The sequence below is a fragment of the Xanthobacter sediminis genome, assembly GCF_043195015.1.
Lineage (GTDB): Bacteria > Pseudomonadota > Alphaproteobacteria > Rhizobiales > Xanthobacteraceae > Xanthobacter.
In genome coordinates, this window is the sequence record NZ_JBAFWH010000004.1 from 280426 (window position 1) to 392084 (window position 111659).

At 69.0% G+C, this 111659-nt stretch carries 103 protein-coding genes, 1 pseudogene and 2 riboswitches (2 of these 106 only partly in view); of the genes and pseudogenes, 47 read left to right on the forward strand and 57 right to left on the reverse strand.

Translation table 11 applies throughout. The annotated features are described in order from the left end of the window. The 4 genes from V5F61_RS07290 to V5F61_RS07305 all read left to right on the forward strand — a co-directional run. Positions 1-964 carry the 3' portion of an ABC transporter permease gene (locus V5F61_RS07290; protein WP_393988828.1) on the forward strand. 203 nt of this gene lie to the left of the window's left edge, so only the last 964 of its 1167 coding nucleotides appear in the window; its start codon lies beyond the left edge, outside the window; it ends in the stop codon at positions 962-964. A gap of 265 nt (positions 965-1229) precedes the next feature. Beyond that, on the forward strand, positions 1230-2165 hold the full coding sequence (locus tag V5F61_RS07295) for an ABC transporter ATP-binding protein (protein ID WP_393988829.1): 936 nt from the start codon (positions 1230-1232) through the stop codon (positions 2163-2165). Then, positions 2162-2923 carry an ABC transporter permease gene (locus tag V5F61_RS07300; protein ID WP_393988830.1) on the forward strand — a complete coding sequence of 254 codons (762 nt, stop codon included), beginning with the start codon at positions 2162-2164 and terminating at the stop codon, positions 2921-2923. Before V5F61_RS07295 ends, V5F61_RS07300 begins: the two co-directional genes overlap by 4 nt. A 20-nt stretch (positions 2924-2943) precedes the next feature. After that, positions 2944-3402, forward strand: a complete 459-nt coding sequence (locus V5F61_RS07305; protein ID WP_393988831.1) for a carboxymuconolactone decarboxylase family protein — start codon at positions 2944-2946, stop codon at positions 3400-3402. A 126-nt stretch (positions 3403-3528) separates the two neighbouring features. Here the strand turns inward: V5F61_RS07305 and V5F61_RS07310 are convergent, their stop codons facing one another. After that, positions 3529-5007 carry an NAD-dependent succinate-semialdehyde dehydrogenase gene (locus V5F61_RS07310; protein WP_393988832.1) on the reverse strand — a complete coding sequence of 493 codons (1479 nt, stop codon included), beginning with the start codon at positions 5005-5007 and terminating at the stop codon, positions 3529-3531. Positions 5008-5106: 99 nt separating this feature from the next. After that, the gene (locus V5F61_RS07315; protein ID WP_393988833.1) at positions 5107-5715 is read right to left on the reverse strand and encodes an SAM-dependent methyltransferase; all 609 of its coding nucleotides are present in this window, start codon (positions 5713-5715) and stop codon (positions 5107-5109) included. Positions 5716-5943: 228 nt separating this feature from the next. On the opposite strand from V5F61_RS07315, the gene V5F61_RS07320 reads away from it, so the two are divergent. Further along, the gene (locus tag V5F61_RS07320) at positions 5944-6153 is read left to right on the forward strand and encodes a hypothetical protein (RefSeq protein WP_393988834.1); all 210 of its coding nucleotides are present in this window, start codon (positions 5944-5946) and stop codon (positions 6151-6153) included. A gap of 148 nt (positions 6154-6301) precedes the next feature. On the opposite strand, the gene gcvPB is transcribed toward V5F61_RS07320, so the two are convergent. The 13 genes from gcvPB to tesB form a co-directional block, all read right to left on the reverse strand. Further along, the gene (gene gcvPB / locus V5F61_RS07325) at positions 6302-7867 is read right to left on the reverse strand and encodes an aminomethyl-transferring glycine dehydrogenase subunit GcvPB (protein ID WP_393988835.1); all 1566 of its coding nucleotides are present in this window, start codon (positions 7865-7867) and stop codon (positions 6302-6304) included. Positions 7868-7905: 38 nt separating this feature from the next. Further along, on the reverse strand, positions 7906-9273 hold the full coding sequence (gene gcvPA, locus V5F61_RS07330) for an aminomethyl-transferring glycine dehydrogenase subunit GcvPA (protein ID WP_393988836.1): 1368 nt from the start codon (positions 9271-9273) through the stop codon (positions 7906-7908). 60 nt (positions 9274-9333) lie between these two features. Beyond that, entirely contained in the window at positions 9334-9711 is a 378-nt protein-coding gene (gcvH, locus tag V5F61_RS07335; RefSeq protein WP_393988837.1) for a glycine cleavage system protein GcvH, read from the reverse strand. Positions 9712-9714: 3 nt separating this feature from the next. Beyond that, positions 9715-10878: a glycine cleavage system aminomethyltransferase GcvT gene (gcvT, locus tag V5F61_RS07340; RefSeq protein WP_393988838.1), complete on the reverse strand. Its 1164-nt coding sequence runs from the start codon at positions 10876-10878 to the stop codon at positions 9715-9717. Between the two features lie 54 nt (positions 10879-10932). Beyond that, positions 10933-11032: riboswitch (glycine riboswitch) on the reverse strand. Positions 11033-11035: 3 nt separating this feature from the next. Next, a riboswitch (glycine riboswitch) is annotated at positions 11036-11140 on the reverse strand. A gap of 244 nt (positions 11141-11384) precedes the next feature. Next, positions 11385-12278, reverse strand: a complete 894-nt coding sequence (locus V5F61_RS07345; protein ID WP_393988839.1) for a hypothetical protein — start codon at positions 12276-12278, stop codon at positions 11385-11387. Between the two features lie 148 nt (positions 12279-12426). Continuing rightward, the gene (locus tag V5F61_RS07350) at positions 12427-13800 is read right to left on the reverse strand and encodes a M16 family metallopeptidase (protein WP_393988840.1); all 1374 of its coding nucleotides are present in this window, start codon (positions 13798-13800) and stop codon (positions 12427-12429) included. Continuing rightward, positions 13797-15143 carry a M16 family metallopeptidase gene (locus V5F61_RS07355; protein WP_393988953.1) on the reverse strand — a complete coding sequence of 449 codons (1347 nt, stop codon included), beginning with the start codon at positions 15141-15143 and terminating at the stop codon, positions 13797-13799. Before V5F61_RS07355 ends, V5F61_RS07350 begins: the two co-directional genes overlap by 4 nt. A 289-nt stretch (positions 15144-15432) precedes the next feature. Next, positions 15433-16104, reverse strand: coding sequence for a hypothetical protein (locus tag V5F61_RS07360; protein ID WP_393988841.1), 672 nt, complete (start codon positions 16102-16104; stop codon positions 15433-15435). A 62-nt stretch (positions 16105-16166) separates the two neighbouring features. After that, on the reverse strand, positions 16167-16691 hold the full coding sequence (lspA, locus tag V5F61_RS07365) for a signal peptidase II (RefSeq protein WP_393988842.1): 525 nt from the start codon (positions 16689-16691) through the stop codon (positions 16167-16169). Positions 16692-16707: 16 nt separating this feature from the next. Further along, positions 16708-19701 carry an isoleucine--tRNA ligase gene (gene ileS, locus V5F61_RS07370; protein WP_393988843.1) on the reverse strand — a complete coding sequence of 998 codons (2994 nt, stop codon included), beginning with the start codon at positions 19699-19701 and terminating at the stop codon, positions 16708-16710. A gap of 426 nt (positions 19702-20127) precedes the next feature. Further along, a complete protein-coding gene (locus V5F61_RS07375; RefSeq protein ID WP_393988844.1) occupies positions 20128-21489 on the reverse strand; it encodes an ammonium transporter in 1362 nt (453 codons plus the stop codon). 29 nt (positions 21490-21518) lie between these two features. Then, complete coding sequence (locus V5F61_RS07380) at positions 21519-21857, reverse strand: P-II family nitrogen regulator (protein WP_234050913.1); 339 nt, start codon at positions 21855-21857, stop codon at positions 21519-21521. Positions 21858-22168: 311 nt separating this feature from the next. After that, positions 22169-23044: an acyl-CoA thioesterase II gene (tesB, locus tag V5F61_RS07385; RefSeq protein WP_393988845.1), complete on the reverse strand. Its 876-nt coding sequence runs from the start codon at positions 23042-23044 to the stop codon at positions 22169-22171. Between the two features lie 318 nt (positions 23045-23362). On the opposite strand from tesB, the gene V5F61_RS07390 reads away from it, so the two are divergent. Further along, positions 23363-24574, forward strand: coding sequence for a ubiquinone biosynthesis hydroxylase (locus V5F61_RS07390; protein WP_393988954.1), 1212 nt, complete (start codon positions 23363-23365; stop codon positions 24572-24574). Between the two features lie 273 nt (positions 24575-24847). Here V5F61_RS07390 and V5F61_RS07395 read toward each other — a convergent pair whose 3' ends face one another. The 4 genes from V5F61_RS07395 to V5F61_RS07410 all read right to left on the reverse strand — a co-directional run bounded on the left by V5F61_RS07395 (position 24848) and on the right by V5F61_RS07410 (position 28686). After that, complete coding sequence (locus V5F61_RS07395) at positions 24848-25531, reverse strand: SOS response-associated peptidase (protein WP_393988846.1); 684 nt, start codon at positions 25529-25531, stop codon at positions 24848-24850. Positions 25532-25567: 36 nt separating this feature from the next. Next, entirely contained in the window at positions 25568-26482 is a 915-nt protein-coding gene (locus V5F61_RS07400; protein WP_393988847.1) for an MBL fold metallo-hydrolase, read from the reverse strand. A 284-nt stretch (positions 26483-26766) separates the two neighbouring features. Next, positions 26767-27477 (reverse strand): outer membrane protein, encoded by a 711-nt coding sequence (locus tag V5F61_RS07405; protein ID WP_393988848.1) that lies wholly within the window; start codon positions 27475-27477, stop codon positions 26767-26769. Between the two features lie 456 nt (positions 27478-27933). Further along, entirely contained in the window at positions 27934-28686 is a 753-nt protein-coding gene (locus V5F61_RS07410; RefSeq protein WP_393988849.1) for an outer membrane protein, read from the reverse strand. A 351-nt stretch (positions 28687-29037) separates the two neighbouring features. On the opposite strand from V5F61_RS07410, the gene V5F61_RS07415 reads away from it, so the two are divergent. After that, entirely contained in the window at positions 29038-29343 is a 306-nt protein-coding gene (locus V5F61_RS07415; RefSeq protein ID WP_393988850.1) for a hypothetical protein, read from the forward strand. A 52-nt stretch (positions 29344-29395) separates the two neighbouring features. Here V5F61_RS07415 and V5F61_RS07420 read toward each other — a convergent pair whose 3' ends face one another. Next, positions 29396-31312: a propionyl-CoA synthetase gene (locus V5F61_RS07420; protein ID WP_393988851.1), complete on the reverse strand. Its 1917-nt coding sequence runs from the start codon at positions 31310-31312 to the stop codon at positions 29396-29398. Positions 31313-31553: 241 nt separating this feature from the next. On the opposite strand from V5F61_RS07420, the gene V5F61_RS07425 reads away from it, so the two are divergent. From V5F61_RS07425 to V5F61_RS07435, 3 genes are all read left to right on the forward strand, one after another. Next, positions 31554-33182, forward strand: a complete 1629-nt coding sequence (locus tag V5F61_RS07425) for an acyl-CoA synthetase (RefSeq protein WP_393988852.1) — start codon at positions 31554-31556, stop codon at positions 33180-33182. A 1-nt stretch (position 33183) separates the two neighbouring features. Beyond that, a complete protein-coding gene (locus V5F61_RS07430) occupies positions 33184-33396 on the forward strand; it encodes an alkylphosphonate utilization protein (RefSeq protein ID WP_393988853.1) in 213 nt (70 codons plus the stop codon). Between the two features lie 220 nt (positions 33397-33616). Beyond that, the gene (locus V5F61_RS07435; RefSeq protein WP_393988854.1) at positions 33617-35365 is read left to right on the forward strand and encodes an ABC transporter ATP-binding protein/permease; all 1749 of its coding nucleotides are present in this window, start codon (positions 33617-33619) and stop codon (positions 35363-35365) included. 80 nt (positions 35366-35445) lie between these two features. On the opposite strand, the gene V5F61_RS07440 is transcribed toward V5F61_RS07435, so the two are convergent. Both V5F61_RS07440 and V5F61_RS07445 read right to left on the reverse strand, forming a co-directional pair. Further along, positions 35446-35886, reverse strand: coding sequence for a hypothetical protein (locus V5F61_RS07440; RefSeq protein ID WP_393988855.1), 441 nt, complete (start codon positions 35884-35886; stop codon positions 35446-35448). After that, positions 35883-36377, reverse strand: coding sequence for a MarR family winged helix-turn-helix transcriptional regulator (locus V5F61_RS07445; RefSeq protein ID WP_393988856.1), 495 nt, complete (start codon positions 36375-36377; stop codon positions 35883-35885). Before V5F61_RS07445 ends, V5F61_RS07440 begins: the two co-directional genes overlap by 4 nt. 123 nt (positions 36378-36500) lie before the next feature. Between V5F61_RS07445 and V5F61_RS07450 the strand changes: the two genes are divergently transcribed. From V5F61_RS07450 to V5F61_RS07460, 3 genes are all read left to right on the forward strand, one after another. After that, on the forward strand, positions 36501-37406 hold the full coding sequence (locus V5F61_RS07450) for a methyltransferase domain-containing protein (protein ID WP_393988857.1): 906 nt from the start codon (positions 36501-36503) through the stop codon (positions 37404-37406). A gap of 198 nt (positions 37407-37604) precedes the next feature. Then, positions 37605-38765: an iron-containing alcohol dehydrogenase gene (locus V5F61_RS07455; protein ID WP_393988858.1), complete on the forward strand. Its 1161-nt coding sequence runs from the start codon at positions 37605-37607 to the stop codon at positions 38763-38765. Between the two features lie 48 nt (positions 38766-38813). Further along, positions 38814-39278, forward strand: coding sequence for an acyl-CoA thioesterase (locus V5F61_RS07460; protein WP_393988859.1), 465 nt, complete (start codon positions 38814-38816; stop codon positions 39276-39278). Between the two features lie 142 nt (positions 39279-39420). Here V5F61_RS07460 and phbB read toward each other — a convergent pair whose 3' ends face one another. Together phbB and V5F61_RS07470 are read right to left on the reverse strand one after the other, a co-directional pair. Next, on the reverse strand, positions 39421-40143 hold the full coding sequence (gene phbB, locus V5F61_RS07465; RefSeq protein ID WP_393988860.1) for an acetoacetyl-CoA reductase: 723 nt from the start codon (positions 40141-40143) through the stop codon (positions 39421-39423). 160 nt (positions 40144-40303) lie between these two features. Beyond that, a complete protein-coding gene (locus V5F61_RS07470) occupies positions 40304-41482 on the reverse strand; it encodes an acetyl-CoA C-acetyltransferase (protein WP_393988861.1) in 1179 nt (392 codons plus the stop codon). Between the two features lie 352 nt (positions 41483-41834). Between V5F61_RS07470 and phaR the strand changes: the two are divergent. After that, positions 41835-42449 (forward strand): annotated as a pseudogene (gene phaR / locus V5F61_RS07475) (polyhydroxyalkanoate synthesis repressor PhaR); the annotation flags it as partial. 329 nt (positions 42450-42778) lie between these two features. Here the strand turns inward: phaR and V5F61_RS07480 are convergent. Then, positions 42779-43183, reverse strand: coding sequence for a hypothetical protein (locus V5F61_RS07480; RefSeq protein ID WP_393988862.1), 405 nt, complete (start codon positions 43181-43183; stop codon positions 42779-42781). Positions 43184-43688: 505 nt separating this feature from the next. Beyond that, positions 43689-43874 (reverse strand): 50S ribosomal protein L32, encoded by a 186-nt coding sequence (gene rpmF, locus V5F61_RS07485; RefSeq protein ID WP_393988863.1) that lies wholly within the window; start codon positions 43872-43874, stop codon positions 43689-43691. A 294-nt stretch (positions 43875-44168) separates the two neighbouring features. Here rpmF and V5F61_RS07490 point away from each other — a divergent pair, with 294 nt between their 5' ends. Beyond that, the gene (locus tag V5F61_RS07490) at positions 44169-45107 is read left to right on the forward strand and encodes a peptidylprolyl isomerase (protein WP_393988864.1); all 939 of its coding nucleotides are present in this window, start codon (positions 44169-44171) and stop codon (positions 45105-45107) included. Between the two features lie 86 nt (positions 45108-45193). On the opposite strand, the gene V5F61_RS07495 is transcribed toward V5F61_RS07490, so the two are convergent. The 10 genes from V5F61_RS07495 to V5F61_RS07540 all read right to left on the reverse strand — a co-directional run bounded on the left by V5F61_RS07495 (position 45194) and on the right by V5F61_RS07540 (position 54675). Continuing rightward, a complete protein-coding gene (locus tag V5F61_RS07495; RefSeq protein ID WP_393988865.1) occupies positions 45194-45613 on the reverse strand; it encodes a hypothetical protein in 420 nt (139 codons plus the stop codon). Between the two features lie 217 nt (positions 45614-45830). Then, positions 45831-46943: a 3-isopropylmalate dehydrogenase gene (gene leuB / locus V5F61_RS07500; protein WP_393988866.1), complete on the reverse strand. Its 1113-nt coding sequence runs from the start codon at positions 46941-46943 to the stop codon at positions 45831-45833. A 158-nt stretch (positions 46944-47101) separates the two neighbouring features. After that, positions 47102-47974, reverse strand: coding sequence for an aromatic amino acid exporter YddG (gene yddG / locus V5F61_RS07505; RefSeq protein ID WP_393988867.1), 873 nt, complete (start codon positions 47972-47974; stop codon positions 47102-47104). Between the two features lie 264 nt (positions 47975-48238). Further along, positions 48239-48643, reverse strand: coding sequence for a (deoxy)nucleoside triphosphate pyrophosphohydrolase (locus V5F61_RS07510; protein WP_393988868.1), 405 nt, complete (start codon positions 48641-48643; stop codon positions 48239-48241). After that, positions 48640-49881, reverse strand: coding sequence for a bifunctional glutamate N-acetyltransferase/amino-acid acetyltransferase ArgJ (argJ, locus tag V5F61_RS07515; RefSeq protein WP_393988869.1), 1242 nt, complete (start codon positions 49879-49881; stop codon positions 48640-48642). Before argJ ends, V5F61_RS07510 begins: the two co-directional genes overlap by 4 nt. Positions 49882-50118: 237 nt before the next feature. Then, positions 50119-50475 carry a (2Fe-2S) ferredoxin domain-containing protein gene (locus V5F61_RS07520; protein ID WP_393988870.1) on the reverse strand — a complete coding sequence of 119 codons (357 nt, stop codon included), beginning with the start codon at positions 50473-50475 and terminating at the stop codon, positions 50119-50121. A gap of 247 nt (positions 50476-50722) precedes the next feature. After that, the gene (locus tag V5F61_RS07525) at positions 50723-51754 is read right to left on the reverse strand and encodes a sulfate ABC transporter substrate-binding protein (protein WP_393988871.1); all 1032 of its coding nucleotides are present in this window, start codon (positions 51752-51754) and stop codon (positions 50723-50725) included. A 189-nt stretch (positions 51755-51943) separates the two neighbouring features. Next, complete coding sequence (locus tag V5F61_RS07530) at positions 51944-53290, reverse strand: AmpG family muropeptide MFS transporter (protein ID WP_393988872.1); 1347 nt, start codon at positions 53288-53290, stop codon at positions 51944-51946. A 118-nt stretch (positions 53291-53408) separates the two neighbouring features. Continuing rightward, positions 53409-54125 (reverse strand): LuxR C-terminal-related transcriptional regulator, encoded by a 717-nt coding sequence (locus tag V5F61_RS07535; RefSeq protein WP_393988873.1) that lies wholly within the window; start codon positions 54123-54125, stop codon positions 53409-53411. An 82-nt stretch (positions 54126-54207) separates the two neighbouring features. After that, complete coding sequence (locus V5F61_RS07540; RefSeq protein WP_393988874.1) at positions 54208-54675, reverse strand: secondary thiamine-phosphate synthase enzyme YjbQ; 468 nt, start codon at positions 54673-54675, stop codon at positions 54208-54210. A 105-nt stretch (positions 54676-54780) separates the two neighbouring features. On the opposite strand from V5F61_RS07540, the gene V5F61_RS07545 reads away from it, so the two are divergent. After that, positions 54781-55737 carry an alpha/beta hydrolase gene (locus V5F61_RS07545; RefSeq protein WP_393988875.1) on the forward strand — a complete coding sequence of 319 codons (957 nt, stop codon included), beginning with the start codon at positions 54781-54783 and terminating at the stop codon, positions 55735-55737. Positions 55738-55749: 12 nt separating this feature from the next. On the opposite strand, the gene V5F61_RS07550 is transcribed toward V5F61_RS07545, so the two are convergent. Then, positions 55750-56178, reverse strand: a complete 429-nt coding sequence (locus V5F61_RS07550) for a hypothetical protein (RefSeq protein WP_393988876.1) — start codon at positions 56176-56178, stop codon at positions 55750-55752. Between the two features lie 138 nt (positions 56179-56316). Next, positions 56317-56943, reverse strand: coding sequence for a 2-hydroxychromene-2-carboxylate isomerase (locus tag V5F61_RS07555; RefSeq protein ID WP_393988877.1), 627 nt, complete (start codon positions 56941-56943; stop codon positions 56317-56319). A gap of 127 nt (positions 56944-57070) precedes the next feature. Here V5F61_RS07555 and V5F61_RS07560 point away from each other — a divergent pair, with 127 nt between their 5' ends. The 3 genes from V5F61_RS07560 (at position 57071) to V5F61_RS07570 (ending at position 58830) form a co-directional block, all read left to right on the forward strand. Further along, positions 57071-57325: a hypothetical protein gene (locus V5F61_RS07560; protein WP_393988878.1), complete on the forward strand. Its 255-nt coding sequence runs from the start codon at positions 57071-57073 to the stop codon at positions 57323-57325. Beyond that, positions 57322-57786, forward strand: a complete 465-nt coding sequence (locus tag V5F61_RS07565) for a phage holin family protein (protein WP_393988879.1) — start codon at positions 57322-57324, stop codon at positions 57784-57786. Before V5F61_RS07560 ends, V5F61_RS07565 begins: the two co-directional genes overlap by 4 nt. 288 nt (positions 57787-58074) lie before the next feature. Continuing rightward, positions 58075-58830, forward strand: coding sequence for an SDR family NAD(P)-dependent oxidoreductase (locus V5F61_RS07570; RefSeq protein ID WP_393988955.1), 756 nt, complete (start codon positions 58075-58077; stop codon positions 58828-58830). A 97-nt stretch (positions 58831-58927) separates the two neighbouring features. On the opposite strand, the gene V5F61_RS07575 is transcribed toward V5F61_RS07570, so the two are convergent. Then, positions 58928-59821 (reverse strand): branched-chain amino acid aminotransferase, encoded by an 894-nt coding sequence (locus V5F61_RS07575; protein ID WP_393988880.1) that lies wholly within the window; start codon positions 59819-59821, stop codon positions 58928-58930. 257 nt (positions 59822-60078) lie between these two features. On the opposite strand from V5F61_RS07575, the gene V5F61_RS07580 reads away from it, so the two are divergent. From V5F61_RS07580 to V5F61_RS07600, 5 genes are all read left to right on the forward strand, one after another. Further along, the gene (locus tag V5F61_RS07580; protein ID WP_393988881.1) at positions 60079-60630 is read left to right on the forward strand and encodes a MarR family winged helix-turn-helix transcriptional regulator; all 552 of its coding nucleotides are present in this window, start codon (positions 60079-60081) and stop codon (positions 60628-60630) included. Between the two features lie 275 nt (positions 60631-60905). Next, a complete protein-coding gene (locus V5F61_RS07585; protein ID WP_393988882.1) occupies positions 60906-61637 on the forward strand; it encodes a response regulator in 732 nt (243 codons plus the stop codon). Then, complete coding sequence (locus V5F61_RS07590; RefSeq protein WP_393988883.1) at positions 61634-63022, forward strand: ATP-binding protein; 1389 nt, start codon at positions 61634-61636, stop codon at positions 63020-63022. Before V5F61_RS07585 ends, V5F61_RS07590 begins: the two co-directional genes overlap by 4 nt. A 310-nt stretch (positions 63023-63332) precedes the next feature. Beyond that, a complete protein-coding gene (gene serA, locus V5F61_RS07595; RefSeq protein WP_394104024.1) occupies positions 63333-64571 on the forward strand; it encodes a phosphoglycerate dehydrogenase in 1239 nt (412 codons plus the stop codon). Positions 64572-64751: 180 nt separating this feature from the next. Then, on the forward strand, positions 64752-65228 hold the full coding sequence (locus tag V5F61_RS07600) for a J domain-containing protein (RefSeq protein ID WP_393988884.1): 477 nt from the start codon (positions 64752-64754) through the stop codon (positions 65226-65228). A gap of 117 nt (positions 65229-65345) precedes the next feature. Here the strand turns inward: V5F61_RS07600 and V5F61_RS07605 are convergent, their stop codons facing one another. The 10 genes from V5F61_RS07605 to V5F61_RS07650 form a co-directional block, all read right to left on the reverse strand. Then, a complete protein-coding gene (locus V5F61_RS07605; RefSeq protein WP_393988885.1) occupies positions 65346-65918 on the reverse strand; it encodes a GNAT family N-acetyltransferase in 573 nt (190 codons plus the stop codon). 24 nt (positions 65919-65942) lie between these two features. Continuing rightward, positions 65943-68300: an Orn/Lys/Arg family decarboxylase gene (locus V5F61_RS07610; protein ID WP_393988886.1), complete on the reverse strand. Its 2358-nt coding sequence runs from the start codon at positions 68298-68300 to the stop codon at positions 65943-65945. Between the two features lie 75 nt (positions 68301-68375). Further along, on the reverse strand, positions 68376-70148 hold the full coding sequence (locus V5F61_RS07615) for a methanol/ethanol family PQQ-dependent dehydrogenase (protein ID WP_393988957.1): 1773 nt from the start codon (positions 70146-70148) through the stop codon (positions 68376-68378). A gap of 195 nt (positions 70149-70343) precedes the next feature. Next, positions 70344-70817 (reverse strand): Cys-tRNA(Pro) deacylase, encoded by a 474-nt coding sequence (gene ybaK, locus V5F61_RS07620; protein ID WP_393988887.1) that lies wholly within the window; start codon positions 70815-70817, stop codon positions 70344-70346. 94 nt (positions 70818-70911) lie between these two features. Beyond that, a complete protein-coding gene (locus V5F61_RS07625; protein WP_393988888.1) occupies positions 70912-71934 on the reverse strand; it encodes an LLM class flavin-dependent oxidoreductase in 1023 nt (340 codons plus the stop codon). A gap of 175 nt (positions 71935-72109) precedes the next feature. After that, positions 72110-73807 (reverse strand): methyl-accepting chemotaxis protein, encoded by a 1698-nt coding sequence (locus tag V5F61_RS07630; protein WP_393988889.1) that lies wholly within the window; start codon positions 73805-73807, stop codon positions 72110-72112. 255 nt (positions 73808-74062) lie between these two features. After that, positions 74063-75904: a ferrous iron transport protein B gene (gene feoB, locus V5F61_RS07635; RefSeq protein WP_393988890.1), complete on the reverse strand. Its 1842-nt coding sequence runs from the start codon at positions 75902-75904 to the stop codon at positions 74063-74065. A gap of 249 nt (positions 75905-76153) precedes the next feature. Then, positions 76154-76432, reverse strand: coding sequence for a FeoA family protein (locus tag V5F61_RS07640; RefSeq protein ID WP_393988891.1), 279 nt, complete (start codon positions 76430-76432; stop codon positions 76154-76156). 454 nt (positions 76433-76886) lie between these two features. Further along, entirely contained in the window at positions 76887-77720 is an 834-nt protein-coding gene (locus V5F61_RS07645) for an amino acid kinase family protein (protein WP_393988892.1), read from the reverse strand. 12 nt (positions 77721-77732) lie between these two features. Continuing rightward, complete coding sequence (locus V5F61_RS07650; protein WP_393988893.1) at positions 77733-78545, reverse strand: amino acid kinase family protein; 813 nt, start codon at positions 78543-78545, stop codon at positions 77733-77735. A gap of 358 nt (positions 78546-78903) precedes the next feature. On the opposite strand from V5F61_RS07650, the gene V5F61_RS07655 reads away from it, so the two are divergent. The 6 genes from V5F61_RS07655 to V5F61_RS07680 all read left to right on the forward strand — a co-directional run bounded on the left by V5F61_RS07655 (position 78904) and on the right by V5F61_RS07680 (position 88039). Then, positions 78904-80025, forward strand: a complete 1122-nt coding sequence (locus V5F61_RS07655) for a helix-turn-helix transcriptional regulator (protein WP_393988894.1) — start codon at positions 78904-78906, stop codon at positions 80023-80025. Positions 80026-80327: 302 nt separating this feature from the next. Continuing rightward, a complete protein-coding gene (frc, locus tag V5F61_RS07660) occupies positions 80328-81578 on the forward strand; it encodes a formyl-CoA transferase (protein ID WP_393988895.1) in 1251 nt (416 codons plus the stop codon). A gap of 78 nt (positions 81579-81656) precedes the next feature. Beyond that, positions 81657-83360: an oxalyl-CoA decarboxylase gene (oxc, locus tag V5F61_RS07665; RefSeq protein WP_393988896.1), complete on the forward strand. Its 1704-nt coding sequence runs from the start codon at positions 81657-81659 to the stop codon at positions 83358-83360. Positions 83361-83447: 87 nt separating this feature from the next. After that, positions 83448-84614 (forward strand): CoA:oxalate CoA-transferase, encoded by a 1167-nt coding sequence (yfdE, locus tag V5F61_RS07670; RefSeq protein ID WP_393988897.1) that lies wholly within the window; start codon positions 83448-83450, stop codon positions 84612-84614. 308 nt (positions 84615-84922) lie between these two features. Further along, complete coding sequence (locus V5F61_RS07675) at positions 84923-85663, forward strand: YoaK family protein (RefSeq protein ID WP_393988898.1); 741 nt, start codon at positions 84923-84925, stop codon at positions 85661-85663. 102 nt (positions 85664-85765) lie between these two features. After that, positions 85766-88039 (forward strand): FdhF/YdeP family oxidoreductase, encoded by a 2274-nt coding sequence (locus tag V5F61_RS07680; RefSeq protein ID WP_393988899.1) that lies wholly within the window; start codon positions 85766-85768, stop codon positions 88037-88039. 358 nt (positions 88040-88397) lie between these two features. On the opposite strand, the gene V5F61_RS07685 is transcribed toward V5F61_RS07680, so the two are convergent. The 7 genes from V5F61_RS07685 to V5F61_RS07715 all read right to left on the reverse strand — a co-directional run bounded on the left by V5F61_RS07685 (position 88398) and on the right by V5F61_RS07715 (position 96557). Then, the gene (locus V5F61_RS07685) at positions 88398-89957 is read right to left on the reverse strand and encodes a class I adenylate-forming enzyme family protein (protein WP_393988900.1); all 1560 of its coding nucleotides are present in this window, start codon (positions 89955-89957) and stop codon (positions 88398-88400) included. A 204-nt stretch (positions 89958-90161) separates the two neighbouring features. Further along, positions 90162-91484: a TRAP transporter large permease gene (locus tag V5F61_RS07690; RefSeq protein WP_393988901.1), complete on the reverse strand. Its 1323-nt coding sequence runs from the start codon at positions 91482-91484 to the stop codon at positions 90162-90164. Further along, entirely contained in the window at positions 91481-92017 is a 537-nt protein-coding gene (locus V5F61_RS07695; RefSeq protein ID WP_393988958.1) for a TRAP transporter small permease, read from the reverse strand. Before V5F61_RS07695 ends, V5F61_RS07690 begins: the two co-directional genes overlap by 4 nt. A 249-nt stretch (positions 92018-92266) precedes the next feature. Next, positions 92267-93268 carry a TRAP transporter substrate-binding protein gene (locus tag V5F61_RS07700; protein ID WP_393988902.1) on the reverse strand — a complete coding sequence of 334 codons (1002 nt, stop codon included), beginning with the start codon at positions 93266-93268 and terminating at the stop codon, positions 92267-92269. Positions 93269-93656: 388 nt separating this feature from the next. Then, entirely contained in the window at positions 93657-94511 is an 855-nt protein-coding gene (locus V5F61_RS07705) for an HTD2 family dehydratase (protein ID WP_393988903.1), read from the reverse strand. An 11-nt stretch (positions 94512-94522) separates the two neighbouring features. Then, entirely contained in the window at positions 94523-95686 is a 1164-nt protein-coding gene (locus V5F61_RS07710; protein WP_393988904.1) for an acyl-CoA dehydrogenase family protein, read from the reverse strand. Positions 95687-95723: 37 nt separating this feature from the next. Next, positions 95724-96557 carry an HpcH/HpaI aldolase/citrate lyase family protein gene (locus V5F61_RS07715; RefSeq protein ID WP_393988905.1) on the reverse strand — a complete coding sequence of 278 codons (834 nt, stop codon included), beginning with the start codon at positions 96555-96557 and terminating at the stop codon, positions 95724-95726. 320 nt (positions 96558-96877) lie between these two features. Between V5F61_RS07715 and V5F61_RS07720 the strand changes: the two genes are divergently transcribed. The 17 genes from V5F61_RS07720 to V5F61_RS07800 all read left to right on the forward strand — a co-directional run bounded on the left by V5F61_RS07720 (position 96878) and on the right by V5F61_RS07800 (position 111628). Next, positions 96878-98008 (forward strand): CaiB/BaiF CoA transferase family protein, encoded by a 1131-nt coding sequence (locus V5F61_RS07720; RefSeq protein ID WP_393988906.1) that lies wholly within the window; start codon positions 96878-96880, stop codon positions 98006-98008. A gap of 24 nt (positions 98009-98032) precedes the next feature. Next, positions 98033-98749, forward strand: a complete 717-nt coding sequence (locus V5F61_RS07725) for a methyltransferase domain-containing protein (RefSeq protein WP_393988907.1) — start codon at positions 98033-98035, stop codon at positions 98747-98749. 71 nt (positions 98750-98820) lie between these two features. Next, entirely contained in the window at positions 98821-99798 is a 978-nt protein-coding gene (locus V5F61_RS07730; RefSeq protein WP_393988908.1) for a LysR family transcriptional regulator, read from the forward strand. A 266-nt stretch (positions 99799-100064) separates the two neighbouring features. Beyond that, entirely contained in the window at positions 100065-101000 is a 936-nt protein-coding gene (locus V5F61_RS07735; protein ID WP_445329452.1) for a catechol 2,3-dioxygenase, read from the forward strand. Positions 101001-101010: 10 nt separating this feature from the next. Continuing rightward, positions 101011-101292 carry a phenol hydroxylase subunit gene (locus V5F61_RS07740; RefSeq protein WP_393988909.1) on the forward strand — a complete coding sequence of 94 codons (282 nt, stop codon included), beginning with the start codon at positions 101011-101013 and terminating at the stop codon, positions 101290-101292. 101 nt (positions 101293-101393) lie between these two features. Beyond that, a complete protein-coding gene (locus V5F61_RS07745) occupies positions 101394-102386 on the forward strand; it encodes an aromatic/alkene monooxygenase hydroxylase subunit beta (RefSeq protein WP_393988910.1) in 993 nt (330 codons plus the stop codon). A gap of 14 nt (positions 102387-102400) precedes the next feature. Continuing rightward, a complete protein-coding gene (locus V5F61_RS07750; RefSeq protein WP_393988911.1) occupies positions 102401-102670 on the forward strand; it encodes an MmoB/DmpM family protein in 270 nt (89 codons plus the stop codon). A gap of 60 nt (positions 102671-102730) precedes the next feature. Continuing rightward, entirely contained in the window at positions 102731-104251 is a 1521-nt protein-coding gene (locus tag V5F61_RS07755) for an aromatic/alkene/methane monooxygenase hydroxylase/oxygenase subunit alpha (protein WP_393988912.1), read from the forward strand. 10 nt (positions 104252-104261) lie between these two features. Beyond that, positions 104262-104624, forward strand: coding sequence for a phenol hydroxylase subunit P4 (locus V5F61_RS07760; RefSeq protein WP_393988913.1), 363 nt, complete (start codon positions 104262-104264; stop codon positions 104622-104624). Next, positions 104621-105682: an NADH:ubiquinone reductase (Na(+)-transporting) subunit F gene (locus V5F61_RS07765; protein WP_393988914.1), complete on the forward strand. Its 1062-nt coding sequence runs from the start codon at positions 104621-104623 to the stop codon at positions 105680-105682. The genes V5F61_RS07760 and V5F61_RS07765 overlap by 4 nt, the downstream gene beginning before the upstream one ends. A 154-nt stretch (positions 105683-105836) precedes the next feature. Continuing rightward, positions 105837-107348, forward strand: a complete 1512-nt coding sequence (locus V5F61_RS07770; RefSeq protein ID WP_393988915.1) for a 2-hydroxymuconic semialdehyde dehydrogenase — start codon at positions 105837-105839, stop codon at positions 107346-107348. 7 nt (positions 107349-107355) lie between these two features. After that, on the forward strand, positions 107356-108153 hold the full coding sequence (dmpE, locus tag V5F61_RS07775; RefSeq protein WP_393988916.1) for a 2-oxopent-4-enoate hydratase: 798 nt from the start codon (positions 107356-107358) through the stop codon (positions 108151-108153). Then, a complete protein-coding gene (gene dmpH / locus V5F61_RS07780) occupies positions 108150-108953 on the forward strand; it encodes a 2-oxo-3-hexenedioate decarboxylase (RefSeq protein WP_393988917.1) in 804 nt (267 codons plus the stop codon). Before dmpE ends, dmpH begins: the two co-directional genes overlap by 4 nt. Before the next feature lie 33 nt (positions 108954-108986). Next, positions 108987-109223, forward strand: a complete 237-nt coding sequence (locus tag V5F61_RS07785; RefSeq protein WP_393988918.1) for a tautomerase family protein — start codon at positions 108987-108989, stop codon at positions 109221-109223. Further along, the gene (locus V5F61_RS07790) at positions 109220-110134 is read left to right on the forward strand and encodes an acetaldehyde dehydrogenase (acetylating) (RefSeq protein WP_393988919.1); all 915 of its coding nucleotides are present in this window, start codon (positions 109220-109222) and stop codon (positions 110132-110134) included. The genes V5F61_RS07785 and V5F61_RS07790 overlap by 4 nt, the downstream gene beginning before the upstream one ends. Further along, on the forward strand, positions 110134-111192 hold the full coding sequence (dmpG, locus tag V5F61_RS07795; protein WP_393988920.1) for a 4-hydroxy-2-oxovalerate aldolase: 1059 nt from the start codon (positions 110134-110136) through the stop codon (positions 111190-111192). The genes V5F61_RS07790 and dmpG overlap by 1 nt, the downstream gene beginning before the upstream one ends. 115 nt (positions 111193-111307) lie before the next feature. Continuing rightward, positions 111308-111628: a 2Fe-2S iron-sulfur cluster-binding protein gene (locus tag V5F61_RS07800; RefSeq protein WP_393988921.1), complete on the forward strand. Its 321-nt coding sequence runs from the start codon at positions 111308-111310 to the stop codon at positions 111626-111628. Positions 111629-111634: 6 nt separating this feature from the next. Here the strand turns inward: V5F61_RS07800 and V5F61_RS07805 are convergent, their stop codons facing one another. Beyond that, positions 111635-111659, reverse strand: the 3' portion of a protein-coding gene (locus tag V5F61_RS07805; RefSeq protein WP_393988922.1) for a LysR substrate-binding domain-containing protein. The gene runs 875 nt beyond the window's last position; only the last 25 of its 900 coding nucleotides appear in the window; the start codon falls outside the window, past its right edge; the stop codon is at positions 111635-111637.

Consider the following 111659-nt stretch of genomic DNA (forward strand, 5'->3'; position numbering starts at 1 on the left):
GGCGGCCGTGTTCGCCCATGAGAACAACGACGTCACCCGCGCCATCCTCGCCGCCTTGCGCAACACCGCCTTTTTTTCCTTCGTGAAGGAGGTGGGGAGCGCGGAGGAGGCCGAGCACCTGATCCGCGCCGGGGACGTTCTGTTCTTCGTGGAGATCCCCGCCGGCTTCGAGCGGAGCCTGCGGCGCGGCGACGATCCCCAGCTCCTGGTGGCGGCGGACGCGACCGACCCGGTGGGATCGGCCAACGCGCTCGCGGCCCTTTCCGGCGTGGTGGCCACGGCGCTGGCGCGCGAGCGGTTCGTGGATGCGCCGGGCGGGGCGCCGTTCGAGATCGTGCAGCACCGGCGCTACAACCCCGCCGGCACCAGCCAGCTCAATATCGTGCCCGGCCTGCTCGGCACCATCCTCACCATGACCATGCTCATCTTCACCGCCCTCTCGGTGACGCGGGAGATCGAGCGCGGCACCATGGAGAGCCTGCTCTCCATGCCCATCCACCCGGTGGAGATCATGCTGGGCAAGATCGTGCCCTACGTGGCGGTGGGCATCCTGCAGGCAGTGCTCATTCTTTCGGCCGGCATGGTGCTGTTCGGCGTGCCGCTGGAAGGCTCGGCCCTGATGCTGGCGGCGGCGACGCTCCTGTTCATCACCACCAACCTCTCCATCGGCTACACCTTCTCCACCCTGGCGCAGAACCAGCTCCAGGCGGTGCAGATGTCGTTCATGTTCTTCCTGCCGAGCATCTTGCTGTCCGGCTTCATGTTTCCCTTCTCGGGCATGCCCATGTGGGCGCAATGGGTGGGCGAGGGCCTGCCCCTCACCCATTTCCTGCGCATGGTGCGCGGCATCCTGCTGAAGGGCTCGAACTTCGCGGATCTCCAGGGCGACGCCGCGGCGCTGCTGGCGCTGATGCTGGTGGCCATGGGCATCGCCGTCGCCCGCTTCCGGCAGACGCTGGATTGAGCGCCCTCGCACCCGACGCGGGCGTGCCCGGCGCGCGCGGGGCTTTTCGTCGGCGGCGCAGCGTGGTCTAACCCTGGGCGCGCAGGGCGTCCGCGGTGGGCGCCCGGCCGGGCCGCGGCCCGGAAGAGCCAGGGGTCCGCACACCGGTTCCAGCCACGCCCACCGCCGCGCCCCGAGCGATACCCCAGCCATGTCCCAGACCGAGCTTTCTGCCTCATCCGCGTCCGCGCGCCCCGGCGCCGAGCCTTCAGGCCCGGCGCGCGGGATGGTCAGCGTGCGCCATCTCTCGAAAACCTACGCCACCGGCCACAGCGCGCTGAAGGACATCAATCTTGAGATCGCCACTGGCGAGATCTTCGCGCTGCTCGGCCCCAATGGCGCCGGCAAGACCACGCTCATCTCCATTGTCTGCGGGCTGGTGAACGCCACCGCCGGCGAGGTGCAGGTGGGCGGGCACGACATCGTGCGCGACTACCGCGCGGCGCGCGCGCGCATCGGCCTCGTGCCGCAGGAACTGGCCACCGATTCGTTCGAGACGGTGTGGGCCGCCGTGAGCTTCTCGCGCGGGCTGTTCGGCAAGGCGCCGAACCCGGCCTACATCGAGCAGGTGCTGCACAGCCTTTCCCTGTGGGAGAAGCGCGATGCCAAGATCATGACCCTCTCCGGCGGCATGAAGCGGCGGGTGCTGATCGCCAAGGCCCTCTCCCACGAGCCGGAGGTGCTGTTCCTCGACGAGCCCACCGCCGGCGTGGACGTGGAGCTGCGCCGCGACATGTGGCGCCTGGTGCGCGGCCTGAAGGAGAAGGGCACCACCATCATCCTCACCACCCACTATATCGAGGAGGCCGAGGAGATGGCTGACCGGGTGGGCGTCATCAACCGGGGCGAGATCATCCTGGTGGAGGAGAAGGCGGCGCTGATGCATAAGCTGGGGCGCAAGCAGCTCACCGTGGAGCTTTCCGCGCCGCTCGAAGCGGTGCCGCCGGCGCTCTCGTCCTACGGCCTCGTCCTTTCCGGTGCGGGACGCACCCTCACCTACAGCTACGGCGCCGAGCGGCAGGGAGACGAAGGGCGGGACGAGGCGCCCATCGCCCGCCTGCTGGCCGATCTTTCCGCAGCCGGCATCGCCTTCGACGACCTGCGCACCGCGCAGAGCTCGCTGGAGGACATCTTCGTCAGCCTTGTGAGGCAGCAGCCGTGAACCTTCAGGCCATCCGCGCCATCTATGCCTTCGAGATGGCGCGCACCCGGCGCACCCTGCTGCAGAGCGTGGTCTCGCCGGTCATCTCCACCTCGCTCTATTTCGTGGTGTTCGGCTCCGCCATCGGCGCCCACATGACGCAGGTGGAGCACGTGCCCTACGGCGCCTTCATCGTGCCGGGCCTGATGATGCTGACCCTGCTCACGCAGTCCATCGCCAACGCCTCGTTCGCCATCTATTTCCCGCGCTTCACGGGCACCATCTACGAGGTGCTCTCGGCGCCGGTCTCGCCGTTCGAGATCGTGTGCGGATATGTGGGGGCGGCGGCGACGAAATCGGTGCTGCTGGGCCTCATCATCCTGGGCACGGCGGCGCTGTTCGTGCCCATGGAGGTGCGCCACCCGCTGGCGATGCTCGCCTTCCTGGTGCTCACCGCGGTCACCTTCTCGCTGTTCGGCTTCATCATCGGCATCTGGGCCGACGGGTTCGAGCGCCTGCAGCTCATTCCCATGCTGGTGGTGACGCCGCTCACCTTCCTGGGCGGCACCTTCTATTCGCTCGACATGCTGCCGCCGGTGTGGCGCACGCTCACGCTGTTCAATCCGGTGGTCTATCTCATCTCCGGTTTCCGCTGGAGCTTCTTCGGCATCTCCGACGTGGCGGTGGGCGTGAGCTTCGGCATGACGCTGGCCTTCCTGGCGGCCTGCCTCGTCATCGTGAGCTGGATGTTCCGCACCGGCTACAGGCTGAAAAGCTGAGGACCCCGAAAGGACCCGTCATGACCGATGTCCCGCACCGCCCCACCTACAAGGAATTCACCGCCGCCGCGCCGGAGGTGTACGGCGGCCTTGCCGCCCTCACCAAGGCGGTGGACGCCTCGGGCCTCGACAAGGGGCTGACCGAGCTGGTGAAGCTGCGTGCCTCGCAGATCAACGGCTGCGCCTTCTGCCTCAAGTTCCACCTCGGCGTGGCGCGCAAGGCGGGCGTGCCGCAGGAGAAGCTGGACCTGCTCGCCGCCTGGCATGATGCCGGCCTCTTCTCCGCGCGGGAGAAGGCAGCGCTCGCTTATGCCGAGGCCCTCACCGTGCTGGAGGGAGAGGTGGCCTCGGACGAGGCTTGGGCCGCGCTGCGGGAGGAATTCTCGGAGAACGAGGCGCTGCACCTCACGGTGGCCATCGCCACCATCAACGCCTGGAACCGCATCGGCATCGCCCTGCGCTTCGCGCCGCCGGCCTGATGCCAAGGGCCCGCGCGGCGCCTGAGCAAGACTCGCTCGGCGCCGGTCGAAGCGGGCCGAAGGCATGACACGGAAAGGCCCGCCCCCGGCCGGGGGGCGGGCCTTTTTCTTTTGCCGGAGGGGCGCTCAGATGCCGCCGACGCACACATACTTGATGTGCAGGTAGTCGTCGCAGCCGTACTTCGAGCCCTCGCGGCCCATGCCGCTCTCCTTCACGCCGCCGAAGGGCGCCACCTCGGTGGTGATGACGCCGGCATTGACGCCCACCTGCCCGTACTCGAGCTGCTCGGAGACGCGGAACGCGCGGCCCAGGTCCTTCGTGAAGAAATAGCAGGCGAGGCCGTATTCGGTGGCATTGGCGAGGGCGACCGCCTCCTCCTCCGTCTCGAAGCGGAACAGGGGGGCGAGGGGGCCGAAGATCTCCTCGCGGGCGAAGGCCATGTCCTGCGTCGCGCCGGCCAGCACCGTGGGCTCGAAGAAGGTGCCGCCGAGGGCGGAGGGCTTGCCGCCCGTGAGCACCCGCGCGCCCTTGTCGGTGGCGTCCTTCAGCAGGCGCTCCACCTTGGCCAGCGCCCGTGCGTCGATCAGCGGGCCGGCGGTGACGCCTTCGTCCAGGCCGTTGCCGATCTTGAGCTTGCGGGAGGCTTCCGTGAACCGGGCGGCGAAGGCGTCGTAGATGCCGGCCTGCACATAGAAGCGGTTGGCGCACACGCAGGTCTGGCCCACGTTGCGGTATTTGGAGGCGATGGCCTGCTCCACGGCAAGATCGAGGTCGGCATCGTCGAACACCAGGAACGGCGCGTTGCCGCCCAGCTCCAGCGAGACCTTCTTCAGCGTGTCCGCGGATTGCTTCATCAGGAGCTTGCCCACCGGGGTGGAGCCGGTGAAGGTGACCTTCTTGACCGCCGGGTTGGAGGTCATCTCGGCGCCGATGGCGGGCGCGTCGCCCACCACGATGTTGAGGACGCCGTCGGGAATGCCCGCCATCTTGGCCAGCACGCCCCAGGCGAGGCCGGAATAGGGGGTGAGCTCGGAGGGCTTGGCCACCACCGTGCAGCCCGCCGCCAGCGCCGCGCCGATCTTGCGCGCGAGCATGGAGGAGGGGAAGTTCCAGGGCGTCACCGCCGCCACCACGCCCACCGGCTCCTTGGTGACCATGATGCGCCGCCCCGCCCAGGGGGAGGGGATGACATCGCCGTACAGGCGCCGGGCCTCCTCCGCGAACCAGCGCACATAAGCGGCGGAAATGTTGACCTCCCCGCGCGCTTCCGCCAGCGGCTTGCCCTGCTCGCTGGTGAGCAGCACGGCCAGTTCCCCGGCATGCTCCAGGATCAGGTCGGCGAGCTTGCCAAGCTTCGCCGCGCGCTCGCCGGCGGTGAGGGCGCGCCAGCCCCTGAAGGCGGCCGCGGCGGCCTCTACCGCGCGGCGCGTCTCGGCAGCGCCGCCGTTGGGGATGGTGCCGAGGAGCGCGCCCGTGGCCGGGTTCGTCACCGCGATGGTGCCGCCGCCGTCGGCATCCACCCAGGCGCCGCCGATGAGCATCTTCTCGCGCAGCAGGGTGAAGGCGGGGGCGGTGGGGGACGAGGCGGGCTGGGGCGCGGCCATGGCATGCTCCTGGGCTTGAGCGCGTGGGCTCCTGGGCGCGGGCACCGGCGGCCCGCGCCGTTCATATAGGTTCGCCCGCGCCCGTGCGCGAGGCGCTCCTCACGCCGCCGGCTTTTCGGCCACCAGGTCGATGAGCGCGGACATGCCGCGGTGGGCGCTGCCCTCGGCGATCTCCGCGTCGTAGCCGTGCAGCTCCAGGATCGTGAAATCCGCGAAGGCGGCGCGCAGCAGGGCCTCGGTGTAGAGGTTCTCCACCTGGGAAGGGCCGCCGGTGCCGTAGGCGATCTGCTCGGGGCGGTAGCCCTCCAGCAGCAGCAGGCCGCCGGGCTTCAATGCGTCGCGGATGCGCGCGAACATGCGGTCGCGCTCGGCCGGCGGCAGGAACTGGATGAAGATGCCGGCCACCACGTCGTAGGCGGCAACGGGCCACGTCCAGGCGGAGAGGTCCACCAGCTCCAGCTCCAGCGTCACGCCGCGCTCGGCGGCGAGGCGGCGGGCCTTCTCCTGCGCAACGGCGGAGGCATCGACGGAATGCACCGAAAGGCCCTGCTCGGCGAGCCACACGCCGTTGCGCCCCTCGCCGTCGGCGATGGCGAGCGCCCGCCCGCCCGCCTTCAGGCGCGGTGCCTGGCGGGTCAGGAAGGCATTGGGCGTGACGCCGAACAGATAGTCCTCACGCGCATAGCGCTGGTCCCAGAAGGCGGTCATGTCCAATCCTCCGATCGAGATGCCTGCCGATGCCGCGCCGGGGCCTTGGCCGGCCCATGGCCTTCCAGAGAAGCCGCCCGGTGCGTCATCGCTCCGGCGGCAGGGAAGTGCCACGCGGGCGGCACGCCCATAGGGCGAGGTGACGCAGGGATGCGTTTTTGTTGATCGAGGTCAAGAAGGTGTGTTCCTTTGTCAATATATTGAGGGCCTCTAAAAGGAGGTGGCGTCATGCTGAAAGTTGCGCTTCTTATCTGGGTCATCCTGTCCGTCGCTTTCGCCGGCTCCCTCGTGCTGATCGTGCTGCTCGTGCCGAGCCCGGCGCAGACCGATATGCGGGCGATTCCCGTTGCCGCCGCCGTCGGCGCGCTGCTGGCCATTCCCGCTTCCCTGTTCGTCGCGAAGCGCATCATGGCGCTCAGCGCGAAGTCGCGGGGCTGAGGACGTGGCCTGAATTTCCGGTCCCGCCGCGGGGCCACCGCGCGGCGGGACCGGAAGGGCTGCTGGGAGCACAAGAAAAAGGCCGGTGAGCTTGCTCACCGGCCTTTTTCTTGTGCCGACCCTGTGGGACCTCACACTTTCCGAAACGTTACTCCGCCGCTTCGGACAACGCCTGCGGCCGGGTCCAGCGCAGCACCGGGGCGCGGGCGGCGCGGGTCTCGTCCAGGCGCCGGCGCGGGGCGTAGTGGGGGGCGCCGAGGAAGCGCTCCCTGTCCCCCGCCTTCGCCGCCATGGCGAGGTCGCGCAGGGCGGCGATGAACAGGTCGATGGAGGCCTTCGATTCGCTCTCCGTCGGCTCGATGAGCATGGCCCCGTGCACCACCAGCGGGAAATAGACGGTCATGGGGTGGTAGCCCTCGTCGATCAGCGCCTTCGCCACGTCGAGGGTGGAGATGCCCGTGCCCGCCAGCCAGGCGTCGTCGAACAGCGCCTCGTGCATGGCGGGCCGCTCGGCGAAGGGAGCGGACATGAGGTCCATGAGGCTGGCGCGCACGTAGTTGGCGGAAAGCACCGCATCCTCCGAGGCCTGCCGCATCCCGTCGGCGCCGTGGGAGAGCATCCAGGCGAAGGCACGCACGAACATGCCCATCTGCCCATGGAAGGCGCTCATGCGGCCGAGAGCCTGCTCTGCGCCCGGCGCGCCTTCCTCCTCCACCAGGGCGAGGGCGCCGTCCCGCTCCACCACCGCCGGCACCGGGGCGAACGGGGCGAGGGCGGGCGAGAGCACCACCGGCCCCGCGCCCGGCCCGCCGCCGCCGTGGGGCGTGGAGAAGGTCTTGTGCAGGTTGATGTGCATGGCGTCGACGCCGAGGTCCGCCACCTTCACCTTGCCCAGGATGGCGTTGAAGTTGGCGCCGTCGCAGTAGAAATAGGCGCCCGCCGCGTGCACGGCGGCTGCGATCTCCACGATGTCGCGCTCGAACAGGCCGCAGGTGTTGGGATTGGTGAGCATCAGCGCCGCCACCTCGGGGGTGAGCGCGGCGCGCACCGTCTCGGCATCCACCGTGCCGTCGGCGCGGGCGGGGATGGCCTTCACCTCGTAGCCGATGAGGGCGGCGGTGGCCGGGTTGGTGCCGTGGGCGCTCTCGGGCACCAGCACGATGTGGCGCGCCTCGCCGCGGGCAAGGTGGGCGGCCTTGATGGCCATCATGCCCGTGAGCTCGCCGTGGGCGCCGGCCTTGGGCGGCAGCGCCACCGCCGCCATGCCGGTGAGCGCGAGGAGATAGTGGGAAAGCTCCGCCATCAGCTCCAGCGCGCCCTGCACGGTGGAGGCGGGCTGGAGCGGATGCACGTCGGCGAAGCCGGGCAGGCGCGCCACCTTCTCGTTGAGGCGCGGATTGTGCTTCATGGTGCACGAGCCGAGCGGGAACAGCCCGCTGTCGATGCCGTAATTCATGCGCGAGAGACGCACGTAATGGCGCATGGCCTCCGGCTCGGACAGGCCGGGCAGCTCGGGCGGCACCGCGCGCTTCAGCCCGCCGAGGCGGTCGGGCCCGCCCTTCGGGAGAGGCAGGTCGACGCCGGAGACATCCGGGCGGCCGATCTCGAAGATCAGGCCCTCCTCCAAATCGAGGGCGCGATTGCCGGTGAAGGTTTCCGGCGCGGCGGCAAGGGGGGAATTGGGCGCGGTGGCGCCACGGCCTTCGCGGTTCATGGCTCAGCTCCAGAATGGGAATGTGCGGCGGGCGCGGCTCATGCCGGCACCCCGGCTGGCGAGGGGGAGAGCACTTCCGCGAGGGCGGCGGCATAGGCCGCGCGGTCGTCCTCGGTGGTGACCTCGGTGGCGGCTACCAGCAGCAGGTCGTCGAGCCCCGCATTGGGCGCGAGGCGCGCATAGGGCACGCCGGCGAGGATGCCCTTCGCCGCCAGTTTTTCCACCACGTCTGTGGCCGGTGCCGGCAGGCGCACCGTGAACTCGTTGAAGTAGGCGCCGTTCAGCACCTCGACGCCGGGCACCGCCGCCAGCCGGTCCGCGAGATCGCAGGCGGCCTCGTGGTTGAGCGCGGCGAGGCGGGCGAGGCCGCTTTGGCCGAGCAGGGTGAGGTGGATGGTGAAGGCGAGGGCGCACAGGCCCGAATTGGTGCAGATGTTGGAGGTCGCCTTCTCGCGCCGGATATGCTGCTCGCGGGTGGAGAGGGTGAGCACGAAGCCGCGCCGGCCCTCCGCGTCCACGGTCTCGCCGGCGAGGCGGCCCGGCATCTGGCGCACGTATTTCTGGCGGGTGGCGAACAAGCCCACATAGGGCCCGCCGAAATTCAGCGCGTTGCCCAGCGACTGGCCCTCGCCCACCACGATGTCGGCGCCCTGCGCGCCCGGCGGCTCCACGAGGCCGAGAGACACCACCTCCGTGAACACGGCCACCAGCAGCGCGCCCGCCTTGTGGGCGGCTTCCGCGATGGGCCTGAGGTCCACGAGGTTGCCGAACACGTCCGGGCTCTGCACCACCACGCAGGAGGTGGAGGCGTCGATGGCGCCGATGAGGTCTTCCCCGCCCGCCGGCCGCGCGGGCAGCGCCGCCACTTCGTCGCCGGCATAGCGCGAGACGGTCTCGATGGTGGCGCGGTAGTGCGGGTGCAGGTTGCCCGCTAGCACCGCCTTGCGGCGGCGGGTGACGCGGTGGGCCATCAGCACCGCCTCGGCGGCGGCGGTGGAGCCGTCGTACATGGAGGCGTTGGCCACCTCCATGCCGGTCAGCTCCGCCACCTGGGTCTGGAACTCGAACAGGTATTGCAGCGTGCCCTGGGCGATTTCCGGCTGGTACGGCGTGTAGGAGGTGAGGAACTCCGAGCGCTGGATCAGGTGATCCACCGTGGCCGGCACGTGGTGGCGATAGGCGCCCGCGCCCAGGAAGAAGGGCGCCGCGCCCGCCGCGGTGTTGCGGGCGGCGATGCGGGAAAGCGCGCGCTCCACCTCCATCTCGCCCTGGGCGCGGGGCAGGGGCGGCAGCGCGGTGGCGCGCCGGTCGGCGGGAATGTCAGCGAACAGCGCGTCGACGGACGCGGCGCCGATGCGCGCCAGCATCTCGGCGCGGTCCTCGGCGGTCAGGGGAAGGTAGCGCATGAAAAGGGGTCTCACACCATCTGGCGGCGAGGGGCGCCGTGCACGGGGCGCGGCGGGCGCTCAGCCGAGGCTTTCGACGAAGGCCTTGTAGGCGGCCTCGTCCATCAGGGCGTCGAGCTGGGACGGGTCGGCGATCTTCAGGCGCAGGAACCAGCCCGCGCCCTCCGGCTCCTCGTTCACCAGGGCGGGGTTGCCCTCCAGCTCGGTGTTGATGGCGGTGACGGTACCGGCGAGGGGGGCGTAGACCTCGCTCGCGGCCTTCACGCTCTCCACCACCGCCACTTCCTTGCCCTGCTCCACCACCTTGCCGAGCTGGGGCAGCTCCACGAACACCACGTCGCCGAGCTGGCCCTGGGCATAGTGGGAGATGCCCACGATGCCCTCGTCGCCCTCGACACGCACATATTCGTGGTCCTTGCTGTAGCGCACGCTGGTCATGCTTCAGGCCTCTTTCGGGGATGTGCGCGCGTAGCGCGTCGGCACGAAGGGAAGGGGGGTGACGGTGGCGGCGAGCGCCTTGCCCCGCACCAGGAGATCGAGCTTGGTGCCCGGTGCGGCAAGACGCGGCGGCACATAGCCCATGGCCACGGGGGCGTTGAGGCTCGGCGCGAAGCCGCCGGAGGTGACGCGGCCCACGGTCTCTCCCCCATGGATGATCTCGGCTCCCTCGCGGGCGGGTGCCCGCCCGTCGAGCCGCAGGCCGACGCGTACGCGTGCCGGGCCGTGCTCCAGCTCCGTGCGGATGCGGTCCGCGCCGGGAAAGCCGCCTTCCGCGCGGCGGCGCTTCTGGATGGACCAGGCGAGGGCCGCCTCCACTGGCGAGGTGGTGGTGTCGATGTCGTGGCCGTAGAGGCAGAGCCCCGCCTCCAGCCGCAGGCTGTCGCGCGCGCCGAGGCCGATGGGCTTCACCTCCGGCTCGGCGGCGAGGGCGGACCACACCTTCTGCGCATCCGCGGCCGCGAGCGAGATCTCGAACCCGTCCTCGCCCGTATAGCCGGAGCGGGAGACATGCACGGGGATGCCGTCGAAGGCGGCCGGGCCGGCCTCCATGAACGCGAGGGCCAGGGCCTCTGGGCAGTGGCGCGCCATCGCCGCCGCCGCTTCCGGCCCCTGCAGGGCGAGGAGGGCGCGGTCGAGCTGCGGCACGAGGCGCACGCCCTCCGGCAGGTGGCGCTCCATGTGCTCGAAATCGGCGGCCTTGCAGGCGGCGTTCACCACCAGCAGCAGGCGGCCGTCTTCCCGCGGATCACGCGGGCGGGTGACCATCAGGTCGTCGAGGATGCCGCCTTCCGGGTTGAGGAGCTGGGAATAGCGCTGCCGGCCGGGGGCGAGGCTCGCGATGTCCGCCGGCACCAGCGCTTCCAGCGCGCGGGCGCAGGCGGCGTGGCCCGGCCCCTCCAGGACCGCCTGGCCCATGTGGGAGACATCGAACAGGCCGGCATGGGCCCGCGTCCAGTGGTGCTCGGCAAGGATGCCTTCGGCATATTGCACAGGCATCTCATAGCCGGCGAACGGCACGATGCGCGCCCCGAGCGCCACATGGGCGGCGAACAGGGGGGTGGTGTGCAGAAGCGTTTTGAGCAGAGGATCGGCGGCGTGCGTCATCGCAGCTCCGGGGATAGCGCCAGGGTAGAGGACCATGGGTCCTTCGGGCGCCCCCTCTGTCTGCGGAACCTGAGAGATTTCGCCGTGCCGTGTGGACCGGCGCGGCTTACTCCTTCGGTGAGCCGGCGGCTTGCGCCGCGGCTTCTTTCCAGAGCGTCGTCCCCCTGCGGTCCTTTGGCCTGAGCGGTTCCGGGGCGGTTGCGCCTTCGGCGCCGGTTCTGCCCGCTTGTGGCGCGCAGCCGGTCTCTCCCGCAGGGTTCATCCGAGAAGATGCCAGGAGCGGCCCCGGCTTGCGCCGCGAATCCGCTCCATAGGCAACTTCGATCGCACAATAAGAAAATCCATGGCAACGTCAACAGCGCGCCGCTGCAGACCTTCGTCGCAGGCGCCGGGCACGCCGCGCCCCTCGCATGAGCTAGAGCACGCAAATGAAAATGCCGCGCGGGCGACGACGGCCCGCGCGGCATCAAACATCGAAGCATGTGACCGCAGCCGGCCCGCGCGGCTCAGCGCGGGGGAGGCTCGAAGCCGCCGGAGGAGGGCGGTGCCGCGAAGCCGCCGCTGCTGCTCGAACCACCGCTGGTGGACCCCGAGGGCGGCGGCCCGAACACGTCGCTGGACGGCGCGCCGGGATCGGACTTGGGAGCCGCGGGCGCGGAGGTCGTGCCGGGCGCGCTTTCCGCCGCCGGCTTCGGCTTGGGCTTCGAGGGGCGGGGGCGCGCGGCCGCGGGCTTGGCCTTCTCGCCCTGCGAGTCGTAGCCCACATAGACCACGTAGCGCTCGACGTCGTCCGGCTTCGGCAGCGGGAAGCTCAGCTGGTCCTCCACCACGGTGAAGGCGGTCTGCTGCTGGCCGGCGGGAATTTCCACCGGCACCGTGAAGAATTTTGTCGCGATGGTCTTCGGGTTGGGGCCCTCTTCCACAACGGCGAGGCGTACCGGCACGCGCACGGTGCCGGGGCTGCCCTTTTCGCCCATAAGGAGGCGGCCTTCAATGCCCACCTTCACGTTCATGGTCTGGCCGTTGATGGCGCACTCGCGGGCGAGTTGGCCCACGTTGCCCTGATATTTCAGGGCGCCACCCTCGGAGACCTGCCACGTGCCGGCGCCGGTGCGGATGGCGACGGGCGGGCAATTATAGGTGACCGCGTTCGGCCCGGTGCCGACGGTGAGAGCCGGGGTCGCGGCGCTGGAGACACCGGCGGCGTTGCCGGTGGCCACGCCCACGTCCTGGCCGCCGAAGGCACCGTCGAGGCCCTCGCCCGCGGCACAGCCCGCCAGGGCCAGCGCCACCGCCAAGCCGACAAGGCCGCGTGTGGGAGTGCCTGCCTGCGTGGAAGCCGTCCGGCTCCCGAAGTCGCCTCCCAGGCTACCCTCCATGTCGCTTCCCATGTCGCTCATCTCCATAGGCTCATGTGCATGGCATGGTTATAGCAAACGGTGCCGTGGACGCACCGTGCCGGGGCCGGCAATTTACCCTTTGGTGACCAAAAGCCGGAAACATGGTGAACGCGCCTGCGTTTAAGGGCCCGGCGAGCGGGGCTACGCCTCAGCCGCCCGAGAGGCCCACGGGCTTGCCCACCACCACCACCAGGGCCTTGTGCGCGTCGGCGAGGCGGCCGGCGACACGCTTGATGTCGTCCAGCGTCACCGCTTCCACCAAGGCGTTGCGGCGGTCGATGTAGTCGATGCCGAGCTCATCGAGCTGGATCTGCAGAAGCTGGCCGGCGACCTTCGACGATGTGTCGAACCTGAGGGCATAGCTGCCGGTGAGATAGCTCTTGGCTTCCTTCAGCTCCTCCGGCGTCGGCCCCTGGTCGAGGATGCGCTGGAACTCGGAGGTGATGAGCGAAATGGATTCCGCCGTCCGCTCGTTCTTGGTGGCGGTGCCGGCGAACCAGAGGCCCACGTGGGCGAGGGCGACCTGATAGGAATAGACGGAGTAGGCGAGCCCGCGCGCCTCGCGCACTTCCTTGAACAGGCGGGAAGAAAAGGCGCTGCCGCCCAGGATGTGGTTGAGCACGTAGGCGGCCATGAAGTCCGGGTCGCGCCGCTCCAGCCCCACCGTGCCCATCACCACCACCGACTGGGAAACGTCGAGGGGGATGATGTCCACGGTGCCGATCTTCTGCGGCGCTACGTTGGCCACCGGGGTCAGCTCCGCCTGTTCCGGCAGGGCGCCGAACACCGCATCGAGCCGCTTGCCCAATTCCTCGGGGGTGATGTCGCCCACCACCGCCACGCGCAGGTTGGAGCGTGCCAGGGTGCGCTTCGCGAAGCCGGCGATGTCCTCCCGCGTCAGGCCGGGCACGCTCTCGAGCGTGCCGTCCACCGGCCGGCCGTAGGGGTGGTCGGGGAAGGCGAGGGCGTACCAGCGGTCGTTGGCGATGGCGTTGGGTTCGGTGGACCGGCGGCGCAGGCCGGCCATGATGGCGGCGCGGATGCGCTCCACGGCCTCGGTGTCGAAGCGGGGCTGGGTCACGGCGAGGCGCATCAGGTCGAACGCCACGTCCCGGTTTTCGGAGAGGGTGCGCAGGGAGCCGCGCATCTCATCGCGGCCGGCGTCGAAGTGCAGCTCCACCGCGTGGTCGGCCAGCTTCTGCTGGAAGGCCTGGGCGTCCAGGTCGCCGGCGCCCTCGTCGAGCAGCGAGGCGGTGAGGTGGGCGAGGCCCATCTTTTGCGGCCCGTCCTGCGCCGCGCCGCCGAGGAAGGCGAACTCCATGGCGATGAGGGGCAGCGTGGTGTCGTGCACCAGCCATGCCTTGATGCCGCCGGGGCTCGTCACCTCGGTGATGCGGCTCGACTGCTGGGCCTGGGCCTCGGTGTTGGAAATGAGCGAGAGAGCCATCGTCACCATCACGAGAAAGAGCCAGCCGGCGGCCGCGAGGGGCCGCCCGGCGGAAGCGGGGAGGAACGCCCTCACGAGCGGTCGTCCTTCTTGGCGGCCGCCGGCGCGGTCTTCAGGTAACCGGTCACCGCCCGCTCGCTGTTGAGATAGCGCCTGGCTGCGGCCTGCAGGTCGGCGGCGGTCACCGCCTTCACCCGGTCGGGCCAGGCGCGCACGTCGTCGGCGCTGGTGCCGGTGGCCCAGGCCGCGCCGTAGATGCGGGCGAGGGTCGCCTGGCTGTCCTGGGCGTAGACCATGTCGGCTGTCAGGCGGGTCTTGGCGCGCTTGAGCTCCAGCTCATCCACGCCTTTCTCCGCCACTTCGGCGACAACGGCGTCAATGGCCGCCTCCAGGTCCTCCAAACTCACGCCGGGTCGGGGGCTGGCGTAGACCACGAAGCGGGTGGCGTCATGGGCCGTGCCCTGATACCAAGCGCCCGCGCCCGCCGCGATGCCCTTCTCGGCCACGAGCTGGCGGTAGAGCCGCCCGGTCTGCCCGCCGCCCAGGATCTGCGAGAGCAGCTCCAGCGCTTCCGCCTCATGGGGGGCGGCGGTGCGCTCGGAGGGCACGAGGTAGGACCGCTGCACGCTCGGCTGGGCCACGCGGGCATCGGCAAGCGCCACCCGGCGGTGGGCCTGGGGCTCGGGCTCCTGCGGCCGGCTGCGCGCCGGCGTGTCGGTGCGGGCGACCTTGCCGTAGGTCTTCTCCGCCAGCGCGCGGACCTCGTCCGCGTCCACGTCGCCGGCCACCACCAGCAGCGCGTTGTTGGGCGCGTAGTAGCGGCGATAGAAGGCGAGGGCATCCTCCCGGTTCAGCTGCTTGATCTCGTGCTCCCAGCCGATGATCGGGTGCTGATAGGGATGGTTCACATAGGTGGTGGCCTGCATGATCTCGCCGAGGCGCGCGCCGGGCTCGTTGTCGGTGCGCATGCGGCGCTCCTCCAGAACCACGTCGCGCTCGGGCAGCACCACGTCGTCGGAGAGCTTGAGGCCGGTCATGCGGTCGGCCTCGAAGCCCATCACCTTCTCCAGGTGCTCCTTGGCGACGCGCTGGAAATAGGCGGTGTAGTCCTGGGAGGTGAAGGCGTTCTCCTGCCCGCCCAGGCGTGCCACCTCGGCCGAGAACTCGCCCTGGGGGTGGGCCTCGGTGCCCTTGAACATCAGGTGCTCCAGGAAGTGGGCGATGCCCGACTTGCCCGGCTGCTCGTCGGCCGAGCCCACCTTGTACCACACCATGTGGGTGACCACCGGCGTGCGGTGGTCCGGGATGACCATGACGGTCAGGCCGTTGTCGAGGGTGAACTGGGAAATGTCCGGACCCGCGGCCGAGGCGGCGCGGGGAGCGAGAGCGGCGGTGCTCGCGGCGAGGATGGCGACCATGGCGAAACGGCTCGTCTTCACGTGGCGGATCTTCCGGCAGTGCACGCGCCGGAGGGCACGCACGTTTCAGGAAAGATAGGAGCTTCGCCGGCGAAGGCCAGGGGGCGCCGCAGGAATTGAACGCCGCGTAGCTGATCCGGCGGCTGATGGCGCCCCTTCGCCGCATGCGCGGCTTGTGCGCGGCGGCCGGCGACGGCAGGGCCCGCCGTCTGCGACGCGACGCGGAGTACATGGGAAGCCGGCCGGGCGCGAGGCGCGCGCCGGCCGTCAGGAACTGACCGGTTCCGGATCAGTTGGTCCGGTCGAACAAGGTCGGGATCTTCCACTGTTCCTGTTTCTTCTCCACCACGCCGTAGGGGGCGTTGGGGGCCGGCGTCTGGTAGCCGGTCGGGGGCTGAAGAAGGGTCTCGCGCTCCGGCTCGCCGTTGAAGGTGAGGGGCTTTTCCTTCTCGCCGCTGAAGCTCGGCAGCCAGCCGCGGGCGCCGAGCTCGCTTGGCATCAGCTCGTCGCGCCGGGTGCCGGTGGGCACCGGCTCGGTGGGGATCACGCCCAGGATCTTCTTGCGGCCCTTGTTCAGCTCGGAGGGCAGCAGCGGCCGGCCGGGATCGTCACGCACCACGGGGGCGTTGGCGGCGGCGGCCTCGCGCTGGCGACGGGCCACGTCGGGGTCCTTGGGCCAGTTGGGGTTCTTCCGGTGGGCCGCATCCTCCGGCGAGGGCAGCGCTTCTGCAGCGGCGGCCGGCGGCACCACCAGCGGCGCGCGCTCGCGGTAGTCGATCTCCGGCTTGCTCTGTTCTTCCTTCAGGCCGAACAGCTCCATCATGCTGTCCACCGGATTGGCGTTGAACTGCTCCTGCTGCGCGGCGGCGGGCCGCGCCAGGGGGCCGGCCAGCAGCAGGCCCAGGGCACAGGCGCCGGAGAGGGTCTTCAGGGCCGCGAAGGCCATCGTCGAATGCTGCATCGGCCTCGCCGGGGTCGCGGCATCGGGCCGGGATATCGGGCTCACGCGCATGGTGCTCCCCTTCAAGGCTCGCGCTCTGCTTCAGGTTTAGACGCCATAGGCGTCGGCGAGGGCGGCGTTTTTGAGGCACGCCCGGAGAAAGCGTCATAAAGCAGCAAGCCGACGCCGCCAACCACCGCGATGTCGGCCACGTTGAACACATACCAGCGCAGGCCGTAGGCGTGCAGCGAGATGAAGTCGAATACCGCCCCGTAGACCACCCGGTCCACCGCATTGCCGAGGGCGCCGCCGATGAGCAGGCCGAGGCCGAGCGCTTCCGCCGTGCGGTGCGCGCGTGTGAGCCACACCGCGAAGGCGAGGGCGGCCACCACCTTGATGGCCACCAGCACCCAGCGCCCCGCCTCCCCCTGGGGGAACAGGCCGTAGCTGATGCCGGCGTTCCACAGGGCGACCAGATCGAGGAAGGGCGCGACGGGCACCAGGCCAGGCCCGTGCGCGCCCATGAAGGCGATGGCCCAGGTCTTGGTGGCCTGGTCGGCCACCAGCACCAAGAGGGCCGTCAGCAATCCCAGGCGAAGACGGGTCATCGCGCCACTCCCGCTGTCATTCCGCCGCCGTGGCGGCATAGAACTCCCGCAGCGCCGCCGCATCGCGCGGCGTCACGTCGGGGAATTCGGGGTCCGCGCCCACCTCGGGCGAGATCTTCCAGGAGCGGGCGCACTTCCTGCCCTCGGCCCGGGCCGGCACCACGGCGACGCCGGGCACCTCCGCGAGGCGGAAGGCGTCCGCCGGCCCCTCGGCGCGCGCAAGCATCGCCGCGCTGGTGATGCAGATCTCCGCGAGGTCGAGCCCCTCGAAGGCGTCGGCCAGGGCCTCGTCGGTCACGTAGACCACGGGCGCGGCTTCCAGCGAGGAGCCCATGCGCTTCTGGGCGCGCTCCACCTCGAGGGCGCCCAGCACCACGCGCCGCACCTGCCGCGCCCGGCGCCACTTCTCCGCGAGGGCGGGATCGCGCCAGCTCTCCGGCGTTTCGGGGAAGGTGACGAGATGCACCGAGCCTTCCTCATCCCCCGTGCGGGCGATGTATGCCTCCTCGGTGGTGAAGGGCATGATGGGCGCGAGCCAGGCGACCACCCGGTTGAAGGTCTCGTCGAGCACCGTGAGGCAGGCCCTGCGGGTGAGCGAGGACAGGGGATCGCAATAGAGCGCGTCCTTGCGCACGTCGAAATAGAAGGCCGAAAGCTCGATGTTCATGAAGGCGGTGAGCAGCGCGTGCACCTTCTTGTAGTCGAAGGCGCGGTAGGCGGCGCGGATCTCTCCGTCGAGCTCGCTCAGCCGGTTGAGGATGAAGCGCTCCAGCGAGGGCATGTCGGCGAACGCCACCCGCTCCTCCGGCCGGTAGTGGTGCAGCGAGCCGAGCAGCCAGCGGATGGTGTTGCGCAGCTTGCGGTAGGTATCGGCCGTGGTCTTCAGGATTTCCGGGCCGATGCGCAGGTCGTCCGAATAGTCGGAGGCGCACACCCAAAGGCGCAGGATGTCGGCACCGGAGGCCTTGATGACCTCCTGCGGCGCGGTGACGTTGCCGAGCGACTTGGACATCTTGCGCCCGTCCTCGTCCAGCACGAAGCCGTGGGTGAGCACGGCGTCGTAGGGCGGCCGGCCGCGGGTGCCGCAGCTCTCCAGCAGCGAGGAATGGAACCAGCCGCGGTGCTGGTCCGAACCCTCCAGGTACATCACGCGGTCCTTGCCCAGCGGCGCGCGCACGGCTTTCAGATCGTCGCGCACTTCCAGCGTGAAGGTGTGGGTGGAGCCGCTGTCGAACCACACGTCGAGGACGTCATTGACCTTCTGCCAGCCCTCGTCGGCCCGCTCCAGCAGGAAGCGTTCGCGCGCGTTCTCCTGGAACCAGGCGTCGGCGCCTTCTTCCTCGAAGGCCTGCGCGATGCGGGCATTGACCTGGCGGTCGCGCAGGATCTCCACCGAGCCGTCGCCCACCTCCCGCACGAACACGGCGATGGGCACGCCCCAGGCGCGCTGGCGGGAGACCACCCAGTCCGGCCGGTTGGCGATCATGCCGGTGATGCGGTTCTCGCCCGCGGCCGGCACCCACTCCACAGTGCGGATGCCCGCCAGCGCCCGCTCGCGCAGGGTATCGGGCACGTTGCCGTTCAGGGTGGCGGGGCGGGACGCCGCGGTGCCGTCCGCATTGCGGATGTCCTGGTCCATGGCGATGAACCATTGCGGCGTGTTGCGGAAGATCACCGGCTTCTTGGAGCGCCAGGAATGGGGATACTGGTGCTTCACCCGCCCGCGCGCGAGCAGGTTGCCGGCGGCGACCAGCGCCTCGATGACGGCGCCGTTGGCATCGCCCTTCTCACCCTTCTCGGTGATGACGCGCCTGCCCGCGAAGCCGGGCGCCTGGGCGGTGTAGAAGCTGTCCTCGTCCACCGGATAGGGAATGGCGGGGCTGATCCCGCGCTCCTCCAGCCAGCGGCGGTTCTGGGTCCAGATCTCGAAGTCCTCGCGGCCATGGCTGGGCGCGGTGTGGACGAAGCCGGTGCCGGCATCGTCGGTGACATGGTCGCCGTCGAGCAGAGGCACCTTGAAACCGTAGCCGAGGGACGCCAGCGGGTGGGCGCAGATGAGGGCGCCCAGCTCGGTGGCGGTCACGTCCCGCACGCGGGCGAAGGCGCCGACACGCGCCTGCCGGAACACGTCCTCCGCCAGCCGGTCGGCGAGGATGAGGCGATCGCCCGCCTTGGCCCAGTTGTCGGCCGGCGCCTCCGTCACCTCATAGAGGCCGTAGGCGATCTTCGAGGAGAAGGAGATGGCGCGGTTGCCGGGCATGGTCCAGGGGGTGGTGGTCCAGATGACCACGCAGGCGCCGCCGAGATCATCCTTGACGCCGGACGCCACCGGGAACTTCACCCACACGGTGTCGCTCGTGAAGTCCTGGTACTCCACCTCGGCCTCGGCCAGGGCAGTCTTCTCCACCACCGACCACATGACCGGCTTGGAGCCGCGATAGAGCAGGCCGTTCTCCGCGAACTTCATGATCTCGCGGGCGATCTGCGCCTCGGCGGCGAACGCCATGGTGGTGTAGGGGTGGTCCCAATCGCCCTCCACGCCCAGGCGCTTGAACTCCTCGCGCTGGATGTCCAGCCAGTGCTGGGCGAAGGCGCGGCACTCCTGGCGGAAGGCCACCATGGCGGCGGCGTCGGAGAAGTCGGGCTTGGCCTTGCCCTTCTTGCGGTAGTTCTCTTCCTCGATCTTCCACTCGATGGGCAGGCCGTGGCAGTCCCAGCCGGGCACGTAGTTGGAATCGTGGCCCAGCATCTGCTGGGAGCGCGTCACCACGTCCTTGAGGATCTTGTTGAGGGCATGGCCGATGTGGATGTTGCCGTTGGCATAGGGCGGGCCGTCATGGAGCACGAAGCGCGGGCGTCCGCGGCCCGCCTCGCGCAGGCGGGCATAGAGGCCGATGCGCTTCCAGCGCTCCAGCAGCTCGGGCTCCTTCTTTGGCAATCCGCCGCGCATGGGAAACTCGGTTTCCGGCAGCAGCAGGGTCTTGGAATAGTCGGGGGTCTGTTCGGTCATGACGGGCTCGGCAAAGGGGGGCCGCAGGCGGCCGATGGGCAAAACGCGGGGTCAAGGGTCCCGGCTCCCCCGCGCGCCTCAGTCGCGCCGGCGGGGGACCGGGCCGATAATTCGCGTGCCATGCACGCGCCGCGCGCTCGCGCGCGATGCGGTGCCGCGCGGCGATGGCGTTTCGCCCCATGGGTGTGGGGCCGTTGCGACGTGGGTCATCCTCGGGCCGTGTGAAGCCAATCCGAAGGCCGGCTTCTAGCAGGCGGCCGGGACGGGGGAAAGGGCGCAGATGGGCGCGCCTGGGCGCCGCCGGCCTCAGCATGCAAAAAGACCCCGGCGCGGGAGGCGCCGGGGTCCGTTGGTTCCCCTCTTTTTATTTGGGACCGGACAGGCCGGGAAGACGGCCGGGGGCGGCGGGCGCCCCCGGGGATCAGCTCACGAGTGGTAGGCGCGCTCGCCGTGCTCGTTGATGTCGAGGCCCTCGCGCTCCACGTCAACAGACGGACGCAGGCCGACGATGATGTTGAGCACGAAGAAGATGATGGCCGACACGACGCCCGACCACACGAGGGTCACGAGGGTGGCCTGGGTCTGCACCCACACCTGGTGGCCCATGGAGTAGTCGGCCACGCCGGCGCCGCCGAGGGCGGGCGACACCAGGATGCCGGTGGCGATGGCACCGACGATGCCGCCGACGCCGTGCACGCCGAACACGTCCAGGCTGTCGTCATAGCCGAGGGCGTTCTTCACCGCGGTGCAGAAGAAGAAGCAGATGATGGCCGCGACGATGCCGAGCACAATGGCGCCCATGGGGCCGGAGGCGCCGCAGGCCGGGGTGATGGCCACGAGGCCGGCCACCGCGCCCGACGCGCCGCCGAGCATGGAGGGCTTGCCGCGCACCAGCCACTCGATCACGAGCCAGCCCACGACGGCGCCGGCGGTGGCGAGGAAGGTGTTCACCATCACGAGGGTGGCGAGGCCGTTGGCTTCGAGGTTCGAGCCCACGTTGAAGCCGAACCAGCCGACCCACAGCAGGGAGGCGCCGACCATGGTGAAGGCCAGCGAGTGGGGCGGAAGCTGCTCCTTGCCGTAGCCGATGCGCTTGCCGACGATGATGGCGCCGACGAGGCCGGCGACACCGGCGTTGATGTGCACCACGGTGCCGCCCGCGAAGTCGAGGGCGCCGAGGGTGAACAGGTAGCCTTCCGAGAACCACACCATGTGGGCGATCGGGAAGTAGACGAAGGTGCCCCACAGCACGGCGAACAGGATCACCGCCGGGAACTTCACGCGCTCGGCGAAGGCGCCGATGGCGAGGGCCGGGGTGATGGCCGCGAAGGTCATCTGGAAGGCGATGAAGGCGAACTCGGGGATCTGCACGCCCTTGGTGAAGGTGTCCGCGAGGCTGTCCACGGTGACGCCCGCCAGGAACGCCTTCTCGAAGCCGCCGATGAAGGCGTTGCCGGAGGTGAAGGCCAGCGAATAGCCGTAGATCGCCCACACCAGCATCATCACCGCGGTGATGGTGAGCACCTGCATGAGGACAGAGAGCATGTTCTTGGCGCGCACGAGGCCGCCGTAGAACAGGGCGAGGCCGGGGACGGTCATGAGCAGGACGAGGACCGTGGAGGTCATCATCCAGGAAACGTCACCCTTGTTCACGGTGGAGACCGCCGCGGCGGCGGCGGGGGAGGCGGCCGCCGGCGCCATATCGGGCTGGGCAAGCGCCGGCAGGGCGAAGGCCGCCGCCGCCAGCAGCGCGGGAACGCCCGCGCGGGTCCACGTCTTGAACGTCATGGAAGAAGGCTCCGTGAAATGAGGAAGGCTCAAAGCGCGTCGGCGTCGGTCTCGCCGGTGCGGATGCGCACGGCGTGGTCGATGGCGAGAACGAAGATCTTGCCGTCGCCGATCTGGCCGGTCTTGGCGGAAGCGGTGATGGCCTCCACGACCTTCGAAACCTGGTCGGCGGCCACCGCCACCTCGATCTTCAGCTTCGGCAGGAAGCTCACGGCATATTCGGCGCCGCGGTAGATCTCGGTGTGGCCCTTCTGCCGCCCGTAGCCCTTCACCTCGGTCACGGTCAGTCCGTGGACGCCGATACCGGTGAGGGCGTCGCGCACCTCCTCCAGCTTGAATGGCTTGATGATGGCCATGACGATCTTCATGGATCGGTCCCTGTTCCCTGGTGGCCTGGATCCGGCGCCGCGAAGCCCACCCCCGCGTGCCGGCCAGCCGGTGTTTTCTGTCGGCTCCGCCGAGAGCAGGACGGGGAATTCCGCGCCGCGGCAGGCAAGCCTGTTTCCAGGGAATCAAGGACCGTGCCAGATGCGGCGAGGCGCGGAGTCCCGCTGCTTATTTTCTCGCCACGAGGGTCAAGGGCGTGGCGGCGCCCGATGGTCGCCGCTTTTTCCGCCTGTTTTTTAGGCGACACGCATCAAAGATGGTCAACGGATGGTATTCCCCGCTTGCGCGCCCCTCATTTGGGCGTGACGCGGCGCATCAATCCTTCCTGCGTCGCCGAAGCCACGAGAACCCCCTCGCGGGTGAAGAACTCGCCCCGGCAGAACCCGCGCGAGCCGAAGGCGGCCGGGCTTTCCTGGCTGTACAGAAGCCATTCGTCGGCGCGGAACGGCCGGTGGAACCACAGCGCGTGGTCGAGGCTCGCCACCTGCAGGTCGCGGTCGAACACCGAGCGCCCATGCGGCAAAAGGGCCGCCTGGAGCAGCGAGAAGTCCGAGGCGAAGGCCAGGACTGCCTGATGCGTGGGCAGATCGTCCGGCAGCCCCGCCCGGGCGCGCACCCACAGGCTGGGCGTGGCTGCCGCGCTGCCGATATAGGAGGGGTCCAGCGATGTGGGCCGGATCTCCAGCGGCTTGATGGCCATCCAGTCGCGGCTCGCGGCCTCCGGGAAGCGCTCCAGCAGGCGCGCGCGCCAGGCTTCGTCGGGCGGCAGGTCCTCCGGCATGGGCACCTTCGGCATGGTGCTCTGGTGTTCCAGGCCGTCCTCTTCCAATTCGAACGAGGCGGACATGGAGAAGATGGCCCTACCGTGCTGGATGGCCACCACCCGCCGGGTGGTGAAGCTGCGCCCGTCGCGGATGCGCTCCACCTCGTAGACGATGGGAATGGTGGGGTCGCCGCCCAGCAGGAAATAGCCGTGGAGCGAGTGGGTGACGCGCGGTGCATCCACGGTGCGGCGCGCCGCCACCAAGGCCTGCGCCACCACCTGCCCGCCGAATACGCGCCCGCCGCCCGGATTGCCGCTGCGACCGCGGAACAGATTGATCTCCAATTGCTCCAGATCGAGGATGGACAGAAGCGCTTCAACGTCGGAAGACGGCGTGTCGGTCATGAGGATCGGCCTTGCGGAAGGCCCGCGGCGCGCGGGCGGCGGGTGTGAGGATGACGAGGCACGAAGACGCCACGCGCCCATGAGGCGCGTCAAGTCCGTATAGGTGAAGATCATGACGTCCGCGTCGACGCCGGCCTCGGCCGGGGCGGGGCGAGCCCTTCGGGGGCCGCCGCGCGAGCGGGCATCCGGTCAAGATTCCGGCCAGGAGATCCCGGCCAAGCGACGCTGTGAGGAGACTGATCCATGAGTGGCCTGTTCGAGCCCGCCGCTGCGCCCTCGCCCTATACGGGGCCCGGCGTCTTCCTCGCGCCGGCGGCGATGTCCGACGTGGCCATCGTCGGCGGCGGGCTGGCGGGGCTCAGCCTCGCGCTGGCACTGCGGCAGGGGCTGGGCGCCGACGCGCGCATCACGCTGTTCGATCCCGCTCTCGCCAATCCGGTGATCGACGACGAGCGCTGCTCCGCCATCGCCGCGTGCGGGCGGCGCATGCTCACCGTGCTCGGCGCGTGGCCGCGCATCGCGGCGCAGGCCCAGCCCATTCTCTCCATGGTGGTGACCGACAGCCGAACCCGGGATGTGGCGCGCCCCACCTTCCTCACCTTCGACGGCGACGTCGTCCCCGGCGAGCCCTTCGCGCACATGGTGCCGAACGCGGTGCTCCAGGCCGCGCTCATCGCCGACGCCGAGGCTGCCGGCATCGAGCTGAAGGCCGAGACGGTGGCCGCCTTCGCGCCAGAAGGGGCGGGGATGGCGCTCACCACCGGCGCCGGCGCGAGCGTCTCCGCGCGGCTGCTGGTGGCGTGCGACGGCGCCCGGTCGCGCCTGAGGTCCATGGCCGGGATCGAGACCGTCTCCTGGGGCTATGGCCAGAGCGGCATCACCTTCACCGTGGAGCACGAGCGCCCGCACGAGGGCCGGGCCGAGGAGCATTTCCTGCCGGCCGGGCCGTTCGCCCTGCTGCCCCTGCCCGGCAACCGCTCCGCCATCGTGTGGACCGAGCGCACCGAGGATGCCGAGCGCATCGCCGCCCTTCCGGCGCCGCTGTTCCAGGAAGAGCTGGAGCAGCGCTTCGGCCATCGCCTGGGCTGGGTGAAGGCGGTGACGCGGCCGCGCCCCTATCCGCTCGGCTTCTCCATGGCGCGCAGCTTCGTCGGCGACCGGCTGGCGCTGGTGGGGGATGCCGCCCACCTTATCCACCCCATCGCCGGGCAGGGACTGAACATGGGCCTGCGCGATGTGGCGGCCCTGGCGGAGGCGGTTACCGATGCCGCCCGCGTGGGTCTGGACTTCGCCTCGCCCCAGGTGCTGGAGCGCTACCAGCGCTGGCGGCGCTTCGACACCCTGGCCATGGGCATCGCCACCGACGGCCTCAACCGCCTGTTCTCCAACCACTCCGACGCTCTGCGCGCGCTGCGGGACGTGGGGCTTGGAATGGTGGACCGCCTGCCGCGCCTGAAGGGCCTGTTCATCCGCGATGCGGCCGGCCTCACGGGGGCGGTGCCGAAGCTGCTGCGCGGCGAGGCGCTTTAGGCGGCGTGCAGGGGGCCGTCTGTCTCTGAACGGAGGCGGTGCGAAGGGCCGGCAGTTGCGACTCGCCTCCGCTTTCTTCCTGTGAAGGAGGTGGGTGGCGCGTCGGCACCCGTGGTTTCGACCCGTTGATCCCTTGCTTCAGCCGCCTCTCGCTCCTGGCCGGCGGCACCTGACGCAAGAGGCTTGCGGGCATGGCGCATGGGCCTTGGGCCAGGGCTGCGCCGCACCTGAGTGCGCCCGCTTGGTGCCGGTCGAAGATCGGAGCCGATGGTATCAACCGGCCGGCGGCAGGGGCGCTGTCAGGCCGGGCTCGTCGTTGCGCACGGCGTTCACAGCGGTCGAAACCGGCCAGGAGGTGAGTTGCGCGGCAGGGGCGGGGCGCAGCAGGTCGCGCGGGTCATCATCCGAGAGGAAGCGGGGGATGTCCGCATCCGCGAGCACCACGGGCATCCGCTCGTGCAGCGGTCGCAGTGCCTCGTTGGCCGGGCAGGTGAGGATGGTGAAGGTGCGCAGCCATTGCCCGGTGGCCGGGTCCTTCCAGCCCTCCCACAGCCCTGCGAAGGCGAAGGGTGCGCCATCGGCCGTGGTGATGAAGAAGGGCCGGGTGGCACCGTTGCGGCGCTGCCATTCATAGAAGCCGTCCGCCGGCACGATGCAGCGCCGCTTCTTCCACCAGGCATCGCGGAAGGTCGGCTTTTCCGCCACCCCCTCCGCACGGGCGTTGATGAGCCTGGCGCCGCCGCTCGGGTCCTTGGCCCAAAGGGGCACGAATCCCCACCGCAGAAGGGAGAGGTCCAGCGCGCCGGTATGCGGATTGAGGCGCACCACCATCAGGTCCTGTGTAGGGGCGGCATTGTAGCGGGGCGGGCAATTGGGCAGGCGCAGCGCCGCCAGATCGAGGCCGAAATGCTCCGCATAGGCAATGGGCGCCCGGTGCTGGACGAAACGGCCGCACATGGCCCGACCCTTCCTTCCGATGTGCCGGCGAGAGAATCAGGACACGAGGCGGAAGCGCCCGTCGATGGCGGGCGGCCCTTCGGTAAAGACGCGCCCGGTCTCCACCAGATGCTCCAGATGCGCCAGCACCGTGAGGGACGCCGCGCCCACCAGCCGTGGATCGAGCCCGATGTAGATGCCCCGCACGAGATCGGGAATCGTTTCCGCCGCGCGGTCGAGACCGCGCAGGATGGCGGTCTCGCGGGCGATTCGATGGTCGAGATAGTCGCGCACGAAGGCGGGGGCGTCGCGCACCGGGCCGCCGTGGCCTGGCAGGTAGACCCTTTCTTGCCGCAGGCCGAGCCGCTCCAGCGAGTGGATATAGTCGCCCATCGCGCCGTCCGGGGGCGCGACGATGGATGTGGCCCAGGCCATCACGTGGTCGCCGGAGAAGAGGAGGGCATCTTCCCTGAGCGCGAAGGCCAGGTGGTTGGCGGTGTGGCCGGGGGTGGCAAGGGCGGTCAGGCTCCAGCCGCGGCCGGAGACGGCCTCGCCGTCCTCAAGAGTATGGTCGGCCAAATAGTCGGTGTCGGCGCTGGCGTCGAGGGGATTGATCTCGCCGATATGGAGGGGGCGGGCGGCGCGGTGCGGCCCGCAGCCGACGATGGCCGCACCGGTTGCAGCCTTGATGGCGCGGGCCGCCGGAGAATGGTCGCGGTGGGTGTGGGTGACCACCACATGGGAGACGCTCTCCCCCTCGATCGCCTTCAGCACGGCGGCCACATGGACGGGGTCATCGGGGCCGGGATCGAGGACGGCCACTTCGCCGTGGCCGATGATGTAGGTGCAGGTGCCGGTGAAAGTGAAGGCGGAGGGATTCGGCGCAACGATGCGCCGCACCAGGGGCGTGACCGGAACCGCCAGCCCGGCGGGAGAATCAAAATCGCGATCGAAGGAAATGTCGGCGCTCATGCGCGGAGGCTAGAGCTTTCGGTGCGGCATTGAAACGGCAAAAGAGCGGAGGCTCTTCAGCGCCACGGCCGGTGGCACGCGGGGGCGGGGAGGGCCGCAGGTTGGTGCAGCAAAGCAAAACGTTCTCGGGAGGGCGCCACGGCACCTGATCTTGGGTGGACTGAGGTCGAGACTCTTCCGGCGCGCGCACAGCCGTGAATATGCGCGCCCATCGCCGCGAGGCGCCAAAAAAGAAAGCCCGCCGCAAGCGGCGGGCCCTCTCTCGTCACGTTCGATCCGAAGGATCAGAACTTGTAGTTCACACCAGCCTTGACGGTGTGGAACTTGGAGTCGACGTTGATGGAGTCGCCGAGGCCCCAGTTGGCGCCCACGACATCGTTGTTGCCGAGGTCGACGTACAGGTACTCGGTCTTGAACGTCCAGTTGTTGGTGATGGCGTACTCGACGCCGCCGCCCAGGGTCCAGCCCCAGTTGGTGGAGGCGATGGAGCAGCTCAGGAACGCGCCGCAGAGGCCGCCGCTGATGTCGGTCGAAGTACGGCCGTAGGCGGCACCACCGGTGATGTACGGCAGGAACCGGTCGAAGGCGTAGCCGAGACGGGCGCGGATGGTGCCGAAGTAGTCGATCGTGGAGCCGAAGGACTGGTAGAAGAAGGGCGAGGTATCCGACACGGTGCCGGAGATGTTCGACCACTGGATGTCGGTCTCGAGGCCGACGACCACGTTGTTGGCGAACTGGTAGTTATAGCCGAGCTGACCGCCGACGAAGAAGCCCGAAGAGTTGATCGAACGGGTGTTGATCAGGGAGTAGGCGGTGTACTCGTTGTAGCTGAACTTGTCGCCGCCGTAACCGGCGTTGGCGCCGATGTAGAAGCCGGTCCAGGAGAAGACCGGAGCGGCGATGGCCTTGACGGGATACTTGGTGGCCAGGTCAGCAGCCGCGGCGGGAGCCGAGAGAGCAGCCAGCGCAGCGGTGGCGAGAAGGAAACGCTTCATGATTTTAATCCCCCATTTTTGGGTTACGCGACTATCAGGCAGTGACGTCGAGTGCGTGCGCAGCCGTTTCGTTCCGCCCAGTGAGAGTGATGTAGCAGAGGCCGCGGAAAGATTCCGTAGCTTTCCTGCCACAGTGCATCGAAATCCACGCCATGCAACCAAGGAAACGGTACTATAATGGTGCATTCGGCGCGGATGCTGATTGTGCCGGGCCTCCGGCGACGGCCAACGTGACCAATTGTGGTAAATTATTTGCAAACTAAGCACTTTGCGCCACATTCTCGCCGCCGTTGAGGCAATGCCGAGGGGTGCCGGAGGCTCCGTAGGGGCAGTTTTTGCTACAACCGCTACGGGTGTTTGTGGCGTGGTCGGGTGTAAAGCCGCGCATCCGGGAGAAGGGCGGGTTGCAGGCCCGCAAGGGGCCCTCGCAGGCGGCGGGACGCGTTCCCGGGGGGCTCAGAACTTGTAGTTGACGCCCGCGCGCAAAGTCTGGAAGCGCAGGTCCGCCGCAGTGAGGGCCACGAGGTCGGCCGCGGGGTCGAACCTGGCCTCTTCGAGGCTGCCGAGGTCGACGTAGAGATATTCCGCCCGCATGGTCCAGTGGTCGGTGAGCGCGGCCTCCGCGCCGGCGCCGGCCGCCCAGCCCCAGCGCAGGGCGGAAGAGGATGACGCCGAGAAGCCTCCGCTGAGACCGAGCGCCGTGTGGCCGAAACCGGCCTGGCCGTAGGCGATGCCCCCGGTGAGATAAGGCATGAAGCGGTCCATGGCGTAGCCGAGGCGCGCCCGCACGGTGCCGAAATAATCGAGAGTGGCTGAGGAGGCGCGCACGCCGCCCGGCGGCGAAAGCACCTGTTGCTGGTCTCGTGCGGCGATGCCGCTCCACTGCAGGTCTGCCTCCGCGCCCAGCACGAAGCGGTTCGGGAGCTGGTAGTTGAAGCCGCCCTGGCCGCCCGCCACGAATCCGGACGATGTGGCGCCCCTGCCCTCGAAGGTGGAGAGGGTGGTGAGGGAATTGGTGCTGAAGAGCAGCGAATCGGAGGAGACGTCTCCGCCCCCATACCCCGCATTCGCGCCGGCATAGGCGCCGGTCCAGGAAAAGCTGCGGGGCATCAGCGCCTTGATGAGCGTGGCGCGGTCCGTGACGTCGGCGGCCGCGGCGGGCAGGGCGAGGGCGCTGGCCGCAAGGGCGGCGAGGGCGATGGACTTCATGCGCTAACCCCGAAGCTGAAAGCCGCGTGCGGGCGGCTTGCCGCTGGAACGCGTGCCCGCACGGGCGCAGGACCCCGCGGCCGAAGGGCGTTTCAAGCATTTGGTAACCATGTCATGGTAAACGGGAGGTAAATGGAAGCGGTACACCAGCTTTCATTCTCGGCGCCGGTGTTTCCATGAGCGGCCGCCTCATATGACGAGGGATCAGCACCTTTGTCGCGTTGCGCGCAGGCGGCGGCTCGCCCATCTGTGGGATGCATTCGGGGCGGGTGCGAGGCCTGCCCGAGGCGGGTGCCGCGATGCGCCGGGGCCGGCCGCAAGGCCGGCGGCGCTGTGTCGGAGGATGGAGAGATGATGCTGAAAGTGCTCGCGACCGGGGTGCTGGTGATAGCCGCCTCCGCGGCGGCGGCCCAGGCCATGCCCCGCAGCACCGACATGAGCTGCGCCCAGGCGGCTGCGCTCGTTCAGAAGGAGGGGGCGGTGGTGCTCGCCACTTCGCCCACCCTCTACGACCGCTATGTGCGGGACCTGCGCTTCTGCATGTACGACCAGCAGCTGAAGCCAGAATGGGTGCCGACCCGCGACAATCCGCAGTGCTTCGTGGGCTACACCTGCTTCGAGCCGTCGCGCAACGGCGGGCGCGGCGGCGGCGGTTGAGCCCGGCGCCGGCGCGGAAGGGAGGGGGCGCCGCAGGGGCGCCCCTGTCCGCTCAGCCGATGCCGCGTTCCTTGAGGATGCCCTCGATCTCCTCCAGCACCACCGGGTCGTCGATGGTGGCGGGGATGGACCACGCGTCATGGTCCGCGATCTTCTTCATGGTGCCACGCAGGATCTTGCCCGAGCGCGTCTTCGGCAGGCGGTTCACGGTCACCGCCAGCTTGAAGGCGGCCACCGGGCCGATGCGGTCGCGCACCAGGCCCACCAGCTCCTTCTCGATCACCTCTGGCGCCCGGCGTTCGCCCGCCTTCAGCACCACGAAGCCGCAGGGCACCTCGCCCTTCAGCGAATCCTTGACGCCGATGACGGCGCACTCGGCCACGTCGGGATGGGAGGCGATCACTTCCTCCATGCCGCCGGTGGAGAGCCGGTGGCCGGCGACATTGATGATGTCGTCGGTGCGGCCCATGACGAAGACGTAACCGTCGTCATCCATGTAGCCGGCGTCGGCGGTCTTGTAGTAGCCGGGATAGTCGGCGAGGTAGCTTTCGCTGAAGCGCTCGTCCTGCTGCCACAGGGTGGGCAGGCAGCCGGGAGGCAGCGGCAGCTTCACCACGATGGAGCCCATGGTGCCGGCCGGCACGGGCTTGGCCGCCTCGTCCACGATCTGCACGTCATAGCCGGGCATGGGCACCGTGGGGGAGCCGAGCTTGATGGGCAGGAGGCCGAGCCCCACCGGATTGGCGGCAATGGCCCAGCCGGTCTCGGTCTGCCACCAATGGTCCACCACCGGCACGCCGAGCTTTTCTTCCGCCCACTTCACGGTGTCCGGGTCGGCGCGCTCGCCGGCCAGGAACAAGGTGCGGAAATGGGACATGTCGCGCCCGGTCTTGAAGGTGCAGTCCGGGTCTTCCTTCTTGATGGCGCGCAGGGCGGTGGGGGCGGTGAAGAGGGCCACCACCTTGTGCTCCTCCACCACCCGCCAGAAGGCGCCGGGATCGGGCGTGCCCACCGGCTTGCCCTCGTAGACGAGGGTGGTGCAGCCGGCCAGCAGCGGCGCATAGACGATGTAGGAGTGGCCCACCACCCAGCCGATGTCGGAGGCGGCCCAGAACACCTCGCCCGGCTTGATGCCGTAGAGGTTCTCCATGGTCCAGGCGAGCGCCACCATGTGGCCGCCGCAGTCGCGCACCACGCCCTTCGGCTTGCCGGTGGTGCCGGAGGTGTAGAGGATGTAGAGCGGATCGGTGGCGGCCACGTCCACGCAGGCGGCGGCCTTGCCGGCGGCGGAAGCGGCGGCGCAGGCCCCGGCCCAGTCGATGTCGCGGCCTTCCGCCAGGGTGGCGGGGCCCTGCGGGCGCTGCAGCACCACGCAATGCTCCGGCTTCACCGCCGACATGGAGATGGCGAGGTCGAGCAAGGGCTTGTAGGGCACCACCCGGTTCGGCTCGATGCCGCAGGAGGCGGCCAGGATCACCTTGGGCTCGGCGTCCTCGATGCGGGTGGCGAGCTCCTTGGCCGCGAAGCCGCCGAACACCACCGAATGGATGGCGCCGATGCGCGCGCAGGCCAGCATGCCCACCAGCGCCTCCGGCACCATGGGCATGTAGACGAGCACGCGGTCGCCCTTCTCCACGCCGAGATCCAGCAGCACGGCGGCGAGGGTCTCCACGTCGTGCTTCAACTCGGTATAGGTGATGGTGCGCTTGGAGCCGGTGACGGGGCTGTCATAGATGATGGCGGCCTGCCCTGCGCGCCCGCCCGCCACGTGGCGGTCCACGGCATTGAAGCAGGTGTTGCCGGTGGCCCCGACGAACCAGCGGCCGTAGACGCCGGCGTCGGCGTCGAACACCTTGTCGGCGGGGCGGGTCCAGTCGATCTTCTTCGCCGCCTCGCCCCAGAAGGCGGACGGATCGTCGCGCCAGCGGGCATAGGTTTGCGCGTACCGGCTGCTGCTCGTGTTGTCCATGGACGTCTCCCTTATCGGCGTATCTTTGTGTTGGTTAGTGCCGGGGCCCCTCCGGCGGGGCAAGTACGCACAACTGCGTACGACCTTGGTTGGATGGATAAAGGCCTTGTTCTATTGCGCCCGCCGATTGCGCGGTTCCCGGCCCGTGGCTAGGTTGCACGCCGCGCGACGCGCGCCATTCCATGCTCCTTCGCGCCCGCCGCTCGGCCGGGAGCGGACTTGAGGATTTTAGGGGGATTCCATGGCCGGTAGCATCTATGACCTGCATCTCGACCGCAATCAGGCCAATTACCAGCCCCTGACCCCGCTCGGCTTCCTGGAGCGTGCCGCCAGCGTGTTCCCCGATCACACCGCCATTATCCACGGCGCGCTCCGGCGCAACTATCGCGATTTCTACTCGCGCAGCCGGCGGCTCGCCTCGGCCCTGTCCAAGCTCGGCATCGCCAAGGGCGACACCGTGGCGGTGATGCTCACCAACACCCCCGCCATGCTGGAGGCCCACTACGGCGTGCCCATGACGGGCGCCGTGCTGAACTCCCTCAACACCCGGCTCGACGCCGCCATCCTCGCCTTCACCATCGACCACGGCGAGGCGAAGGTGCTCATCACCGATCGCGAGTTCTCGCCGGTGATGAAGGCGGCGCTCGCCATGGCCGTGCGCAAGCCCATCGTCATCGACTATGACGACCCGGAATACACCGGCAAGGGCGACCGCATCGGCACCATCGAATACGAGGCTTTCCTCGAGACCGGCGATCCGGAATTCGCCTGGACCGGCCCGGACGACGAGTGGAACGCCATCGCGCTCAACTACACCTCCGGCACCACCGGCGACCCCAAGGGCGTCGTCTATCACCATCGCGGCGCGAACCTGCTGGCGGTGGGCAATGTGGTGACCTGCGCCCTGGGCAAGCATCCGGTCTACCTGTGGACGCTGCCCATGTTCCACTGCAACGGCTGGTGCTTCCCCTGGTCCATCACGCTGGTGGCCGGTACCCATGTGTGCCTGCGGCAGGTGCGCGCCAAGGCCATGTTCGACGCCATTGCCGATTATGGCGTCACCCACATGTGCGGCGCGCCCATCGTGATGTCGACCCTGCTCGGCGCGCCCGAGGCCGACAAGCGCCCGCTGCCCGGCAAGGTGGAGTTCATCACCGCCGCCGCGCCGCCCCCGGAGGCGGTGCTTGCCGCCATGCAGGACGCTGGCTTCAACGTGGTGCACGTCTACGGCCTCACCGAGGTCTACGGCCCCTCGGTGGTGAACGACTGGCATTCGGAGTGGGACAGCCTGCCCGCCGCCGAGCGCGCCGTGAAGAAGGCCCGCCAGGGCGTGCGCTACGCCGCGCTCGACGCCCTCGACGTGCTGGACCCCGAGACCATGCAGCCCGTGCCCGCCGACGGCACCACGCTGGGTGAGGTCATGTTCCGCGGCAATACGGTGATGAAGGGCTACCTCAAGAACCCCACCGCCACCGACAATGCCTTCGCCGGCGGCTGGTTCCATTCGGGCGACCTGGGCGTGAAGCACCCCGACGGCTACATCCAGCTCAAGGACCGCTCCAAGGACATCATCATCTCCGGCGGCGAGAACATCTCGTCCATCGAGGTGGAGGACGCCCTCTACAAGCACCCGGCCGTGAGCGCCGCCGCGGTGGTGGCAAAGCCCGACGAGAAGTGGGGCGAGACCCCGGTGGCCTTCGTGGAGCTGCGTGACGGCATGAGCGTGACCGCCGAGGAACTGCTGGCCCACTGCAAGACCCACCTCGCCGGCTACAAGTGCCCGCGCCATATCGTGTTCGAGCCGATCCCGAAGACCTCCACCGGCAAGATCCAGAAGTTCCGCCTGCGCGAGCTGGCGAAGGAAGTCTGAGATGGAGGTCAAGGACGCCAACGGCGCCGTCCTGAAGGACGGTGACAACGTCACCCTCATCAAGGACCTCAAGGTGAAGGGCACCTCCGTCACCCTGAAGCGCGGCACCCTGGTGAAGGGCATCCGCCTCACCGGCGACCCCGAGGAGATCGACTGCCGGGTCGAGAAGGTGAAGGGCCTGGTGCTGCGCACCGAGTTCGTGAAGAAGGCGTGAGGCGCCCACGCGGCGGCCAGATCGCGGACCGATAGAAAATGCCCGGACATCGTCCGGGCATTTTGCGTTCCCGGGGGCTCCGGCGCGGCACATGCGCGGCCGGCGGCGGCGCGTTCGCGCCTTCCCCAGCGCCACCTTTCCAATCGTTCATGTGGCCGCCATGGTGCGGTCAGGTTCGCGGCGCCACAAGGGCGGCGACCCTTCAGCGGAGACGATGCCGGTGCGCGCCCTTCTTTCCCTTCTCGGCGACATCCGCCGCCTTGCGCTCCCCTATTTCCGGAGCGAGGAGCGATGGGTGGCCATCGGCCTGCTGGCGGCCGTCATCGCGCTGGAGCTCGCCTGGGTGGGCGCGACGGTGATCCTCAACGAATGGAACGTCGCCTTCTACAATGCCATCCAGGATAAGGACTTCGCCGCGTTCCAGAAGCAGCTTCTCATCTTCTGCGCCATCGCGGTGTGCGCCATCTGCGTGGCCGTCTACCAGATCTACCTGAAGCAGTGGCTGGAGATCCGCTGGCGGCGCTGGCTCACGCAGCGCTACCTTCACGCCTGGCTCTCCGATGAGGTCCACTACCGCCTGCGCCTCTCCGGCGACGCAGCCGACAACCCCGACCAGCGCATCGCCGAGGACGTGCAGCTGTTCGTGGGGCGCACCATCGGGGTGGGCATCGGCCTGCTCGGCACGGTGGTGTCGCTCATCTCCTTCTCGGTGATCCTGTGGAACCTCTCGGGCCCACTCGCCTTCTCCCTGTTCGGGCACGCGCTCTCGGTGCCGGGCTATCTGTTCTGGGCGGCGCTGGTCTATGCGGCGGCTGGCACCTGGATCGCCCATTTCATCGGCCGCCCGCTGGTGCGCCTGAATTATGACCAGCAGCGCTACGAGGCGGACTTCCGCGTGGACCTGGTGCGCGTGCGCGAGAATGGCGAGCAGATCGCGCTGCTTCACGGCGAAGGAGCGGAGGACCGCAAGCTGGAAGGCCGCTTCACCCACGTGTGGGGCAATTTCTTCGCTCTGATGAAGGCGCAGAAGCGCCTCACCTGGTTCACCGCGGGCTACAATCAGATCTCCACCATCTTCCCCTATGTGGTGGTGGCGCCGGCCTATTTCTCCGGCCAGATCCAGCTCGGGCAACTAATGCAGACCGCCTCGGCCTTCGGCTCGGTGCAGGGGTCCTTCTCCTTCTTCGTGGCGAGCTACGTCACGCTGGCGGAATGGGTCTCCGTGGTGCAGCGCCTCACCGGCTTCGAGCAGGCCATCGCCCGCGCGCGGGCCCAGGCGGAAAGCCCGGCCTTCGCCGCGGCCGCCCATACGGAGGGGCCCGCGCTCGGCCTCTCGGGGGTGGAGGTGCGCCTGCCCGGCGGCGCGCCGCTGCTGGCGACCGGCGAATTGTCCATCGATCACGGCGAATGCGTGCTCATCACCGGCCCTTCGGGCGCCGGCAAGAGCACGCTGCTGCGCGCTATCGCCGGCATCTGGCCCCATGGCGAGGGGCGGATCGCCCGCATGGCGGGGCAGACGGTGATGGTGCTGCCGCAGAAGCCCTATGTGCCCGCCGGCCGGCTCGACTCGGCGCTCGCCTATCCCCGCCCGGCCGAAAGCGTGCCGCGCGGTGCGGCGGAGGCCGCGCTCCAGGCGGTGGGCCTTTCCGGGCTCGTGGCGCGGCTTGATGAGGAGGCGCTCTGGCCCCATGTGCTCTCCCTGGGCGAGCAGCAGCGCCTCTCCATCGCCCGCGCGCTTCTGGAAAAGCCGGACGTGCTGCTGCTGGACGAGGCGACCTCCGCCCTCGACGAGGCGGCGGAAGCGCAGCTCTACCGCCTGCTGCGCACGGCCCTGCCCGGCGCCACCTTCATCTCCATCGGCCATCGCTCGACCCTGGTGGGCCTGCACGACCGGGTGCTGCACCTCGACGGCGATGCCGCCCCGCGCACCCTGAAGCCGGCCACCGCGCCCCGTCTGCAGCCGGTGTGAGGCGAAGGCCCGTGCGCTTTTCGCGCGGGCCTTCGACCGGGCCGGTGCGGCGCTTGAGCGACGCCCGGCTGGCGGCGCTCTCAGCTCTTCGCCGGGCTGCGGGCGAGGGCGAGGCCATCGCGCATGGAAAGCGCCATCAGCGTGATGTTGAACGCGCCGGCCGCCAGCTCCAGGGCCTGGATGGCGACGAAGGCCATGTCGAACAGGCCGGCGGCCGCGCGCGCCTGAAGGAACACGGCGCACGGCAGCAGCACCAACAGGCCGTTGAGGGCGATGACGGGCATCCGCCGCTTCTTGGCGCGGATGCGCGGCGCCTGCGCGCGGCCGGCGAGGCGAAAGCCGGTGGCGCCCGCCGTCGCCATGGCCGGCACCAGCACCACCATGCCCCACAGGATGGCGGTCTTCACCTGCGCCACCAGGGCGCCGTCGCCGAAGGCCTCGGTGGCGACGGTGGAGGTCCAGAACAGCAGGATGGTGGCGAGCGCGATGCCGCCGGCCACGGGGTGGATGCGGCGGATCACGGCTCCTCCTCCTTGCCGCCGGTGTCCGGGGTGGCCTCGGCGTGGCGGGCGAGAGCCTCGGTGAGGCGGTGGAGCACGTCCGTCGCCTGCGCCATGGCGGGCGCCGAGGCGGTGGCGGCCAGCGCGTCCGCCAGGGGCGCCCAGCAGGCGCTTGCGGCGGCGAAGGCCACCGTGCCCTCGGGCGTGAGCTGCACCAGCTTGGCCCGCTTGTGGTGCGGGTTCGGCGCGAACCGGACGAAGCCCAGGGTGGAAAGATCATCCACCACCCGTTGCACGGACTGGCGGGTGAGGCCCATGTTGCGGGCGATGCCGGCCGTGGGCAGCCCGCCCCCGGCCTCGGTGATGGCGCCCAGCACCTGCCAGCGGGCGCTGGTGAGGCCGAGCGGCGCCACCAGCGTGTCGCCGGCGGCGATGAGCGCGCCGTTGAGGCGGAACACCTCCAGCACCAGCCGGCTGGTGGGGTGGGTGAAGGGATCGAATATCTGGTCCATATCGACAGCGTTATGTCTAAACGACAGTCCACTGTCAATATTGGAAGTGCGCTGTCATGTTGCGCGGCAAAGGACCGGGCCGCCTGCGTACGGTGGCGTGCATCGGTGGCGGGAAGCGCCTATATGCGCCTCATGAGCCAGACGCCGCCCCTCGTGTTCGATCGCGCCCTGCTGCGCCGCCGCCTCGCCCGCGCCGTGCGCCTGGGGCCGGAGGCCTTCCTTCTCGACCGGGTGGCCGAAGATCTGGCCGACCGGCTCTCGGCCGTGAAGCGGCGCTTCTCGACCGCGCTTGATCTTGGCACCCCCACCGATGCGCTGGCACGGGCCCTTGCCGGCCATCCGGCGGTGGAGCGCCTGTTCTCGGCCGCGCCGCTGGCGGAGGGGCTGGGCATCCGCCGCGCGGCCGCGGTGGCGGATGAGGAGGCGCTGCCCTTCGCGCCCGGCTCGCTCGATCTGGTGGTTTCGGCGCTGGCCCTGCAGGGGGTGAACGATTTGCCGGGTGTGCTCGCTCAGGTGCGCCGCGCGCTGCGGCCCGATGGGCTGTTCCTCGCCGCATTCGTGGGCGGCTCCAGCCTCACCGAGCTGCGGCAGGCCTTCGCCATCGCCGAGAGCGAGACCACCGGCGGCATCTCGCCCCGCGTCGCGCCGTTCGCCGATGTGCGGGACCTTGGCGGGCTGCTGCAGCGCGCCGGTTTCGCCCTGCCGGTGGCGGATACGGACCGCATCGTGGTGCGTTATGGCTCGCCATTCACCCTGTTCGGGGAGTTGCGCCGCATGGGCGCGGCCAATGCGCTGGCGGAGCGGCGCCGCGTGCCCCTGCGGCGCGACACCCTGATGCGCGCGGCGGAGGTCTATGCGGAGCGCTTCAGCGATTCGGACGGGCGGCTGCGCGTGACCTTCGACATCGTCTGGCTCTCCGGCTGGGCGCCGCACGAGAGCCAGCAGAAGCCGCTTGCGCCCGGTTCCGCCAGAATGAGCCTCGCCGCCGCTCTGAACGCCACCGTACCTCCGGCGGACAGCGGCGTTTGATATCAAAGGCCCGTGAGTGTTTCTCATGGGTCTTTGGCCGAATGCCGCGCGACGCCTGTGCCGAATTCGGCCGGCGGCAAGCGAAGGCCGGAGCAGCCGGCATGAGGCCTCCGCGCGGCGCTGGCCCGGCCGGCCTTGACGCGCGGCGGCAAAGCGGCAGCATCACCGTCGGAACCTGATCCTACAGCAGGGGTGCGCATGGCCGGTTTCGTCTTCAACACGCCCGCGCGGATCGTCTGCGCCGCCGGGGCGGCAGGGCAGGCGGGCGAGCACTTCCGCGCGGCCGGTGTCGGCCGCGTGCTGGTGGTGACGGACACCGGCGTGGCGCGTTCCGGCGGGCTCTCCATCGTGCTCGATGCCCTGCGCGCGGCGGGCGTGGCCCATCGCGTGTTCCAGGAGGTGCCGCGCGGCCCCGATGACGCGACGGCGATGGCCGCCGCCGCAGCTGCCGTGGAGATGAAGGCCGAGGGCGTGCTTGGCCTCGGCGGCGGCTCGGTGCTCGATGTGGCGAAGCTCGCCGCCTTGCTCGCCACCGGGCGTGATGCCCTTTCGGAGATCTATGGCGCCGGCCTTGCCGCCGGGCCGCGCCTGCCGCTGGTGCTGGCGCCCACCCTCGCCGGCAGCGGCGCGGAGGCGACGCCCATGGCGCTGGTGAGCGCGGGCGGGGAGAAGAAGGCGGTGGTGGCCGCCTGCCTCGTGGCCGATGCCGCCCTGCTGGATGTGGACCTTACCCTCACCGCCCCGCCGGCCGAAACTGCCGCGGCGGGCGTGGGAGCGGTGGCGCTGGCGGTGGAGGCCTTCACTTCCACCCATGCCAATGCCAATCCGCTCTCGCGGGCCCTGGCGGAAGGCGCGTTGAGCCTCCTTGCCTGGGCGCTGCCGCTGGCGGTGCGGGAGGGGACGGACCGGCGGGCGCGCCAGGCGCTGCTCTCCGCCTCGCTCATGGCCGGGCAGGCGAGCGCCAACGCGCCGGCGGGCGCGGCCCATGCGCTCGCCTATCCCGTGAGCGTGCGCCACGGCCTGCCTGCCGGGCTCGCGGCGGCGCTGCTGCTGCCGCACGTGGTGCGCTTCAACATGCCGGCCGCCGCCCATGCCTATGCGGACCTGCTGCCCCGCCTGTTTCCGGAGGCGCCTTCGGCAGGCGATTCCCAGGTGCGGGCGGAGGCGTTCGCGGCGCGGCTCAGCGCCCTGCTTTCCCTCATCGGCCTGCCCGATACCCTGGATGGCGCGGGCCTCGGGCGCAGCGATCTTGCAGCTTTCGCCAGCGCGGCGCAGCGCCAGGGGCGGCTTCTTGCCAATAATCCGCGCCCGCTGTTGGCGCAGGATATCTCGGCGCTCTACAAGGCGGCATGGGGGTAGAGCGGGGCCGCAGCGCCCCATGGCACCCCCGCGAACGGGGAGGACACCATGAGCGGCACCGAGGCGACGGCCAGGCAGGCGGGGCGGGAGGAGCCGGCCCTGCGGAGCGATTTTCCCCACCTCCTCACCCTCAGCACCCGCTGGGCGGACGTGGACGTCTACGGCCATGTGAACAACGTGGTCTATTATTCTTACTTCGACACGGTGGTGAACGAGCACCTCATCGCCCATGGCGTGCTCGACCCGCAGGCGAGCGCGGTGATCGGCCTGGTGGTGGAGACGCGCTGCACCTATTTCCGCTCGCTCACCTTTCCGGCGCCAGTGGTGGCCGGCATGCGGGTGGCGAAGCTCGGCTCCTCCTCGGTGCGCTACGAGATCGCCCTGTTTCAGGGGGAGGACGCGCGGGCTGCGGCGCAGGGGCACTTCGTCCATGTCTATGTGGACCGGGCCAGCCAGCGGCCGGTGCCGCTGCCCGAGGCCGTGCGCCGGGTGCTTGAGCCCCTAGCGGTTTGAGCGGGGCCCCACAGGATCCGTCGCGGGCCTTCGGCCTGATCCGGCGGGCCTGGGGCGTGTGCCTGGGGAGCGATATCGGGCAAAGAAAAAGCCGGCCCGCGCAAGCGGACCGGCTTTCTTCCGATAGTGGAGCCAAACGCACTCAGCAGATGTACTGGGCACCGTTGATGGTCAGGGTCGAGCCGGTGACGAAGGAAGCTTCGTCCGACGCCAGGAACACGACGCCGCGGGCGATGTCCTCGGGCTCGCCGAGGCGGCCGACCGGGATGGTGGCGACGATCTTGGCGAGGATTTCGGCGGGCACCGCGCGCACCATCTCGGTGCCGATATAGCCGGGCGCGATGGCGTTCACGGTGATGCCGTGCTTGGCCGATTCCTGGGCGAGGGCCTTCACGAAGCCGATCTCGCCGGCTTTGGCGGCCGAATAGTTGGTCTGGCCGAACTGGCCCTTCTGCCCGTTGATGGAGGAAATGCACACGATACGGCCGAAGCCGCGCGCGCGCATGCCCTCGATCACGTTGCGGGACATGTTGAAGGAGCTCGACAGATTGGTGCCGATCACCGCGTTCCACTGCTCCAGCGACATCTTGTGCAGGGGCGCGTCGCGGGTGATGCCGGCGTTGTTCACGAGAACGTCGACCGGGCCGACCTCGGCTTCCACCTTCGCGACGCCGTCCTTGCAAGCGTCGAAATTGGAGACGTCCCACTTGAAGTTGGGGATGCCCGTCTTCTCGGTGAAGGCCTTGGCGGCATCGTCGTTGCCGGCGTAGTTGGCGGCCACCGTGTAGCCTGCCGTCTTGAGCGCGATCGAGATGGCCTCACCGATACCGCGTGTGCCACCCGTAACCAATGCGACGCGCGCCATAGTTCCCTCCATACATGTTGGCTCGACCAAGTTTAAAGTGAACATTCCGAAACGGATCGAGCCACGCTCGGATTGTATCTAAGGACTTCTCGAAACGGTTGCGAGTGTCTCGGACCGCGACCTTCGATCGCGGTCCGATTTTTGACAGTAGCGTGACGAATCAATCCCGCTCAAGGCACATGGCGATGCCCATGCCGCCGCCGATGCACAGCGTGGCAAGGCCCTTTTTCGCATCCCGCTTCTGCATTTCATGCAGGAGGGTGACGAGAATACGGGTGCCCGAGGCGCCGATGGGGTGGCCGATGGCGATGGCGCCGCCGTTCACGTTCACCTTGGAGGTGTCCCAGCCGAGGCCCTTGTTGACGGCGATGGCCTGGGCGGCAAACGCCTCGTTGGCCTCGATGAGGTCGAGGTCGGACGCGCTCCAGCCGGCCTTCTCCAGCGCCAGCTTGGAGGCCGGGATGGGACCGGTGCCCATGATGGAGGGATCGACGCCGGCCTGGGCCCAGGAGACGATGCGCGCGAGCGGGGTCTTGCCCTCGGCCTTGGCCTTGGCGGCGCTCATGAGCACCACGGCGGCGGCGCCGTCGTTGATGCCAGAGGCGTTGCCGGCGGTCACGGTACCGTCCTTGGCGAAGGCAGGCTTCAGCTTCTCCATGCTTTCCAGCGTGGCGCCGTGGCGGATGTATTCGTCCTCGGAAACCACCACTTCGCCCTTGCGGGTAGAGATGACGACGGGGACGATCTCATCCTTGAACTTGCCGGCCTTCTGGGCCGCCTCGGCCTTGTTCTGGGAGGCGACGGCGAATTCGTCCTGCTCCTTGCGGGTGATCTGGAACTGCTTCGCGACGTTTTCGGCGGTGACGCCCATGTGGTAGCCGTTGAAGGCATCCCACAGGCCGTCCTTGATCATGGTGTCCACGAACTCGAGGCCGCCCATGCGCTGGCCGTTGCGCAGGTGCGCGGCGTGTACGGACTGGCTCATGGATTCGTGGCCGCCGGCCACAACCACTTCGCTGTCGCCGTTGGCGATGGCCTGGGCGCCGAGCGCGACGGTGCGCAGGCCCGAGCCGCACACCTGGTTCACGGTCCAGGCCGGGCTCTCGATCGGCACGCCGGCCTTGACGGAGGCCTGGCGGGCGGGGTTCTGGCCCTGGGCGCCACTGAGCACCTGGCCGAGGATGACCTCGCTCACGTTGGCGGAGGGAACGCCGGCCCGCTCCAGCGCCGCCTTCACGACGATGGCGCCGAGCTCATGCGCGGGCAGCGGCGCCAGGGCGCCGTTGAACGAGCCGACGGGGGTGCGCGCCGCGGCGACGATGACGACCTCGTCCTTCATGATCTTCTCCTGGGGCTTGGAACTGGCGGACTCTGGAAAGGCGGGGCGGCTTGGCGCCGCTTATGGATGCCGGGCATTATATCGAGATCGGCCACGGCTTTGTGTCAATGATCCATGTCATGGAATACCGGCATTCGGCGGAGCCATGAAATGATGACAGGGTGCGGCGTCATGGAACGATCTCCTGTCATGAAGCGATGTCACGTCGCGGCCGATGCTGGCAAGTCCGACATGCGGTGGGGGCCGCGGTTGCATCGCACAGCCTGCACGCGCGCTGCACATAATTTGGTAGCTATGGGGGTGGAAACGCCCTAACGTGACAACACCCCCAAGGAATTTGGATGACCGGACGATGGCAAAATCACAAGAGCCAGTCACCATCAAGAAATACGCCAACCGTCGCCTGTATAACACCGGCACGAGCACCTACGTGACTCTCGAAGACCTCGCCAACATGGTGAAGGACGGCGAGGATTTCGTCGTATACGACGCGAAGAACGGTGAGGATATCACTCACTCGGTGCTCACGCAGATCATCTTCGAGCAGGAAAACAAGGGGCAGAATCTTCTGCCTATCACCTTCCTGCGGCAGATCATCCGGTTTTACGGTGACAGCATGCAGATGCTGGTGCCTCGCTATCTGGAAGCATCCATCGACAGTTTCACCAAGGACCAGGGAAAGTTCCGGGACCATGTCACGAAGACGCTGACTGGCGGCGGTTTCACTGGTCTCGATGATCATGTGCGGCGCAACATGGACATGTTCGAGCGCGCGTTCCACATGTTCCTGCCGTTCCCGAAGACTGACGAGGAAGGCGGCGAAGGCGCCGTGTCGCAGGCCGAGGGCGTCGTGCCGCCTGTCCAGGCGCCGCAGACCGCGGCCACGCCCGGCGCGCAGGACGAGCTGGACGTGCTGAAGCAGCAGATGGCGGCCATGCAGGCCAAGCTGGAGCAGCTCGTGGCGCGCCCCGCCGAGTCGCCGGCACCGCCGGCCCCGATTCCGCCGGCCCCCGTCGAGACGGTTCCCACTGCCACGCCGCCGTCCGAAGAGACGCCGGATGCGCCGAAGCTAGGCGAAGGCTTCGGCGGCAACGGCTGACCCTCGGCCTTTCGACCCGAACGATCGACGGCCCATCCCGCCTCGCGGGATGGGCCGTCTGCGTTTCAGGGAAGCTTCGCGCGGAGGGCTGTCCTTATTTCATCGACCCGGGTCTTCGGCTGGCGCCAGCTCAGCTTCGCTCAATTGTCGCGCCGACGTGACCGGAGACCTGTGAAAAAGGCGCGCAGGTCTGTGTATCACGCCGCGTCCGGACGAACCGCGAGGTCGCGCTGGGCGACGCGGATCGACACCGAGAAGCCGGCCACCACATCTACTAGCATCACGCACAGCAGCAGGGCGAACACCGAGTTGCCCGCCTGCGCCACCAGCAGGAATTCAGCGAGGCTCACCACGAACAGCAGAATCGACAGCATGTGGTCGATGAGCGAGCGGGAGCTGATGCGGGTGGATTTGAGGATCTCGAAGAAGAGAAACAGCAGGCAGACCGCCACGAAGGCCTCCGCAAGCGTGATCTTCCACTGCGCGCCGGACAGCATGGAGATGAGGGCGAGCTGCGAGCTCCAGTCGAGGCTCGGCGTCAGGAACGCGACGATGTTGAAGAGCGCCAGGGGAATGATCAGCAGCGGCACGGGCGTCAGCATATGATGCTCCTTGGGACGGAGCCCCGCATGACGCGCGCGGGGCCGGACAGGCCGGCACCTTGCTCCGGGGAGTGTCACCGTTCCGTTTCCGAGGCGCGCGGTTTGCGTCGCTACCGGCTGAGGACTTGGCGGGCGTGTGGGGAGGGCGCCGGCCGGCAAGGGACCGGGTGGTGCACGGCTGTCACGGCGGCGGCGATCGCAACCCGGGCTTCAGGCGGCTGTGCGACGCGCAGATTCGGCGGGGGAAATGATCGCAGGACACCGCCTTGCGGCCCGGCGGGAGAGGATGGGGCGGGAGAATCGCCCGCCGCTGTCACGGTGGGCTCGCGCTGCTCCGGTCATGGTCGGCACCGGCGCCTGCGCATTCCAGCCGAATCGTGCCGTGGCGCTGCCGCGGGCTGAGCACCCCCGCGGAATGGCCGCGGGCGGTGCGGGATGGAAAATCGGGCCTGGGCCCGATCAATCATGATCCGGGGATCGGCCGCGGCCGATCAGCCCCTTCGGATCAGACCTCGGCCTTGGGCTTGAGGATCTGGCGGCCCTTGTACATGCCGGTCTTGAGATCGACGTGGTGGGGACGGCGCAGCTCGCCGGAATCCTTGTCCTCCACGTAGGTGGGCTGCTTCAGCGCGTCGGCCGAGCGGCGCATGCCGCGGCGGGACGGCGAGGTTTTTCTCTTGGGGACGGCCATTGTCCAAACTCCTGAAGACGAGACATCCTAAGACAGGTCTCGCCCACTGCGGCGGTTCGCGCGAGCCTCTGCGAAACCTCTTCTTATCTGAAGGCGCGCCTTATACAGGCTCTTGAGCCGGAGCGGAAGCCCCCCACACGGCCGCTTGTGCGCAAGCATCCTTCGGGCGTGCGCCTCAACAATGCCCACTTGCCAGTCAAGGAGAGCTGCGCAACGGTGCGCCCCGTTCCGGCGCGCGTCATTCGGGTGTGCGCCGTTATGGGGCTCGCCCCAATCCCCGAGGAAACCGGACCCATGAAGCGTTCCGTCCACACCGCCGCGCTCGCGGCTGCTCTCGCCTCGTCCGTCGCCTTCGTTTCCCTTTCCGCTCCGGTCCTCGCCCAGTCGGCGGCGCCCGCCGCCAAGGCCGCCGATGCGAAGGCGGCCGATCCTGACGCGGTGGTGGCCACCGTCAACGGAACGCCCATCCGCGCGAGCGAGGTCGCCATCGCCGCCGAGGATATCGGCCCCGGCCTGCCGCCGCAGCTCCAGGGCGCGGCCCGCCAGGAATACGTGCTCTCCTTCCTGACCGACATGACCCTGCTGGCCCAGGCGGGCGAGGCGCAGAAGCTGGACCAGACGCCGGCCTTCAAGGAGCGCCTCGCCTACGCCCGCACCAAGGCCCTCATGGAAGCGCTGATGACCCAGGAGGCCAAGAAGGCGGTCTCCGAGGAGATGAAGCGCAAGACCTACGAGGAATTCGTGAAGTCCTCCCCCGCCGACGAGGAGGTGCACGCGCGCCATATCCTGGTGGACGACGAGGCGAAGGCCAAGGAAATCGCCAAGAAGGCCAAGGCTGGCGAGGACTTCGCCAAGCTCGCCAAGGAATATTCGAAGGACGGCGCCGACGACGGCGGCGACCTCGGCTATTTCACCAAGGAGCAGATGGTGCCCGAGTTCGCCGAGGCCGCCTTCAAGCTCGACAAGGGTCAGGTTTCCGATCCCGTGAAGAGCCAGTTCGGCTGGCACGTCATCAAGATCGAGGACAAGCGCAGCAAGCCCGTGCCGAGCTATGAGCAGGTGGAAGGGCAGGTGGAGCAGTATCTGGTGCGCAAGGCCCAGGCCGATCTCGTCACCAAGCTGCGCGCCGATGCCAAGGTGGAGAAGGCCGCCGGCGCTCCCGCCCCGGTGCCCGCCACCCCGGCCGCGCCCGCGGCGGCGCCTGCCGCTGCGGCGGAACCGGCGAAGAAGTGAGATCGCGCCTGCGATCATGAAAAGGGGCGCTGCGGCGCCCCTTTTTTGTTGTGCGCGCCGGCTTGGCGCAGGTCATCCGGTCCAGGTCACATCGTCTCGATCTCGTCCCGCGCCTGCTTGGCGAGCATGTCTGCGCTCAGCATCTTGTCGCTGGCGGCATCGTGGACCAGGGCGCCGAAGTCCTTGGCGAAAGCGGCGGCAACGCCCAGCGCGCTCACCTTCTCGCGCGGATCGCCGCCCCATTTGATGTCGATGGCCACATCCTGCCCGTTCAGCGCGGCCTTGAGCTGGGGCAGGGCATTAAGGTCCGCGTCCACATCGTGAAAGCGGATGGTGAAGCCGGCATCCTCGCCGTCGAAGGTGCAGGGCAGATAGCCCGCGGATTTCAGCGGCACATAGCCGTCATCCAGGGTCAGCTTCAGCTTCAGCGTGTCGAGGGCGGCCTGCAGGGCGTTGCGGTCGGGCACGCCGGCGCGGGGGAGATAGGCAATGAGGGCACGGGCCATGACGGCTCCTTTGAACAAAAGACGAAAACAACATGCGCTGCACCGCGCTTGACCGTTCCGGGCGGGCTTTCGACCACCCTTGGAGGGCGCGCAAAAGCGCCGCGCGGGCTTTTTCAATAGCGCGAGCTTAAGGCGGCGCGGGCCGGAAGGGGAAGGGTAAACAAAAAGGGCGGCCCCACCGGAGCCGCCCTTTGTCTCATGCTCGTCTGTGCCGCGCTCAGGCGCGGGCGGCGTCCAGCTCGGCCACGATCGCCTCGCCCATGCCCTGGGTGGAGATCACGTCCGCACCCGGCGTGCGGATGTCGGCGGTGCGCTTGCCGGCGTCGAGCACGCCGGAGATGGCGGCCTCGATGCGATCGGCCACCTCGCCCTGGTTGAAGGAGTAGCGCAGCGCCATGGCCAGGGAGCCGATCATGGCGATGGGGTTGGCGATGCCCTTGCCGGCGATGTCGGGGGCCGAGCCATGCACCGGCTCGTACATGGCCGAGCGCTTGCCGGTGGCGGCGTCCACCGCGCCGAGGGAGGCGGAGGGCAGCATGCCGAGCGAGCCGGTGAGCATGGCGGCGATGTCGGAGAGCACATCGCCGAACAGGTTGTCGGTGACGATCACGTCATACTGCTTCGGCCAGCGCACGAGCTGCATGGCGAGCGAATCGGCCAGGTTGTGCTCCAGCTCCACGTCCTTGTAGTCGGCGTCGTGCACCTGGGTCACGACCTCCTTCCACAGCACGCCGGTGCGCATCACATTGTGCTTCTCGGAGGAGGTCACCTTGTTGCGCCGGGTGCGGGCCAGCTCGAACGCCACGCGGGCGATGCGGTCGATCTCGTAGGTCTCGTAGACCTGGGTGTCGACGGCGCGCTTCTGCCCGTTGCCGAGGTCGGTGATGGTCTTGGGCTCGCCGAAATAGACGCCGCCGGTGAGCTCGCGGACGATGAGGATGTCGAGCCCCTCCACCACGTCGCGCTTGAGGGAGGAGGCGTCCGCCAGCGCCGGGTAGCAGATGGCGGGGCGCAGGTTCGCGAACAGCTGCAGGTCCTTGCGCAGGCGCAGCAGGCCGGCTTCCGGGCGCGCCTCATAGGGCACGTTCGCCCACTTGGGGCCGCCCACGGCAGCGAGCAGCACGGCATCCGCCGCCTGGGCGCGGGCCATGGCGGCATCGGTGATCGCCACCTTGTGCGCGTCATAGGCACTGCCGCCCACCAGGTCCTCCTCGATGGCGAACGAGGCGAGGCCCTCGCGCTCCAGCCAGGCGATAACACGCTTTACCTCGGTCATCACTTCCGGGCCGATGCCGTCGCCGGCGAGAAGAAGAAGCTTGTGGGTGGCCATGGATGTTTCCTTCGTCTGTTGCAGGGGCGGCTCGCCGCGATTCTGGCGCGCGTGGCGCCGGCGGCGGGCCCTCACCCTGGGGCGACCGGCGGGAGTGCTAGGACTTTAGCGGTGCGAGCGCAAGGCGCCGCCGGGCGGTGCGGCGGCTCGCGGCCGGCTTATGGCGCGCGCCGTCCGCCGCGCCGCGTCGCCACCACGGCGCCGCCCACGATGAGCGCGCAGGCCAGCGCCAGAGCGGGGGTGGGCGCGGCATAGCCCGCCGCTACCAGCAGCAGGGTGGAGAGCACCGGCGCCGCATAGGAGGCGACGCCCAGCAGGCGCACGTCGCCTTTCTTCATGCCGATGTCCCAGGCGTAGAAGGCAAGGCCCACCGGCCCCAGGCCCAGCGCCGCCACCGCCGCCCATTCGGTAACACCCACCGGCCACACGGTCTCCTCCCAGGCCAGGTGGCACAGGCCGGCGAGGAGCGCCGTGACGAGGCAGAAGCCGGCGACCGCATGGGTGGGCACATCGGCGAAGCGGCGGGACGCCACCGAATAGACGGCCCAGATGAAGGCGCAGGCGAAGGCGGCGAGATAGCCGGGTACATAGCGCCCCTCGATGCCGGAGAAGCCACCCTTGCCGAGCAGCAGCACCACCGTGCCCGCGAACCCCAGGAGCGCGCCGAGCACATGGGCGCGCCTGAGGCCCCCGCCCGGCAGGGTGGCGGAGAGCAGCACGATGAGCAGCGGCCAGAGATAATTGATGAGCCCGGCTTCCGCCGGCGGCGCCAGCTTCAGCGCGGCGAAATAGAGAAAATGGTAGCCGAACAGCCCGCCCACGCCGTGCACATAGGCCATGGGCCGCTGCACCAGCACCCGCAGCCCCGGCCCGGCGAGCGCGGCGCCGAGCCCCACCAGCCCGCCGATGGCGAAGGTGAGGGCGGTGAGCTGGAAGGCGGGCACCCGCCCGGTGGCGGCGGTGAGCAGGGCCAGCGTCGCCCAGAGCGCGATGGCGAGAAGACCGGTGCGGGTGGCGATGGCCGGGGTCATGGCGGGAGGTCCGGGCGGGGCGCCCTCGGCGGGGCCGGTTGGCGCCGCGCCGACAGGCCGTGATGGCTGGCGCGGCGGGAGGAAGGGCCACGCCTCGGGGCAGGCCACGGGCATTCGGTCCGGGCCGGATGGCCGCCATGGGCAGAAGCGCACGGCAGAGGCGCGGGCGCGGGCCCCTGCGGCGAGCCATCGGTGGTTCGGAGGGGGCGCTCCACCGATACGCATCGCGAGACGCGCGGGCTCGTCGATGCCGGGCGAGCCGGCTCAGGGGCCGAGCAGGTCGATCAGCGGCGGGATCAGCGGCTCGTCGGCGGGCGGCATGGCCAGCTCGCGCAGCTTGCCCGGCCGCACCCACTTGAGGTCCTGGTGCTCCTTGCGGGTCACCGGGCCGTCCCAGCGCCGGCAGATCCACAGGGGCATGAGCAGGTGGAAATCCTCATAGGCGTGGCTGGCGAAGGTGAGGGGGGCAAGGCAGGCCTCCTTCACCGTGATGCCCAGCTCCTCGTCCAGCTCGCGGATGAGAGTCTCTTCGGGCCGCTCGCCGGGCTCCATCTTGCCGCCGGGAAACTCCCACAGGCCGGCCAGCGCCTTGCCCTCCGGGCGCTGGGCCACCAGCACCCGGTTGTCGGCATCGATGAGCGCGCAGGCCACCACCAGGGTGATCTTCACGAGCGATAGTCCCCGTTGATGGCGACATATTCCTTCGTGAGGTCGCAGGTGAGCACCCGGTCCGAGCCGCGGCCGAGGCCCAGGTCCACGGTGAGGTCCACCACAGGGTTCTTCATGTAGGCGGAGGTGAGCGCCTCGTCGTAATCGGGGTCGCGCGCGCCCTGGTGGGCGACGCGGATGTCGCCGAAGGAGATGGTGATCAGGTCGCGGTCCGCCGGCTCACCGGCCTTGCCGATGGCCATCACCACGCGGCCCCAGTTGGCGTCCTCGCCGGCGATGGCGGTCTTCACCAGAGGCGAATTGGCGATGGACATGGCGACGCGCCGCGCCGACTTCTTGGAGACGGCGCCGTTCACCTGCACGCGCAGCAGCTTGCGGGCGCCCTCGCCGTCGCGGGCCACCTGTTCGGCGAGGTCGGCGAGCAGCTCGAACAGGGCGCGGCGGAAGGCCTTGAGGCGCGGGTCGTCCACGTCCTTGATGCGCGGCGCGCCGCGCTCCTCGGCCACGCCGGTGGCGAACAGGAGCAGGGTGTCGGAGGTGGAGGTGTCGCCGTCGATGGTGACGGCGTTGAACGAATCCTTCACGCCCTTGGAGAGCAGCTTCTGCAGCACGTCGGCGGCGATGGGTGCGTCGGTGAAGACGAAGGAGAGCATGGTCGCCATGTCCGGGGCGATCATGCCGGCGCCCTTGGCGATGCCGTTGATGCGCACCGGCACGTCATCCAGCAGCACCTCGGCGGCGGCGAGCTTGGGGAAGGTGTCGGTGGTCATGATGGCGCGGGCGGCGTCCATCCAGGGATAATCCACCAGCCGTCCGGCGGCTTCGGACAGGGCGGGCTCGAATTTCGTGGCGTCCAGCGGCTCGCCGATGACGCCGGTGGAGGCGAGGAACACCTCGTTCGGCTTGCAGTCGAGATGGGCCGCGGCGATCTCGGCGGTGAGCTTCACCGCCTCGCGGCCCTTCTTGCCGGTGAAGGCGTTGGCGTTGCCGGAGTTCACCACCAGCGCGCGGGCCTTGCCCTTCTTCAGCAGGTCGCGGCACCACTCCACCGGCGCCGAGGGGCACAGGGAGCGGGTGGTGACGCCGGCCACCGTGGTGCCCGGCACGAACGACATGACCAGCACGTCCGTGCGCCCCTGGTAGCGGATGCCCGCGGCGGCGGTGGTGAGAACCACGCCGGGCACCGGCTGGAGCTGGGGCACGAACTGGGGGGCGAGAGGCGAGATGGACGACGACATGAGGCGATCCCCGCAAGAGGTCCGTCCTCCCGCCGGGCGGCGGGGCGGCACGGTCTCCGAGAGCAGATGGGCGACGGGCCCAGGAACCGGGATGTTCGTTCCGCCTCGCGGCAAACGGGCGCTCCCGGCGCCCCTCGTGTGCCGCACCCGGCGGGCGCTGGCAAGGGGCGCCGTGGCGGCGCCGGCCGGCATGCCGGCTAAGGGGACCGGCCGGCGTCGGCCCGGTCCCGGTGGGGATCAGATGCGCGGGACGATGATAAGCCGCTCCACGGGCTTGCCGCCCAGGAGGTGGGAGGAGACGATCTCGTCGATATCCTCGGGGGTCTTGGGCGTGTACCAGATGCCCTGGGGATAGACGACCATAATGGGCCCGGCCGAGCAGAAGCTGAGGCAGCCGGAGGCGGTCATGGCGATGTCGCGGCGGCCGGAGGCCTCGAGCTGCTTGCCCAGGCGGTCCCACAGGGGCTGGGCGCCGTTGGCGCCGCAGGAGCCGCGCGGATGCTGCGGCGGGCGCTGGGTGAAGCAGCAGAACACATGGTGCGTGTAGACCTGGGGGATCTCCAGGACTTCGGCGCTTTCAGCGACTTCGGACATGGCGGCTCTTCGATTAGGGCTCCGGAGCCTGGAAACATTCAAAATCCGTGCCGCATTCGTGCAGATTTGAGATAAGTCAAATTCCGCAAGGTGTTGGACGTGCCCGGGATGTGGGCGGCATCGCCGCACCTCCAGCGCGCATGGCACAAGTGCGACACGGTCCGGTGCCCGATTGTCCCGGATCGCACGGGCCGGAACGCAAACGGCCGGGCGCAGGGCCCGGCCGTCGGTGGGGTGAGGAAGGGCCTCAGCGGCCCACGAACAGCTCGTCGAGCTTGGCGCCGGAGGCGAAATGGTCGGCCTGGACCTTGTCCCAGCCGCCGAACACCTCCTCCACCTTCACGAGGCGAACCTCGGGGAACTGGTCCTTGTACTTGGCGGCCACCTCCGGGTTCACCACCCGGTGGAAGGCCTTGGCGGCCACTTCCTGGCCGGCGGGGGAGTAGAGGAACTCCAGGTAGGCGGTGGCGGCCGGGCGCGAGCCGCGCTTGTCCACCACCTTGTCCACCACCGCCACCGGGAACTCGGCGAGCAGGCTCACCGAGGGGGCGATGGCCTGGAGCTTGCGGTCGGGGTAGAGGCCCTGGATGGCACGGGTCTCGGCCTCGAAGGTCACCAGCACGTCGCCGGTCTCGCGCTCCGCGAAGGTGGTGGTGGCGCCGCGGCCCCCGGTGTCGAACACCGGCACGTTGGCGAGCAGCTTCTTCACGAAGGCGTCGGCCTTGGCGGTGTCGCCCTTGTTCTTCTCCAGCGCATAGGCATAGGCGGCGAGATAGGTGTAGCGCGCGTTGCCCGAGGTCTTGGGATTGGGGAAGATGACCTTCACGTCCTCGCGGACGAGATCGTCCCAGTCCTTGATGTTCTTCGGGTTGCCCTCGCGCACCAGGAACGAGGGGAAGGAATAATAGGGCGAGGCGCTGTTGGGGAACTTCTTCTGCCAGTCCTTGGCGACGAAGCCGGCCTTGGCCAGCACGTCCACGTCGGTCACCTGGTTGAAGGTCACCACGTCCGCCTCCAGCCCTTCCAGGATGGCCCGGGCCTGGCGGGAGGAGCCGGCGTGGCTCTGGTTCACGGTGAGCTGCTGGCCGGTCTTCTCCTTCCACGCCGGGATGAACAGCGCGTTCTCCGCCGCGAACAGCTCGCGGGCGATGTCATAGGAGACGTTGAGGATGGAGTCCGGCCCCGGCGCGGGCTGGGCCGTCTGGGCGAGGGCGGGCAGCGCGGCGGACGCGACGGCGCCGGCAAGCACCGAAGCGAGGAAGGCCCGGCGGTGGATCATGGATGGACTCCCAAATTCACATTTCACGTACGTTTAAAAACGTATTTCACGTGATTCATGGATAGCATGTGAAAATGGGCCTGTGAACTACCTCTCATCACCTATCGTCATTGTCGATTTAAGGACGCGCGTCTCCAGGCGCGGCAGCACCGGGGGCAGGCGCGTCACGGGGGGGAGGGCGGGGCGCCTTCAGTCCCGGTCTTCGTGCGCGAGGGTGCGGAAGTGGCCGCGCGCCTGCAGGAAGGCCAGCAGGGCAAGGCCCGGCAGCCCCGCCAAGGCGGTGATGACGAAGAACACCGGCCAGCCCGTGGCTTCTGCGATGAAGCCGCCGCCGGAGGCCAGGAACGTGCGGCCCACGGCGGTGAGCGCGGTCAGCAGGGCATATTGGGTGGCGGTGTGGGCGCGCGCGCCGCACAGGGCCGAGAGGTAGGCCACGAAGATCACGGTGCCGATGGCGCCGGTGAAATTCTCCACCACGATGGTGGCGGTGAGCGCCGCCGCGTTCACGCCGATGAGGGCCTGGGCGGTGAAGGCGAGATTGGAGAGGATCTGCAGCACCCCGCCCACCCACAGGCAGGTGGCGAGCGGCAGGGCGCGGGCGATAAAGCCGCCGGCGAAGCCGCCGAGCAGCGCCGCGCCCAGCCCCACGCCCTTCACGATGCCGGCGTAGGTCGCCTTGTCGAAGCCTATGGAGATGACGAACGGCGCCGTGAGCACGCCGGCGAAGGCATCGCAGAACTTGTAGAGCAGAACGAACAGCAGGATCGTCACCGCCTGCTCGCGCGCCAGGAACTCGCTGAAGGCGCCGATGGCGGTGGAGGTGACGCGGGCCACCGCGCCCACCCCCTCCTCGCGCACGGGGGCGGCGGGCTCGCGCGCCATGAGGGTGGCGAGCATGCCCACGGCGACGAAGGCCGCCGCCGCCACATATCCCCAGAACCACACGTCGGCCCGCACGGCGCCGTGCGCCTCCAGATAGGCCACGAGGGCGATGACGCCGGCGCCGGACACGAGCATGCCGATGCGGTAGGCGGCCACATAGCCGGCCATGCCGGCCGCCTGCTCGGAGGTATCGAGCCGCTCCACGCGGAAGGCGTCCACCACGATGTCCTGGGTGGCGGAGACGGTGGCCACCACCAGCGCCCCCAGCGCCACCATGAAGGGCGAGGCGAGGGGGTTCTGCGCCCCGAGGAAGAGGATGCCGGCCAGGAGCGCGAGCTGGGTCGCCAGCAGCCAGCCCCGCCGCCGCCCCAGCAGGCGCGAGAGCACGGGCACGTCGAGCGCGTCCACCAGCGGCGCCCAGATGAACTTCAGCGTGTAGGGCAGACCCACCAGCGAGAACAGGCCGATGCTGCCGAGGCTCACGCCGCTCTCGGTCATCCACACCGAGAGCGTGGTGCCGGTGAGCGCCAGCGGCAGGCCGGAGGAGAAGCCGAGCAGAATCACCACCAGCACGCTGGGGCGCGCATAGACGGTGAGGGCATCGAGGAAGGAGCGCCGCGCCGCGGGCGTCGAGGGGGCGGTGTGGTCGCTCATCGTGGGTCCACGCGAAATCCGGTCGGTTGCCTGTCGCGGTGGCGGCTCGCCGCGCGCGGGGCCGCAGTGAACACCGGGTGCGTTAAGAAAACGCCTCCGCCGGGCACCCGCGCCGGGCTCAGGCCTGGGTCCACAGGCCGGTCTCCACCTTGGAGACGGCGATCACGGCCTGGGTGCGGCTTTCCACCCCGAGCTTCTGCAGGATGGCGGAGACGTGGGCCTTCACCGTCGCCTCGGACACAGAGAGCTCGTAGGCGATCTGCTTGTTGAGGCGGCCCTCGGCCAGCATCATCAGCACCCGCACCTGCTGGGGCGTGAGGGTGGAGAGGCGGGCGATGATGGCGTCGGTCTCTCCGTCGCCGCCGGCGCCGGGGGCGATGTCCGGCGGCACGAAGGCTTCGCCCTTCAGCACGTCGGAGATGGCGTCGCGCATCTGCCGCGTGTCCATGGTCTTGGGAATGAAGCCGGAGGCGCCGAGATCGAGGCAGCGGCGGATCACCGCCGGCTCCTCGTTGCCGGAGACCACCACCACGGGCAGCGTGGCATATTGCGCGCGCAGGTAGATGAGGCCGGAGAAGCCGCGCGCGCCGGGCATGGTGAGATCGAGCAGGACGAGATCCAGCTCGTTGTCGCGGTCCAGGAAAGCGGTGAGCGCGTCGAAGGTGCCGACCTCGATGATGGTCGCGCGCGGGTGGTGGCTCAGCACAGCTTCCTTGAGGGCGCCGCGGAACAGGGGATGGTCATCGGCGATGACCAGACGCAATTCACTTCCCGCGGCTTCTCCCAATGCACCCTCCCCGGAAGCTTCTGCGTTTTTACCCGTTCCCGGACACATTCTTCCTCGCCGCGCACCGCCCGCGCAACGAATCATCTTTCGAAATCATCGATCCGTGGCGAAGCTGTGGCAAGCGGATGCCTCAAACTCCTGCGTGACCGGTGAAGGCAAATACCACTTCCCGTCTGTGTTGTGCATTCCGGTGCTCCACGAGGTAGACGCCCTGCCACGTGCCGAGGGCAAGGCTCCCCTCGCTCACCGGAATGGAGAGGCTCACCCCGCTGAGGAAGGTGCGGATGTGGGCGGGCATGTCGTCCGGCCCCTCGGTGTCGTGCACCCAGCCGGCATCCCGCGGGGCGAGCCGGCCGAGGGCCGTGAGCAGGTCGCGCTGCACGTCGGAATCCGCGTTTTCCTGGATGGTCAGGGATGCGGAGGTGTGCCGGCAGAATGCGGTGAGCACCCCTTCGCGGGCGCCGATCTCCACCAGGAAGGCTTCCGCCTCGCGGGTGATCTCGGTGAAGCCCTCGCCCTCCGTCGGCACCGTCAGCCGGCATTCGGCATGGGTGTCGATGGGGCTCACGCGGGCGGGGGTGCGGTCGAGACGGAACATGGTGGCATGCCTGCACTGCATCGGTTGCGGGACTGTATTGCCTCTCGCGGCCCGGCCTGCAACCTTGACGCCGCCCGATTAGTGACTCGCGAGGCAGGAGCCCCGATGTCGAAGCTCGTTCTCGATTCCGTGGTGTTTGAGGAGTCCGCCGTCGCCGTCGACACGCGGATGGTGAATGACGCCATCGTGAAGGCGATGCTGGCGGTGCCTGACCGGTGGCTGGTGCCGCTGCCCCTGGTGCGGGCGGCGCGGCTCGCCGGCAAGGGCACCTTCGCCCTGCCGCCCGAGAGCCCGCGCGCCCACGTGGAGACCATTCCCGGCCCGCGCGGGCCCATCCCACTGCGCATCCTGATGCCGGACGGCGCGCCGAAGGGCGTCTATCTCCATATCCACGGCGGCGGCTGGACCCTGGGCTCGGCCCGCGAGAACGAGAACCTCACGGACCGCATCGCCGCGCGCTGCGGCCTCGCGGTGGTCTCGGTGGACTACCGGCTCGCGCCGGAGGAGCCCTATCCCGCCGGCCCGGATGACTGCGAGGCGGCAGCGCTGTGGCTGTTGCGCGAGGCGCAGAACCGCTTCGGCACCACTCGTTTCGCCATCGGCGGCGAATCGGGTGGGGCGACGCTGGTGGTCGCCACCCTCGTGCGCCTGCGCGACCGCCACGGCATTACGCCCTTTTCCGCCGCGAACCTCACCGCCGGCTGCTACGACCTGCGCCTCACCCCTTCGGTGCGCAACTGGGGCGACCTGCCGCTCGTCATCAACCGCAGCGACGTGGAACATTTCATCACCGGCTACCTGCGCCTGGAAGGCCGCGCCGACGACCCGGACGTCTCGCCCTTGCTCGCCAACCTGAAGGGCCTGCCGAAGGCGATGTTCACGGTGGGCACCCGCGATCCCCTGCTCGACGACACGCTGTTCATGGCCAATGCCTGGCTCGCCGCCGGCAACGAGACCTCGCTCGGCGTCTATCCCGGCGGCTGCCACGTCTTCATCGGCTTCCCCGGCACCCTGGCCGACCAGGCGCTGAAGAAGATGGACGAGTTCCTCTCCACCTTCTGACGTGGCGCCGGCTCAGAGCGTCTCGCCGCGGTCGGGGGCGTTCATCTCGTCGATAAGCTGGCGGAAGCGCCGGTAGAGGTGGGTAGCGTAGTCCAGCGCGCGGTCCATGTCGGAGGGCTCCGCCTGCGGGGGGGCGCCGGGGGCCGTCGCGCCTTTCTTCAGGGCGGCGATCTCGGCCTGAAGGCGGGTGATCTCCGCCTCGTAGGCGTCGCGTGTGTCGGGCACTGCGATGCAGGCGAAGCCGCCCGCGCCCTTGGTGCAGAGCGAGACCTGCCCGGTCTGCGTGTCCATCTTGAGGGCGCCGCCCTCCACGGGCGCGAAGGCGAAGCGCGGCTGCTGCGGCGGCTCGCCCTCGGCGCGGGCCGCGCCCGGCAGGGCGAGCAGTCCCGCCACGGCGAGGGCCACCAGGGCGGGCACGGCGGAACGGGCGGGCATGGTCATCGCGCCTCCTTGCGGGGGAACCTTCGGCCTGGAATGTCCGGCAGGATCGGGGCCGAAGCGGGGCGGCCGCGCCGCTTCGCTCAAACGCCGCGCGGGCTTGAGCAAGGGCTCCTGAGTCATGCGCGCCGGCCTCCGGTCTCAGCCGGCATCGGCGCGGAACGGCGCGCGGCCGCTGGCGAGCGCGTCATCCAGCAGGTCGAGGCGGTCCTGGCCCCAGAACACCTCGCCGTCGAGTACATAGGAGGGGGCGCCGAACACGTCGGCCGCGATCGCCCGGGCGCGGTTCTCCGCGTAGGCGGCGCCGGCGTCCTCGCCGGTTGCCGCTTCCACCAGCGCGGCGCCGGGCAGGCCCGCGGCATCGGCGATGGCGGCCACCTCGGCGGGATCGGCCAGGTTGCGCTGGCCCTGCCACACCGCTGCGAACAGGCCCGGCAGCAGGCGCTCCACCCCGTGGCCAGCCTGGAGCGCGGCGATGACCGTGCGATCGGCCAGGGTGGGATCGAACGGCCAGAAGGCGGGGTGGAGATGGAAATCGATGCCGCGCTTCACGCGCCAGCGCTGCAGTTCCAGGATGCGGTAGCGCTGGCGCTGGGGCGCGCGCTGGGAAAGGGGCAGGCCGCCGCTCTCGGCGAAGACGGGCCCGAGCGCCACCGGGTGGAAGGCGACCTCTGCGCCGTGCCGCGCGGCGACGGCGGTGAAGGGCGCGTGGCCGATGAAGGCCCACGGGCTGATGGTGGAGAAGTAATAATCGATGCGCCGCGCCATGCTTGGTCCTCCGTTGCCGCTCCTTATAGCAGCACCGCGTGTGGCAGGCAGGGCGCGCGACGCTTGCCGGCGGGCCCCCCGGCGGTCCATGCTGTAAAACGCGCGCCGCATCTCGGCGGGAAATGGCATGATCGACAGCAGCTCCCTCGCTTCACGGCTCTCGGCGCTTCAGGCTGATCTTGAAGCCGTCCGCCCGCGGGAGGCCGCCCACGCGGCGGTAGAGCGGGCGCGTGCCGCCGCTGGGGTGGAGCTGAAAGACGCGGAGGCCGCGCTCTCCCGCACGATGGCGTGGGTGAAGGCGCACCCGTTCGCGAGCGCGGGGCTGTGCCTGCTGGCGGGGGTGGTGGCCGGCGGTCTTTGGAAATGGGGCAGGGGACGATGACCGATCTGGATACCCTGGTGCGGAACGCGCGCGTGCTGCTGCGCGCGGATCTCATCATCGCCGAGATCCACCTGCGGCGGGCGGCCACCAAGTCCGCCTTCTTCGCCGTGGCGGGGGTGGTGGGGGCGTTCGGGCTGGTGATGCTGGGCATCGCCGGCTTTCTGGCGCTGGAGGCCCACTACGGCCCCATCCTCGCCGCCCTCATTGTCGGCGGCGGCGCGGTGGTGCTGGCGGGATTGCTCGCCCTTCTCGGCGCCCAGGTGAAGCCGGGTCGCGAGCTTCAGATCGCCAATGAGGTGCACGGCGCCGCCCTCGCCGCCGTCAACAATGATCTGCGGTCAGTGGGGGCAGAGGCGACGCGGCTCGCGGCCTTCGTGCGCAACCCGCTGGACAGCGCCCTGCCGGCGGTGGTGCTGTCGCTGCTCAACACCGTGCTCAAGGGCTTTCGCCGGAAGGGCTGATGCGGCGCCCTTGACCCGCGCGCCCCGCTGCGGCACCCCCGCGGGGTGACTGCCATCGCCGGACGGGTCACGGGAGGATGGCCAATGACCGACGCGCCCCGATGCCCCCATGCGGAGCCTTCCGCCACCGCAGATGCGCGCGCCGCGTCAGTCGAGACCGGTGCCGCGGCACCCCCGCCCGCTTCTTCTCCCGAGCCGTCCGCGCCGCGCTGCCCGGTGGCTCACGGCGCGTCCACGGCGGCGGCGCCCATGGGCGGCATGCCCGCGGATGCGACCCATGACGGGGCGATGCCGCGCGCGAACGTGCGCGAGGGCGGGCAGCCGGTGATGCTGCTCACCGGCGCCTCGCGCGGCATCGGCCATGCCACGGTGAAGCTGTTCTCGGCCGCCGGCTGGCGGGTCATCACCTGCTCGCGCCATGCCTTTCCCGAGAAGTGTCCCTGGGGCGCGGGCCCGGAGGACCACCTGCAGGTGGACCTGTCGAGCCCGGCGAGCACGCTTGCCGCCATCGCCGAGGTCAAGCGCCGCCTGCCCGACGGCGCCCTCCACGCGCTCGTGAACAATGCCGCCATCTCGCCCAAGGGTGAGGGCGGCTCGCGCCTCGGCACCCTCGACACGGATCTCGAAACCTGGGTGGACGTGTTCCAGGTGAACTTCTTCGCGCCCATCATCCTGGCGCGGGGCCTCTCGGCGGAGCTCGAGAAGGCGCGGGGCTCGGTGGTGAACGTCACCTCCATCGCCGGCTCGCGGGTGCATCCCTTCGCGGGGGCGGCCTATGCCACCTCCAAGGCGGCGCTGGCGGCGCTGACGCGGGAGATGGCCTCCGACTTCGGGCGCCGCGGCATCCGGGTGAACGCCATCGCACCGGGGGAGATCGACACGGCCATCCTCTCGCCCGGCACGGAGAAGATCGTGGCGCAGATCCCCATGCAGCGCCTGGGCACGCCGGAGGAGGTGGCAAAGATCATCTACGTGCTGTGCACGGACATCTCGTCCTATCTCAATGGGGCCGAGATCCACATCAACGGCGGCCAGCACGTCTGAGGCCGGGCATGAAAAACCCCTCGTGCCGCGGGGCGCGAGGGGTGTTTGCCGTGGCGCGGCGCCGGGAAGGCGCCGCGGCCGGTTCCGGGCCGCCTGCTCAGGCCGCCTTCTTCTTGGCCTGCACCTCGGCGGTGTAGGCGTCCATGAGCTGGTGGGTGACGCTCGCGGGCGTGAAGTGCCAGTCGGCGATGGAGCCCACCGGCGTCACCTCGGCGGCGGTGCCGGTGACGAAGCACTCGGAGAAGCCGGCCAGCTCCTCGGGCTTGATGTGGCGCTCCTGCACCTCGATGCCGTTGCGATGGGCGAGCTCGATCACCGTCTTGCGGGTGATGCCGTCCAGGAAGCAGTCGGCGAGGGGGGTGTGAATCACGCCGTCCTTCACGAAGAAGATGTTGGCGCCGGTGCACTCGGCCACGTAGCCGCGATAGTCGAGCATCATCGCGTCCGCGAAGCCGCGCCGCTCGGCCCGGTGCTTGGAGATGGTGCAGATCATGTACAGGCCGGCGGCCTTGGCCTTGCAGGGGATGGTCGCCGGGTCGGGGCGGCGGAACTCCGCAAGGTCGATCTTCAGGCCCTTGGTGCGCTGCTCGGGGTCGAAATAGCTCGGCCACTCCCACACGGCGATGGCCAGGTGCACCTTGTTGTGCTCCGCCGCGACGCCCAGCGTCTCGCTGCCGCGCCAGGCGACGGGGCGCACATAGGCGTTGATGAGGCCGTTCTTGTCGAGAGTCGCCTTCTTGGCGGCGACGATCTCGGTCATGGAATAGGGAATGGTGAAGTCCAGGAGCTCGGCGGAATGGCGCAGGCGCTCGGCATGCTCGATGGATTTGAAGATCTCGCCGCCATAGGCGCGCTCGCCCTCAAACACGGTGCTGGCATAATGCAGGCCATGGGTGAGCACGTGAATCTTGGCATCCGCCCAGGGCACCAAGGCGCCGTCGAACCAGATCCAGCCTTCGCGCTGATCCATGGGGATACCGGGTGCGCTCATCGTTCTTGCTCCTGTTCCGGCCGCGTCGTCCGCGCGGCTTTCTCCCGGGACTTCCGCCGAAGGCTGCGGTCGCGGCGCGTGCGTCCTCGGCGCAGAGCCTTTGCAGCGGTCGTCCATGGGAATATCTTTACGCCGGCTCCAGGGAGTGGCAACCGGCATGCCCTCTCGCGTAATGTTCGATCACGTTTTTGCTCGACGGCGACCGATCGTTTCGCGAAACTGCCATCCTAGGTAACGATCGCACCGAAAAAGTCAATATGGCTGACATAAATACAGCTCCCGCGCCGGCCGATCCCTCCGCGCGCACCGCGCCGGAGGACATCCGCGATGGTGTGCCGCTGGTGGACCTGATTGAGCTTTTGTTCTTCGCATACAGGGACTTCGTGGGTGATCCCGACGAGATTCTGGCGCCCATCGGCTTCGGGCGCGCGCACCACCGTGTGATCCACTTCGTGAATCGCAACCCGGGTATGCGCGTGGCGGACCTGCTGGACATCCTCCAGATCACCAAACAGAGCCTCGGCCGGGTGCTGCGCGAGCTGGTGGACGAGGGCTTCGTGGAAAGCCGGGCCGGCGCCGCCGACCGGCGCCAGCGCCTGCTCTATCCAACGCACAAGGCCGAGCAGCTCGCGCGGGACTTCGTGGGCATCCAGAGTCGTCGTATCGCCCGCGCCCTCGACGCGGCCGGGCCGGGCTCCGAGGAGACGGTGCACCGTTTCCTGCTTGCGATGATCGACCCGGAGGACCGCGCGGCGGTCGAGCGCCTGATCCAGCGCGCCGACCGCGCCCGCCGCGCCCGCGGGGCGTGAGCCCCTCGCGGCGCCTCAAGCCCGCGCGGCGCCTGAGCGTGGAATACCTTGAAGCCCGCGCGGCGCCTGAGCGTGGAATACCTTGAAGCCCGCGCGGCGTGTGAGCGTGGAAGCATCCTGCACCCCGCACGGCGGCACCCCGCAAGCGCGAGGGCCCGCCGGCCGGACTTGACGCGGGCCGCGTCCGCCGTGCAAGCCGGAGGGCGAGCGCGGCCGGCGGCGGGCCGGTCCATCAGCGCCGGTCCCCGCGGGCCGGTCCACGGGGGAGCTGCGTGATGCCTGATCCGACGGAGACGAGCGCCGAGGGCCGCCCGGCGGCGCCGCTGCCGGACGACGTGCCCCACCTGCTGGTGGTGGACGACGACAACCGCATCCGCACCCTGCTTTCGCGCCTGCTGGTGGAGAACGGCTACCGCGTCACCACCGCCGCCTCCGCCGCCGAGGCGCGCAGCCGGCTGGAGGGCCTCACCTTCGACCTCCTGGTGCTGGACGTGATGATGCCCGGCGAGAGCGGGCTCGACCTCGCCCGCGCGCTGCGGCAGACCTCCGCCGTGCCGATCCTCATGCTCACCGCCCGCGCCGAGACCGAGGACCGCATCACCGGCCTGGAAGCGGGGGTGGACGATTATCTCGCCAAGCCGTTCGAGCCGCGCGAGCTGCTGCTGCGCATCGGCTCCATCCTGAAGCGGGCGCTGCCGCCGCCGCAGAAGGCCATCGAGAGCGTGCGCTTCGGCGATTTCACCTTCCACCTGGAGCGTGGCGAGCTGACCCGCGACGGGGAGATCGTGCGCCTCACCGAGCGGGAGCGCGACATGCTGCGCACTCTTGCCGAGGAGCCCGGCGAGACGGTGCCGCGCCTCGCCCTCGCCGGCGGCGGGGCCACCAGCGAGCGGGCGGTGGACGTGCAGGTGAACCGCCTGCGCCGCAAGCTGGAGCGCGACCCCGCCAATCCGATCTATCTGCAGACGGTGCGCGGCATCGGCTACCGGCTGGTGGTTACGCCTTGAGCCTCGCGCATGGCACCCTTTCGGGCCTCGGCCGCGCTGCACGCGTGCTGAAGGAGGCGAACCACCGCTTCGGCCACTGGTTCAACCGGGTGACGCCGAAGGGACTCTACCCGCGCTCCCTGCTCATCATCGTCACGCCCATGGTGCTGCTGCAGTCGGTGGTGGCGTTCGTGTTCATGGAGCGCCACTACAATACGGTGACGCGCCGGCTCTCGGCCGCCGTCAGCCAGGACATCTCGGCGGTGGTGGCGCTCTATGGGGAGCTGCCGCCGGCGGACGACTATGCCGCCCTGCGGCGCATCGCCTGGCGCAATCTCCAGCTCAATGTGGCCGTGCTGCCGCCTGATCCGCTGCCGCCGCCGGGGCCCAAGCCGTTCTTCTCCGTGCTCGACAGCGCCCTCTCGCGGGAGATCGGCCAGCGCGTCACCCAGCCGTTCTGGATCGATACCGTGGGCCGCTCCAACCTCATCGAGGTGCGGGTGAAGCTGCCGGACGCCGTGCTGCGCATCTTCGCCCAGCGCAACACCGCCTACGCCTCCAACTCCCACATCTTCCTCCTGTGGATGGTGGGCACTTCGCTGGTGCTGCTCACCGTCGCCATCCTGTTCCTGCGCAACCAGATCCGCCCCATCGAGGACCTGGCCGATGCCGCCGAGGCGTTCGGCAAGGGGCGCGACGTCGAGAGCTTCCGCCCCCGCGGCGCGCGCGAGGTGCGGCGGGCGTCTGTGGCGTTCCTGGAGATGAAACGGCGCATCGAGCGGCAGATCGAGCAGCGCACCGCCATGCTCGCGGGCGTCTCCCACGACATGCGCACCATCCTCACCCGCTTCAAGCTGGAGCTGGCCTTCCTGCCGGACAATGCCGACACCGCGGCCTTGAAAAAGGACGTGGACGAGCTGCAGGGCATGCTGGAGGCTTATCTCGCCTTCGCGCGCGGCGACACCGGCGAGCCCACCGTCCTCACAGACATGGGCGCCATCATCGAGGACCTGCGCCAGAACGCCGAGCGCGACGGCGCCATGGCCAGCGCGAGCTTCATGGGGCCGCCGCTGGTGGAGGTGAAGGGCGAGCAGATCAAGCGCTGCATCGGTAACCTCGTGAACAACGCCGTGCGCCACGCCGACACGGTGGATATCTCCGGCGCCCGCGACGCCCGCTGGCTGATCGTGAACGTGGACGACGACGGCCCCGGCATTCCCGAGGAGAAGCGCGACGAGGTGTTCCGCCCCTTCCTGCGGCTCGACGACGCGCGCAACCAGGACGAGGGCGGCTCCGGCCTCGGCCTGTCCATCGCGCGGGACGTGGCGCGGGCCCATGGCGGCGACATCGTGCTCGCCGACAGCCCGCTCGGGGGCCTGCGCGCCACGGTGCGCATCCCGGTCTGAGGCCGCGAGGCAGGGGGATCGGCCCCGTGCTTGTTGTATGCAGCGGTACGCCCTAGCCCCCGGCCTGCGGGTGGTGCGACCGAAGTTCACAAATGCACGTCCGCGCGACTTTCGGAGGGGTCGGGGCGCCCTCAGAGCCTAGACGCGGGGCTCAAAAGCGCTAAGTTCTCGCCCGCCTGCGGATCAGCGCGCCGCGGGCGAAGAATCCGCCGTGCCGAGCCGAGCTTTCCACTCCGGTTTCCCGCTATTTGCCCATTCTCCGCTGAAGGACGCCGAGATCGTGAACGACAGCAATTCCCATACGCCGCACCTGTCGCTGTCCAAGGACAAGATCAAGGTGCTGCTGCTTGAAGGCGTGAACGACAGCGCTGTCCAGATGATGACGGCTGCCGGCTACACCAACCTCACGCGCCTCAGCAAGGCGCTGGAAGGCGACGCGCTGCTGGAGGCGGTGAAGGGCGTGCACCTGCTGGGCATCCGCTCGCGCACCCACGTCACCGCCAAGGTGCTGGAGGCCGCCGACCGGCTGATCGCGGTGGGCTGCTTCAGCGTGGGCACCAACCAGGTGGATCTCGACGCCTGCCGCGTCCACGGCATTCCCGTGTTCAACGCCCCCTTCTCCAACACCCGCTCCGTGGCGGAGCTGGTGATCGGCGAGATCGTGATGCTGCTGCGCCGCATCCCCTCGCGCTCGGCCGCCGCCCACAAGGGCGATTGGGACAAGTCGGCCACCAACAGCTTCGAGGTGCGCGGCAAGACGCTCGGCATCATCGGCTACGGCAACATCGGCTCGCAGCTCTCGAACCTGGCCGAGGCCATGGGCATGCGCGTCATCTTCTACGACATCATGGACAAGCTGCGCCTCGGCAACACCGAGCCCACGGCCACCCTCGCCGAGCTGCTCGCGCAGAGCGACGTGGTGAGCCTGCACGTGCCGGAGACGCCGGCCACCCACAACATGATCGGCCGCGCCGAGTTCGCGACGATGAAGCCCGGCTCGTACTTCATCAACAACAGCCGCGGCACGGTGGTGGACCTCGACGCCCTCGCCGAGGTGCTGCGCGAAGGCCGCCTGCTGGGCGCCGCCGTGGACGTGTTCCCGGTGGAGCCCCGCGCCAACGGTGAGCGCTTCAACTCGCCGCTCCAGGGGCTTGAGAACGTCATCATCACCCCGCACATCGGCGGTTCCACCGTGGAGGCGCAGGAGCGCATCGGCTCCGAGGTGGCGCGCAAGCTGCTCGACTACAGCGACACCGGCTCCACCGTGGGCGCGGTGAACTTTCCCGAGGTGCAGCTTCCGGCCCGCCCTCTCGGCACCCGCTTCATCCAGGTGCAGCGCAACCTGCCCGGCATGCTCGGCCGGCTGAATGAGGTGCTGGCGCGCCATGCGGTGAACATCGCGGCGCAATACTACGAGACCTATGCCGACGTGGGCTACGTGGTGCTGGACGCCGACGCCTCCGCCGCCGACACCCAGCGCGTGCTGGAGGAGATCCGCGCGCTGGAGGGCACCATCCGCGCTCGCCTGCTGTACGAATACAAGATCTGATCGACCCTTCATCGCCTGCGCGGCCGGACGCTCCTCGGGGCGCTCCGGCCGTCGTCGTTTCCGGGGTCGCGTCCGGTTGGCGCCGAACCTGCATGGCAGTGCGTATTCCTGCCGTCGCGCGCCCTTCCGCACAAAACGAGGGGGTGCCGTGCCGGCTTTTGTATGGAAGCGCGCGCGGCCATGGCGGACAACGAGCAATGGGTCATCTGGAACGGCTCGCTGGGCATCCTCGACATGGTGAGCATCGGCCGGGTCGAGGCGGGTGAGGCGGGGCGGCTCGGCTTCCTCGATCCGCCCTATGGCATCGTCGGCCCGTTCAGCCTCGACGAGCTGGAGGCGGAGGGGCGGATCGCGTTCGGCGCCTGCCTCGTCATGTCGCGCGCGCGGTGGCGGCAGGATCAGGTGGAACTGCGCGCCGAGGCGCTGAGGACGCGCCGGGCCTTCATGTCGGCGCCAGCGCCGGGCGATGGCGGGCGGGTCCACCGGGAGGCCCTCGACCTGCCGGTGGAGGGCGTGCTGGAGGTGACGCAGATCAATGCCGCCTTCCGGCGCCTCGCCAAGTCCGCCCATCCCGATGCCGGCGGTAGCGATGCCCATTACCGCCGCATCGCCGAGGCCCGCGACGCCCTGCTCGCTTTGTTCGCGGCGGCATCCTAGGGCGCGTCGGGCTCCTGTCCGGCTGTTCGCTGGGGCATGTCGCATCCCAGCCCATGGAGGAAAAAGCGCAGCCCCCAGGAGCCCGGCTTTCGTGGAGGCCTGTGGCGCGCCGGCCGTTCAGCGCGTGGAGAGCGGCAGCGGCGGCGGGGGCGTGGCGGAGCCCGGCCCCAGCGCCCGCTGCATCATGATGCTGTCGGCCCAGCGGCCATAGCGATAGGCCACCGCCGGCAGGTGCCCCACCCGTGTGAAGCCCACCCGCTCGTGCAGCGCCAGCGAGGCGGTGTTGTCGGCGTCGATGTAGCCGATCATCTGGCGGAAGCCGGCGGCGGCGCAGGCGTCGATCAGCGCGTTGATGAGCAGCCCGCCGACCCCCTGGCCGGTGTGCTCGTGGTGTATGTAGATGGAGTGCTTGACCGTATAGCGGTAGGCGGGCCGCTTGCGGAACAGCACCACATAGGCATAGCCCACCACCTGGTCGTCCAGCGCGGCGACGAGGTGGGGCAGGCGGCGGTTCTTGAGATTCTTGCGGCGATCGCGCAGGTCATCGGGCTCCGGCGTGCCCTCGTCCTCCACTCCGTCCTCCACGCCCCGGCGGATGTGGCGGCGGTAGATCGCCAGCATGGCGTCGACGTCGGTGTCCCGCGAGGGGCGGACGACGATGCCCCTCGCCTTTTCCTGTTCCTGCTCCATGACCGAACCCGAGGCTCCCCCGCTCTATTCCGCGACCACGTAAGTATGAAGGCTGACGCGGCCGGACGCATCCGTCTCGCGATAGACCCCCTGAATCTCCACCTCGAAGCCGGGGAAGGTGTTGAAGCACGCCTCGAACATCTTGAGATAGTCGATCATGGGCTTCGCCTGCTCGGTGATGCGCTCGCCCGGCACGATGGTGGCGATGCCCGGCGGGTAGACCACGAACGGCGTGGTGGCGATGCGGCCGAGGATGTCGCCGATGGGCAGGTAGTCCACGTCGTTGCGCACCAGGCAGCGGGCCGCGTCATGGGGCGACATGGCGATCGGCGGCAGGTGCTCGGCGCGGAACTGCATGGCCTGGAGCGCGCTGACGTTGGCCTCGCGGAAGAAGCGGTGCATGGCGCCGCACAGGTCCTTGAGGCGCACCTCCGCATAGCGGGCCGGGCGGCGGCGGGAGAACTCGGGGATCACTTCCTCCAGCAACGCGTTGTCGTCGTGCAGCTTCTTGAAGGCGACGAGGCCCGAGATCAGCGTGCCCGCCTTCGAGGCCTCGACGCCGGGGGTGAGCAGGAACAGCAGCGAGTTGAGGTCGTTCTTCTCGGCGACGATGCGGTTCTCGCGCAGATACTGGGCGACCACGGGCGCGGGGATGCCGTGCTCGGTGTAGGCGCCGGTCTTCGGGTCGAAGCCGGGGGTGAGCAGGGTCAGCTTGTTGGGATCGGTCATGGCGAAGCCCGGCTCCATGCGGGAGAAGCCGTGCCATGCCGCGCCGGGCGCGAGCTGCCAGAAGGCGGGATCGGAGGCGAGCAGGTCGGTGGAGATGCTCTCCCACGGCACGTCGTGCACGCCGCCGGGGCGCGCGGCATCGGGGATCTGCACCCGGTCGGGCACGAACGGCTCGAAGAACCACTGCCGCTCGGGACGCTGCTCCTTCTCCTCGAACTCGCGCCGGACCGCGCGGATCTTCTTTCTGAGCTCGATGCCGAGGCGGATGGTGTCGTCCCACAGCACCTCGCCCGAGCGGCCCTTCATCATCTGCGCGCCCACGTCGAGTGAGGCGAACAGGGGGTAGAAGGGCGAGGTGGAGGCGTGCTGCATGAAGCTTTCGTTGAAGCGCCGGTGCTCCACCCGCCGCTTCTGGCCCTTGATGTGCCGGTCCTTCATGTGGATCTGCGAGGCCTGGGAGAAGCTCGCGAGCTGCTTGTGGGTGGACTGGGTGGCGATGATGCCGGGGCTGTCCGGCCCCAGGTCCTTCAGCCCCATGGCGAAGCGGCCGGCATAGAGCGGGTGGAACTTCATGAAGCCCGCCCAGGCCTCGTCGAACATGATGTATTCGCACAGATGGCCGATCTTCCCGAGGATCATCTCGGCATTGTGGATGGTGCCGTCATAGGTGCACTGCTCCACCACCGCCACGCGGAACGGGCGCTCCTTCTTCCAGGCGTCCTTGTCCTTCACCAGCGGATGGGTGCGGATGCGCTCGCGCAGCGTGTCCTCGTCGAAGGCGGAAAAGTCCATGGGGCCGATGAGGCCGTGGGCGTTGCGCGCGGTCGGCACATAGACCGGGATGCCGCCGGAGATCAGCAGCGCGCCGTGGTGGGCGGCCTTGTGGTTGTTGCGGTCGAACAGCACCAGGTCGCCGTCGGTGACAAGGGCGGAGAGCGCCACCTTGTTGGAGGTGGAGGTGCCGTTCAGCACGAAATAGGTCTTCTCGGCGCCGAAGATCTTCGCCGCCTCCTTCTGCGCCGCCAGGGCCGGCCCCTCGTGGGTGAGCAGGTCGCCGAGGTCGAGCACCGAATTGTCGAGGTCGTCGCGGAACACCGCCTCGCCCAGGTGCTCCATGAACACCCGGCCGATGGGGCTCCTGGAATAGAACATGCCGCCGTTGTGGCCGGGGCAGGTCCACAGCTGGTTGCCCTCCTGGGCATAGTCCACCAGCGCGCCGAAGAAGGGCGTCTTCAGCGTGTCGGCATATTTCTTGAGGCGGCTGATGAGGTTCTTGGCGATGAAGGCGGGCGTCTCCTCGGAGAGGAAGACGTAGCCGTCGATGAAGTCGAGCACCTCGACCGGCACATCCTCCAGCCGCTTGCGGCGGATGAGCAGGAGGATGGGGAAATCGAGCCCGCGCCGGCGCATCAGGTTGATGAGGGCGGCGGTCTTGCCCTCCAGGCCCTTCTTGCCCCAGTCCACCATCATGCAGCCGATGGCGGCATCGGTCTGCACCGCGATCTCCGCATCTTCCAGGTTGCGCGCGCGCACCACCTCGAAGCCGGAGCGCTCGATCTCCGCCACGATCTGGTTGTAGCGGGCGCCTTCCAGGTCCTCCGCGTCGAAGGTCGGGGTCGCGAAGAGGAAGGTGAAGCGTCTGAAATAGTCCATGGGGCACCCGCGCTGATCCGGTGGCAGATGTGGTTCGGTTCGATGACAGGACCACGACAGTGTCGCGCCGGGGCCTCACTCTCCATCGGGCAGGGTGAACACGGTGAGCTGGCCGCCGAGCGCGGTGTAGCTGCCGAGCGCCGCATAGGCCTTGTTGGCGCCCGAGCCGTCCTCGGGATCGGTGAGCCCCGCCGCGAGCCCGATGCCGGCCCAGCCGCCCACCCCGGAGAGCACCGCCACATATTGCCGGCCGGCATGCATGTAGGTGGTGACGTTGCCGACGATGCCGGACGGTGTCTTGAAACGGTAGAGCTCCGCGCCCGTGTGCGCGTCCACCGCCTTCAGATAGCCTTCGAGCGTGCCGTAGAACACGATGTTCCCGGCCGTGGCAAGGGCGCCGGACCACACCGAGAACTGCTCCGGCCGCGACCATGCGGGCCGGCCGGCGCGCGCGTCCCAGGCGATGAAGCCGCCGGTGCGGCCCTCGCCGCCGGGGGCGGGATACATGGTGAGGGTGGCGCCCACATAGGGCTGGCCGGGAGCGTAGTCCACATGGAAGGGCTCGTAGTCCATGCACATGCGGCTCACCGGCACGTAGAACAGGCGCGTCTGCGGCGAGAAGGCGGCCGGCTGCTGGTTCTTGGTGCCGATGGCGGCCGGACAGATGCCGGTATAGGTCTCGTCCTCGCCCCGCGCCTGCGTGGAATAGGCGGGGTCGAGGATCGGGCGGCCGAAGCCGGGGCTCGCCCTGTCCATGTCGATGCCGGTCGCCCAGTTGACGCTGGCGTCGTATTTGTCGGCGCGCAGCAGGTCGCCGCTCTCGCGGTCGAGGGTGTAGGCGAAGCCGTTGCGGTCGAAATGGGTGAGAAGGGGGCGCGCACTCCCCTCCACCTCCTGATCGGTCAGGATCATCTCGTTGACGCCGTCATAGTCCCACTGGTCGTGGGGCGTCATCTGGTAGACCCATTTCGCCATGCCCGTGTCCGGGTTGCGGGCGAAGATGGACTGCGACCACTTGTTGTCCCCCGGCCGCTGGGAGGGGTTCCAGGTGGAGGGGTTGGCGGTGCCGTAATAGATCAGGTTCAGCCTCGGGTCATAGGCGAACCAGCCCCAGGTGGCGCCGCCGCCGGTCTTCCACTGGTCGCCCTGCCAGCTTTGGAGGGAAGAATCCGGGCCGATGGGGCGGCCGAGGGCGGTGGTCTTTTCTGGGTCCACCAGCATCTCGGCATCCGGCCCGGTGCTGTAGGCGCGCCACAGGCGCTTGCCGTCCTTCATGCCGTAGGCGGTGAGGTGGCCGCGCGCGCCGAACTCCGCCCCGGCGATGCCGACGATGAGCTTGTCCTTCACCGGCATCACGGTGGCGGTGTTGGATTCGCCGATTCCGGGGTCGCCGTTGACGGCGGACCAGCGCTTCTCCCCGGTCAGGGCGTCGAGGGCGACGATGGTGGTGTCCGCCTGGTGCAGGAACACCATGCCTTCCGCATAGGCGAGGCCCCGGTAGACGAGGTCGCAGCACATGACGGCGGCCACCGCGCGCGACTGGCGCGGCTCGTATTTCCACAGGATGCGCCCGTCGTGGGCGAGGTCGAGGGCGTAGACCACGTTCGGAAAGGGCGTGTGGACATACATGATGTCGCCCACCACCAGCGGCGCCCCCTCGTGGCCGCGCAGCACGCCGGTGGAAAAGGTCCAGGCCACCTTCAGCCGCCCGACATTGCCGGCGTCGATCTGGTCGAGCGGGGAATAGCGGGTGTTGGCGTAGTCCACCGTTTGCAGAACCTGCTCGCGGCCGCCGGCGGCCCGCCGCAGCACGTCCTCGTTGGCAGCGGCGGGCAGGGCGCACAGCATCAGCCCTGTGGCGATGGCGGCGCGCGTCTTTCCCCGCGCCGGACGCGTTTGCGTGTGAATGGCCTCGTCCTCCCGGTGGCCGCGTCTTGAGGCGCGGTTCGTCCGTTCTCGCGCGGCGAACATGCCGCCGCGCCGGGGAACTTTGGCGCCCGCGCCGTGCCCGCGCAACCTGCCGCAGGGGCGGGGGCGCCGGCCTCAGGCGACCACGGGGGCGACGATGGCGTTCAGCGCCTCCGCCGCCGCGCGTGGGTCGAGCCGCACCTGGAGCCCGCGCTGGCCGCCATTGATGAAGACATGGGGCTGGGCGAGCGCCTGCTCCTCCATCACCACGCGCGGCGGGCGCATCTGGCCGAAGGGGCTGATGCCGCCCACCTTGTAGCCGGCGATGCGCTCGGCCTCGGCGGGCTTCATCATCTGCGCCGACTTGCCGCCGAAGGCCGCCGCCAGCTTCTTCATGGAGACCTCCCGGTCGGATGGCACCACGGCGCAGGCGGGGCGCCCGTCCACCAGCACCATGAGGGTCTTCAGCACCCGCTCCGGCGCTTCGCCGATGGCCTCGGCCGCCTGCAGGCCGATGCTGTCGGCGTCAGGGTCGTAATCATAGGTGTGCACGGTGAAGGCGATCTTCGCCTGCTCCAGCGCCCTGGTGGCGCGCGTGGCCTTGGACATGCCGTCCGTCCCTCGGCTTCCCTTTCGCGCATGCCCCGCGCCGGGCGATGGCTGGCGCGGGGCATGCGTCGAATCCCGCGATCCCGAAACGCGCTCAGCGCCAGCCGAGGGCGGGGGCGACATGCTTCAGGATCGCCTCGATGACATGGGCGTTATAATCCACCCCGAGCTGGTTGGGCACCGTGAGGAGCAGGGTGTCGGCCTCGGCGATGCCCTCGTCGGCCGCGAGCTGGCGCACCAGCGCCTCCGGCTCGTCGGCATAGGAGCGGCCGAAGATGGCGCGCGTCGTCTCGTCGAGGAAGCCTACCTGGTCACGCTCCTCGCCGCCGTGGCCGAAATAGGCGCGGTCGCGGTCGTCCACCAGCGCGAAGATGCTGCGGCTCACGGAAACGCGCGGCTCGTGCGTGTGGCCGGCGGCCTTCCAGGCGGCGCGATAGGCGCGGATCTGGTTCGCCTGCTGCACATGGAAGGGCAGCCCGCCCTCGTCATCCTTGAGGGTGGAGCTCTGCAGGTTCATGCCCTGCCGTGCCGCCCATTCCGCCGTGGCGTTGGAGCCTGCGCCCCACCAGATGCGCTCGCGCAGGCCCGGCGCGTGGGGCTCCAGCCGCAGCAGGCCGGGCGGGTTGGGGAACATGGGCCGGGGATTGGGCTGGGCGAAGCCTTCGCCGCGCAGCACGTCGAGGAACACCTCCGTGTGGCGCCGCGCCATGTCGGCCGGGCTCTCGCCGGGCGCCGGCGCGTAGCCGAAATGGCGCCAGCCGTCGATCACCTGCTCCGGCGAGCCGCGGCTGATGCCGAGCTGGAGCCGTCCGCCGGCGATGAGATCGGCCGCGCCGGCATCCTCCGCCATGTAGAGCGGGTTCTCGTAGCGCATGTCGATGACGGCGGTGCCGATCTCGATGCGGCGGGTGCGGGCGCCCACCGCCGCCAGCAGCGGGAAGGGCGAGGCGAGCTGGCGGGCGAAGTGGTGGACGCGGAAATAGGCGCCGTCCGCGCCCGATTCCTCGGCCGCGACCGCAAGCTCGATGGACTGGAGCAGCGCATCGGCCGCGGAGCGCGTGCCGGAGCCGGGGGAGGGGGTCCAGTGCCCGAAGGACAGAAAGCCGATCTTCTTCACGATGGATACCGCGCGAGGGGGAAGGTACCCCTGAAGGTAGGTGGCGATTGCGGCCACCGCATCCCCTCGCCCGCGTGCATCAGCGCACGCCCGCGCTCGCAGATCCGCAAGTTCAGCGGCAGGCTCGCCCGCGATGGCCGTTGGAAGGGGCGGCGCGCGGCCGCCCTAGCCGGCGTCAGGCCGCGGCGAGATCCTTCATGAAGGTGTCCACGGCCTCGCGCAGCTCGTTGGCCTGGGCGGAGAGCCCGCCCGAAAGGCCCATGAGCTGGCTCGATGCCGATCCCGTCATATTGGCGGCCTGGCCGACGCCGGTGATGTTCTGCGCCACCTCGCTGGTGCCGGAGGCGGCCTGCTGGCAGTTGTGGGCGATCTCGGAGGTCGCCACCCCCTGCTCCTCCACTGCGCCGGCGATGGCGGTGGCGGTCTCCTTGATGGTGGTGATGACGCGGACGATCTCCGCCATGGACTTCACCGTGCTGTCGGTGGCGTCGCGGATCTCGGAAATCTTGGAGGAGATTTCGTCGGTGGCCTTGGCGGTCTGCTCCGCGAGCTGCTTCACCTCGGAGGCCACCACCGCGAAGCCCTTGCCGGCGTCGCCCGCGCGCGCGGCTTCGATGGTGGCGTTGAGGGCGAGCAGGTTGGTCTGGGCGGCGATGTCCTTGATGAGGTCCAGCACCTCGCCGATGTCCACCGCCGCCTTGGCCAGGGCGCCGATGTGGCCGTTGGAGGTCTCCGCTTCCTGAAAGGCGGTGTCGGCAACCGTCGCGGAATGGGCCACCTGGCCGTTGATTTCCCGCACCGAGGCCGCCATCTCCTCGGAGGCGGAGGCCACGGTCTGCACGTTGGTGGACGCCTGCTCGGAGGCCGCTGCCACCGCCTGGGCTTGGCGGGAGGTTTCCTCCGCCGTGGCCGAAAGGTTCCGCGCCGCGTCCGCCACCTCGCCGGAGGAGTGGACGAAGGCGGAGACGAGCTGCTGCATGTGGGCGACGAACTCCTCGGCGAGCTTGCCCCGGCGCAGGATCTGCGCCTTGGCGGCCGTTTCCGCCTCGGCCTGGGCGGCCCGCACGCGCGCCGCCTCCTGGAGCTGGCCACGCAGATCCACCAGCGACTTGGCGATGGCGCCCACCTCGTCGTGCCGGTCGGCGTGGGGCACGCTCACCTCGAGGCTGCCGTGGCCGAGCGCGGCCATGACGTCCATGGACTCCTTCACCGGCCCCACGATGCTGCGGCGGGTGATGAAGACCGCGAGCGCGATCACCGCGAGCGTGCCGAGCGCCATGCCGACCACCAGCAGCCAGGCGGTGCGGTGGGCGAGGGCGGTGGCGGCGGCGTGCTGCGCCTCCATGGAGGCGGTCAGCCGCTTGTTGATGCCGGTGGTCGCGTCGGCGAGGGCGTCGAGCTTGGGCGAGCAGGTGGTCCGCATGGTCTCGCCCAGGCGGGCGATTTCCTCGGCGGAGGCGGCGGTGCGGGCCTGCCGCAGGATGGTGCCGCACTCCGCGGCCATGGTGCCCTTCACCCGCTGCAGGAGCTGGTCCATCTCCGCCGCGAACTCGGGCGTCTCCGCCTTGATGAGCTCCACCCTGGACTTGTAGTCCTCAAGCGCCTTTTCGATGAGCTGCGTCGCCTCCTCGTCCTTGGCCGGGGTGTCGGCCACGATCAGACGGTAGAGGCCGATGTCGACCTGGCGCAGGAGGCGGTTGGTGCGGGCGAGGTTGGCGGCGGCGGGGGCGGGCCCTTCGATGATGGCGGTGCCGACGGCGTTGATGACCGTCATCTGGAACGAGGCGTAGAGGATCGCGCCGAACGAGAGGATGGCGAGCAGCAGCAGGAGACTCACGACCTTCAGCGTCAGCGACCAGTTCTTGAACGACATTGATCCCCCCGGGCCCCGACCGGCCAGCTACGATATCCCGATGGCGCAGCGGGAGCAGGGCCGCCGCACGATGCCGCGCGCCTTGGTGGCGGGAGGCCGCAAACCGTTCGGGGACCGCCCGTCGTCCGCAAGATGCGCTGCGGCGAAGCTTAGCGGATCGCTATTTCCGGCGGTAGCCTGGGAATTGCGCGGGTGCAAGCTCCGCGCAGGCATGTCGGGATCGCAGACGGCGCCCCCGCGGGGGCGCCGCCGGGCCTACCTGAACCCGAGCAGAAGCGCCGACTGGTAGAAGACGAAGGCCACCAGCCACGCATAGACCAGCGAGGTGCCCAGGGAGAACAGCATGAATCCCCACGAGCGGCTTTCCGCCTTCGCCGTCGCCACCGTGGTCAGGCAGGGGGTGTAGAGCAGGCAGAACAGGCAGAAACTGTAGGCCGCGGCCGGGGAGACGGTGACCGAGATGTGCTGCGCCACGAGGCCGGCCGACATGGCATAGATGGTCGCCAGCGAGCCGATGACCACCTCCTTGGCGATGAAGCCGAAGATCAGCGCCAGGGTGAGGTAGGGGTCGATGCCGATGGGCGCCATGATCGGCTGCAGGAACTGGCCGATCTGCCCGCCCCAGGTGTCGAGGCCCTCGGCGTCGGTGGGGAAGTTGGTGAGGAACCACACGCCCATGGTGCCGAGGATGATGAAGCTGGTGGCGCGGTGCAGGAACTCGCGCAGCTCGCCATAGCCGCGCAGCCACACCTGCCTGAGCGTCGGCACGCGATAGGGCGGCAGCTCCAGCACGAACGGCTCGGTGCTCTTGAACTGCTTCGAGCGGCTGAAGATCGCCGCCGCCAGGAACGCCGCCAGGAAGCTGATGACGTAAAGCGAGAACAGCACCAGCGGCCCCTGGGCCGGCGGGAACACGGCGGAGATGATGAACACGAACACCGCCAGCCGCGCCGAGCACAGCGAGAACGGAATGATGAGCATGGACAGGAGCCGCAGCGGTCGCGAGCGCATCACGCGCGTGCCCATCAGCGCCGGCACGTTGCAGCCGAAGCCCATCATCTGCATGACGAAGGCGCGCCCGTCGAGGCCGAGCCGGCGCATCCAGGTGTCCATGAGATAGGCGGCGCGGGAGAGGTAGCCGCTGTCCTCCACCACCGCCATGCAGAAGAAGAACAGCATGATGAGCGGGACGAAGGACGCGACGGTGGCAACGCCCAGCCAGATGCCGTTGATGACGAAGTTCTGGAGCCAGCTCGGCCCCAGGCCCAGCACCGGCTCCAGGATGTCGGCCTGGATCCAGTCTGTGATGGCGCCCACCCAGTCCTGGGAGGGCAGGCCGATGCTCCAGACGATGTAGAACACGCCGAGCATGACCGCGAAGAACAGCGGCAGCCCGAGGATGGGGTGCAGCAGCCAGCGGTCGAGGCGCTCGGTGAGGGTCTTCGGCGGCTCGTGCGGATAGGCGACGGCGCCCGCGATGGTCTCGGAGAGGGTCTCCTCGCTCATGAGGGTGGCGCGCAGGTGCTCGTAATTGGCAAGTACCGGCGGGGTGCCCGCGCGCTGCTCGAGCACCTGCGAGACCGAGGCCATGCCCTCGGCGAAGCCATGGCCATACTTGGCGCTGATGAGATGCACGGGCAGGTCGAGCCGGGCGGAGAGGGCGGCGGGGTCGATCTCGATGCCCGCCCGGCGCGCCTCGTCTTCCATGTTCAGCATCACGACCGCCGGCAGGCCCAGCAGCTTCACCTGTAGCGGCATCAGGATCTGGCGGTCGATCTGGCTGGCGTTGACCACCACGATCACGAGGTCGACCGGATAGGCCTTGAGAAAGTTGGCGACCACCGTCTCGTCTTCGGAGAAGCCCTCGAGGTCGTAGATGCCGGGCAGGTCGATGAACTCGACCTCGCGGCCGCCCAGCTTCACGCGCGCATTGGAGAGGCTGACGGTGATGCCCGGCCAGTTGCCCACATAGGCGCTGGCCCCGGTGATCCGGTTATACAGCATCGACTTGCCCGTGTTGGGCTGGCCGATGAGGGCGACGCGCGGAATGTTGTTCAGCGTGGGCGCGAGCTTAACCTCGGGAGCGCAGCAATCCATCGTAATTCCCAGCCGGATGGCACTCCGGCGCGGCTCGCGGGGAGCTGCCCGGACGCGGTTGTTCCAAAGATCCACATCCGTCCGTCGGCTGGTGCCGGCGGCGGCGGTCGTCGGGGCGGCGGCGGGTGCCGCTCGCCATGATGCGGACCGGTGGGGCCGGCCGGTCCGGGATCGCCTTTCGCTGGCCGCGGCTGGCGGCAATCGTCCTGAATGATCGCGCTTGCGCGTGTTCCTTGCTTCGGGCGGGCCCTAGACCCGGCGCACCTTGACCTGCGCGGCTTCCGCCCGGCGAATGGCGATGTCGGTCGCCTTGCCCGCGCGGACGACGAGAGGCCCGCCGAACCATCCCCGCCGCACCATGGACACCTGGCGCGACGCGCTCACGCCCATGGCGCGCAGCCGCACCGAGAGTCCGTGCTCGAAGACGCCGGCCTCCACCGATTCGACGACGCCGCTCTCGCCGGGCTGCAGGTTGGCGAGGGTCGTGATCTGGCCTGCATGGGCGAATTTCGGGGATGAATCGTGCATCTCAAACCTCGGAGCCGGAAATGTCGCGGAAGATGAAAGGCGTGCCTGTGAAGATCGCGCGGGGTGAGCGCGCCGCGCGCATAACGCGCGCAGCCGGGAGATGAGGCGTTCGTCGGCGCGTGCCGGCGCAGGCGGTGCTGGAAAATTGCATACATGGGCCGGGCTGGCGGGCGGGGCGGGCAAGGTGCCCGGAGGGCGTTCCGTGTTCCCGCGGGGAAATCCCCTTCATTGTCGCCATCACGCCGTCCGCCATGCTCAGGAGCGGGACCCGTCCTCAACCGGGTACCCGACAGGTGCCCTAAGCTGTAGCACTTTAGCGCTTCTTGTGTAAGTGCCTGAAAATCATTGTAATTATAATTGTTCTAAGGTGCGGGGCCGGTCTGCCCGCGGCGCACGAAAAAGCCCCCTCCCGCGGCGCGGAAGGGGGCTCGTTTCATCCGAGGTCCGGAAGGGCTCAGGCCTTGCGCGCGCCGGTGTGGACCAGCGTGCCCACCTGCTCGCCGCGCAGGGCGGCGGTGAGGCGGCCGGGAACGAGGCCGTTCACCACCTGCACCCGCTCGATGTGGCGGGCGGTGGCCATCACCTCCAGCAGGGCCCGGTCGAAGGGCAGGGGGCCCTCCTGCTTGGCGAGGTCGGCATAGGTCGTCTCCGACAGGAACTGCGCCTTGCCGCCCTCGGGGCCGTTCGGGTCGGCGGTGTAGACGCCGTCCACATCCTCCACGATCGTCAGCCCCGCCGCGCCGAGCGCGTCGGCCAGCAGGAAGGCGCCGGTATCGGCCCGGTGCACGGGGATGCGGGTGCCGGGGAACTCGTGGTGGTGGAAGGGCGGGAAGGCGCTGCCCACCACCGCGCGGGCGGCGGCGAGATGGATCGAGAGCTGGCCCGCGATGGTCGGGTGCTCGATGTAGGAGACCCCTTCCGGCGCAAGCAGCGAGGCGAGGATGTGGCCATTCTGCCCGGCCTCGCTCGCCGCGAGCGGCGCGAGCGAGCCCACCGGCAGGCCGAGGTCCAGGCCCACGCTATAGAGGTGGCGGGCGCGCACGCCGGCGCCGGTGACGATGAGCATGCGGTGCTCCGGCAGGAGCTTGCGCAGCTCATCCACGATCGGGAGGATGGCCTCCGGGCCGCGGTCCATGATGGAGCGGCCGCCGATCTTCACCACCTGCAGCCAGGGCAGGAGGCGGATGGGGCGCACCCCCGCCACCGGGCGGGTGAGGTGGCTGTCGAGAAGGGTCTGGCTCGCGAGCGGCGAGGCGACGTGCTTGATGGCGCTGGTGGTTTCAGACATTGCGTGCGCTCCTCAGCTCGCGGTGATGATGGTGCCGACGTGCTCGCCGTTGAGCGCGCGGGTCAGGTTGCCGGGCACGAGGCCGTTGACGACCTGGACCTCGCGCACGTGGCGGGCGGACTTCAGCAGGTCGAGCATCGGGAACTCGAGGATCGAGTCGGCGAGCCCGCGCGACTTCATCTCGTCCACCGAGATCTTCGGGATGAAGGTGGCATCCTTCGAGGTCTTCGGGTTGGCGGTGTAGAGGCCGTTCTCGTCTTTCACGAAGATCATGGCCTTGCAGCCGAACTGCTCGGCCAGCAGGAAGCAGCCGGCATCGGTGCGGTAGGGCGGGATGACCCCTTCGGCCGCCGGGCGGGTCCACAGCGAGTAGGGAGGCATGCCGCTGAAGACCACCGCGTGCACCTCGGCCAGGGTCAGCGGAACCGCCGACATGCCGGCGCCGCTCACGGTGGTGATGCCGTGCTTGGCCAGGAGCTGGCCGAGCATCTCGGCATTCTGGTTCGCCACGGAGGCGCCGAGCTGGGCGAGCACGCCCGCCGGCAGGTTCAGCTCCGCGGCGATGGAGTAGAGGTGGCGGGCGCGGGTGCCGGCGCCGGTGCCGATGAGGAGCTTGTGCGCCTTGCGGGCGGTGACGATTTCATCCACCAGCGGATAGACCGCTGAGCGCCCGCGGTCGATGACGCTCTGTCCGCCGATCTTGATCACGGTCGCATCGGGCAGGATCCGGAAATCCTCGGCCGTGTCGGCCGCGGCCAGAAGCTGCGGGTCGGTCAGCGAGCGCTGCATGAGGAGCGCCTCGAGTTCTGCCGTCGTGTTGGCCATCGGTTACCCTTTCGGTGTTGGCATCGCTTGTTATTTCTTGGGAAAGCTCAATACGGCCCAGCTATTTACCGTGCAATATGCAGAATTTATGCGTGCTTCTCCCCGCCGGGAAAGAACGACACGGAATGCACAAGGGCGCTGGCCGGGGCAGGGCGCGGGAAGAGCGATCACGCGCTCGTGTGGGCCGAAGCGGAATGCGGGCCGTCGACGGGCCGCGCGCCATTGGCGCCTTCCCTCGGAATGCATGAGAGGCCATCATGCTCCAGCTCCTCTTCCGTCACCGGCGCCCCGCGCCGCTGGGGCATCCGGGGTACGCGTGCCGTGTCAGCGGCGTTGAATGAAGGGGTGGCTTCATCGCATGGCATCGTTAGGCCAGTTCGACGACGTTATCTATGCGATCTATGGCGCAGCGCTGGATCCGGAGCAGTGGCCGGCCGTGCTCTCGAAGATCGGCGCCGCCTTCGAGGGCGAGGGCGCGATCGTGCTGTTCTACAAGGAGGACGCGCGCTCGGAGTTCATCCATGCGCCGGAGCTGGAGGGAGCGGTGCGCGCCTATCTCGACGGCGAGTGGTGGACGCGCGACCTCCACGCCCTGCGGGCCATCGAGCATCATTTCCGCGACGGCGACGTGATGAGCGACTTCACCATCGCCTCCCAGGACGAGATGGAGACGCATCCCATCTACACCGAGTTCTTCCGCAGCGTGGGTTTCGGCTGGCTGATGTCGGCCATCATGCTGCCGGACTTCGGCTACCTCGTCGCGCTCTCGGTGCCGCGCGCCAAGGCCAGGGGCCCCTTCGGCGCGGAGGAGATGGAGATGCTGCGCATGCTGAGCCGGCATGTGGAGCAGGCGCTGCGGCTTTCCATGCGCATCGCCAATCTCGACACCTCGCAGGTGGCGATGCTCGCGGCGCTCGATGCGGTCTCCGCCGGCATCTGCGCGCTCGACGCGGACGGGCGCCGGGTACTGGCCAACAAGAGCGCCCGCGACCAGTTCGAGGATTACTTCTGCGATCCGGACGGCCGCATGGCGCCCCGCCAGCCTTCTGAGCGGGCTCGCTTCCTCGCCATGGTGGAGGCCGCCCGGTGCGTGGGCGAAACCGACCAGCCTCCACGCTCCTGCATCGTCACCGGGAAGGCGGGGCAGCGCCTCGCGGTGTGGGCGCTGCCGGTCACGGTGGAATCGCGCCGGCGCATCGGCGGGCAGGAAGGGGAGGCGCGCGTTCTCATTGTCGCCGTGCCGCTGGAGCACCAGCAGATGGTGGCGCCCGCGGTGATCCGCGACATGTTCGGCCTGTCCCTGGGCGAGGCGCGCCTCGCCTCGCTCATCGGCGGCGGCGTGGCGTTGCAGCAGGCCGCCGACAGGCTGGGCATCACCCAGGGCACCGCGCGGGTGGTGCTGAAGCGCGTGTTCTCGAAGCTGGGTATCAACCGGCAGACGGAGCTCGTGCTCCAGCTCTCGAAGCTGGGCGGGTGGTGAGCGTGGAGGCCGGGCGAAGGTGCCGGGCCATCTCATGTCGGTGTAATCGGAAAATATAAGCCGCAGCGCCGTTAGATCCCATTTGGGATATGGTCGATCCAGGTCTTGGCATTAACTGAAGGGCAAGCGATCGGCCTGCGGAAACTCATCGCGTCGACATCCGGAAGAAGGTGAATGCGCGCCCTGGGCCAGGCTCGGGATCGGGGAAGTTGCGTCAACTTGCCCTAAGGTCTTTGATCGTCAATGGAGCCGGTTACCGTTATCGTGACGGTCCGGATGTCTTGATGGAGGTATGGAGCGCCATGACTTTGCCACTCACCGGCATCAAGGTCATTGATTTCACGGGTGTTCAGTCTGGCCCCTCCTGCACGCAGCTCCTGGCGTGGTATGGCGCCGACGTCATCAAGGTGGAGCGTCCCGGCGTCGGAGACGTGACCCGTCGCCAGCTTCGGGACATTCCCGACCTCGATGCGCTCTACTTCACGATGCTGAATGCCAACAAGCGCTCGGTCGAGTTGAATACGAAAACTCCCGAGGGCGAGAAGATCATGGAGCAGCTCATCAGGGAGGCGGATGTTCTCGTCGAGAATTTCCACCCCGGCGCCATGGATCACATGGGCTTCACCTGGGAGCGCCTGCAGGAGCTGAACCCGCGCCTCATCTTCGGCTCCATCAAGGGCTTCAACGACGAATCGCCCTATGCCGACATCAAGAGCTACGAGAACGTGGCCCAGGCCGCCGGCGGTGCCCTTTCCACCACCGGCTTCTGGGACGGCCCGCCGACGGTGAGCGCCGCCGCGCTGGGCGACAGCAACACCGGCATGCACCTGCTGATCGGCCTGCTCACCGCGCTCGTGGGGCGCGAGCGGACCGGCAAGGGCCAGCGCGTCACCGTCTCCATGCAGGACAGCGTGCTCAACCTCTGCCGCGTGAAGCTGCGGGACCAGCAGCGGCTCGACAAGCTCGGCTACCTGGAGGAATACCCCCAGTATCCGAACACGCCGTTCGGCGACGCGGTGCCCCGCGGCGGCAATGCCGGCGGCGGCGGCCAGCCGGGCTGGGTGCTGAAGTGCAAGGGCTGGGAGACCGATCCCAACGCCTATGTCTACTTCACCATTCAGGAGCAGGACTGGGGCCCCACCGCCGAGGCCATCGGCCATCCCGAATGGAAGGATGATCCGAAGTACAACACGCCGGAGGCCCGCCAGCCGCACATCTTCGACATCTTCGCCGAGATCGAGAAGAAGCTGGTGACCATGACCAAGTTCGAGGCCGTGGAAGAGATGCGCAAGTTCGGCATCCCCATCGCGCCCGTGCTCTCCATGAAGGACATCGCCCACGACGAGTCCCTGCGCAGGAGCGGCTCGGTGGTGGAGGTGGAGCAGAAGCTGCGCGGCAAGTTCCTCACCGTAGGCAGCCCCATCAAGTTCTCCGACTTCACGCCGAACATCACCAGCGCGCCGCTGCTGGGCGAGCACACGGACGAAGTGCTCACCCATCTCGGCTACAGCGCCGACCAGATCAAGGATCTGCGCGCGAAGAAGGTGATCTGATCGCACCATGTTCGCACGCCGGCCGCCGCTCCCTGAACGCATGGCGGCCGGCGCGTTTCCCGGAAGATCGAGGCAGCAATGGCAGGCGAAACGGAAAACCTCACCGACGGCGCGCACCTCGTCATCGATGCGCTGAAGCTCAACGGCATCGACACCCTCTTCGGCGTGGTGGGCATCCCGATCACGGATCTCGCCCGCCTCGCCCAGGCGGAGGGCCTGCGCTACATCGGCTTTCGCCACGAGCAGCCGGCCGGCCACGCCGCCGGCGTCAGCGGCTTCCTCACCGGCAAGCCGGGCATCTGCCTTACGGTCTCCGCGCCGGGCTTCCTGAATGGCATGGTGGCGCTCGCCAACGCCACCACCAACGGCTTCCCGATGATCCTCATCTCCGGTTCCAGCGACCGGGCCATCGTCGATCTCCAGCGCGGCGACTATGAGGAGCTGGACCAGATGAATGCCGCCAAGCCCTATGCCAAGGCGGCCTACCGCGTGAACCGCCCTGAGGATATCGGCCTCGGCGTGGCGCGCGCCATCCGCACGGCGGTGTCGGGCCGTCCGGGCGGCGTCTATCTCGACCTGCCGGCGGACGTCATCAGCGCCACCATCGACGCCGCGGCGGGCAAGCGCTCCCTCATCCAGGTGGTGGACCCCGCGCCCCGGCAGCTTCCGGCGGCCGATGCCGTCGCCCGCGCCCTGGCGCTGCTCGCCGGCGCGAAGCGGCCGCTGATCGTGATTGGCAAGGGCGCCGCCTATTCCCGCGCCGAGGATGCCATCCGCCAGTTCGTGGAGGCGACCGGCATTCCCTTCCTGCCCATGTCCATGGGCAAGGGCGTGCTGCCGGATACCCATCCCCAGTGCGCGGCGGCCGCCCGCTCCCTGGCGCTGAAGGAGGCGGATGTGGTCCTGCTCCTGGGCGCGCGCCTCAACTGGCTGCTCGGCCATGGCAAGAGCCCGGAATGGGCGCCGGATTTCCAGCTCATCCAGGTGGATATCCACGCCGCCGAGATGGATTCCAACCGCCGGGTGGCGGCCCCCGTGGTGGGCGACATCCTCTCCAGCGTCGAGGCGATGCTGGCCGGCCTGCCGGCCGCGGGGGTGAAGCCGCAGACGGCCTGGAACGACGCCCTCGACGCCCACAAGGCGGTCAACCGCGAGAAGATGGAGAAGCACCTTGCGGCCAATCCGAGCCCGATGGACTTCTTCAGCGCGTTCGGCGCCATCCGCAAGGTGGTGGCCGACAAGCCCGACCTCTACATCGTGAGCGAGGGTGCGAACACCCTCGACATCGGCCGCAACCTCATCGACCAGCATTTGCCGCGCCACCGGCTCGATGTCGGCACCTGGGGCGTGATGGGCGTCGGCCTCGGCAATGCCATCGGCGCCGCCGTGACCACCGGCAAGCAGGTGCTGGCCATCGAGGGCGACAGCGCCTTCGGCTTCAGCGGCATGGAGGTGGAGACCATCTGCCGCTATGGGCTGCCCGTCACCCTGGTCGTGCTCAACAACGGCGGCATCTACAAGGGCGACGACCACAACCGCAGCGGCGGCAGCGATCCCGCTCCCACCGTGCTCGACCTCAAGGCGCGCTATGATCAGGTGATCGAGGCCTTCGGCGGCAGGGGCTATCACGTGGAGACACCCGCCGCGCTCGCGGAGGCGCTCGCGGAGGCGCTCGCCTCCGGCAAGCCGGCCCTCATCAATGCGGTCATCGATCCCCACGCCGGCACCGAGAGCGGACACCTCACGAACCTCAATCCGCAGAGCGCCGTGAGCCATAGCTGAACCTGCGTCGCCGGGGCCCTTCATCCGCGCGGAGGGAGGGTCCTTGCACGTTTCCCCCGCGAGCCGTCCTTCCCCTTCGAGGTGCCCATGTCCGAAGCCGACGCGCCCGCCGGCGCCAATTCTCCCGACGGCCCGCTCAAGGGCCTGCTGGTCATCGACCTTACGCACATCCTCAACGGCCCGTTCGGAACCATGATCCTCTCCGATCTCGGGGCGCGGGTCATCAAGGTGGAGGAGCCCGGCCACGGTGACGACACACGCACCTACGGGCCGTTCGTGGGGGACCAGTCGCTCTACTTCTCGTTCCTGAACCGGGGCAAGGAAAGCATCATCCTCGACCTGAAAAACGAGGGCGACCGCGAGGTCTTCCTCAACATGGTGCGCAAGGCGGACATTCTGGCCGAGAACTACAAGCCGGGCACCATGGCCCACCTGGGCCTCAGCTATGACGAGCTGTCCGCGATCAACCCGCGGCTGATCTATGCCTCGTCCTCCGGCTTCGGGCAGACCGGGCCCATGGCGCAGTTCCCGGCCTACGACACCATCATCCAGGGCATGAGCGGCATCATGATGGATACCGGCCTGCCCACGGACCCGCCCACCCGCGTCGGCACCTCCATGTCGGACCTGTGCGGCGGCATCTTCATGTACGCCGGCATCACCTCCGCGCTCTATGCCCGCGAGAAGACCGGGCGCGGAACGCACGTGGACATCTCCATGTTCGACGCCACGCTTTCCTTCCTGGAGCACGGCTTCATGGCCTATGTGGCCACCGGGAAGGCGCCGCCGCGCATCGGCAACCGCCATCCCTACATGGCGCCGTTCGATGTGTTCGAGGCGGCCGACAAGCCGTTCGTGATCGCCACCGGCTCCGACCACCTGTTCGCGCAGCTCTGTGCCGCGGTCGGGCGGGGCGATCTGGTGGAGGACGCGCGCTTCCGCACGAACCCGGACCGCAACCACAACGTGGCCGCGCTGAAGGCGGAGCTGGAGGCGGCGCTGAAGGCACAGCCGGCGGCGCACTGGCTGAAGGCGCTGCACGAGGCGGGAGTGCCGGTGGGCCCCATCCTCGACGTGGCGGAGGCCATCGAGCATCCGCAGACGGCGGCGCGCAACATGGTGATCGAGGCCGGCGGCCTGCGCATGCCCGGCAATCCCATCAAGCTCAGCGGCTATGAGGACCCCCTGAAGCGCCCGGCCGCGCCCGCCCTCGACCAGCACGGGGCGGCGCTGCGGCGCGAATTCGAGGCCTGATCGCGCGCTGATTGGCCGTCATCGTGGATTTCTCACCGGGCCCCCGCGGGGGGGGCGATGCGTTCGCGTGTCGGCTTCAAAGATGTTTTCAGAGCTAAGATGAGTATCCAACATGGGATATTGAGTGGATATCCCCGATCTGCAAAGCATTAATGTCTTGAGGTGTTGGTTGTTGTGCGGGTTGCGAGGGGCGCTCTGCGTCACTTCGCGCGCGTTGGGCGGTGTCCCAGGGCGGTCGTCGGCCAAAGCGGCCGCAGCCCGCCGGCCAGCCTCGGAAACACTCGGCTGGATAAGGAAAGGGGCGCCTCGTGAGCAGTGCAGTCATTCATGATCATCCGGAGAAGATCCGCTTCCCGCTGATGGAGAAGCGCACCGTCGGGTTCTTCCTGGCCTTCATGGCGGGCCTGATGAACGCATGGACCCTGGCCCATGCGCAGACCTTCGCCACCGTGCAGTCGGGCAACGTGGTGCAGAGCGGCTATCGCCTGGTGGAGGGAGACTGGCCGGCCTTCATCTTCGCCATCGGCTCGGTGGTCGCGTTCGGGCTGGGGTCGGCGGTGTGCGGGGTGCTGATGACCACGCGGCTGCGCCGCGGCCACATTTTCACCCCCGTGGTGCTGTGGTTCGAGTGCATCGCGCTCGTCGCGCTCGGTGTCGCCTCGCGGATGGGGCTGATCGATCCCCACACCGTGGCTTATGCGGTCAGCTTCGTCGCCGGCGCCCAGGGCAACGCCTACCACAAGAACCATGGCATGCTTTATGGCAATGTCGCCGTGACGTTCGTGGTACAAATGGCCTTCAACTTCGTCGCGCAGAGCCTGTTCCGGAGAGACGGCATCAACGGCGAGCCGAACCTGATGTGGGCCGGCATCTTCTTCTCGGTGCTGGTGGGTTTTGCCGCCGGTGGTGCCGTCGGTTTCTACGTGGACCTGCGGGTGGTGGATCACGCGTCGCTGTTCCTCGCTGCCTTCATCTCGCTGGTGCTGGCGGTGGGCGCGATGCGTGCGCCGAAGACGGCGGACCCGACTTCGGGTGGCCTCATCGGCTGACCTTGTGGCGGCGGCGACGTGGTGTCGCCGCCGCCACCGGGCTCGCGTGACGCAACATCCGCGGCACCCTTCCCGGTGCCGCCCTGAAGGGAGAGGTGTGCCATGAGCAAATCCCCGATCGAAGGCGTCGCGCCTTATTCCGGCCCGGCCGGAGGATGGGACGCGCTGGCCGCGGTGGCGAAGGCGGTGCGCAACGAGATGGGCGCGAGCACCAATACCCGCGCCCTCATGGAGATGAACCAGCCCGACGGCTTCGACTGCCCCGGCTGCGCCTGGCCGGACCCGCGCCACACCTCCTCGTTCGAGTTCTGCGAGAACGGCGCGAAGGCGGTCACCTGGGAGGCGACCTCCAAGCGGGTGACGCCCGAATTCTTCGCGCAGCATGCCGTCAGCGAGCTGTGGGACTGGCCGGACCACGCGCTTGAGGACGCCGGCCGCCTCACCCATCCCCTGCGCTACGACGCCGGCAGCGACCGCTTCGTGCCGGTGAGCTGGGCTGAGGCCTTCTCGGGCATCGCCGCCCGGCTCAATGCCCTGGAGCATCCCGGCCAGGCGGAATTCTACACCTCGGGCCGCGCCTCCAACGAGGCGGCCTTCGTCTACCAGCTGTTCGCGCGCACGCTCGGCACCAACAATTTCCCGGACTGCTCCAACATGTGCCACGAGCCCACCAGCGTGGGCCTGCCGCAGTCCATCGGCGTGGGCAAGGGCACGGTGACGCTGGAGGATTTCGACCAGGCGGACCTCGTGTTCTGCATCGGCCACAATCCCGGCACCAATCATCCGCGCATGCTCTCCACGCTGCGCGCCGTGTCTCTGCGGGGCAAGCCCATCATCGTGCTCAATCCGCTGCGGGAGCGCGGGCTGGAGCGCTTCGCCCCGCCGCAGGACCCGGTGGAGATGCTCACCCTCTCCTCCACGCCGCTGGCCTCGGCCTATCACCAGGTGAAGGTGGGCGGCGATGTCGCGGCGCTGAAGGGCATCATGAAGGCGCTGCTGGCGGAGGATGCCGCCCGCACCGCGCGCGGCGATGAGGGCCTGCTCGACCGCGCCTTCATCGCCGAGCACACGGCAGGCTTCGAGGGCCTCGTGGCGGATATCGCGGCCACGGGCTGGGATGAGATCGAGCAGCGCTCCGGCCTCGCCCGCGTGGCCATCGAATCCATCGCCGAGGTCTATTGGTCGTCCGAGCGCGTCATCGCCTGCTATGGCATGGGCATCACCCAGCATCGGCACGGCACCGAGAACGTGCGGCAGATCGTGAACCTGCTGATGCTGCGCGGCAACATGGGCCGGCCCGGCGCCGGCATCTGTCCCCTGCGCGGCCATTCCAACGTGCAGGGCGACCGCACCGTCGGCATCACCGAGATCCCCGCCGAGCCTTTCCTCGCGCGGCTCGACAAGGCGTTCGGCATCTCCGCCCCGCGCGCACACGGGCACAATGCGGTGAAGGCGCTGGCGGCCATGGTGGACGGCTCGGCGCGCGCCTTCATCGGCCTCGGCGGCAACTTCGCGGTGGCCATGCCGGACCCGCAGGCCGCCTTTAGCGCCTTCCGCAAGCTCGACCTGAACGTGCAGATCATCACCAAGCTGAACCGTTCGGCGCTGCTGACGGCGGCAAACAGCTACATCCTGCCCTGTCTCGGCCGCACCGAGCTCGACGCGCGCAACGGCGTGCCGCAGGCGGTGACGGTGGAGGATTCCATGTCCATGGTGCACGCCTCGCGCGGGCGGCTGAAGCCGGCCTCCGACGAACTGCTCTCGGAGGTGGTGATCCTCACCTCCCTGGCGCGCGCCACCTTCCCCGGCAGCGCGATCGACTGGGAGGGCATGGCCGACGATTACGACAAGATCCGCGACAAGATCGAGGAAGTCTTTCCCGACTTCTTCGACTTCAACGCCCGCATCCGCCAGCCCGGCGGCTTCCGCCTGCGGGTGGACGCCTCGAACCGTAAGTGGGACACGCCGGACGGCAAGGCCCATTTCCTGGTGGCGCCCGGCACCGACGAGGACGACGGCCTCGACGACAATACCCTGGTGTGCACCACCCTGCGCAGCCACGACCAGTACAACACCACCATCTACGGCATGAACGACCGCTATCGCGGCATCACCGGCCGCCGCGACGTGGTGTTCGTCAATGGCGAGGATCTCGCGCGGCTTTGCCTCGCCGAGGGCGACCGGGTGGATGTGGTGGGCCGCGCCGGCCGCGTGCTGGAGGGGCTGACGGCGGTCACCTATCCCATCGCCAAGGGTTCGGTCGCGGCCTATTACCCGGAGGCGAACGTGCTGGTGGATCACGGGGATTACGACCGCGAATGCGGCGTGCCCGCCTATAAGTCCATCCCTGTCACGCTCCGCGCCGCCGCAGCCTGAGAGGAGACGCTTCGGCGCGCTCGCCGACCTCATGGCCATAATGGGCGCAGGGGTGTTTTCGAGCGAAGCAGGTGCCGTTGCGCGTGACGAAAATGCGGTCACGTGATGCGACCGGAATTGCCGTCGCCGCCTGACTGTCAGGGTGCTCTCCCGCCCGCTTCATGCCAAAGGCCCGCGAGCTTTTCTCAGGGCTCCTTGGTCAAGCCTGTGCGGTGCTTGAGAGCATTTTTAAGCGAAGTGGGTGCCGGCCGGCGTGAAGAAAACGCGTGATGGCGAGAGCCTGGAGTGGTTTCTGCGAGCCAATGCGAGCGGAAATCATTCCAGTGGCACCCATTTGTGAGCGCCCCCCACTTCGGCGTCAGCCGGCGGCCGCGACCGGCGGCGGCGCGAAGCGGCGGGCGGTGGCCTTGCGGCTCACCTTACCGTTGGGCGTGCGCTCCAGATGGTCCACGAACACCACCTTGCGGGGGCATTTGTAGGTGGCGAGATGGGCCGCGCAATAAGCGAGGATGGCCTCTTCGGCCGTTGCTTCCTCCGGGCGGGGGACCACGAAGGCGGTGATGATGCTCACATCCTCGCGCACCCGCGTTTCCGCCACCGCCGCTTCCGCGACGCCGGGGCAATGGGCCAGCACCTTCTCCACCTCCATGGGCGAGACGCGGTAGCCGAGCGCGTTCATCAGGTCGTCGTTGCGGCCATGGAACCACAGCCAGCCGTCGGCGTCGAACGCGGCGAGGTCTCCGCCCACGAACCACTCGCCGCGATACACGGCGGCCTCTTCCTCCGGCCGGTTCCAGTAGCCCAGCATGAGGCCGGGGTCGGAGCGGTGGACCGCCAGCAGGCCGGTTTCCCCCGTCGGCAGCGGCGCGGTGCCGCCCTCGATCGGCAGGATGGCGATCCGCCGGCCGGTCTGCGGACGGCCGGGGGAGCCGGGGCGGATCGGCTCGCCCGGCCGGCTGGAGATGAAGGTGGAGATTTCGCTCATGCCGAGCGATTCATAGATCCAGGTGCCGGTGGCGGCGTGCCAGTCGGCCAGCAGCTGCGGCGCCAGCGCCTCGCCCGCCGCCACCCCGTGGCGCAGGCTGGAGAGGTCCAACGCCCCAAGGTCGCAGTTCTTCAGGATCTGCCGGTAGACGGTGGGCACGGCGGCAAAGATGGTCGCGCGCCATTGCTCGATCAGTTTCGGCCACACGGCGGGATCGCGCGGGCCGTTGTAGATGACGCTGGTGGCGCCGCAGGCCCAGGGGTCCAGCAGGCCCACGCCGAGGGTGTAGGTCCAGTTCACGGCGCCCGCGTGGAGCAGCACGTCGCCTTCCGCGAGGCCCAGCCAGTCCTTGTGCATGGGCTGGCGGCCGAGTACGGCGCGCTGGGCGTGCACCACGCCCTTGGGCCGGCTGGTGGTGCCGGAGGTGTGGACGAGATAGGCGGGGTCGTCGGGCCCGGTGCGGGCATAGTCGGCGAGGGGCGCGTGGGCGGAAAGGCGCGCCATGTCGTCCGGATCGAGCACGATGCAATGGGCGAAGGCGTTGCGCTCGGCGAGATAGTCGCGCCCCAGCACCACGGCGGAGGCGCCGGAATCGTTGGAGAGGGCGACCACCTCTTCCTCTGTGAGCTGGGCCGAGGTGGGCTGCGCCACATAGCCGGCGGCGATGATGGAGAGGAAGGCGAGGACGAAGCTGGAATCGTTGCCGGCGCGGATGAGGATGCGCGCCTGCGGCGGCAGGCCGAGGCCCTGGAGGCCGGCCGCGATGCGCCGCACCGTGGCGTCGAGCGTGCCGTAGGTCCATTCCTCGGTGGCGCCGGCGGCGCCCACCAGGGCCAGTGCCCGTCGCCCGCCGAAGCGCTGCGCCTGGTGGGCGAGGCAGTATTCCGCAAGGTTGAAGTGCGTGGGAGCCGAGGGGGAGGAGGCTTGGGTCATGGTCTTGTCCTCGGAAATGGCGGCGGCGGGCGCGATGTCCCGCGTGCTGGGGAATTATACCACCGGCTCCGGTCTTCGAACGGCGCCTGCCGGCTCTTTCCTACGCGCCGCGCGGGCTTGGCCGGAAGGCTCGCGGGCAGGGCCTTGCGGTCTTTGGAAGAAGGCGCCGGCCGCGCCCGGCGTGGCGCGGCTGGCGAGGGGGCCTCACATGCCCAGCAGGCGCGGCACGAACATGGTGACGCCCGGCACGTAGGTGATGAGGGCGAGGAAGCCGAGCATGGCGAGCAGCCACGGCATCACCGCCACCGTGAGCTCGCTGATGCCCATCTTCGTGATGCCCGATGCCACGTAGAGATTGAGCCCCACCGGGGGGTGGCACATGCCCACCTCCATGTTCACCACGATCATGATGCCGAAGTGGATGGGGTCGATGCCGAGCCGCACCGCCACCGGGGTGAGGATGGGCGCCATGATGAGCACGATGGAGGTGGGCTCCATCACGTTGCCGGCCAGCAGCAGCAGGATGTTCACCATGAGCAGGAAGCCGATGACGCCGAGGCCGAGGCCCACCATCCATTCCGTCATCGCCTGCGGGATGTTCTCATTGGTCATGAGGAAGGAGAACAGGGCCGCGTTGGAGATGATGTAGAGCAGCATCGCCGACATGTTGGCGCTGGAGAGCAGCACCTTCGGCACGTCCTTCAGGCCCATGTCCTTGTAGACGAACACCGCGATGATGAAGGCGTAGACCGCGCTCACCGCCGCCGCCTCGGTGGGGGTGAAGGCGCCGGTGTAGATGCCGCCGATGACGATGATGATGAGCGCGAGGCCCCACGCGCACTCCCGGAAGGCGGTCCAACGCGCCTTGAAGCTGGCGCGCGGCAGGCGGGGATAGTCGTTCTTCCACGCCCGGTACCAGGTGGTGGCGCCAAGCAGCAGCGCCAGAAGCAGGCCGGGCACGATGCCGGCGATGAAGAGGTCGCCGATGGAGGCGGAGGTGACGCGCTCGCCGTTGGGGCCGGTCATCTGCAGGCCGGTGGTGGCCACCGAATACATCACCATCACGATGGAGGGCGGGATGAGGATGCCCAGCGCGCCCGAGGTGGTGATGACGCCGGCGCCGAAGCGCTGCGGGAAGCCCTGGGCCGCCATGGCCGGCAGCAGGATGGAGCCGATGGCCACCACGGTGGCGGGAGACGAGCCCGACACCGCCGCGAACAGGGCGCAGGCGAGCACGCCGGCGAGCCCGAGCCCCCCATGCCAGTGGCCGACGAGGCTGGTCGCGAAACCGATGAGCCGTCGTGCCACGCCGCCGTGGGTGAGGAAGTTGCCGGCGAGGATGAAGAACGGGATCGCCATGATCTCGAACTTCTCGATGCCCGTGAACAGTTTCTGAGCGACGATGTCGACCGGAATTTGCGTCAGCGTATAGACGAAGGTGAGCACCGTCATGCCGAGCGCGATGGAGATCGGCATGCCCGTGAGCATGAGCACCAGGAACAGGCCGAAGATGATGGCGGCGCTCATCGGCGGACATCCTGCGGAAAGAGGGCGGACTTGTCGGTGCCGGGCAGCTCGTCGAGCCCTGCCACGTGCCCGTGGTCATGGACCGGCAGCGCGCCCGTGCGCAGGAACGACCAGGTCACCTGCAGGAACCGGAAGCACATGAGGTAGGAGCCGAAGGGAATGGCGAGATAGACGATCCAGGAAGGCAGCTCCATCTCCGCCGTCATGTCGCCGAAGCCATAGCGGGCGATCACGAATTTCAGCCCGAAGGAGCCCACCACCGCCGTGAATACCGCCCCGCACAGCAGGCCGAACAGAATGAGCCAGTAGCGCCGCGAGGGGGTGAGCGCGTTCACCAGCACGTCCACGCCCACATGGATGCCGGTGCGCACGCCGTAGGCGGCGCCGATCTTGGCCATCCACACGAACATGATGATGCAGGCCTCCTGGGCCCAGCCCAGGTTGATGCCGCGCACATAGGGGTAGAGCATCGGCACGCCGGCCGCGTAGCGCTGGGCGACCGCGACGAAGATGAGCAGCGTGGCCGCCGCCATCAGCACCGAGATCAGCGTTTCTTCAAGGTAGTCGAGCGTGTGGACGAGCGCCTTGGCCGGGCCCTCCGCGCGGATGCGGTAGCCGAGATAGCCGAGGAACACCGCGGCGAGCACCGCGAGCATGACGTAGAGCTTGTGGAGCGGGTCTTCCATGGGTCCTCCCAGTCCCGGAGCCGGCCGAAGGCCGGGCGGAGGGGAAAAAGGGGCGCGCTCCGACAAGAGCGGAGCGCGCCGCACGCGGCCGGGAGGTTACTGGCCGACAGCCCGGGTGGCTTTGAGGACCTGATCGATGGTGTCCTGGCCGATGCGCGAGGACATCTCGGAATAGACCGGCTCCATGGCCTTGCGGAAGGCAGCGGTGGCCTCCGGCGTCGGCTTGGCGAGGGCGATCTTGCCGGACTTCCTCATGGCTTCCAGCGCCTCGTCATTCTCGGTCTGGGCGATGGAGTTGGCGTAGAGGGTGGCTTCCGCCATGGCCTTTTCGAGCTGGGCGCGGGTGTCGGCGGGCAGGGCATCCCAGAAGGCCTTGTTCACGATCACGGCGTAGCCGATGTAGCCGTGGTTGGTCTCCAGGCCGTGTTTCTGCACTTCATAGTGCTTCTGGGTGTAGATGTTGGATGGCGTGTTCTCGGAGCCGTCCACCACGCCGGTCTGCATGGCCTGGTAGACCTCGGAGAAGGCCATCACCTGCGGCAGGGCGCCGATGGCACGGAACTGGGCCTCCAGAACCTTGGAGGACTGGATGCGCATCTTGAGGCCCTGGAAGTCCTTCGGCTGGGCCAGCGGCGTATTGGCCGTCATGATCTTGAAGCCGTTGTCCCAATAGGCGAGGCCCTTGATGCCCTTGGGCTCCAGCTTCGCGAACAGCTGCTTGCCCACGTCGCCGTCGGTGACGCGGCGCAGGGCCTCCTTGTCGGGGAACACGTAGGGCAGGTCGAACACCTCGAACGCACGCACCCCCAGCGGACCGAACTTGGCGAGGGAGGGAGCCAGCATCTGGACCGCGCCGAGCTGGAGCGCCTCCATCTCCTCCTTGTCCTTGTAGAGCTGGGAGTTGGGGTAGATCTCGACCTTGACCTTGCCATCGGTATACTTTTCGGCAAGCTCCTTGAACTTCTCCGCGCCCTTGCCCTTTGGCGTGTCGGGCGTGGTGACGTGGCTGAACTTGATGACCGTCTGCTGCGCCATGGCCGCGGGTGCGCCGAGAAGCGCGGCGCCGAGCACGGCGGCGCCGATGAGCGTGAACTTCATGATGTGTCCTCCCAATGTGTTGCCGGAAGGGCGGCCGGCGCGCTTTGTGCCGGTCCCTTCCTTGCCGCACTTCTTGCAGAAGCTGGTGCGTTCGTTCTGCGCATTATCCGGAAGCCGGCCATGTGCGCCAATAGAGAATGAGCCTAGCGGAGATAGAATGCGCTTATAACCATGTGTGCGGTGCACCCGTTGCGTTGCGATGCTTGCGATGCGGAAGCCGTTCAACCTGTCTCATGCGGCTTTCACCTGCGAGGTGCCCCGCTCACCTGGAGGTCGCGGGGCCAAGCCGCAGCCGGGCTCGCCCGCCCGCCGCGACACCGGAAAAATGCGCCAGGCATCTGAAACGCCTCTCGGTATTCGGTGGGCGTCCCAGCGTGTCGGAGGCTCCTTAAGCGTGCGCCTCCGCCACCATGCCCTGGGGGCCGCCGGGTGCGGCGGTCCAGAGCCGGACGGCACCGTCGCCCTTCGCCTCAGCGTGGAGGAGGAAGGGGCCGGTATCGAACAGGGGGGAGAGGCCGCGGAAGGAGAAGCGCGTCGGCGCGCGGCCCAATATCTCCGCCGCGAAGCGGTAGAGCAGCGTCGCCTGCAGCGGCCCGTGCACCACGAGGCCGGGATAGCCTTCCTCCCGCGTCACGTAGGGCTCGTCGTAATGGATGCGGTGGCCGTTGAAGGTGAGCGCGGAATAGCGGAACAGCAGCGCCGGGGTGGGGTCGACCTCGCGCCTGAACTGCCCTTCCCCCGCCGCCGGCAGGGCTCGCGCCGCGCCGCCGGGCGCGTCGAGGCCGCGATAGACGATGTCCTGGCGCTCGGTGAGCACGGTGCGCTCGCCGGCCGCGATGGTGTGCCGGACGGTGACGAAGCAGAGGGTGCCGGTGCGCCCCTCCTTGATGGAGAGATCCTCCACCCGCGAGGTGCGGCGCATGGTGTCGCCCACCCTCAGGTCGCCCTCGAACACGAACGCGCCGCCCGCCCACATGCGGCGGGGCAGGGGCACCGGCGGCAGGAAGCCGCCGCGCGCGGGGTGGCCGTCCGGCCCCAGCGCGTGCATCGGAACCGTGGGCGGGGCGAGGCACAGGTGGATGCCGCGCGGCGCTGCCTCGCCCTCGGCCGGGGTGCCCGGCTCCTCGTCAAAGGTGGCGCGGAAGCGCTGGACCAGCGCGGCGGTGACGGGCTCGCGCGCCACCTCCTCGCGGCCGATCCATTCGCGCAGGTGGTCGAGGTCGAGCTTCGGGGTGTCTGTCACGGCGGGCCTCCTCAGAACGAGCGCGGCAGGCCGAGGATGTGCTCGGCCACGAAGCTCAGGATGAGGTTGGTGGAGATGGGCGCCACCTGGTAGAGGCGCGTCTCCCGGAATTTGCGCTCCACGTCGTATTCGCAGGCGAAGCCGAAGCCGCCGTGGAACTGGAGGCAGGCATTCGCCGCCTCCCACGAGGCCTTGGCGGCGAGATACTTGGCCATGTTGGCCTGGGCGCCGCACGCCTCGTGCGCATCATAGAGCCGGCAGGCCTCGAAGCGCATGAGGTTGGCGGCCTCCACCTCGATGAAGGCCTCAGCGATGGGGAATTGCACGCCCTGGTTCTGGCCGATGGGGCGGCCGAACACCATCCGCTCGCCGGCATAGGCGGTGACCTTGTCGATGAACCAGTAGCCGTCGCCGATGCACTCGGCCGCGATCAGCGTGCGCTCCGCATTGAGGCCGGTGAGGATGTATTTGAAGCCCTGGCCCTCCTCGCCGATGAGGTTCTCGGCCGGGATCTCCATGTTGTCGAAGAACAGCTCGTTGGTCTCGTGGTTCACCATGTTGAGGATGGGGCGAACCGCCATCCCGCTCTTCATGGCCTCCTTGATGTCCACGATGAAGATGGAGAGCCCCTCGGACTTCTTGGCGACCTCCGCGAGCGGCGTGGTGCGCGCGAGCAGGATCATGAGATCGGAGTGCTGAACGCGGGAGATCCAGACCTTCTGTCCGTTGATGACGTAGCGGTCGCCTTTCCTCACCGCGGTGGTCTTGATCTTGGTGGTGTCGGTGCCGGTGGTGGGCTCGGTGACGCCCATCGACTGGAGGCGCAGTTCGCCCGAGGCGATCTTTGGCAGGTAGCGGCGGCGCTGCTCCTCCGAGCCGTGCCGCACCAGGGTGTTCATGTTGTACATCTGGCCGTGGCAGGCGCCCGAATTGCCGCCGGCGCGGTTGATCTCCTCCATGATGACGGAGGCTTCGGTGAGGCCGAGGCCGGAGCCGCCATACTGCTCGGGGATCAGGGCGGCCATCCAGCCGGCCTTGGTGAGGGCGTCCACGAACGCTTCCGGATAGGCGCGGGCCTCGTCCACCTTGCGGTGGTACTCGGCGGGAAAATCCGCGCACAGGGCGCGCACGGCGTCGCGGATGTCCTCGAACTGGTCGCTGCCGACGGTCTTCATGGGTCTTTGTCCCTGGGTCTTGTTCTGGTTGGGGCGCTCAGGCCCGCGCGAGGATGCGCTCGGCGCGCAGGCGCACCGGCGCGTCCACCATGGCGCCGTCCACGCTCACCACCGCGCCGCCCTGCGCGATGGCTGCCAATATCCGCCGCGCCCAGGCGATCTCCTCCGCGGAGGGCGCGAAGCCCGTCAGCACCGGGGCGATCTGGCTCGGGTGAATCATGAGCTTGCCGGCGAAGCCCAGCTCGGCCGCGTGCGCGGCGTCATCGGTGGCGAGGGCGGCATCGGCGAGGGCGGTGGTCACCCCGTCCACCGGCCCCTCCTGGCCGGCGAGGCGGGCGGCAAGCACCAGCTCGGAGCGGGCGGCCAGCAGCGCCGTCCGCGTATGGGCGCAGCCGAGGTCGGCGGCGAAATCGATGGAGCCGAACGCGAGGCGCGCCACCTGCGGCAGCGCCGCGAGGGCCCGCGCGCGGCCGAGGCCCGCCGCGCTCTCGATGAGGGCCACCAGGGGCAGGCCGGCGAGCTGGCGAGCTGCATGGATCAGGTCGTCGGTGGTCTCGGCCTTGGGCAGCACCACGCCAGCGAGGGGCAGGCGCGCGGCGAGGGCGAGGTCGTCCGCGTGCCAGGGCGTGCCGGCGCCGTTGATGCGCAGCAGCAGGGGCACGCCTTCCGGCAGGCCGGCGTTCAGGGCGGCCGCGAGCGCGGCGCGGGCCGCCTCCTTGTCCGCGTGGGCGACCGCATCCTCGAGGTCGATGATGACCGCATCGGCGCCGGCCGCCGCGGCCTTCGCGAAGCGCTCGGGGCGGGTGGCGGGAACGAACAGGGCGGCGAGCCGCCCCCTCCGGAGCGGGGAGGGGCGGGAGGCGGCGGTCATGGGCGGCATCCTGCGCTTTGCGATGCGCGCGGCCCGCAGGGCGCGGCGGCGTCGCGTGTCGGTGGATGAAGACTTGCCGCAAACCCGGCGCACGACGAAATACGGATTTGCGCTGGCCTTTAGAGGCCCAGCCTATAGCCGCCGGAAAAGCTTTTGCGCGCTGGGCCATAACATTGCGCTATGCCGCCTAGTTTTCAGTCCTATTTGTATTTCCCGGCGGGCACGGCGACCTTGCACGGGAGCGGGGCCGATCCGGCCGCGGCAGCCGGCGCGCGCGGCAAGGCCCCATCCCCGTCCAAATGAAGCTTTCCGGTGTTCCGATGCCCCGCGATCTCGAAGGATTACTTGTCGTCTCGGTCGAGCAGGCCGTGGCCGCGCCCTACGTCTCCGGCCGCCTCGCGGATGCAGGCGCCCGCGTCATCAAGGTGGAGCGCCCGGAAGGTGACTTCGCCCGCAATTACGACGCGCTGGTGCACGGCGAAAGCGCCTATTTCGTGTGGCTCAACCGGGGCAAGGAATCCATCTGCCTCGACCTGAAGGACGCCGCCGATGCCGCGGTGCTGGCCGCCATGATCGAGAAGGCGGACGTGTTCATCCAGAATCTCGCGCCGGGCGTCATCGATCGCCTGGGCTTCGCCCCGGACGATCTGCGCGCGCGCAACCCGCGCCTCATCACCTGCTCCATCTCCGGCTACGGCGAGGACGGCCCCTATCGTGACCTGAAGGCCTACGACCTGCTGGTGCAGGCGGAGAGCGGGCTCTCCTCCATCACCGGCAATGCGGCCGGGCTCTCGCGGGTGGGTGTCTCGGTGTGCGACATCGCAGCCGGCATGACGGCGTTCCAGGCGGTGCTCCAAGCCCTCATCGGCCGCGCGCGGAGCGGCGTGGGGCGGCACATTTCGGTGTCGCTCTTCCACGCGCTGGCGGACTGGATGAACGTGCCCTTCCTGCAATATGCCTATGGCGGCAAGGTGCCCGAGCGCGCCGGGCTCAGCCATCCCACCATCGCGCCCTATGGCGCCTATACCTGCGCCGACGGCAGGTCCGTGCTGTTCTCCATCCAGAACGAGCGCGAATGGGTGAATTTCTGCGCCGGCGTGCTGGAGGAGCCCGGTCTCGCCGCCGATCCGCGCTTCGTCGGCAACAGCCTGCGTGTCGCCAACCGGCCGGCGCTGGAGGAGCTGGTGTGCGCGGTGTTCGCCGCCCACCCGCGCGACGAAATGGTGGCGCGGCTGGAGAAGGCACGCATCGCCTATGGCCGCGTGAGCACCATGGAGGATCTCACCGACCATCCGCAGAACCGCTATGTGGAGGTGGAGACCCCCACCGGTCCGGTGCGCTGCCTCGCGCCCGGCGCGCTGTTCGACCGCACGGTGCCGCATTTCGGGCCGGTGCCGGCGCTCGGCGCGCAGAGCGAGGCGCTGCGGCGCGAGTTCGCGGCCCGAGCCTGAGAGCACGAGAGACGGGAGGAACCCATGGAGCAGACCGGGACCGCCGGCGCGGCGGCATCGCGGCCCGAGGGGGCGCCGCTCGCGCTCATCGCGGAGTGGCTTTCGCCCCTCGCCGGCCGGCGGGTGCTGGATGTGGGCTGTGGGGGTGGGGCGCTGGCGCGCGAGCTTGCGGCGCTGGGGGCGCGGGTGAGCGGCGTCGATCCGCTGGCGGAGGCGGTGGCGGCCGCGCGCGTTCTGGTGCCGGAGGGCACGTTCATGGAGGCCGGCGCCGAGGCGCTGCCCTTCGCGGATGGCGCTTTCGACGCGGTAGCGCTGCTCAACAGCTTCCACCACGTGCCGCCGGCCCTGATGTCTCCGGCCCTCGACGAGGCGATGCGCGTCACGAACGGCCCGGTGCTCGTGGTGGAGCCCCTGGCCGAGGGGCCCTTCTTCGAGGTCATGCGGCCGGTGGAGGACGAGACGGACATCCGCCGCGCGGCGCAGGCGGTCATCGCCCGACATGTGACGGAGGGGCGCGCGTGCCTCTTGCGGGCGCGCGAATTTGACGACGTCCGCCGCTTTGCGGATGTGGACGCCTTCCTCGCCAAGGTGGTGGCGGTGGACCCCGCCCGCGCCGAGGCGGCGCGCAGCCTTCGGGGAGAGGTGGACGCCCTCATGGCGCGCTGGGGGCGCCCGGAGGGAGCGGCCATCCGGCTTGACCAGCCCCACCGGGCGGTGCTGCTCGCCCGGCCGGAGGGATGATCGCCCATAATTTCCAGCCGCTTTCGGGTGAAGTGCTATAAGCTTCTCCTCTAACAAAAAGGGGAGACGCCATGGACCTGCGCCAGCTGCGCTATTTCGTGACCATCGTGGAGATGGGCTCCTTCTCCAAGGCCGCCCATCGCCTGTGCGTCGCGCAGCCGGCCTTGAGCCAGCATGTGCGCAACATGGAGCTGGACCTGGGGGTGGAGCTGCTGTTCCGCAGCCCCCAGGGCGTGCGCCCCACGGAGGCGGGCGAGACGCTGGTGCGCCACGCCCGGCTCATCCTCACCCAGGTGGAGGTGGCGCAGGAGGCGGTGCGGCGCGGCCAGAGCGAGCCGGAGGGCGAGGTGCGCTTCGGCCTGCCCGGCACGGTGAGCGAGATGCTGTGCGTGCCGCTCCTCAGCGAGGCGCGCCGGCGCTATCCCAAGATCAAGCTGCGGGTGGCCGAGGCCATGAGCGGCTTCGTGCTCGACTGGCTGCGCGAGGGCAAGATCGACCTGGGCGTGCTCTACCGCTCGGTGTCGGACCGCACGCTCCAGGCCCGGCGCGTGCTCTCGGAGGAATTGTGTCTGCTCGGGCCGGCGCGCTCGGCGGAGCTGCCCCACCCGCCGGAAGGGCCGGTCTCGTTCGCGGCGGCGGGGGATTTGCCCCTGATCCTGCCGAGCCCCGGCCACGGCCTGCGGGAGCTGGTGGAGGAGCGGGCGCTCGCCGAGAACGTGCGCCTGAGCACCGTCATCGACATCGACACCTACGGCCAGATCAAGCTGCTGGTGGCGGGCGGGCTCGGCTATTCCGTGCTGCCGCGCACGGCGCTGCGGGCGGAGGTGGCGCAGGGCGTGCTGCGCATCTGGCCCATGGGCGACCCGGTGCTCTCCCGCAATCTCTACCTGGTTCGCCCGTCCGACCGGCCGCTGTCCAACGCCGTGCGCGCCATCGAGGAGCTGGCCCACGCCACCCTGGTGAAGCTGGTGCGTGAGGGCGCATGGCCCGCCGAGCTGGTGGAGGACGAGCCGGACACGGCCGACCTCCTGGCCTGGGCTGCCCGTTGAGGGCACCGCGCAGTGCGCGGCTGAAGCTGCATTGCACTTATTGCATTGCAGCTTTACGTTTTTGTCATACGTCGCGGCCCACCGCACAAAATAGTCAGGCCTCCAGCAGCGTCTACGGCCCTTCTCCACGGGCCAAAATCAGCAATAGTGCGGTTTTTCGGAAGTTGGCATCGCTCTTGCCATGAGAAGAGGCAAGCGCCGGGCGGGGTCATGAAGTTTTGCCGCCCGGTGACAAGAAGCAATGTTCAACGGGAGGAAGACCAGACATGGCCATGACCGGAATCCTGCGTCCGGGGCACGCCCAGCTGCGCGTGCTGAACCTCGACGAGGCCGTGCGTTTCTATCGCGACGTGCTGGGGCTGGTGGAGACCGGCCGCGACGACGAGGGCCGCGCCTATCTCAAGTGCTGGGACGAGCGCGACCATCACAGCCTGATCCTGCGCGAGAGCGACCATGCGGGTATCGACTTCATCGGCTTCAAGGTGCTGGACGAGGCGACCCTCGACCAGCTCGAGCGCGACGTGCGGGCCTATGGCATCGACACCGAGCGTCTGCCGGCGGGGGAACTCCTGGAGACCGGAGAGCGCGTGCGCTTCCGCCTGCCCACCGGCCACCTGTTCGAGCTCTATGCCACCAAGTCCTGGTTCGGCAACGGCCTGCCGGAGGTGAACCCGCCGCCGTGGGCGCCGGAGGCCGACCGTGGCATCGCTCCCACCCGGCTCGATCACTGCCTGCTGTACGGGCCCAATGTGCTCGCCAACAAGCCGCTGTTCATGGACGTGCTGGGCTTCCACCTGGTGGAGCGCATTCTGGGGCCGGTGGAGGCGGGCGAGCCGGAGATCGGCCTGTTCCTCTCCTGCTCGCACAAGACCCACGACATCGCCTTCGTGGAGTATCCGGAGCCGGGCAAGCTGCACCACCTCTCGTTCCGCATGCCCACCTGGGAGCGCGTGCTGCGCGCCGGCGACATCATGGGCATGAACAAGGTGCCCATCGACATGGGCCCCACCCGCCACGGCGTCACCCGCGGCGAGACCATCTATGCCTGGGACCCCTCGGGCAACCGCTTCGAGACCTTCGCCGGCGGCTACGAGCCCTATCCGGACGGGCGCACCATCACCTGGACCTTCGACGGCTTCCCCCATGGCCTCGACTTCCCCCATGGCAAGCTGCACGACAGCTTCCTCACGGTGGTGACCTGAGGCGGCGCCCATGGAGCCCGCCGATCCCCCGCGGGAGATCGAGCCCGCGCATCTCGACACCAGCCGCCGCTTCGTCCGCGTCACCCATGAGCGGGCGACGGGCTTCGTGGAGTTCGACTTCGCCATCGGCGAGCCGGACCTGTTCGTCGAGATGATCCTCGGCCGGGAGGCCTTCGCGGCGTTCTGCGCCGAGAACCGGGTGGAACCCTTCCCGCCCGACCCGGCGCGCGCCGATGCGCGCAGCGATTTCGACTGGCGTCTCGGCGACGCCACCGGCACCCGCAGCCGGTGATCCACGCCGGCGCTCCGCCCCGTGCGGAGCGCCCTCCAGGGCATTGCCCCCAGCACCGAAACAAGAACCCGACCCGAGGAACGCCCCTTCAGGAGCCGCCCATGCAGATCGACCTTCGCACGGTCTCCATCCAGCCGCTGCGCAACACCTTCGACCATCTGGCGCGCCGCTTCGGCGACAAGCCGGCCTCGCGCTACCAGGAAGGCAGCTACGACATCCAGGCCGCCGAGAACCTCCATTACCGGCCCACCTGGGACCCGGACCAGGAGCTCTACGACCCGGGCATCACCCGCATCGTGATGGAGGACTGGTACGCGCTGAAGGACCCGCGCCAGTTTTACTACAGCAGCTACACCGTCGCCCGCGCCCGCCAGCAGGAAACCGCCGACGCCAACTTCACCTTCGCCGAGGCGCGCGGCCTTGCCGGCCTGCTGCCGGAAGACCTGCGGAGCATCGCCCTCGACCTGCTGGTACCGCTGCGCCACGTGGCGTGGGGCGCCAACCAGAACGACACCTTCGTGTGCGGCTACGGCTATGGCGTCGCCTTCACCCAGCCGTGCATGTTCGCCGCCATGGACCAGCTCGGCATCGCCCAATACCTGTCGCGGCTCGGCCTGCTGCTCGGCGACGTTGAGGCGCTGGAGGCGGGCAGGGCCGCCTGGCTCCACGGCCTGCCCTGGCAGCCGCTGCGCCGCTACGTGGAGGACACGCTGGTGGTGCGCGACCCGTTCGAGCTGTTCGTGGCGCAGAACGTGGCGCTCGACGGCCTGCTCTATCCGCTCGTCTACGCGCGCATCGTGGAGGACGAGTTCCCCGTTCGCGGCGGCGCGGCGGTGGCGCTGCTCACCCAGTTCATGGGCGCCTGGTTCGAGGAAACCCGCAAGTGGGTGGACGCGGTGCTGAAGACCACTGCGGCGGAATCCGCCCACAACCGCGCCGTGCTCGCCGAATGGTGCGGCAGCTGGAGCGCCCGCGCCGCCGAGGCGATGGAGCCGGTGGCGCGCATCGCCCTCGGCGCTGGCGCCGGGCCGGCGGTGGAGGAGCAGGCGGGGGCGCTGCGCGCCCGGCTCGAGAAATCCGGGATCATGATCTGAAGGAGGGATGCCCCATGTCCACCGTGTTCATCGCCCTCCAGGCCAATGAGGACACCCGGCCCATCATCGAGGCCATCGCCGACGACAATCCCCATGCGGTGGTGAACCGCCAGCCGGCCATGGTGAAGATCGACGCGCCCGACTGCCTCGTCATCCAGCGCGCCAGCGTGGAGGAGCGCCTGGGCCGCGCGTTCGACCTGCAGGAGCTGCACGTCAACCTCATCACCCTCGCCGGCAACGTGAGCGAGGACGAGGACTGCCTCACCCTGAGCTGGCGCCGCTGAAGGCCCTGCCATCAAGGCCGGAAAGGCCGAAAGACAAAAGCAAATCCCGAGGAGACGACCATGGATGCGAAGGTCGAGAGGAAGAAGATCGGTCTCAAGGAGAAGTATCGCCTCATGACGCGGGACCTCGGCTGGGAGCCGAGCTACCAGCCGAAGGAGAGGATTTTTCCCTACGCCGCCTATGAGGGCATCAAGGTGCACGACTGGGAGAAGTGGGAGGACCCCTTCCGCCTCACCATGGATGCCTATTGGAAGTATCAGGCCGAGAAGGAACGCAAGTTCTACGCCATCGTGGATGCCCATGCTCAGAACAACGGGCACCTCAACATCACCGATGCGCGCTATCTTTCGGCACTGAAGATCTTCCTGCAGGCCATCAGCCCCGGCGAGTATGCCGCGCACAAGGGCTTCGCCCGCGTGGGGCGCGAGTTTCCCGGCGTCGGCACCCAGGTCGCCTGCCAGATGCAGGCCATCGACGAGCTGCGCCACGCGCAGACGCAGATCCACGCCCTCTCCAACTACAACAAGTATTACACGGGCTTCCACGCCTTCGCCGATGCCCGCGACCGCATCTGGTACACCTCCGTGGCGCGCTCGTTCTTCGACGACGCCATGAGCGCCGGGCCGTTCGAGTTCATGATCGCCATCGGCTTTTCGTTCGAATATGTGCTGACGAACCTGCTGTTCGTGCCCTTCATGTCGGGTGCCGCCTACAACGGCGACATGGCCACCGTCACCTTCGGCTTCTCGGCCCAGTCCGACGAGGCGCGGCACATGACGCTGGGCCTCGAATGCATCAAGTTCATGCTGGAGCAAGACCCGGACAACCTGCCCATCGTCCAGCGCTGGATCGACAAGTGGTTCTGGCGCGGCTTCCGGGTGCTCGGCCTCGTCTCCACCATGATGGACTACATGCTGCCGAAGCGCGTCATGTCCTGGCGCGAGGCGTGGCAGATCTACGGCGTGGAGAACGGCAGCGCGCTGTTCCGGGATCTTGCCCGCTACGGCATCCGCCCGCCGAAGCATTGGGACGATGCCGAGAAGGCCATCGACCACATGTCCCACCAGTTCATGCTGGGCCTCTACCAGTGGAGCTTCGGCACGGCCTTCCATAGCTGGATTCCGTCTGACGACGATATGACCTGGCTTTCCGCCAAGTATCCCACCACGTTCGACAGGTATTACCGACCGCGCTGGGACCATATCAGGAAGCTGGCCGCCGCGGGCACGCCGTTCAAGAACTACGGCCTCGCCAAGCTGTGCCAGTGCTGCCAGCTGCCGTGCGTCTTCACCGAGCCGGACGACCCCGCCACCCTGTGCCACCGGGAGACCGTCTACAAGGGCGAGACCTACCACTTCTGCTCCGACGGCTGCCAGGAGGTCTTCGCGGCGGAGCCCGAGAAGTACGTGCAGGCGTGGCTGCCCATGCCGCAGTTGTTCCAGGAGCCCATCAAGGGCGACCTCGGCGCGTGGATGGACTGGGTGAGCCTGAGGGACGGCGCCGACAACGGCGACTATTCCCTCTCGCAGGACCGGCAGAATTTCGAGGCGTGGCGCGGCCTCGCCACCTCGAACACCTGAGGGCGACGCCATGACCATCACCTCCCTGAAGCCCTATGTGGGCATTGCGCGCGACATCGAGCAGAACTTCGGCGGCCGCCGGCTGGTCTATGTGAGCTGGGACCAGCATCTGCTGTTCGCCGCGCCCTTCCTCATCTGCGTGCCCCTGCAGAGCACCTTCCGCGAGCTGGTGGAGGGTCCGCTCTCCGCTTTGCTCGCGCCGGATCCGGATGCGGCCGCGCTCGACTGGTCCAAGGTGGAATGGCTGAAGGCCAACGCGCCCTTCACGCCCGATTTCGCGCGCACGCTCGACGAGAACGGCATCACCCACAAGACTCAGCTGCGCATGCGCACGCCGGGGCTCAACGCGCTGATGGCGGAGGCCGCGGCATGAGCCACGACCTCACTATCGAGCCCCTGGGCCAGACCATCTCCATCGCGGAAGGTCAGACCATCCTCGATGCCGCGCTCCGAGCCGGCATCTATTTGCCGCACGCCTGCTGCCACGGCCTGTGTGCCACCTGCAAGGTGAAGGTGGCGGACGGCGCGGTGGAGCACGGCGAGGCCTCCAGCTTCGCCCTCATGGATTTCGAGCGCGAGGAGGGCATGTGCCTCGCCTGCTGCGCCCGCGCCGAGGGCGACCTGGTGATCGAGGCCGAGATCGAGGAGGACGTGGACGCGCTGAACCTGCCGGTGCGGGATTTTCCCGGTACCGTCAGCCGCATGGAGGACCTGACCCCCACCATCAAGGGGGTGTGGATCACCCTCGACGACCCGGCCGGCCTGCGCTTCCAGGCGGGGCAATATGTCAACCTGGGGCTACCCGAGGGCATCGGCACGCGGGCCTTCTCCATCGCCAGCCCGCCGGCCGATGCGCGCGAGATCGAGCTGAACATCCGCCGCGTCCCCGGCGGACGGGCGACCACCTATGTGCACGAGACCCTGCGCGTGGGCGACCGGGTGACGCTCACGGGGCCCTACGGGCGCTTCTTCGTGAAGAAGTCGGCGGACGTGCCGGTGATCCTCATGGCCGGCGGCTCCGGCCTCTCCAGCCCGCGCGCCATGATCCTCGATCTTCTCGCGGAGGGTTTCGACAAGCCCATCACGCTCGTCTATGGCCAGCGCACGCGGCAGGAACTCTATTATCACCTGGAATTCCTGGAGCTTGCCCGCAGGCACCCCAATTTCACTTATGTTCCCGCCCTCTCGCACGAGCCGGCGGGCTCCGAATGGCGCGGCTTCCGCGGGTTCGTGCACGAGGCGGCGAAAGCCCATTTCGGCAACGATTTCCGTGGCCACAAGGCCTATCTGTGCGGGCCCCCGGCGATGATCGAGGCCGCCATCGCCGCCCTCATGCAGGGGCGCCTGTTCGAGCGCGACATCTATACCGAGAGGTTCATCTCGGCCGCCGATGCCCAGCAGGTGCGCAGCCCGCTGTTCAAGGCCATCTGACACCGCCGGGCGTGGCCCGCGCGCGGCGCGAGCCATACCTTCCAGATATCATGCGGGCCACGCAATAGTATTAGACGGTATTTCTGGCCCGCCATACCCTCATGTCACGGGGCGAAAAGCCATCCGTGAAAGGTTCCAGAAGGTTCCACCAGCCATGGCGCTCTCCAGCATCAGCCGCGCGCAAGACCTGCCCTCGCCTTCGGGTGTGCGCCGGATCGACAATTTCATCGCCGGCGCGTTCATTCCGGCCGCCGATGGGCGGCGCTTCGACAAGCGCTCGCCGCTCGACAACCGCGTCATCTCCTCCATCGCCGAGGCTGGGCGGGCGGAGGTGGAGGCGGCCGTCGGCGCCGCCCGCGCCGCGCTCCACGGCGAATGGGGGCGCCTCTCCACCGAGCAGCGCGTGGGCCTGCTCTATGCCGTGGCCGACGAGATCACCCGCCGGTTCGAGGATTTCGTGGAAGCGGAGATGGCCGACACCGGCCAGCCGCGCCACGTGATGACGCACGCTTTCATTCCGCGCGGCGCCGCCAATTTCAAGGTGTTCGCCGACGTCATCAAGAACGTGCCCACGGAAGCCTTCCAGATGGCGACGCCCGACGGCGCGGGCGCGCTCAACTACGCCCTGCGCGTGCCCAAGGGCGTGGTGGGCGTGGTGTGCCCGTGGAACGCGCCCTTCATGCTCATGACCTGGAAGGTGGGCCCGGCGCTCGCCTGCGGCAACACGGTGGTGGTGAAGCCCTCCGAGGAGACCCCCAACACCGCCACCCTGCTCGGCGAGGTGATGAACGCGGTGGGCATGCCCAAGGGCGTCTACAATGTCGTCCACGGCTTCGGCCCCGATTCGGCCGGCGAGTTCCTCACCCGCCATCCGGGGGTGAACGCCATCACCTTCACCGGCGAGACGCGCACCGGCGCCACCATCATGAAGGCCGCCTCCGAGGGCATGCGCGACGTGTCGTTCGAGCTGGGCGGCAAGAATGCCGGCATCGTCTTCGCCGACTGCGATTTCGAGGCGGCGGTGGACGGCATCTTCCGCTCGTCCTTCCTCAATTCCGGCCAGGTGTGCCTCGGCACCGAGCGCGTCTATGTGGAGCGGCCCATCTTCGAGCGGTTCGTCGCCGCGTTGAAGGCCAGGGTCGAGACGGTGCGGTTCGGCCGCCCGGATGATCCCAGCGCCGATTACGGCCCGCTCATCAGCCACGAGCACCGCGCCAAGGTGCTGTCCTATTACAAGAGGGCGGTGGAGGAGGGCGCCACCGTCGTCACCGGCGGAGGCGTGCCGCAGGTGCCTGCGGGCCTTGTCGAGGGCGCCTGGGTGGAGCCCACCATCTGGACCGGCCTGCCGGACACGGCGGCGGTGGTCAGGGAAGAGATCTTCGGCCCCTGCTGCCACATCCGCCCCTTCGACGACGAGGCGGAGGCGGTGGCCCTCGCCAACGACACCGAATATGGCCTCGCCACCACCATCTGGACCTCGAACCTCGCGCGCGCCCACCGGGTGGCGGCGCGCGTCGAGGTGGGCATCGCCTGGGTGAACAGCTGGTTCCTGCGCGATCTGCGCACCGCCTTCGGCGGCGCGAAGCAGTCTGGCATCGGCCGCGAGGGCGGGGTGCACTCGCTCGAATTCTACACCGAGCTGCGCAACGTGTGCGTGAAGCTGTGAGGCCGACATGACCCTCGACGAGATCAATGCCGGCGGCGACGAACTGTACGCCGCCTTCCTCGCCCGCCGGCCGGTGCCGCCGCTGCTGGCGCGCGCGCCCGGCCTTACCATCGCCGATGCCTACCGCATCCAGGAGCGCTTCGTGGCGCGGCGCCTCGCAGCCGGCGAGGCCATCGTGGGCAAGAAGATCGGCGCCACCAGCCGGCCGGTGCAGGAACTGCTCGGCGTGTTCCAGCCGGATTTCGGCATGCTCACCTCGGCCATGGCGCATGCCGACGGCGCCACCGTCGAACTCTCCCGCCTCATCCAGCCCAAGGCGGAGGCGGAGCTCGCCTTCGTGCTGAAGGAGGACCTGAAGGGGCCGGGCATCACCGCCATGGACGTCATCCGCGCCACCGACCACGTGCGCCCCTGCTTCGAGATCGTGGACTCCCGCATCACCGACTGGGCCATCAGGATCCAGGACACGGTGGCCGACAATGCCTCGTGCGGGGTCTATGTGCTCGGCGAGGCGAAGGGCGATCCGCGCCGGCTCGACATCACGCTTGCGGGCATGGTGGTGGAGAAGAACGGCGAGGTGGTCGCCACCGGCGTGGGGGCGGCGGTGCAGGGCTCCCCCGCCAATGCCGTGGCCTGGCTCGCCAACACGCTGGGCGAGCTCGGCATTCCCTTCAAGGCCGGGGAGGTGATCCTCTCCGGCTCGCAATCCACGCTGATCCCGGTCGAGGACGGCGACGAGCTGGTGTGCACCGTCGGCGGCCTCGGAAGCTGCCGGGTGCGCTTTTCCGGAAAGGCCGCGGCATGAGCGCTTCCATCACCCTGTCGCGGGAGGACGTGGTGCGCCTCACCGAGCGCATCGAGGGCGCGCAGAAGCGGGCCGTCGCCATTTCCAAGCTGACCGACGAATACCCGGCCATGACCATGGCCGACGGCTATGCGGTGCAGAACGAGCTGCGCCGGCGCTTCATCGCCCAGGGCCACCGTCTGGTGGGCTGGAAGGCGGGGCTTACCTCCAAGGCGAAGATGCGGCAGATGGGGGTTTCCGTGCCCTCCGTCGGCTTCCTCACGGACCGCATGGCGCGGCCGGAGAACTCCGCCATCACCCTGTCCGACCTCGTGCATCCCAGGGTCGAGTGCGAGGTGGCCTTCGTCATGAAGGCGGAGCTGAAGGGCCCCGGATGCACCGCGGCCGAGGTGCTCGCGGCCACCGATTACGTGCTGCCCGCGCTGGAGATCATCGATTCCCGGTTTTCCGGGTTCAAGTTCGATCTCGAAAGCGTGGTGGCGGACAATTCCTCCTCCGCCCGCTTCGTCGGCGGCGGGCGGGCGCGCTACGCTGAAGATCTCGACCTGCGCACCCTCGGCGTGGTGCTGGAGAAGAACGGCGAGATCGCCGCCATGGGCGCCTCCGCCGCCGTGCTCGGCCACCCGGCCGAGGCCATCGCCATGCTCGTGAACATTCTCGCGGAGCTGGGCGAGACGCTTCCCGCCGGCAGCTTCGTCATGAGCGGCGGCATCACCGAGGCCATCCCCGTGAAGGCGGGCGACCATGTGATCGCGCGCCTCCAGGAGCTTGGCTCGGTGGGCGTGCGGTTCGTGGACTGAGGTCTCAACCCGTTGCAAGCAAGGTCTTTTCCCATGCCCATCATTGAAATGCACATGCTGGAGGGGCGCACCAGCGAGCAGAAGCACCGGGTCGCGGCCGCCGTCACCAAGGCGGTGAGCGAGAGCCTGCCGTGCGATCCGCAGACCGTGCGCATCCTTATCACCGAGCACGGCAAGGACGCCTTCTTCGTCGCCGGCCTCACCCAGGCGCAGCGCGCCGGCGCCGCCAACGGCGCCCATCACCCCAGCCTCGAGGAGCAGAACCCGTGAGCAAGATCAGGTGCGCCATCATCGGCTCGGGCAACATCGGCACCGACCTCGTCTACAAGATCCGCCGCAGCGCCGTGCTGGAGCCGGTGTGGATGGTGGGCATCGACCCCGCCTCCGAGGGCCTCGCCCGCGCCCGCGACCTGGGGCTGAAGACCACCGCCGAGGGCGTGGACGGCCTGCTGCCCCACGTGGAGGCGGACGGCATCCAGATCGCGTTCGACGCCACCAGCGCCTATGTGCACGCGGAAAACAGCCGCAAGCTCAATGCGCTGGGCGTCATCATGATCGACCTGACGCCGGCCGCCATCGGCCCGCTGTGCGTGCCACCGGTGAACCTGCGCCAGCACGCGGACCGGCTGGAGATGAACGTCAATATGATCTCCTGCGCCGGGCAGGCGACCATTCCCATCGTCGCCGCCGTGTCGCAGGTGCAGCCGGTGGACTATGCGGAGATCGTGGCGAGCCTCGCCTCGAAATCGGTGGGCCCCGGCACGCGCGCCAATCTCGACGAGTTCACCTTCACCACCTCCAGCGCCATCGAGAAGGTGGGCGGAGCGCGGAAGGGCAAGGCGCTCGCCATCATCAACCCGGCCGAGCCGCCGATGATCATGCGCAACACCATCTATTGCCTCACCGCCGATACGCCGGACGAGGCCCGCATCACCTCCTCCATCCTGAAGATGATCGGCGAGGTGCAGAAGTATGTTCCGGGCTATCGCCTCGTGAACGGGCCGATCTTCGACGGCAACAAAGTGTCCGTCTTCATGGAGGTCGCCGGCCTCGGCGACTACCTGCCCCGCTATGCCGGCAACCTCGACATCATGACCGCCGCCGGCACCCGAACCGCTGAGATGTTCGCCGAGGAGATCCTCTCCGGGCGCATCAAGCCGAAAGCCGTGGAGGCCGCGTGATGACGACTTCTTCCGAAAGCCTGAAGGGCCGAAAGGTCATTCTGCACGACATGTGCCTGCGCGACGGCATGCATGCCAAGCGCGAGCAGATCAGCATCGACCAGATGGTGAGGATCGCGACCGGCCTCGATGATGCCGGCGTGCCCTATCTCCAGGTCACCCACGGCGCGGGCCTCGGCGGCAACTCGCTGCAGCACGGCTTCGCCCTGGCCGGCAACGAGGAATACATCGCGGCAGTGGCCGGGCGCATGAGGCAGGCCAAGGTCTCCGTGCTGCTCATCCCCGGCCTCGGCACCATGCGCGAGCTGCAGTCCGCCTATGATGCCGGCGCCCGCTCGGTGCATGTGGCCACCCACTGCACGGAGGCCGACACCGCGCCCCAGCACATCGCCTTCGCCCGTAAGCTCGGCATGGACACCACCGGCTTCCTGATGATGGCCCACCTGAACGACCCCGCCGGCATCGCCCGCCAGGGCAAGCTGATGGAAAGCTATGGCGCGCAGACCGTCTACGTGACGGATTCCGCAGGCTACATGCTGCCGGACGACGTGCGCGAGCGCATCCGCGCCCTGCGCGAGGTGCTTGATCCAGCCACCGAGATCGGCTTCCACGGCCACCACAATCTCGGCATGGGCATCGCCAATTCCATCGCCGCCATCGAGGCGGGCGCGAGCCGCATCGACGGCTCGGTGGCGGGCCTCGGCGCCGGGGCCGGCAACACGCCGCTGGAGGTGTTCGCGGCGGTGTGCGCGCGCATGGGCATCGAGACCGGGGTGGACCTCTTCAAGCTGATGGACCTCGCCGAGGACGTCATCGTGCCCATGATGGATCATCTGGTGCGGGTGGACCGGGAGGCGCTGACCCTCGGCTTCGCCGGCGTCTATTCCACCTTCCTGCTGCACGCCAAGAAGGCGGGGGAGCGCTTCGGCGTGCCGGCCCGCGACATCCTGGTGGAGCTCGGCCGCCAGAAGATGATCGGCGGCCAGGAGGACATGATCCTGGACACCGCCATGACCATGGCCAAGGCCCGCGGCCTCATCAAGGACGCGGCCGCCTGAACCTGCCCTTTCGGGGGTCGAGGCCCGGGCCGGCGCGCCCGGGCCCGCGAGACGCGCGGGAAGAGGGCGAGAACGCCCCGATGCGCCCGCAGGACGAACACACAGGAGGAACGCCATGAAGCACGAGATCCATATCGCGGACACCGGCGAAACCTACCTCTGCGACGAGAGCGAAACCGTGCTGACGGGCATGGCGCGCCTCGGCCGCAAGGGCATTCCGCTGGGCTGCCGGGGCGGCGGCTGCGGCGTGTGCAAGGTGGCGGTGCTGGACGGCCGCTACCAGGCCGGCGCCATGAGCCGCCAGCATGTGAGCGTGGAGGAGGAGAAGGATCGCCACGCGCTCGCCTGCCGCATCCGGCCGGAGAGCCCGCTGATGCTGAAGGTGGTGGGTGCCCTGCGCAAGAACACCTGCCGGCCGCGCCCGCCGCAGGCGTGAGCCCGCTCAGCTCCTGAGGCCGGAGCGGAAC

What these genes read in the sequence shown, in the direction of transcription:
- V5F61_RS07425 (WP_393988852.1), top strand. Translation starts at nt 31,554, where the DNA reads ATGGCCGGTAGCATCTATGACCTGCATCTCGACCGCAATCAGGCCAAT.
- V5F61_RS07380 (WP_234050913.1), bottom strand. Translation starts at nt 21,857, where the DNA reads ATGAAGATCGTCATGGCCATCATCAAGCCATTCAAGCTGGAGGAGGTG.
- V5F61_RS07545 (WP_393988875.1), top strand. Translation starts at nt 54,781, where the DNA reads ATGTCGAAGCTCGTTCTCGATTCCGTGGTGTTTGAGGAGTCCGCCGTC.
- V5F61_RS07690 (WP_393988901.1), bottom strand. Translation starts at nt 91,484, where the DNA reads ATGAGCGCCGCCATCATCTTCGGCCTGTTCCTGGTGCTCATGCTCACG.
- V5F61_RS07580 (WP_393988881.1), top strand. Translation starts at nt 60,079, where the DNA reads ATGGCTGACATAAATACAGCTCCCGCGCCGGCCGATCCCTCCGCGCGC.
- V5F61_RS07755 (WP_393988912.1), top strand. Translation starts at nt 102,731, where the DNA reads ATGGATGCGAAGGTCGAGAGGAAGAAGATCGGTCTCAAGGAGAAGTAT.
- gcvPA (WP_393988836.1), bottom strand. Translation starts at nt 9,273, where the DNA reads ATGCGCTACCTTCCCCTGACCGCCGAGGACCGCGCCGAGATGCTGGCG.
- V5F61_RS07535 (WP_393988873.1), bottom strand. Translation starts at nt 54,125, where the DNA reads ATGTGTCCGGGAACGGGTAAAAACGCAGAAGCTTCCGGGGAGGGTGCA.
- V5F61_RS07710 (WP_393988904.1), bottom strand. Translation starts at nt 95,686, where the DNA reads ATGAAGACCGTCGGCAGCGACCAGTTCGAGGACATCCGCGACGCCGTG.
- V5F61_RS07415 (WP_393988850.1), top strand. Translation starts at nt 29,038, where the DNA reads ATGATGCTGAAAGTGCTCGCGACCGGGGTGCTGGTGATAGCCGCCTCC.
- dmpH (WP_393988917.1), top strand. Translation starts at nt 108,150, where the DNA reads ATGAGCGCTTCCATCACCCTGTCGCGGGAGGACGTGGTGCGCCTCACC.
- V5F61_RS07600 (WP_393988884.1), top strand. Translation starts at nt 64,752, where the DNA reads ATGGCGGACAACGAGCAATGGGTCATCTGGAACGGCTCGCTGGGCATC.
- V5F61_RS07605 (WP_393988885.1), bottom strand. Translation starts at nt 65,918, where the DNA reads ATGGAGCAGGAACAGGAAAAGGCGAGGGGCATCGTCGTCCGCCCCTCG.
- V5F61_RS07400 (WP_393988847.1), bottom strand. Translation starts at nt 26,482, where the DNA reads ATGAGCGCCGACATTTCCTTCGATCGCGATTTTGATTCTCCCGCCGGG.
- V5F61_RS07530 (WP_393988872.1), bottom strand. Translation starts at nt 53,290, where the DNA reads ATGAGCGACCACACCGCCCCCTCGACGCCCGCGGCGCGGCGCTCCTTC.
- V5F61_RS07760 (WP_393988913.1), top strand. Translation starts at nt 104,262, where the DNA reads ATGACCATCACCTCCCTGAAGCCCTATGTGGGCATTGCGCGCGACATC.
- V5F61_RS07785 (WP_393988918.1), top strand. Translation starts at nt 108,987, where the DNA reads ATGCCCATCATTGAAATGCACATGCTGGAGGGGCGCACCAGCGAGCAG.
- V5F61_RS07295 (WP_393988829.1), top strand. Translation starts at nt 1,230, where the DNA reads ATGGTCAGCGTGCGCCATCTCTCGAAAACCTACGCCACCGGCCACAGC.
- V5F61_RS07430 (WP_393988853.1), top strand. Translation starts at nt 33,184, where the DNA reads ATGGAGGTCAAGGACGCCAACGGCGCCGTCCTGAAGGACGGTGACAAC.
- V5F61_RS07450 (WP_393988857.1), top strand. Translation starts at nt 36,501, where the DNA reads ATGCGCCTCATGAGCCAGACGCCGCCCCTCGTGTTCGATCGCGCCCTG.
- V5F61_RS07555 (WP_393988877.1), bottom strand. Translation starts at nt 56,943, where the DNA reads ATGGCGCGGCGCATCGATTATTACTTCTCCACCATCAGCCCGTGGGCC.
- V5F61_RS07360 (WP_393988841.1), bottom strand. Translation starts at nt 16,104, where the DNA reads ATGCAGCATTCGACGATGGCCTTCGCGGCCCTGAAGACCCTCTCCGGC.
- rpmF (WP_393988863.1), bottom strand. Translation starts at nt 43,874, where the DNA reads ATGGCCGTCCCCAAGAGAAAAACCTCGCCGTCCCGCCGCGGCATGCGC.
- V5F61_RS07305 (WP_393988831.1), top strand. Translation starts at nt 2,944, where the DNA reads ATGACCGATGTCCCGCACCGCCCCACCTACAAGGAATTCACCGCCGCC.
- V5F61_RS07490 (WP_393988864.1), top strand. Translation starts at nt 44,169, where the DNA reads ATGAAGCGTTCCGTCCACACCGCCGCGCTCGCGGCTGCTCTCGCCTCG.
- V5F61_RS07650 (WP_393988893.1), bottom strand. Translation starts at nt 78,545, where the DNA reads ATGGCCAACACGACGGCAGAACTCGAGGCGCTCCTCATGCAGCGCTCG.
- V5F61_RS07715 (WP_393988905.1), bottom strand. Translation starts at nt 96,557, where the DNA reads ATGACCGCCGCCTCCCGCCCCTCCCCGCTCCGGAGGGGGCGGCTCGCC.
- V5F61_RS07315 (WP_393988833.1), bottom strand. Translation starts at nt 5,715, where the DNA reads ATGACCGCCTTCTGGGACCAGCGCTATGCGCGTGAGGACTATCTGTTC.
- V5F61_RS07645 (WP_393988892.1), bottom strand. Translation starts at nt 77,720, where the DNA reads ATGTCTGAAACCACCAGCGCCATCAAGCACGTCGCCTCGCCGCTCGCG.
- V5F61_RS07405 (WP_393988848.1), bottom strand. Translation starts at nt 27,477, where the DNA reads ATGAAGCGTTTCCTTCTCGCCACCGCTGCGCTGGCTGCTCTCTCGGCT.
- V5F61_RS07420 (WP_393988851.1), bottom strand. Translation starts at nt 31,312, where the DNA reads ATGGACAACACGAGCAGCAGCCGGTACGCGCAAACCTATGCCCGCTGG.
- ybaK (WP_393988887.1), bottom strand. Translation starts at nt 70,817, where the DNA reads ATGTCCAAGGCCACGCGCGCCACCAGGGCGCTGGAGCAGGCGAAGATC.
- V5F61_RS07720 (WP_393988906.1), top strand. Translation starts at nt 96,878, where the DNA reads ATGCCCCGCGATCTCGAAGGATTACTTGTCGTCTCGGTCGAGCAGGCC.
- V5F61_RS07700 (WP_393988902.1), bottom strand. Translation starts at nt 93,268, where the DNA reads ATGAAGTTCACGCTCATCGGCGCCGCCGTGCTCGGCGCCGCGCTTCTC.
- V5F61_RS07570 (WP_393988955.1), top strand. Translation starts at nt 58,075, where the DNA reads ATGCCGCGCGCGAACGTGCGCGAGGGCGGGCAGCCGGTGATGCTGCTC.
- V5F61_RS07640 (WP_393988891.1), bottom strand. Translation starts at nt 76,432, where the DNA reads ATGCACGATTCATCCCCGAAATTCGCCCATGCAGGCCAGATCACGACC.
- V5F61_RS07520 (WP_393988870.1), bottom strand. Translation starts at nt 50,475, where the DNA reads ATGTCCGAAGTCGCTGAAAGCGCCGAAGTCCTGGAGATCCCCCAGGTC.
- yfdE (WP_393988897.1), top strand. Translation starts at nt 83,448, where the DNA reads ATGTCCGAAGCCGACGCGCCCGCCGGCGCCAATTCTCCCGACGGCCCG.
- dmpG (WP_393988920.1), top strand. Translation starts at nt 110,134, where the DNA reads ATGACGACTTCTTCCGAAAGCCTGAAGGGCCGAAAGGTCATTCTGCAC.
- lspA (WP_393988842.1), bottom strand. Translation starts at nt 16,691, where the DNA reads ATGACCCGTCTTCGCCTGGGATTGCTGACGGCCCTCTTGGTGCTGGTG.
- V5F61_RS07630 (WP_393988889.1), bottom strand. Translation starts at nt 73,807, where the DNA reads ATGTCGTTCAAGAACTGGTCGCTGACGCTGAAGGTCGTGAGTCTCCTG.
- gcvPB (WP_393988835.1), bottom strand. Translation starts at nt 7,867, where the DNA reads ATGAACCGCGAAGGCCGTGGCGCCACCGCGCCCAATTCCCCCCTTGCC.
- tesB (WP_393988845.1), bottom strand. Translation starts at nt 23,044, where the DNA reads ATGACCGACACGCCGTCTTCCGACGTTGAAGCGCTTCTGTCCATCCTC.
- frc (WP_393988895.1), top strand. Translation starts at nt 80,328, where the DNA reads ATGACTTTGCCACTCACCGGCATCAAGGTCATTGATTTCACGGGTGTT.
- V5F61_RS07480 (WP_393988862.1), bottom strand. Translation starts at nt 43,183, where the DNA reads ATGCTGACGCCCGTGCCGCTGCTGATCATTCCCCTGGCGCTCTTCAAC.
- V5F61_RS07540 (WP_393988874.1), bottom strand. Translation starts at nt 54,675, where the DNA reads ATGTTCCGTCTCGACCGCACCCCCGCCCGCGTGAGCCCCATCGACACC.
- V5F61_RS07550 (WP_393988876.1), bottom strand. Translation starts at nt 56,178, where the DNA reads ATGACCATGCCCGCCCGTTCCGCCGTGCCCGCCCTGGTGGCCCTCGCC.
- V5F61_RS07395 (WP_393988846.1), bottom strand. Translation starts at nt 25,531, where the DNA reads ATGTGCGGCCGTTTCGTCCAGCACCGGGCGCCCATTGCCTATGCGGAG.
- V5F61_RS07735 (WP_445329452.1), top strand. Translation starts at nt 100,065, where the DNA reads ATGGCCATGACCGGAATCCTGCGTCCGGGGCACGCCCAGCTGCGCGTG.
- V5F61_RS07685 (WP_393988900.1), bottom strand. Translation starts at nt 89,957, where the DNA reads ATGACCCAAGCCTCCTCCCCCTCGGCTCCCACGCACTTCAACCTTGCG.
- V5F61_RS07525 (WP_393988871.1), bottom strand. Translation starts at nt 51,754, where the DNA reads ATGATCCACCGCCGGGCCTTCCTCGCTTCGGTGCTTGCCGGCGCCGTC.
- V5F61_RS07375 (WP_393988844.1), bottom strand. Translation starts at nt 21,489, where the DNA reads ATGACGTTCAAGACGTGGACCCGCGCGGGCGTTCCCGCGCTGCTGGCG.
- V5F61_RS07445 (WP_393988856.1), bottom strand. Translation starts at nt 36,377, where the DNA reads ATGGACCAGATATTCGATCCCTTCACCCACCCCACCAGCCGGCTGGTG.
- V5F61_RS07575 (WP_393988880.1), bottom strand. Translation starts at nt 59,821, where the DNA reads ATGAGCGCACCCGGTATCCCCATGGATCAGCGCGAAGGCTGGATCTGG.
- leuB (WP_393988866.1), bottom strand. Translation starts at nt 46,943, where the DNA reads ATGGCCACCCACAAGCTTCTTCTTCTCGCCGGCGACGGCATCGGCCCG.
- argJ (WP_393988869.1), bottom strand. Translation starts at nt 49,881, where the DNA reads ATGTCGTCGTCCATCTCGCCTCTCGCCCCCCAGTTCGTGCCCCAGCTC.
- feoB (WP_393988890.1), bottom strand. Translation starts at nt 75,904, where the DNA reads ATGGATTGCTGCGCTCCCGAGGTTAAGCTCGCGCCCACGCTGAACAAC.
- dmpE (WP_393988916.1), top strand. Translation starts at nt 107,356, where the DNA reads ATGACCCTCGACGAGATCAATGCCGGCGGCGACGAACTGTACGCCGCC.
- V5F61_RS07730 (WP_393988908.1), top strand. Translation starts at nt 98,821, where the DNA reads ATGGACCTGCGCCAGCTGCGCTATTTCGTGACCATCGTGGAGATGGGC.
- V5F61_RS07320 (WP_393988834.1), top strand. Translation starts at nt 5,944, where the DNA reads ATGCTGAAAGTTGCGCTTCTTATCTGGGTCATCCTGTCCGTCGCTTTC.
- V5F61_RS07695 (WP_393988958.1), bottom strand. Translation starts at nt 92,017, where the DNA reads ATGGCGGCGGCCACGCTGCTCATCTTCGTCGCGGTCGCCCAGCGCTAC.
- V5F61_RS07410 (WP_393988849.1), bottom strand. Translation starts at nt 28,686, where the DNA reads ATGAAGTCCATCGCCCTCGCCGCCCTTGCGGCCAGCGCCCTCGCCCTG.
- ileS (WP_393988843.1), bottom strand. Translation starts at nt 19,701, where the DNA reads ATGACCGAACAGACCCCCGACTATTCCAAGACCCTGCTGCTGCCGGAA.
- V5F61_RS07610 (WP_393988886.1), bottom strand. Translation starts at nt 68,300, where the DNA reads ATGGACTATTTCAGACGCTTCACCTTCCTCTTCGCGACCCCGACCTTC.
- V5F61_RS07585 (WP_393988882.1), top strand. Translation starts at nt 60,906, where the DNA reads ATGCCTGATCCGACGGAGACGAGCGCCGAGGGCCGCCCGGCGGCGCCG.
- V5F61_RS07765 (WP_393988914.1), top strand. Translation starts at nt 104,621, where the DNA reads ATGAGCCACGACCTCACTATCGAGCCCCTGGGCCAGACCATCTCCATC.
- V5F61_RS07455 (WP_393988858.1), top strand. Translation starts at nt 37,605, where the DNA reads ATGGCCGGTTTCGTCTTCAACACGCCCGCGCGGATCGTCTGCGCCGCC.
- oxc (WP_393988896.1), top strand. Translation starts at nt 81,657, where the DNA reads ATGGCAGGCGAAACGGAAAACCTCACCGACGGCGCGCACCTCGTCATC.
- V5F61_RS07655 (WP_393988894.1), top strand. Translation starts at nt 78,904, where the DNA reads ATGGCATCGTTAGGCCAGTTCGACGACGTTATCTATGCGATCTATGGC.
- V5F61_RS07390 (WP_393988954.1), top strand. Translation starts at nt 23,363, where the DNA reads ATGTCCGACGTGGCCATCGTCGGCGGCGGGCTGGCGGGGCTCAGCCTC.
- V5F61_RS07725 (WP_393988907.1), top strand. Translation starts at nt 98,033, where the DNA reads ATGGAGCAGACCGGGACCGCCGGCGCGGCGGCATCGCGGCCCGAGGGG.
- V5F61_RS07355 (WP_393988953.1), bottom strand. Translation starts at nt 15,143, where the DNA reads ATGGTCGCCATCCTCGCCGCGAGCACCGCCGCTCTCGCTCCCCGCGCC.
- V5F61_RS07770 (WP_393988915.1), top strand. Translation starts at nt 105,837, where the DNA reads ATGGCGCTCTCCAGCATCAGCCGCGCGCAAGACCTGCCCTCGCCTTCG.
- V5F61_RS07560 (WP_393988878.1), top strand. Translation starts at nt 57,071, where the DNA reads ATGATCGACAGCAGCTCCCTCGCTTCACGGCTCTCGGCGCTTCAGGCT.
- V5F61_RS07740 (WP_393988909.1), top strand. Translation starts at nt 101,011, where the DNA reads ATGGAGCCCGCCGATCCCCCGCGGGAGATCGAGCCCGCGCATCTCGAC.
- phbB (WP_393988860.1), bottom strand. Translation starts at nt 40,143, where the DNA reads ATGGCGCGCGTCGCATTGGTTACGGGTGGCACACGCGGTATCGGTGAG.
- V5F61_RS07565 (WP_393988879.1), top strand. Translation starts at nt 57,322, where the DNA reads ATGACCGATCTGGATACCCTGGTGCGGAACGCGCGCGTGCTGCTGCGC.
- V5F61_RS07800 (WP_393988921.1), top strand. Translation starts at nt 111,308, where the DNA reads ATGAAGCACGAGATCCATATCGCGGACACCGGCGAAACCTACCTCTGC.
- V5F61_RS07745 (WP_393988910.1), top strand. Translation starts at nt 101,394, where the DNA reads ATGCAGATCGACCTTCGCACGGTCTCCATCCAGCCGCTGCGCAACACC.
- V5F61_RS07310 (WP_393988832.1), bottom strand. Translation starts at nt 5,007, where the DNA reads ATGGCCGCGCCCCAGCCCGCCTCGTCCCCCACCGCCCCCGCCTTCACC.
- gcvT (WP_393988838.1), bottom strand. Translation starts at nt 10,878, where the DNA reads ATGACGCACGCCGCCGATCCTCTGCTCAAAACGCTTCTGCACACCACC.
- V5F61_RS07615 (WP_393988957.1), bottom strand. Translation starts at nt 70,148, where the DNA reads ATGCTGTGCGCCCTGCCCGCCGCTGCCAACGAGGACGTGCTGCGGCGG.
- yddG (WP_393988867.1), bottom strand. Translation starts at nt 47,974, where the DNA reads ATGACCCCGGCCATCGCCACCCGCACCGGTCTTCTCGCCATCGCGCTC.
- V5F61_RS07750 (WP_393988911.1), top strand. Translation starts at nt 102,401, where the DNA reads ATGTCCACCGTGTTCATCGCCCTCCAGGCCAATGAGGACACCCGGCCC.
- V5F61_RS07460 (WP_393988859.1), top strand. Translation starts at nt 38,814, where the DNA reads ATGAGCGGCACCGAGGCGACGGCCAGGCAGGCGGGGCGGGAGGAGCCG.
- V5F61_RS07680 (WP_393988899.1), top strand. Translation starts at nt 85,766, where the DNA reads ATGAGCAAATCCCCGATCGAAGGCGTCGCGCCTTATTCCGGCCCGGCC.
- V5F61_RS07345 (WP_393988839.1), bottom strand. Translation starts at nt 12,278, where the DNA reads ATGAGCGACATGGGAAGCGACATGGAGGGTAGCCTGGGAGGCGACTTC.
- V5F61_RS07495 (WP_393988865.1), bottom strand. Translation starts at nt 45,613, where the DNA reads ATGGCCCGTGCCCTCATTGCCTATCTCCCCCGCGCCGGCGTGCCCGAC.
- gcvH (WP_393988837.1), bottom strand. Translation starts at nt 9,711, where the DNA reads ATGACCAGCGTGCGCTACAGCAAGGACCACGAATATGTGCGTGTCGAG.
- V5F61_RS07470 (WP_393988861.1), bottom strand. Translation starts at nt 41,482, where the DNA reads ATGAAGGACGAGGTCGTCATCGTCGCCGCGGCGCGCACCCCCGTCGGC.